We start from the raw sequence: 87,272 nt of genomic DNA, 5'->3' as shown, positions 1-87,272 counted from the left end.
ACACCAAGATTCATATGGTTGCCGCGGATGATCGAACTGCCGTAGCGTTTTCACTTTCTCCCGGACAGGCCCATGATGCGCCTGCTGGACGTGTCTTGCTCGAACGGCTCGGCGCGCTCACTCGGCCTTAACATTTCTAAGCTGCTTATGCAGCAGTGAACATAAACTAACAGAACATCATTAAAATCCAGTCTTTCTAAGCTGCTTATGCAGCAGTGAACCGTTGTTAGGGCAGCTGTTGCAGATAAGCCGGTTTCTAAGCTGCTTATGCAGCAGTGAACCCTTTGGGGGGCGCCCCCTGCGTGGGGTTGCTTTTCTAAGCTGCTTATGCAGCAGTGAACTGCAGCAGGCACGTACTATATCGGCACACGCATTTCTAAGCTGCTTATGCAGCAGTGAACCACCCCAGGTATCGTCATAAAGCCTCACTCTGTTTCTAAGCTGCTTATGCAGCAGTGAACTAATGCGGAACCGTACGATGATGAAGGGCATTTTTCTAAGCTGCTTATGCAGCAGTGAACAGATATGGATTGTGACAAAATACGGGCATTATTTTCTAAGCTGCTTATGCAGCAGTGAACTCGTAAACTCCTGGCAAAAGATATTGTCTTGTTTCTAAGCTGCTTATGCAGCAGTGAACCCCTGCAAATGATCGCCCCCTATTTTTCAGTTTTTCTAAGCTGCTTATGCAGCAGTGAACAGCTGTGCAGGTTATTCTTAACACAGTCGATTTTTCTAAGCTGCTTATGCAGCAGTGAACGGTGATGCGCTAATCGGGGCTTTTGCCGGCGCTTTCTAAGCTGCTTATGCAGCAGTGAACACCATATCAACAACATCCACGCCTACTTGTGCTTTCTAAGCTGCTTATGCAGCAGTGAACCGTTGCCAGACCTTCGCCACCATCTGTGTTGATTTCTAAGCTGCTTATGCAGCAGTGAACCGCGTATCTTTTTTTGGTCGCTTGGCTGAAGTTTTCTAAGCTGCTTATGCAGCAGTGAACACTTGGTGCGCAGCATGAGGACAGATTTAAAATTTCTAAGCTGCTTATGCAGCAGTGAACGCCGAGCAAAAAAATCAGTTAGAAATTGAGCTTTTCTAAGCTGCTTATGCAGCAGTGAACGCACGCAGTGCGCAGCCCTGGACGGCGAGAACTTTCTAAGCTGCTTATGCAGCAGTGAACAATTTAATGAAATAGAAAATACAGATCCATATTTTCTAAGCTGCTTATGCAGCAGTGAACGTAAATCAAAAGGTTAAAGGTTAAAACAATATTTTCTAAGCTGCTTATGCAGCAGTGAACGTGATGATTGCTTCGGTCATTTGACGAACCATTTTCTAAGCTGCTTATGCAGCAGTGAACTACCGTCAAAATGCGGGGCTGGATGCAAATAATTTCTAAGCTGCTTATGCAGCAGTGAACCCCAACGCCATCACCAGATCATCCAGCAGCTTTTTCTAAGCTGCTTATGCAGCAGTGAACATTAGATTCGATCAAATAATCAAACCGTTTTTTTTCTAAGCTGCTTATGCAGCAGTGAACAAAACCTCTCCAAATACATTTTCCAAAATTCCTTTCTAAGCTGCTTATGCAGCAGTGAACATGAAGAACCTCGCTTTTGCTTTTTGCTTTTGTTTCTAAGCTGCTTATGCAGCAGTGAACGCTTGCGCCAATGAATGGCTGGATCAGCTTGATTTCTAAGCTGCTTATGCAGCAGTGAACAAAAAGCCCAGGAAGGCACTAAATCGAGCCTTTTTCTAAGCTGCTTATGCAGCAGTGAACCTGGATCACGTTTTATAACTGGCTCTGCTTTTTTTCTAAGCTGCTTATGCAGCAGTGAACATCAAGCTGGCACAGGCCGAGTCCTTGCCACCTTTCTAAGCTGCTTATGCAGCAGTGAACAGACCCGCTACATGAGCGGGCCAGATTGGTTATTTCTAAGCTGCTTATGCAGCAGTGAACGCCAGTGCGCGGCGCTTTTCGATTGTTTCTCTTTTCTAAGCTGCTTATGCAGCAGTGAACCAGTGTTTCTGTTGAAAGTTCATTCGGCAAGCTTTCTAAGCTGCTTATGCAGCAGTGAACCCTCGCTTTCGAGCAATTTAAGGAGCAATCATTTTCTAAGCTGCTTATGCAGCAGTGAACAACGTACTGTCCGCGCCCCTCCCATTTACCAATTTCTAAGCTGCTTATGCAGCAGTGAACGATTACAGAATGTGAGCTATCGGAAACAACTTTTTCTAAGCTGCTTATGCAGCAGTGAACGTGCAATAGCCGTAATTAAGGACGGCATACCTTTTCTAAGCTGCTTATGCAGCAGTGAACAACAATAGCTTTACAGCGAACAATAGGTACATTTTCTAAGCTGCTTATGCAGCAGTGAACGCGCAAGACCTCCTAACTGGGGACACCCGGCTTTTCTAAGCTGCTTATGCAGCAGTGAACGTACCACTGGACAAGCACAAAACGGCTTCGCATTTCTAAGCTGCTTATGCAGCAGTGAACGGTGTAAAGGGTGTCCAGCGATTGAGCCAACATTTCTAAGCTGCTTATGCAGCAGTGAACGATACCGGCCAATGCCTTTAAATTAGCTTCCGTTTCTAAGCTGCTTATGCAGCAGTGAACCGGCACCACTTGCAATGGCTGTAATTAAAGAATTTCTAAGCTGCTTATGCAGCAGTGAACACAGAGGGCGACTCGCTCCCCTCGCTGGCGAGTTTCTAAGCTGCTTATGCAGCAGTGAACTCCGAAGGTGTCAGGATTAAGGTTATCCAGCTTTTCTAAGCTGCTTATGCAGCAGTGAACGATTTTAATTGGCACTTCAGCAACCCGAAAGATTTCTAAGCTGCTTATGCAGCAGTGAACCCCTATTACCATTCTGCCGACCTGCCACGGGTTTTCTAAGCTGCTTATGCAGCAGTGAACTTGCACAACAAAGCATATTTGAAGAATAGGATTTTCTAAGCTGCTTATGCAGCAGTGAACAAACATTATGCTTTAACTCTGGATTTGTATCTTTTCTAAGCTGCTTATGCAGCAGTGAACTTCACGATTTTGAAATAGATTGCCGAGCGTCATTTCTAAGCTGCTTATGCAGCAGTGAACCAACTGATCGAACTCAATAAACGGATCTGACCTTTCTAAGCTGCTTATGCAGCAGTGAACGATTGCCAAGGCCATGGCCGGAGCAAGGTAATTTTCTAAGCTGCTTATGCAGCAGTGAACCAAGACATAGCCGAATATGAACCGGGTGATCATTTCTAAGCTGCTTATGCAGCAGTGAACTTTGAGTATAGCGAGCCGCCAGAAAACCACGCTTTCTAAGCTGCTTATGCAGCAGTGAACAGCGGGTATCTGTTGTTGGTCGGACAGGATCATTTCTAAGCTGCTTATGCAGCAGTGAACTTGACGGCCGTCTTGAGCCGTCTAATGGCTAATTTCTAAGCTGCTTATGCAGCAGTGAACGCGTTGGACGCGTTGAAGCCATGCGCCTGCGTTTTCTAAGCTGCTTATGCAGCAGTGAACCCCATCGCTACCGCTCAGGCCTCAAGGTACGATTTCTAAGCTGCTTATGCAGCAGTGAACGGCAGTACGATATCCGGTTCCGCAAGATCACGTTTCTAAGCTGCTTATGCAGCAGTGAACGGCGTTATCAGGAGCGGTAAGCGGTGAAGATTTTTCTAAGCTGCTTATGCAGCAGTGAACAGGGTCTGCCGTTTGGCTGGGTCGTTCGGGTCTTTCTAAGCTGCTTATGCAGCAGTGAACCAACATTCCGGCCAATGCCTACCGATTCGGCTTTTCTAAGCTGCTTATGCAGCAGTGAACATTCAATTACCAAATCCCGTAATTCACCATCATTTCTAAGCTGCTTATGCAGCAGTGAACTCACTGATTACTTTCACGATGCTTGATGTGCATTTCTAAGCTGCTTATGCAGCAGTGAACGAATATATAACGCAAACCCCATAGAAAAAAGGTTTCTAAGCTGCTTATGCAGCAGTGAACCATAAACTCCAGCCCCTCCGGCAAGTCCTGCATTTCTAAGCTGCTTATGCAGCAGTGAACTCCATTAATGAGCGGTTCTACTGACGAATTAGTTTCTAAGCTGCTTATGCAGCAGTGAACAATTTATTTTTAGATCTGGTAATCAAGTTGTTTTTCTAAGCTGCTTATGCAGCAGTGAACAATTAGACTTTGTAATCCGTTCGTTTTGTTCATTTCTAAGCTGCTTATGCAGCAGTGAACTAACCGCTTCAGCAGCAAGCATAAACCCAACTTTTCTAAGCTGCTTATGCAGCAGTGAACGCTTTACCTGCATTTTTGAGAAATTAAAGCTATTTCTAAGCTGCTTATGCAGCAGTGAACTAGGGATGGAACCATAGGGCAATCCTATTTTTTTTCTAAGCTGCTTATGCAGCAGTGAACAATTAGTCCTTGATTTTATCGCTCAAGAGATTTTTCTAAGCTGCTTATGCAGCAGTGAACCATCGCCGATAAAGCAGCAGGTCAAGGGCGCGTTTCTAAGCTGCTTATGCAGCAGTGAACGCCTTTTTTTTATGCCGGTAGTGATCTTACGTGTTTCTAAGCTGCTTATGCAGCAGTGAACAGCGAAGCGCTGGCGGGGCAACGCCCCTTAGATTTCTAAGCTGCTTATGCAGCAGTGAACTATAATCCTTTAAAATATCTTGATTTTGACCATTTCTAAGCTGCTTATGCAGCAGTGAACATCTTTTTTGACCTAAGCCCATCAAGCCAGAATTTCTAAGCTGCTTATGCAGCAGTGAACAGCTTGAGCGTAGCGAGGCCGAGCGGCGGGAATTTCTAAGCTGCTTATGCAGCAGTGAACACACCGGAACGACCGACATATGCAATGCAACATTTCTAAGCTGCTTATGCAGCAGTGAACGGCCTGTTGTTGTCGTTGAGAAGCCTGTGACTTTTCTAAGCTGCTTATGCAGCAGTGAACAAGGTGGACGCGGAGATTGAGGCAAAGCGGGTTTTCTAAGCTGCTTATGCAGCAGTGAACGATCCGGCCAAGGCTGAGGCTGTGATGAAAATTTTCTAAGCTGCTTATGCAGCAGTGAACGCAAAAAAAACCGCTTAGCATATTGCGTAAGCTTTCTAAGCTGCTTATGCAGCAGTGAACTTTCAACTATGGGCGGCACAGTCACTAAAACATTTCTAAGCTGCTTATGCAGCAGTGAACATGAAGGTTATCAGAATTTCGCCATGCGAAGAGTTTCTAAGCTGCTTATGCAGCAGTGAACTCCAGAAATACCAGTCAAGCAAATAGCAGAAATTTCTAAGCTGCTTATGCAGCAGTGAACAGCGCAGCCGTCAAGGGTTTTCAATGGCCGTATTTCTAAGCTGCTTATGCAGCAGTGAACAAAAATGTAATTTTTTGAAACGTTACATCTATTTTCTAAGCTGCTTATGCAGCAGTGAACGCTGGCCCTCTTGAACCTTACGCCGGGCAAGACTTTCTAAGCTGCTTATGCAGCAGTGAACGATGTGGACTCACACGGTAAGATGCCTGATGTTTTCTAAGCTGCTTATGCAGCAGTGAACCAAGTCCCGTTTCAAGGCTTGTTGCCTGTCGATTTCTAAGCTGCTTATGCAGCAGTGAACATTCTTAATAAAAAAATCCGGTAAACCGTCCATTTCTAAGCTGCTTATGCAGCAGTGAACGCAGGAAAGAAAAAACCCAAGGCGGGAACCTTTTTCTAAGCTGCTTATGCAGCAGTGAACCCATCGGAACAACAGCAATTATTGGTACTGTTTTTCTAAGCTGCTTATGCAGCAGTGAACAGTCGCCCTCTGTCGTCAGGGAAGCAGTGGCGTTTCTAAGCTGCTTATGCAGCAGTGAACCCATCGGAACAACAGCAATTATTGGTACTGTTTTTCTAAGCTGCTTATGCAGCAGTGAACTCGGTCAATACCCTGATCTTTCAGGCTCAAATTTTCTAAGCTGCTTATGCAGCAGTGAACTTTATTTCCATGCCTTGCCTGAATATCGTTACTTTCTAAGCTGCTTATGCAGCAGTGAACGACGAAGCCCACCGCATTACGCCTACCGTCAATTTCTAAGCTGCTTATGCAGCAGTGAACTAGAAATTCTAAAAGAATATTGTTGATTTATCAAGTTGTTAAAGAATAATTATGGTTTTTCCCCTTTTTTAAAGCCGATGTCTAACTCATTGATTTTATATTGTATTTATTATTGGCTTTAAAAAGGGTCAAAATTTAAAAAAGAGGTACAGTAAGTTGTGTACTTAATCCAAAGGAGTTGAACATCCCCTTATTGCTAGGGAGATTAGTCTGCTGCCGTTTTATCTGGAGTATCCAGTTTTGGCCAGTAGTACTGCTTTTTAAATGAACATGAGGATAATTTTTTTGCTTCATATATTTTGCAAGCATATTTTCTGCAATCTCATCAGACCACTCCCCTCGTTCAGTTAATCGCTTTTGGCTTCTCCTGATATGGCTGGCTCCTTTGTGATGGAGACGGCTAAAATAAGCATAGCTATTGACTGTTTCTGGAATGGGAATAACAGCGCCGATTAAGGCGTAGTCTTTCATGCTATTGAGTAGCAGTGCTTCTTGATTAATGGCAGAAATGTCTTTTTCACCTCCCAAAAGACGGATAATTCCTCCTAAGGTTTTTTGTTGTCCATAGGCCGGAAAGCTAAGACCAATTTTCCCATTGAATTTTGGGAGTAGCTGATGTAATAATTGCATAATATGGCTAATTACTTGGGATTGAGTTATATCAGCTTGTGGAATTGCTTTAACATCAAAGTAATGGGATAGCTCCGACATACTTACTCCTTGCCTGCAGCGCCAAATACACCACCACGAATTAGGACTGAAATTACATAATGTTGATCTTCTGGACTTGGTTTTTCATCTTTTAATATCCAGTTGTCGAATAGTGTATAAAAATCCTTTTTAGCTTTGGGTTGTCTAAATGCTGTCCCTAAAGTTGTGACAGAACCATAGGGTTCAGCAGCGATCGGGAATTGGGCGTCATCACTGTACCAGGTGTCAATGGTACGCAGGGCATTACCAATTTTTTGGGAGTGTATGCTGGCTACATCACCAATTTGATAGAGTACTTTGCTTTTTGTTTTTCCTGTGTCCAAAATCAATTCTTGAGAGGGATAAACTTCCTGGCCATAACCTACAATGGCTTGTGCTTCAATGTATAAGATAACAAATTGCTCATTTTTGAACCCTTGCTCAATAATTTTGGCTAATTGATCGATTTGCTCATTCTCAATATCAAATGAGTTTAAAGGCAAGTTTTTTGCATTATCAAAAGAAAGAGAAAATTTTTCCCCATCAATCGAGCAGCTTACTGTTACATGGATTTTTTCTGCACCAATTCTATTTCTCCAAAGCCAACGGGCGTTGGCAATATTAATAGCATAACGGCGGGCTAAAGTGCTTAAACCAGTTTCGTTAAGATAAGACTGGACAGTAGAAAGCAGTTTGATTTGGTAGTCGGGGTCATTACAAACATTGGGTTTGCCGGTAAAGGGCAGAACCTTACAACTGAAACAGGCAACAAGCGTATCTTTGTCATTATCCAGGGTTGCTACATCCACTTTTTGAAGGTTTGCTTTTTCAATTTCGGCATCCAGTTTTGCAGGATCATTTGTGATTGTATTTTTTAAACGATTGGAAATGGTTCCACGGACTGATTTTTCCCGGACGTTAACGACTGTTTTTTTGTTATCCGGGTTTTGGCTGTCGAGTTGTTCGAAGGTACAATCAGATATATCTAAATTTCGTTCAAATGCCAATACACTTGCAGTAGATAATTTTGCCATTGTGTATAACTCCTTAATATTCAGATTGTGAAATTAAATAAAGATTGTTTTCTGGCTGCTTAAAACGCCAAAAAGCAGAATTAAAATTGTCTTCTATCCGATATGGAAAAACCCATTTCCCTAATGAGTAAATGCACTCAACATATTGACTGGGGTATTCAGATGTACGACAGTTTTCCAGTTCACCGCAGGTAAAGGGTTCGTAAATGCCTTGATATCCAACTGCAATAGGAACAATCCAGCCCCTGCCGGTCTTAATGCTTTTTGTTTTCCATTGAGTGGCCTCAGGTTCGTCACTATCCGTTTCCGGTACGTGGTGCAGTGTGGCTGTTTCTATTAAGGCATCAAGCGGGGTTGCATCTGGATGTTTGGCTTTTAATTCGTTGGTTATATCAACCAGTTCCTGAGCGGCATCCATTAATACAAAGGCGGGTATTAATGAGTTGATAATGGGAGAAATCCCTTCTTCGCCATATGCGGGCACAAGAGATGCTTTTTGAATGTGCATAACGCTGCCACTGGCAAGTCGTTGTTGCATCATTTGTTTTTGTACGTAATCAATTAGTTTTTGTTGTAACGCATCGTTATCGCTTAGATCAATATCGTCGAATACTTCAATTACCAGGCTCACAGTTAAATCAATTCTGCCTTCTTCCACAATGGCAGCGGTTTTCCCATCTTTTTTGATGGGGTTTCTAGTTAGGTTGAATGTATAGTCTGCCGAGTTATATGGGCGATAGGCATGTAAATGATATTCATGACAAGCAATTAAGGTGCCATCAAGTCTTATACCAGGGAAAATGTTTTTGATTTTTCGGTTAAGGGCATGAATGGCACCAATAAAACCACTAATGGCCGGAAAACCATAGGTTAGTGGGCTTGAAATGGCATTGGCGTTTTGAATACGAATTTTGTTCAGCACAAGGTAATTGCTTAGGTAACTCATTCAAATACTCCTTCATTTTTTTGTGCACTGGCTTTTATTCTTCGACGTAGTGTTTTACGCCATTCGGCATATTCAGGATCGGCAATATTTTCTTTTAGTTTTGGGAAGTTTTTTCTGATTAAACTGTTGATCCAGCTGGCAAAAGCATGTTCAATTTCACTGATCCAGTCTGTGCTGTCTTTATCTGCCTTGAAGTTTTCTTCATTGATTAGTAAGGCTCGTTCGGGGTCAAGCCAATATTTTTGTGACCATTCCAAATCATGGGTTTTGCTCCAGCCTGGCTCATAGGTGGACTGAATAGAGTCAGCAATTTCAAAAACTTTATTAATAATTTCTTCAAGAGCCTCTTTTCTTTTTGTGCGAATGCCAACGTTGTTTGCTTGTTCTTCTATTACGTTGAAAAAATTCTGAATACTGGCGAAACAGTAATAGCTTAAGTTTTTATTAAATAGACTGGTTTGTTTTTGCCCAAGATGAAATTTGGGTCTGCTGTTAATTTTTGGTGGCAGGGATGGCAGCAAATAATTGCGGCCTCCTTGGGAGCTGGTTAATTGTGAAATATTTTGTGGTTTGGTGCCGCCTAATTTAACTACTGCCAAATTATTAATGGAAAAATAGGCTTGGGTTTTATCTGTGTTTTTCTTTTTGCTGTTTTCTCGGGCTTGTTTGTTTTCTTCTGAGTATTTTGCATTGACTTTTTGATAAAGTCGATTGACCATAGCAGATGGGTGTAGTGGTATCAGGCAAATATAATCATCGCCATTTATCTCAATGGTATCTGTATTGGCAGGCCATAGCAGTTGTTTGTTGCGCGCATCTGTTTTGGGAAATTCGATTTTGTTGTCTAGGGTGTCTTTGAAAATTTGCGCATATTGCTCGGAAAGAATTTTGTCATTTGCAAAACAGCTTTTTAGTGCTGGATGTTCATGCTGAATTAGGTCGCGCAGTTTGTAGTTTGTGTTTTCTATTGGTGTGTTGAAGAATGAGGCCAAGGGGAGAGCAGCGGCGTTGCCTGTGGCATCCAAAGAGGGGTGCTTAATAGATTGAGAACCAACAAGATGCTTAGGCAATTCCTGAATGCTTTGAAAATTGATATTGTTACCCTTGCTGTCTGGGTGAATGCCTTTGGAGATATGTGTTCCAAAATGCAGTTGCTTGGATAGCCTATGGGCAGCGTCACCAATCCATGTATTCAGCTCATATTTTTCTTGTGTTTCATTGATGTGCTTTGTAAGCGCTTCAATGTCGGTAATATTTCCCGCAATTTTGGCCTTTTCAAGCTTTTTAACTTCGTCTTCGGTCTTTTTATTGATTTGCTCGGCAAGGAAATTTTGAATAGCTTGATCTACTTGGTCTTTGGTTATACTGTTCATGACGTATCCTGTAACAAGAAGAAAATATATTTATTTTTATATTAATTATAAGTTTATTATTAAAATATGCAAATAGAAAGGAATAATTAAATTTTAATCTTGATTGTGAGGAAACGACCACCTGTTCGGCGGTAAAAATTTCAAAAAATATGCAAATAGAAATTTATAAGCCACCTTTTCGGTGGAGAAAACTCCGCCATTCTAATAGATTTCAGGTCGAAAACCTGTAAATAACAGTAAATGCATGAAGGTGGCAGTGCTGTCAGAAAGGTAATGCAAGAGGGTCTTAGTCTGCTTGAAGAATGAACTGCTATACGTTTTTTATCGCCAAAATCCCAGCCAGGGATGAAAATGCCATGATTTGTTTTCAACATAGTTTTCCAGTGAGATAGTTGCAAATTCTTTGGCAGTGGTTAAATAATCTTTGCCCCTTTCTTCTGCCAGTTTTTCCAGTTCTTCATTTAAGTCACAGGTCAGCCAGGGTGAAACAACGGGATTATGATGTTTAAACTGTGAAAATAAAATAAGGTAGTTAACGGTTTTTACTTGGTTGATATCTTGGTTTTTCCAGGCGATATCCGAAGGTACAAAGCTGAAACCTGTTTCGTTGCTGTCATCAGGCATGCATATATATTCGGTTTGCAACACATCTTGCTGTCTGAAGGGGCTGAGTAACTGTAGTTGAATCCAGAGCAGGTGGCTTAAACCGGGTTGCCAAAATGCATTGACATAGTTACGTTGGGCGTTGTTAATAACATCAGCAATTACAGCATGCTCCAGGTCGGCAAGCTTGGTTTTAGGAGTTAAGTTCTGGGGTTTTTGCACGCGAGGCACGGCATTAATTGGGTTCAGTTGTTCTTCTGCAATCAAGGTTTCAATATTATGGGCATCCAATTTGAACTTTTTCCCATCTTCAAAACCAGGTCTTTCAAAAGCGACAATACTACTTTGTATTAATGCACGAATATTTTTGTTCATAATCGCAATATTGGGTATTATTGTGCTTTTTTGAGGGCGGTGTCGCCATATACGTCCTGCCAATTGGATGATTGAACGCATAGATGAAGGTTCAACGATTGCCCAGTCATAATCATGATCACGACCCACTTCACTGACAGGGCTACTAATTACAATAAATATGTGCTGCTTTGCTGGGCTTTGGGCTAGAGCATCCTGTATTTCATTATGGCTAAATATCGCATTTTCTTTATTGCGATTTAGGATTTTGTCCAGTTTTGCTTCCAGTGCATTGCGTAAAACAAGCAATTGCCGTGCATGGTAACAGCATAGATGAAAATGAACGGTGTCGGTGATAAGCTCCTGCTCATACATTGCTTTAACGACTTGAATAATGTTTTTAGTGTTAGCAAGCCGTATTAAGCCAATACTTACCTGTTTTTTGGAGGTTGGGCATATCTCATGATGATGGACGTGCATTTGTTGTGCTGAATTTAGTAACAGTTTTGCGAGCTCTGCGTAATTTATTTTCTTGCCTTCTTGGGAAGTGCAATTATCAACGGTTAATATGCTGCCTATTCGACGTATAGGTTCCTGTCGAAGTTTTATGACCCTTTTTTCTACAAAGGCAGTGTGGGACAGGGCAAAACCATTGGCCTCATCATGGGTTTGATGTTGTTGCTGGTGTTCATCAACCCAAAAACAGTCAACCCCTCTATTGGGATGTTGATTATGAAAATTCCATATTTCCCTACCTGCTTTATAGGCGGAAAATAAGCCACAAATAAGATCCGGGGTGAGGGTGGCGGAAGAAAGAAGCACCCTGCTGCCAAACAGTCCGGTTAAATAAACCAGCCGGCTAAGGGCGGGTAAGTCGTTATGATCAAAATCATCGGGTTCATCCAGAATTAAATCAGATGAAAGCAGACGAAGAATTGGAGTTATGTGTTTACCGCCACGACCATTTTCACTTGCTGCCATTAAGTGGTCAATGGTGCAGCTGACAATAGGTGTATAAAGCAATTGCCGCGCTTTTGTGTCGGCAATAATAGTACCAAGCTCCTCAGTCTCAATACCACTTTCCGAGACGTTAACTATCTCCTCAACCAGTTCTTGCATGGATTCGCTACCCAGATTGGCATATCTGTTTTCATTTTGTTGTGCCTGCTGGGAAAGATTGAAAAGCTCACGCATGGCATGGCCGCCCACTAGAACGGCAAGGCTGCTGTCATCCAGATTGAGTTTTTGGCGTAAAGCCTCACCGGTTTGTAAAGTTAAAACACGCAAGCCTAATGCAATAGTGAAACGTACGCCAGCTTTAGGATTGGCCAAGGCAGCCATTATTCGTGCATTCCCCAGTGTTTTACCGCAACCGGTAGAAGCCATGTTGACCCCAAAGAAACCGTTTTGATGGCTGCTTTCCTGAAGTGATCTGGCCAGGTCGAAGGCTTTGTTTTGCCAGTTAAAGCGGGCGATAGTAGTGCGTTGATTGAATGTTTTATGTTTTTTTATCGCAGGCAGCTCCTGGGAAAATTTGGGTAGAAGACGTGAAAAACGCGCGGTGAATTGACCAACTCCCATCAAATGTTCGTCCAGTTTTTGTTTGGGTTTGCCCTGACTATCGGTATTGGCAATCAGATCAAATTCACTGTCGCCCTGTAGGCGTTTAGGGTCATTGCTTTTTAAGCTGGAGTAATTGTGATCCCCCACCATCAGGCTTAAACGTGCCAAGTGCAATATAAAAGGGTCGCTAATGGTGCCTGATGCTGCCAGTTTCTTAAGGGGCGGATGGTTGAGAGCTTTGCCGGCCCAGCGTTTCATATGTTTCTGCCAGCTTTGGCTATACATGGCCTGGTTGGAAAATTGCCAGAACTCTTTGCTGTCTTTGCGTTCATCGTTGGCTTTTTGGTTTTTAACCCAGCCATCAACCGCTTTTAGTTTTTTATAAAAATTACTGGCATTACGGTTGAGTAACTCACCATTTAACTGTGCACGAATACGGGCAGGCTTATCTGCATAGAATGTCTCAATGGGCATGCGATGATGTGTAACGATCAACCATGAAACCAATTGGGCAATGGGGGGCAGATTGGCAAATGAATGAGATGTATCATTTTTTTTCTCATCATTGATTAAGTGCTCAAGCCAGTCAGAATTATTTGAAAAATAAACATCTAATTCAGTAAAACGTTTTAACCATGATTCATCATCAGGGCAGCCGTATATTAGTGCTTGAAACAGTCGCAAGGAAATCCACTCGTGTCGGTAAGGATCTGCCTGTAACGGAGCATCAGGTTTAAGTTTTTTGGCAAATCCGATGTTGGCTTTGCCAATGTCATGTAACAGGGCAGCGATAGTAGCAACAATTTGAATGGTAGAGCCATGTACCCATCGGTTTTCATCTTCTGCACGTAAAATATTGCGACGTGTTTTGTTGGTAGGTACTCGGCCTTGTTCATTGAACTGGCTTTGGTCGCCAACAATCCATAAAAGTTCAGTCAGGTTTTTGCCATGTGTCCAATAACATGCAACAGCCGTGTTTTTGCGTGCGGTTTGCCTTAATAATTTTCGTAAGGTATTCAAACCTGCCTGAGTGATAGGCGTTTGCCACGTGCGCTCGCCACAGCGTTCGGCAAACTGGTCCAGAATACGGCGGGTTTCTTTAAGGGCATTCTTATGGCATTGACTGACTAACAGAATATTCATGCTGAATGGGTAGTAAGGGCTAATTGTTTAAGGGTATCAATAATAATATCAAGAGCTTCAAAACGCGCGAATTGACTTATACATGCTTGCCTGAAATCACTTTCACTATCCCCTGACTGCGCTGAAATAAAGGCTTGTGGCAAAACCATGGCATCTTTAATAATATCGGCCGCATCAAAAACCAGACCGCCACGACGTGTTTTTCCATGTAAAATTGCCAGGCCATGTGGTAGACCCAAAACCCAACATCCCGTTGCGCCCAAGCCATAGGCCAAATAGTTGCCGTGATCTAAAAACCGGTTTGCCGGGTCAATACTGTTGCCTCTGCTACTCCTGCTAAAATCACTATCATTAATGGTGGCACGATTGGCAAGTGCATAAAGTTTTAGGGTTAATCGGGCTTCTGCGGTTAATAAGGATTGATGGTCGTTGACATTATTGAATTCATTCGAGGCATTTTCAAGTAAGGCAAGCAGTTGCTCATGTGGATAATCCCATTCAAACTTGGGCCAGAATTTTTGTATAACCATTAGGCGTTGGGTTTGCAGGTTTTTTGCCGCAACCAAGCGTTTGTCATCGTTAAACCAGAATTGACACCATTTTTGCAGGTATTCGGTTGGGCGATACTCACTTTGCGGACTTAAAAATTCGCAAGCTATTTCGGCTTCTGTGCCTGCAAATAAAGGTGTTCCACCACCACCGCTAAAACCAATCATGACGCCTGCTTTTGCAAGTTCCCGCATGGCTGCCTGGGTAATGGATGTGCCAGTTCCCAATAAAATACATGTTGTATTGGCAATTGGAATGTTCCAATATAAAGATTGAGAGCCTTGGTCTGTTACATATTCAACACGGCCCCCATTTACCAAAACACGGCAGTGTTCCAGGTAATAAAGGTTTGCCCGTTTTGAATGCAGGATGGTTTTGAGCTCGGTAGAGGGAATTTGAGGTGTTTTGCGTTTCATCTTACCTGCGTAGTATTTATGGCATGCATAGATCATACGATACGCAGTTCAATTGGACCAGCATTCAGTAACCAGTTGGTTGGTCTTATGCATTCCCACGCAGGAGTAAAGTGATCCCAAAAAGTTGGACACCCATTCAACTTTTAGGGGTCACTTCACTGGAGCGTGGGAACGAGCACACGAGCACAAGCATTAACACAACGAGTAGTAAACTACCTTCAACCTCAATCCAGAAACGTCAGCTGCTGTGCCCGGTTGGGGGCTTCCCTGCTGTATTTGAAAATCAGTGTGCCTTCGTAACCTTTTCTTCTGCCGGCTTCCACCGTCAGGTACCAGGTGGGAATGTGCGCCATGTTTTCCAGGCGGCTTAGCAGTTCTGTAATGCTGCCGTCCTGGCGGGCCTTGAAAATGGCCATTTCCTGTGCGGTCCAGGCAACACCTGGGGCTGCTTCTGCCTTGTTGGGGTCGTAGGTTTGTCCGGCGTAGCGAATGGCATAGCCGTCTTTGGTTTTATCGCAGGAAGGGTTGGGGCATTCCATTTGGAAAACCTCTTCCAGTGCATTTTTGGAGGGCATGATGCTGGGGGTTTTGTTGTACCCGGCCCGCAAGGTAAGCACTTCATCGCATAAATCGGCAATGATCTTGGGATTGGCGATGTCCAGGAATTTGGCCGTGGCAATCCAGTGCTTGCCAGTATCAGCCTGCCTGGCTGCGTCTCGCAGAAGTTGGATTTGTGCCGTGTTCATGAAGTGATAGTGCCTGAGTTAAAGAAACAAATCTGGCATTTTAGACAACTTTAGGTCAATTGTGGCGGGTTTGCAAGCGGATGCGTTATTTTTTGGGTCACATAATTATGAAAGTTGACGCAATAGCAGTTATCAAGGTGTTACGGTGTTTGAATAGGTAAAAATAATCGCCAATATATTGATCTATTCGAGGTTTATTTGTTAATCTTTCTGGTAACATCTTGTATAAATTAATGAATAGCCAACAGGAGACACAATGGCTGATTTTGATACGGGCCTTCAGCGTAACCAGGCCAATTATGCACCCTTAACCCCTATTGATTACCTGCAACGCGCCGCCAGTGTATATGGTGACCGTCTGGCAATCGTTCATGGGCCTATCCGACAAAACTGGGCTGAAACCAACCGTCGCTGCAAGCAGTTGGCGGCGGCGCTGCGCCAGTTGGGTGTAAAGCGCAATTCCACGGTTGCGGTTTTGCTGCATAATACGCCTGCCATGGTAGAGGCCCATTTTGGGGTGCCCATGTCGGGGGGTGTGCTTTGTTCGCTAAATGTGCGCTTAGATACAGACAGTCTTATTTTCTGCCTCGAACACGGTGAGGCCGAGGTGCTGCTGGTAGACAGCGAGTTCGAGGCCCACATTCCTCAAATCCGTCGTAAACTGCCCCATCTTACTATTGTTCAGGTTAATGATGCCCTGGGTCCGCAAAATATCCAGCCGTTTGCCGAACTTGATTATGAATCTTTCCTGGCTTCTGCCAAAGATCTCAATAATTGGCAAATGCCTGAAGATGAATGGGATGCCATCGCCCTTAACTATACGTCGGGCACCACGGGCAACCCCAAAGGGGTGGTTTACCATCATCGTGGGGCGGCCCTTAATGCAATGTCAAACATTTTAGAATGGGATATGGGCAAGCACCCCGTTTATATGTGGACTTTGCCCCTGTTTCACTGCAATGGCTGGTGCTTTGCCTGGACAATCGCTGCGCGTGCCGGGGTGAATGTCTGCCTGCGCAAGTTTGATGCCAAGGTTTGCCTTGATTTGATCCGTGATGAAAAAGTTACCCATTACTGTGCCGCCCCCGTGGTGCATTCGGCCCTGGCCAATGCGCCCGATGAATTGAAAAAAGGCATTGATCATACCGTCAAGGGTTTAATTGCCGGTGCGGCACCTCCAGAGGCCGTGTTGGCCAGCATGGAAAAAATGGGTTTTGATATCACTCATGTTTACGGCCTTACCGAAGTCTATGGCCCTGCATCGGTTTGTGTCGAGCACGACAGCTGGCAAGCGTTAAGCATAGAAGATCGAGCCAGGCTCAAATCCCGTCAGGGTGTGCGTTATCACCTGCAGGCTGGTTTAAGCGTTAAAAATCCGTCCACCATGGAAGACATCAAGGCTGATGGCCAATCAATGGGCGAGCTGATGTTCCGGGGTAATATTGTCATGAAGGGTTATCTTAAAAATCCGCATGCCACCCAGGAAGCCTTCGAAGGCGGCTGGTTCCATACGGGCGATTTGGGTGTCATGCATGAAGACGGTTATGTACAAATCAAGGACCGCAGCAAAGACATCATTATTTCAGGTGGCGAGAACATTTCCAGTATCGAAGTGGAAGATGTGCTGTATAAATATCCCGGTGTGGCCAACTGCGCGGTGGTGGCGCTTGGCGATGAGAAATGGGGAGAAATTCCGGTTGCCTTTGTCGAGCTGAAAGAGGGTGCACAAGTTCAGGAAGACGAAATCCTGGATTATTGCCGTGAGAATCTGGCCCGTTTCAAAGTGCCTAAAAAAATCATATTTGGTGAGCTGCAAAAAACAGCGACCGGTAAAATCCAGAAATATGAATTAAGAAAGCAGGCACAAGAGCTGTTGTCTTCACCTTCCAAATGATTATTTAATTAAAAATTAAATAAGATGAACCCAAAGGGCATATAAGTTTTCTTATATGCCCTTTTTTCGTTTTGTCAGGCAGGGAAGGGAAAGTCCCTATAAGCAATTGCTTTATTAATTTTTAAAAATCGGCATAATTCGTCTTTATAAGTAAATATATTTACATAAATGGAGACAATGATGAAAAAAGAAGGGATGTGCATTTTAGGTAAGGTGGCAAAGGCCGGTGTGGGCCTGTCTTTAGCTATGGCGGCATTGCCGGCAGTACAGGCTGCCGAGCCAAAAATCAGTGACAATCTGGTCAAGGTAGGGGTGCTGACGGATATGAGTGGTCCTTATTCGGACTTTAGCGGTGCCGGAGCCGTCACCGCGGCACAAATGGCGATTGAGGATTTCCAGAAGGCGAACCCGGATTTCAAGACCCCCATCGAGCTGGTCAGTGCCGATCACCAGAACAAAGTGGATATTGGCATGGCCAGGGCCAACGCATGGTTTGATGTGGACAAGGTGGATGTGATTACCGAACTGGTCACCTCTAATATTGCCTTGGCAGTCAGTAAAATTGCCGCGGACAAGAATCGGGTTGCGCTGGTGTCCGGAGCTGCGTCCTTGCCGTTGACTAACGAGCAATGCAATAAGAATACCGTGCATTGGGTGTATGACACGTATTCGCTGTCCAATGGGACGGCCAAGCACGTGCTGGATTCAGGCAAGAAGAATTGGTATTTTATTACGGTGAACTACACCTTTGGCGGTGCCATGATGGATGCCGCTGGCAAGGTGATCGAAAAAAACAATGGCAAGATTGTGGGGTCTTCCAGGCACCCGCTGAACTCAACCGATTTTTCTTCTTATTTGTTGAATGCCCAACAGTCCAATGCCGATGTCATTGCCCTGGCTAATGGCGGCCAGGACACGATTACCGCAGTCAAGCAGGCGGCCGAATTTGGCATCACACAGTCAAAGCAAAGCATTTTACCCATGGTCATGTTCATTAATGATATTCATGCGTTGGGGCTGGATGCGGCACAGGGCCTGATGCTGACAGAAGGTTTCTATTGGGATCGCGATGACAAAACCCGTGACTGGTCAGAGCGCTATTATGCCAAAACCAACAAAATGCCTAGTATGGGGCAGGCTGGGGTGTATTCATCAGTGATCAATTATCTGGATGCCATCAAGCAAACCGGTACTGACGATGCCGACAAGGTCATGGCGTATTTGAAGTCTAAAGAAATTGATGATGGCCTGTTCAAGGGCAAGATCAGGGAGGATGGCAAATTTGCTCATGATATGCTTTTGCTGGAAGTGAAAAAACCGGGCGAATCAACAAGACCCTGGGATTATTACCATATCAAGGGCGTTATTTCAGCTGAAGATGCCAACCTTCCTTTGTCAGAATCCAAATGCCACTTGGTAACAAAGCGTTGAACATAAGGAGTCAATATGCCTGAAGCGGGGTTGATCGGTAAGGAATTGGGGTCTCACCAGGTGCCGGTTTCCCTGTTCCAGGTGCAGTTTTATGCGAAAGTCACCGGGCAGACCGAGCGTTTGTTCTTTGATGAGGTTTATGCCAAAGCGCAGGGGTATCCGTCGGTCGTGGTGCCCGTGGGGCTGTTGTTCGGTCTGGAAATGAACAGGGAAGACCCCTATGCCTGGTTTACCCAGGTGGGTCTGGATGCCGGTAAAACATTGCATGCCTCGCAGGAATTCATGTGCCATGGCCAGTGTTTTGCCGGTGATGTATTAACGTTTACTTCCCGGGTGGCTGATGTCTACAGCAAAAAAAACGGCACCCTGTATTTTCTTGACCGTTACACGCGGGTGGAAAACCAGGATGGCAAACATGTTGCCGATTTAAGATCGGTATTTGTGGAAAATCGGAAATCATGAGCAATTCAGGGTTTGAGTTAAGACATTGCAAGGTGGGTGATCGCTTGCCGCTATGGCAGGGGGAGCCCTTCAGTCGCGCGGCACTGGCCCTGTTTGCGGGGGCTTCGGGCGACCATAACCCATTGCATATAGACAGTGATTATGCGCAAGCCGCCGGTTTTGATGATGTGTTTGTGCATGGCATGTTTACCTTTGCCTTCATGCAGCAGTGTCTTTCACGCATTGTGCGGCAAGAATATCTGGACAATATCAAGGTGCGCTTTGTCAGCGTCATGCAGTTGGCAGAGCAGCCGGTATGTACCGGCACTGTCAGTCAGGTGGAGCAGACAGAAACCGGTCAGTTGCTTGTGATGGATTTGAGCGTTTGCAACCAGCATGGCGTGCAAAAGTTAACCGCAGAGGTGCGGGTAACATTGCCGTTTATGTGAATGTTCAAAACACAGCCTTGTTAATGCCCGATGCATGGCCTGTGATTTGTATTATTTGTCAGTGAAGTTACGCCCAATCAAGTATCATTATTGCTGTCAAATGATGTTTTCTATCTTGAATGGAGGCTTATGACTGCCGCTTCACCTGAGTTTATGATTTCCGCCTTGCCGGCGCTGTCCATCGATGGGCTGGTGGCGGCAGATGCCCGTCAGCAACTGGTGCTGACCGTTAACAACCGGCAGGCATTGCGTTTGAAACAGTGGCTGATCCAGCATATGGGTCCTTCTGCCAGTATTGTTGAATTACCCCGGATTATGCCGCTGGGCCGATGGCTTCGTGCCTTGCATGATGATCGTTTATTCAGTACTCAAAGTCATGTGCCGGCCATTGCACTGGACCGTTTTGCCGAGCAATTGGTGTGGGAATCGGTTATTGAGCAGGAAGAAGGGGCGGGACGCTTACTGGATTTGCAGCAAACGGCAAAAATGGCTTCTGATGCCCATCATTTGTGTGCCGACTGGCATATTCAGGTCAGGGAGGATGAAAGCACGCAAGAGTACGAGCGGTTCAGGCAATGGCAACAGGCTTACCTGCATCGCCTGTCCCGGATGGATGCGGAAGACGATTGTCTGATGCAGGAAAGTCTGATTCGTGCACTCGAAAATCATGAAAACCTGAGTTTGCCCAAGCAGATTGTTTTGCTGGGGTTTGCGGAGTGCTCCCCCCGTTTGGGCAGGCTGTTAAAGGCTTGCCAGGCGAATGGGACCAATCTGTATGTGCTGGCTGAAAAGTCGGCCAGCGCCAGTGATGTTGGCAAGACAGCGTTGGGAGATACGGCTGCAGAATGGGAAGCGGCGATTGAATGGGCACGACAGGCCCTGCAGGATAACCCTCAGGGGACGTATGCCATTGTGGCACCGGATCTGGAAGCCAAAGCCCCATTGGCCAGACGTTTGTTAACGCAAAACCTGGGTCGCCATGGGTTAAGCTGGAACGTGGCGGTTGGCCGTCCTCTAACCGAGTGGGCGCCCGTGCGGGCGGCCTTCGCCTGGCTGAGGCTGCTGGCGCAGCTGGGCAGTCGCGGGCAATGCGAGGTACAGGTGCTGGGGGCGGCCTTGCTCGCAGGGCATTGTGCCGCCAGGCCTTCGGTGTTGGCGGCCATGGCACAATACGATGCCCAGCTGCGTCAGAAAGAAGACATTACGGTTCCCGAGGCGGTTGTGTTGGCCATGTTTGAAGAGCTGGATACGGCAGCGTCCTTGAAGTTCAAGGAGGTTTATCAACACTGGTGTCAGCCTTTTCAGGGCAAGTACACGCGTGCCAGCACCGACCAATGGGCACAGCGTATTCGTGAATGTCTGGTGAGTTTCGGGTTTCCTGGTCCGGCAACACTGACTAGCGCCAATTTTCAGGTGTGTCAGGCTTTTGAAAAATTGCTGGTTCGTTTCTCTGCCTTATATGAGGTGGGCGGGCTTCTGGATGCCACCGGTGCCTGTGCCTTGTTGCACAGATTGGCACGTCAATCGGCTTTTCAGCCGCAACGGGATAAAAAGGCACGGCTTGATGTGCTGGGTTTTCTGGAGGCAGAGGGCGGCCGTTGGGATGCCGTATGGATTCTTGGCCTGACCGACGAGGTCCTGCCTGCCAGCCCAAGTCCCAATCCTTTTTTGCCGGTCAACGCGCTGCGCAGGGTCAATGCACCACGCGCCACGCCTGAGCGGGAAAAAGCCTGGGCAGATGAGCTGTTTCATGCCTTGCGGCAATGTGCGCCTCAAGTCCGTTTAAGCTGGCCCCTGATGGAGGGTGAAAAAGAACTCAGGGCCTCATCATTATTGGAAAATATTCCATTATTTGAGGCTGAAACTTTATGTGTCAGTGCAAAAGGCGAAGAACCCCGTCGTGATATTGAGGTCTTATCCGATCACCAGGCGCCTGCGCTTTCGGGCAAGCGCTCCGTTAGTGGTGGCATGGATGTGCTGGAAACCCAGGCACGCAACCCGCTGTGGGCGTTTGCCCGTTACCGTTTGGGGGCGCGTGAGTTGAAGGATTATCCGCAGGCGGTCAGCCAGCGGGTGCGGGGTGTTTTTCTGCATAAAGTCATGGAGCTGGTGTGGGGCATGTTGCAAGACTGGGAACGGCTGGTTGAAAAGTTTGAAGACGGCTCGCTTGAGGGTTTTGTGAATGAGTGCGTGGAATTGGCTGCCGATCAGGAACTCAAGCATGATTATGCTGCTGTTGTGCAAATGGAAAAAGACCGCGCCCGTCGGATTGTGATGGATTTTTTGCAGATCGAGCTCAGGCGTGAACCGTTTGTCGTGCAACAGCTCGAGCAGGATGTGAAGTGGCAGCATGCGCAGGTCAGGCTGTCATTACGCATGGACCGGGTGGATACCCTGGCCGATGGCCAGCAGGTGATTATTGATTATAAGTCAGGCAGTACGCCGGCTTTCAAACAGGATTGGTCACGAGAGGTGCCCGTTAATTTGCAGCTGCCTTTTTATGCCGCGGTTATGGGGGCGGGCAAGGGCAATCCGGTGGCCGGCTTGCTGTTTGCCCGTTTGAATGCGCGTCAGATCGAACTCAAGGGTATTGCCAATGAAGACCTGGGCGTTGATGCCCTGGATGATCGCAGCAGTTGGGAGCCAGCCGTATCCTGGGATGATTTGCTGCAACGCTGGCAAACGGTCATGGCGCGATTGGCAGAAGATTTTTCTGCCGGGAAGGCCATCAACCGGGCCTGGCGGGAAAGCGATTTGGAATATTGTGATGTCAAACCCTTTTTAAGGCTGGCGCAGGAAAGTGAAGATGAGTGAAACGATGGCAGCAGATCAATCCTTACAGGTTCAGGCGTATTCGCCCAATCCGTCGGCAACGCGTTTGCCCAGTGATCATCGGGCCCGTGCCCGGGCCATCAAACCCGACGAGTCGTTTCTGATCCAGGCACCGGCCGGTTCCGGCAAGACAGAATTGTTGACAGACCGGATCCTGGCCTTGCTGGCCACGGTGAACCGGCCCGAGGAAATCCTGGCCATTACCTTTACCCGCAAGGCGGCCTCGGAAATGCATGCGCGGGTGTTGAAAAAACTGGCTTTGGGTTTGCAGCAAGAAGAGCCGGAATCGGCGCATCAGAAAAAAAGCTGGCAGCTGGCCCGGGCAGCCTTGCAGCGCGATCAGGAAAAGGGCTGGAATTTGCTGGCGCATCCGGCACGTCTGAGCATTAAAACGATTGACTCTTTTTGTGCTTCGCTGGTGAGATCCATGCCCTGGTTGTCGGGTATGGGGGGTATGCCTTCGGTGACCGAAGATGCCCGGACCCTGTATGGCAAGGCGGCACGTAAAACACTGGCCCTGATTGACAGCACCGAATGTGTACAGGCATTGGTGGCGCATCTGGATGTGGATTTACAGCCTGCCGAAGCCTTGCTGGTGGATATGCTGGGGTTCAGGGATCAGTGGCTGCAGGTGGTGAATGATCCGGCAGGTGCCATGCAGGCGGTGATGGAATCCCTTGCGCAGGCCATGGATGAAGACATTGCCAGGGTCAGTGGGCTGATGCCTATGGGCTGGGCCGACACTTTGGCTCCCATCGCACGCATGGCGGCCAGCACCCTGGCCGACCCGGCTGCCGGTCATTATGATGATTACCCGTTGCTTGATTGGGATGGGAGCCCCCTGTCACCTTATTTCACGGATATTGGTCGTTGGAAGGCGCTGGCCCGCCTGTTGCTGACGGGCAAAGGGCAGTTGCGCAGTCGCCTGACCAAGAACGAAGGCTTTCCCCCCAAGACAGCGCACAAGGAGGCCATGCAAGCCTGGCTGGAGTCACAACGGACCGACTCGGAAGAGTGGGCGCAAGCCCTGCATGATTTGACCGATTTGCCTGATGTCTTGATGACACCGCAGCAAATTCATATTATTGGCAATTTGCTGGAATGTCTTAAACTGGCTGCACAACAGCTTGAGCAGGTGTTTGCCAGTGAAGGCGAAGTGGATTTTATTGAAATCGCCTGGCGGGCAGGGCAAGCCTTGGGGTCGGTGGATAATCCGGCCGAATTGCTGCTGTCGCTGGATGCCGTGATCAAACATATCCTGATCGATGAATTCCAGGATACCAGTCAGGTGCAGATTGACCTGATTCGCAAGTTGACGTCAGGCTGGCTGGCCAACGAAGGCCGCACCCTGTTTCTGGTGGGTGACCCGATGCAATCGATCTACCGTTTCAGGAAAGCCGAAGTGGGCCTGTTTCTGAAAGTGGCCCGTGAAAGCATTAATGATTTGCCACTGACGGTATTGAAGTTGACGGAAAATTTTCGTTCCCGCCAGAGGGTGGTGGAGTGGGTGAACCAAACTTTTGCCCGGATATTTCCGGCCAGGGATAATCCCGTTCTGGGGGCCATTAAATATACGCCATCCGTGGCTTTTAATGAGGCAGGCGAGTCCGAGGCGGTGTTGATGCATCCGTTTTATTATGGTAGCCATATTCCCGCCCATTTGCTCGAGCCCCATACCCTGCCGCAAGCGGCCGCCTCTGATGAAGAACCGTTACCGATTGAAATAAGCCGGAAAATGGCAGAGACAGCGGCTCAGGACAGGGTGATTGAATTGGTCAGGACGGCTTTGCAAACACATGCGGGTAAAAAAGATCCTGTGGCCATTCTGGTGCGGGCACGTACCCATCTGAATGAGTTGATGCACCGGCTGATTCTGGAAGGTATTCCCGTGCGGGCCGTGGATTTTCAGCCGCTTAAAGACCGTCAGGTGGTGATTGATCTGGTACAGCTGATTCGAGCCCTGTCGCACCCGGCCGACCGTGTGGCCTGGCTTTCACTGCTGCGTTCGCCTTTATGCGGACTGACCCTGAATACCTTGGATACCCTGTTTGGTGAGCAGCAGAAAATGCCCGTGCCACAGTTGCTGGCGCAGATGCTGGCCGAGACAGGTTCCGGTCATGATCCGGAGCTTGCCAGGGAGCTGGATTTATCGGATGCTGAGCGGGCTCGTGTACTACCCGTGGCCCGTGCCTTGCTTGATCGGCCTTTTGAACATGATGTGATTACTTTTTCCGCGCATGTGGAATCTGTCTGGCGCGCTTTGGGCGGGTTTGTTTTTTATGACCATGAAAGTGAGCACGACGATGTGCAGACGGTGCTGCGCTTGCTGGATAACCTTGCTCCGTATGGGGGCCTGAATCCTGCCGATCTTGATCGTGAACTTGAGCGCCTGTATGCTGCTTCCTCTCACGAGCAAAATGCGGTGACCATCATGACCATGCATAAATCCAAGGGACTGGAGTTTCAGGAAGTTATTTTGTATGGCCTGAACAGGGTTCCACGCAATAACCCTGATCCCTTGCTTCGGTTTGAACAGTCCGAGGGGCACCTGTTGCTGGGGCCTATCAAGCCCAGGGCATCCGAGGAAAAAGATCCGATTTCGGTCTATCTGGCCGGGCGTGAGAAAAAACGTACCCAGTATGAACTTGACCGCCTGTTATACGTGGCCGCTACACGGGCGTGTCAACGACTGCATTTGGTGGCGGTCTTGCAGGTCAGGGACGGGGAAGTGCTCAATGCCGCATCCAGCACGCTGTTTTCACGGTTGCAGCCTTTAATGGATACTTTCTTTACGGTTAAACCCCCTTATCTGCCTGTGTCACAGGCCAAGAACGGGCAGGGCGGTGAAGATGGCCAATATGAGGTGGTGGGGCCGCCGCTAACCCGTTTTACCGGTGCCATGATGCAGACCCTGCACCCGCAAGCCGGAAAACCCCAAAAACCAACAGACCTGACCTTCCATGAGGGGGGCGCCTGGCATTTTGAAGAGCGTGATGAGGCGCATGTCGGTACGGTCGTGCATGCCTGGCTGGCCCGTATGGGGCAGGATCAATTACAAGGCTGGACACCCGGGCGGATCCAGTCGGCTGAAAATATTATTGTGCGTCAGTTGCTCCAGGAAGGCCTGCGTCCCCAACAGGCCCGTGAGGCAACCGGACGAGTGCAATCTTTATTGCTGAATTGCCTGGCTCATGATAAAGGGCAATGGCTGCTGCAACAGCCCAATGCCCGTCAGGAATGGGAGCTGGTGGATGTCAATGGCAAGGTGCTGATTGTGGACGTGGCGGTTTCCGGCCCCGATGGCTGGTTGGTGGTTGATTACAAAACGGCACTGAAACATGAGCATGAGTCTGATGAGGTGTTTGAAAACCGCTTGCGGCAAACGTACCGTAAACAGCTCCAGGAGTATTGTGAGTGCTTGACAGCGTTGGACGGACGCCCTGCCCGGGCAGTTATTTATGCGCTGGATGGTAACCGTTGGCTGACCTTGTAAGAGGCCCGGTCGGTTAAGCGATTATTCTTTGTTCTGCCTGGTTGTAATTATGTAATAAGTTGTTAGTGTCTTGGTTTATATAAAACATTTTTTATAAAAAAGGGAATAATGCTTGTCAGTTAATTTTGTTTACTAAATTTTTAGTTTTGGAGAACCAATGAATCCGATTATTCATGCCGCATGTAAAAAAACAGAGTCAGAAAAAAACAAAAGCACGGTGTTGCGCAATTGGATGGTTTGTGGGGTGGCAGCGGTTGCCGTTTTGGGCAGTGTTCCTGCTGTGGCGCAGGCGGTTAGTCCCATTATGGCAGCCATGCAGGCTGTTTATGAGGCCGTGCCTGATTCTTCACCCGTAGCGGTCACTCAAAATAATCAAACCCGTACGATTTCCGTAGGTGAGCAAGCCAATGGAAAAGAAGTGTCCATGGCGGGTAGCGAAGGTCCTCGCATGGTTTCCGGAGTGGCTGCGGGCAGTCGGCCCACCGATGCCGTAAACCTGGGTCAAGCTACGGAAATGTTTAATGATGTCAATCGCAAGATCCGTCAAACCGAACGTAAGGCTGATGAAGGTACGGCTGCCGCGATTGCCGCAGCCAATTTGCCACAGGCCGTTTTGCCGGGTGAAAAAGTGGTGGGTGTCGGTGGCGGTACCTGGTCGGGTGAGTCCGGTTATGCCGTTGGTGTCTCTGCCGCAACTGACAACGGCAAGTGGTTGCTCAATGGTTCTGTGGTGGGGTCTTCAGGTGGAGACGTTGGTGCGGGTGTGGGCGTAGGCTATCGCTGGCGTTAAATTTTCATCCGGTTTGGGGGCGGCTGGCATTTTTGTATTGTAATAATCCAGAAAGCTGTTACAATGCTTTTTGGTGGGCCCCTTCGCATGGGTCGGCGGCGAAACTGGTCAGGTCGGGAACGAAGCAGCCATAACCGTTTAGATTCAGTGCCGGAGTAAGGCTCACCCCTCATCTACAAAAATATTCAGTAAAACAGTCGTCACCGTCAGGGTGACGTTTGCATTTCTGGGCTACAATCATTTCATGAGCTACCTTGTTCTTGCCCGTAAGTGGCGTCCCCGATCCTTCGAAACCCTTGTCGGCCAAGAGCACGTGGTAAGGGCGTTAAGCAATGCGCTTAATACCCAGCGTCTGCATCATGCCTGGCTGTTTACAGGTACTCGCGGGGTGGGTAAAACCACGCTGTCACGCATTCTTGCCAAGTCCCTTAATTGTGAAACCGGTATTACCGCCACGCCTTGCGGTCAATGTCGTGCCTGCGTTGAAATAGACGAAGGCCGTTTTGTGGACTACCTTGAGTTTGACGCGGCCTCCAACCGGCGCGTTGAGGAAATGACGCAGTTGCTTGAACAGGCCGTGTATGCGCCCAGTGCCGGTCGTTTCAAGATCTACATGATCGACGAGGTCCATATGTTAACGGGGCATGCGTTTAACGCCATGCTAAAAACGCTTGAAGAGCCCCCGCCGCATGTCAAGTTTATACTTGCCACCACCGATCCACAAAAAATTCCCGTTACGGTATTGTCCCGTTGCCTGCAATTCAATTTAAAACAAATGCCACCCGAGGCGATTGTCGGGCATTTGCAAAATGTCCTTGAGCAGGAAGACGTGCGTTTTGACCTGGGTGGCTTGCGTCTTATTGCCCAGGCGGCTGCCGGCTCCATGCGTGATGCCCTGTCCTTGACTGATCAGGCCATCGCCTATAGTTCTTCCAATATTACCGATGCTGCCGTTCGCGAAATGCTGGGCACCATCGACCAGAAATATCTGGTGCGATTTTTGCAGGCTTTATTGCAGGGTTCGGCACAGGGTGTGATGGATACGGCCAATGAGTTGTCGATGCGGGGGTTTTCTTATTCAGGTGCGCTGGCCGATCTGGCTGTTTTGCTCTCGCGCATCGCGATAGAGCAGCGCTTGCCGGGCACGCTCATGGCGGATGACCCTTTGCATGAAGATATGCAGACATTGGCCAGGGCGTTTCATCCGGATACCCTGCAGCTGTTTTACAGTATTGCCGTGCATGGCCGTAACGAGTTGTCTTTGGCACCCGATGAATATGCCGGTTTTGTCATGACCGGTTTAAGAATGCTGTCATTGGTCAGCACGGTCGATATGGCTGCTTTGCCTGCGCCAGCCATGTCGTCACCCATGGCATTACCCATGCCGTCACCCGGGCAGCAGGCCACTGAAAAGTCTGTCGCTGAAAAGCCTGCCACAGTCACAATGCCAGCAAGTCAAGAGGGGGCTTCAGACGCTCCCTCCAACGAGGCGGCTCCAGATGTTGCGGCGTCCGTTGCGAAGACCGCTGCCAATGATAATGACAAGGTGAAAACGGCTGAAAAAAAAACGGCTGACGATTTTGTTCCTGCCTGGGAAGACATCCCGGCAGAGTGGGAAATGCTGGCAGCGTCCGAGCCTGATGATGAAGCGGCTTTTACGCAGGCAATACCCCCGGACCCTGATATGGATCTGGCCGATCCCGAGATGGCGTCTTTTCCGGTTGAACAGGAAGATGCTACCTGGATACCCAGCCATCAGGGCCAGTTGCCCGATCGGAATCTTCAGCAAATGACGCCTTATGACTGGACGGTTTTGTCGCAAGAGTTGGCCTTAAGCGGTGTGGCGGCCGAGTTTGCCAAGCAAAGTGAATGGCTGGGCGTGAAAGAGAATGAAATCCGCTTGCGTATCCCGGTGAAAAACACCAACGAGCTGGGTGCCAAAGCAAAATTGAATACGGTGTTGAGTGAATATTTCGGGCAGGTGGTAAAGGTTTCGTTTGAATATGCCGAAAATGTAGAGGAAACCGCTTACGCCTCTATTCGTGCCGAGCAGGCTGCCCGCCAGGAAAAGGCCGAGCAGGGCGTGCGGGAAAGCGAGTTTATTAATGCCCTGATTGAAGAGTTTGACGCCCAGGTGGTTCCCGAAAGTATTAAACCGTGCTGATCATCATGATCTTTATGGTTTAATCTACTAAAATACGGGCTGATCCCATTAATTAATGAAGCAGGAAATCATTCATCATGATGAAAAATCAATTGGCTGGCTTGATGAAGCAAGCCCAGCAAATGCAAGACAACATGAAAAAAGCCCAGGAAGCGCTGGCAGATATCACGGTTGAAGGCTCTTCCGGTGGTGGCCTGGTCAAGGTAACCATGACATGCCGTAATGATGTAAAACGGGTGGTTATTGATCCTTCCTTGCTGGAAGACGAAAAAGACATGCTGGAAGATTTGGTGGCGGCCGCTTTCAATGATGCCCTGCGCAAGGCTGAAAGCACTGCCCAGGAAAAAATGTCTTCCGTAACGGCTGGCCTGCCATTGCCACCGGGAATGAAGTTCCCATTCTGATGCAAGATCATTTGCCTGAACCGGAGCCGCTATCTGCGCTGGTGGATGCCTTGCGCAGATTGCCCGGTGTTGGTGTCAAAAGTGCCCGGCGCATGGCGTACCATTTGCTGCAACACGACCGTAAAGGGGCGCAGCAGCTGTCTTTTGCCCTGTCGCATGCGGTGAATCATTTAAGACACTGCAAACGCTGTCATTCGTTTTCCCAGGATGAGATATGTGAAACCTGTCTTAATCCCAAGCGTGATGACAGTCTGCTTTGCATTGTGGAAACCCCGGCAGACCAGAACATGATAGAGGCCAGCCATGGTTACCGTGGCCTGTATTTTGTGCTGATGGGAAGCCTCAAACCCCTGGAAGGGGTGGGGCCCGATGATCTGGGTTTTGATAAATTACTCGAGCGTGTCAGTGATGGCAAGGTACAAGAGGTTATCCTGGCCACCAATTTTACGGCCGAGGGCGAAACCACGGCCCATTACCTGGCGGAAATGCTTAAAAGCAGGGGGCTGAAGGTGTCAAGAATTGCCCGTGGTATTCCCACTGGCAGCGAGCTTGAATACGTTGATGCTGGCACCATTGCCTGGGCTTTCATCGAGCGTCGAAGCTCTTGAATGAGTGCCCGGCAAGGTAGAAAAGTACACGAATAATACTTAGGCGCGGGCCTGTTCAATAATCCGGTCAAGCTTGATCGAGTCGGCCACGAAAGCGCGAATGCCTTCGGCCAGTTTTTCAGTACCCATGGCATCTTCGTTCAGCATGAAACGGAAGGCCACCTCATTGGCTTTGATGGGGGCAATATCCAACTGGCCGGCTTCCTTGGCATTCAGTACAGGCTGAACCACTTCCTGGCTTTGTGCCAGGTTTGCCAGCAATTCGGGGCTGATGGTTAACAGGTCGCAGCCGGCCAGGGCAATAATTTGCCCCTTGTTCCGGAAGCTGGCGCCCATGATTTCGGTTTTGATATCGTGTTTCTTGAAATAATTGTAAATACGGGTTACCGACTGGACGCCCGGATCATTTATGCCGGCATTGGCTTCTTCATTCCACTGGCTGCCCGCATTCCTTTTGTACCAATCGTAAATACGGCCTACAAAGGGTGAAATCAGTTGCACCTTGGCATCCGCGCAGGCGACTGCCTGGGCCATCGAGAAAAGAAGAGTCATATTGCACTTGATGCCTTCTTTTTGTAAGGTGCGTGCCGCATTGATGCCCTCCCAGGTGGAGGCGATTTTGATCAGAATGCGATCACGCGAAATGCCTTCTTTTTCGTAAAGCGCAATCAGGTGGCGGGCACGCTCGATGGTGGCCTGGGTATCAAATGAAAGGCGGGCATCCACTTCGGTGGAAACCCGTCCCGGAACAATCTCCAGTATTTGTTTGCCAAATCTTACCAGTAAGTGATCCAGGGTTTCTGGGGTGCTGGCATTGGGATGATCCTGGATGGTTTGCTCCAGCAGGGGGCGGTACGCGTCTTTCTGAATGGCTTTCAGAATAAGAGACGGGTTGGTGGTGGCATCGGTGGGACGGTGCTCACGCATGCTTTGGAAGTCTCCGGTGTCGGCAACGACAGTTGTGAATTTACGCAGTTCATCTAATTGATTACTCATATATATTTGTATCCAGAATAGAAATTATAATGGCAACGATAGTGGAAGTTATTGTTCAGATTCCATACAACAATATAGCCTGATTTTGAATCAGGATTAAAATCCGGGTGCAGTCATGTCGTTTATATGTTTCAGGTTTGACAGGGTGGCATATTAATTGTAGGCTTTTGCCTCTTCAAATAATTACTTGTCAAGCATGGGTTTTGGTAGTATTTTTTTACACTCTGGGTAATATAATTATAGGTAAATAGTAACATCGGCTGTCTATTTGTAGATAGCTTGATATGATTTCATTGTGGAACAGTTCAATTTAATTAAAAGGTTGTAAGTAAATGCTACTTAAGCTGGGTAGGCTATTTATGGTGTTTTTTGGCCTGCTCTTTTCCGTGGACGCGGTATATGCGCAATTTGATCGCTCCCTTTTAAAGGTGGGCGTTGGTTTGTCGTCCGCCGCTCAGGAAATCTCCCTGAATCCGTGCATTCCCGAGTCGGTAATAAAAAGCAGGTTTGGGCAAAGTGGTGTTGAGCTGTTACGTGAAAATAAAAAAAAATGGCCGGCCAGCATGTGTGAAAACACACAGGTGGCCATCGGTTTATTCGAATGGCTTTATCTCAGTTCGGCCCTGCAGGCACAAACCGACCGTCCTGTCTTAATCAGTCGATTAATCAAAACCCGTAATAACGGTTTGGCTTTGTGTCAAACGGTGGCCTGCCTGGCTGAGCGCCTGCCGCGCATGATCGAGTGGGCGCAAACCAACCTGGACCGTACCGTCATTTACCGGGAAAGTGATCGTGTTCCGGTAAAGTCCGAATTATTGTCGCATCCGCGTCTTTCCCTGCGGGAACTGGTGTTGCCCTTGCAGGGACAATACGAGTGGTGTCACAGTTCCACTTTCGATGCGCTTGATTTTCATACGGTAAATATCAAGGTTTCCGGTAAGGCGCTGGTTTTGGTGAAATGTAAAACCGGTAAGCCGGAAGGCCCTACCTGGATTATTGAAAATGCCGCCAATTCCAAGGCCTGGGTGCCCATCATGTCCAGTCAGTTACTGGGTGAGCTGTACATATTGCCCAATAGCCGCTATACCTATCCCACGCTTCATAGCCAGAAAAAACTGTCCGATGGCATACGGGTCACTTTCTTTGAGTATGGCGAAGACCTCTATCAGGAAAAGCTCGCTTTCACGGTTAATGTAGATGCCTCAAGAGAGGCATTGGCTTTTGATGTGCAGATACCCTAGAAAATTAAAGAAAATAACGTTTTTTTTCGTGAGAAAAACGTAAAATTTCCAATAGAAAATCAATAAAACAGTATAATAACAAGGTTTACTTATTGATTTTAGAACTTGGGGTTTTATGACGCTGCCGTCACATATTTTCGGGGAAAACACAGAATTCCCTACCGCAATTCTGGCTTTGGCCGATGGTACTGTATTTAAAGGCATTTCCATTGGCGCCAACGGACATACCGTAGCCGAACTGGTTTTCAACACCTCAATGACTGGTTTTCAGGAAATCCTGACCGATCCCAGTTATTCCCAGCAAATTGTCAGCTTCACCTACCCGCATATTGGTAATACGGGTGTTAACAAGGAAGATGTTGAATCTTTCAAGACACATGCTGCTGGTATGGTTATCCGCAATTGCCCGGATCGTATTTCAAATTTCCGTGCCACCCAGTCACTGCCTGAATATCTCAAAGAAAATGGCATCGTGGCCATTTCAGAGGTGGATACCCGTAAAATCACGCGCCTGTTGCGTGAAAAAGGTGCGCAGGGTGCGTGTATCCTGGTTGGTGATGATGTGGAAAAAGCACTTGAACTGGCGCGTGGTTACAAGGGTATGCAAGGCCAGGATCTGGCCAGTCAGGTCAGCCGCCAGCAAATCGAGAACTGGTCTGAAGGCACCTGGCAATTGGGCAAGGGTTATACCCGGCCCAACCAGTCCAGCTACCATGTGGTTGCCTATGATTTTGGCGTGAAGTCAAATATTTTGCGCATTCTGGCCGATAAGGGTTGCCGCTTAACGGTGGTGCCTGCCACAACACCTGCAGAAGAAGTTCTGGCCCTTAATCCTGATGGCATTTTCCTGGCTAATGGCCCAGGAGATCCAAGTGCTTGCGGTTATGCGGTCGAAGCTGTTAAAACCCTTCTCGATAAAAAAATTCCGCTGTTTGGCATTTGTCTTGGGCAGCAAATCCTGGCGCAGGCTATTGGTGCCCAAACCCTGAAAATGAAAACAGGCCATCATGGTGACAATCATCCTGTCAAGGACGTACAAACCGGTCGTGTTTACATTACCTCCCAAAACCACGGTTTTGCAGTAGATGCCGGCACTTTGCCAGCCAATGCACGTGTTACCCACGTATCACTGTTTGACGGCACCTTGCAAGGTTTCGAACTGACCGATCGTCCCGCCTTCTGCTTCCAGGGGCACCCTGAAGCCAGCCCCGGCCCTCATGACATTATTGTCCTGTTCGATAAATTCATCAGCCAAATGGCACAGCAAAAGTAGAGTATTATGCCAAAGCGTACCGACATAAAAAGCATTCTTATTATTGGGGCAGGCCCCATCATTATTGGCCAGGCATGTGAGTTTGACTACTCGGGTGCCCAGGCCTGTAAAGCCCTGAAGGCAGAGGGTTACCGTACCATTCTGGTTAACAGTAATCCCGCCACCATCATGACAGACCCTGAAACGGCCGATGTCACCTATATCGAGCCCATCACATGGCAGTCTGTGGAAAAAATCATCGAAGCTGAAAAGCCGGATGCCCTGTTGCCCACCATGGGTGGTCAAACCGCACTTAACTGTGCGCTGGATCTGGCTCATAACGGTGTTTTGGCCAAGCATAACGTAGAACTCATTGGTGCTAACGAGCACGCGATTGAAAAGGCCGAAGACCGTCTTAAATTCAAACAGGCCATGGAATCCATCGGTCTTGAGTCTGCCAAGTCCGGTGTGGCTCACAGCATGGAAGAAGCCTGGGAAGTACAAAAAAACATTGCCGCAGAAATCGGTACGGCCGGTTTTCCAGTGGTCATTCGCCCCAGCTTTACACTGGGTGGTAGCGGTGGCGGTATTGCCTATAATCCCGAAGAGTTCGAGATTATCTGCCGTCGTGGCCTGGAGGCTTCTCCCACCAAAGAATTGCTGATTGAAGAATCCCTGCTGGGTTGGAAAGAGTTTGAAATGGAAGTGGTGCGCGACAAGGCGGACAACTGTATCATCATTTGCTCTATCGAGAACCTGGATCCCATGGGCGTGCATACCGGTGACTCCATCACCGTGGCACCTGCCCAAACCATGACAGACAAAGAATACCAAATCATGCGTAACGCCTCCATCGCGGTATTGCGTGAAATTGGTGTGGATACCGGTGGTTCCAACGTGCAGTTTGCGGTCAATCCCGATAACGGTCGTATGATTGTGATTGAAATGAACCCGCGCGTGTCTCGCTCTTCAGCGCTGGCTTCCAAGGCAACCGGTTTCCCGATTGCCAAAGTCGCTGCCCGCCTGGCGGTTGGTTATACACTTGATGAGCTGCAAAACGAAATTACGGGTGGTACAACACCGGCTTCTTTCGAGCCAACCATCGATTATGTGGTTACCAAAATCCCGCGGTTTGCTTTCGAAAAATTCCCCCAGGCCGATTCTCACCTGACGACTCAAATGAAATCCGTGGGTGAAGTCATGGCCATGGGCCGTACTTTCCAGGAGTCTTTCCAGAAAGCCCTGCGTGGCCTGGAAGTGGGTGTTGATGGCCTGAACCAGAAAACCCTGGACCGTGAAAAACTGCAGGTTGAATTGGCAGAACCCGGCCCCGAGCGTATCTGGTACGTGGGCGATGCATTTGCCCAGGGTTTCACCCTTGATGAGGTGCATGCTTTAACCAAGATTGACCCCTGGTTCCTGCATCAAATCCAGGAAATCGTGGAAATCGAATTGGCGCTTGAGCAAAAAACACTGGCCGATCTTGATGAAAACGTGATGCGTCAACTCAAGCGTCGTGGTTTTTCAGATCGTCGCCTGGCTTTCCTGCTTGACGTTTCAGAGTCTGAAGTACGTAAGGTGCGTCATCAGTTGGGTGTTCGTCCGGTTTACAAGCGCGTTGATACCTGCGCCGCAGAGTTTGCCACCAAAACCGCATATATGTATTCCACCTACGAGGAAGAATGCGAAGCAGAACCCACCGACAAGAAAAAAATCATCGTGCTCGGTGGTGGTCCCAACCGTATTGGCCAGGGTATCGAGTTTGATTACTGCTGTGTGCATGCTTCCTTGTCATTGCGTGAAGATGGTTACGAAACCATCATGATCAACTGCAACCCTGAAACCGTTTCTACCGATTATGACACTTCCGATCGTCTGTATTTCGAGCCATTAACGCTTGAAGACGTTCTTGAAATCGTCCATCTTGAAAAACCTGAAGGCATGATTGTTCAGTACGGTGGCCAAACGCCGCTGAAACTGGCCCGTGCCCTTGAAGCCAATGGGGTGCCTATTATTGGTACCAGCCCCGAATCCATCGATGTGGCTGAAGATCGTGAGCGTTTCCAGAAACTGTTGCAAAAACTGGGTCTGCGTCAGCCACCAAACCGTACTGCGCGTACAGAAGCTGAAGCCATTGCCCATGCCGCTGAAATCGGTTATCCGCTGGTGGTTCGTCCAAGCTATGTGCTGGGTGGCCGCGCCATGGAAATTGTTCACGAACAAACTGACCTCGAGCGCTATATGCGTGAAGCGGTTAAAGTCAGCAACGACTCTCCAGTGCTTTTGGATCGCTTCCTGAACAATGCGACCGAAGTTGATGTGGACTGTCTGGCTGATGGTGAAACCGTGTTTATCGGCGGCGTCATGGAGCATATCGAACAGGCGGGTGTTCACTCTGGTGACTCCGCATGCAGCTTGCCACCGTATTCCCTGTCCGCCGAGGTCATCGAGGAAATCAAGCGTCAAACCGGCTTGATGGCCAAGGCACTGAACGTCAAGGGCTTGATGAATGTGCAGTTTGCCATTCAGAACGGTGATGTTTATGTGCTGGAAGTCAATCCACGTGCTTCACGTACGGTTCCTTATGTTTCCAAGGTTACCGGCTTGCAACTGGCCAAAATCGCGGCGCGTGTCATGGCAGGTAAAACCCTGGCTGAGCAGGGTATCGGCAAGGAAATCACGCCTTCTTACTACTCGGTCAAAGAAGCGGTATTCCCCTTCGTCAAATTCCCGGGTGTTGACACCATTCTCGGCCCTGAAATGAAGTCCACCGGTGAGGTCATGGGGGTTGGCGAAACCTTTGGCGAGGCCTTTGTTAAATCCCAGCTGGCTGCCGGTGTTATTTTGCCAGAAAGTGGTACGGTCTTTATCAGTGTCAAAGACCAGGACAAGGCCAAGGCGGTTGATATTGCCAAGGGCTTGCACGATCTGGGCTTTAAGCTTGTTGCCACCCGTGGCACGGCTGCTGCGCTGGAAGAGGCGGGTCTGCCGGTATTGGCGGTTAATAAAGTCACCGAAGGTCGTCCACATATTGTTGACATGATTAAAAACGGTGAAATCGCCATGGTGATCAATACGGTTGAAGAGCGTCGTAACGCCATTCAGGACTCCCGTACCATCCGTACCCAGGCTTTGGCTGCCCGGGTTACTTTCTTCACTACGATTGCAGGTGCCCGTGCCGCAGTTGAAGGTATGCAGTATTTGCGTGACTCACAGGGTATGAAAGTGTATTCCCTGCAATCATTGCATGCTTCCATCAACGCGGCATAATCTTGCTGCAGGGCAAGGGGCGTAACGGTTTTTTTCTTTACGCCTGTTGCCAGACATTAAAAAAATGCCCGCCTTGTGCGGGCATTTTTTTAAACTGGTTATAATCTATTCACCACCTTCATAAAAAGGAATTTATTATCATGAAAGGACATCACGAAGTAGTTGCATTTTTAAATCAATTGCTCACTGGTGAATTGGCCGCCCGCGATCAATATTTTATTCATTCCCGCATGTATGATGAGTGGGGCTACACCAAACTGGCCGCCCGTATTGGTCATGAAATGGAAGATGAAACCGGTCATGCAGATGATCTGATTCGTCGTATTCTTATGCTCGAGGGAACACCGGATATGGTTCCCGCCAAAATCAACGTGGGTAAAGACGTGCCTGAAATGTTGCAGCATGATTTGGACACCGAATATGAGGTGCGTGAAAACCTGAAAAAAGGCATGGCACTGTGTGAGCAGCATGGTGATTATGTATCACGTGATTTGTTGCTGAAACAGCTTGATGATACCGAGCAGGATCATGCCCACTGGCTGGAGCAGCAGCTGAATTTAATCAGGCATGTGGGGCTGGAAAATTACCTGCAATCGCAGTTGTAATGATTTTATCTGAAGCCATAAACCATAAACCACGCGTGCATTGGTGCCCAGGCAAAATCGGGTTGAATAAGGACTGAATCGGTGACGAATCCGGGGTCAGTCCTTTTGGTTTGTGATGCCATCAGGACAGTGAGCCGTTTCTGGGTTTTCTGCCCGACTTGAAGGCAAAATAATCATAAACCGGGTTTGGGATCCATTTGAGCAGTTTGGCCACGACTCCCATTTGCCAGGGAATAACGGTATAGCTGCAGCCTTTATCGATGGCCTTCAGGGCTGCATCGGCAAAGTCCTCGGGCTGCATCAGGAAGGGCATTTTATACGGATTGTGTTGCGTCATGGGGGTATCGATAAACCCGGGCGCGATGGTGACTACTTTAAGGCGGGTATTGTGCAAGTCAACCCGCAGGCTTTCCAGATAGGTGGTAGTAGCCGCCTTGGAGGCAGAATAGGCGCTGGAGCCAGGCAAGCCGCGTACACCGGCCACGCTGCTGATGCCCACCAGCGTGCCGCTGTCCCGTGCTTTCATGGATTTGATGAACGGCTCAAAGGTGGCGACCATGGCCAGCAGGTTGGTGTTGATCACCTTCTGGAATTGGACGAAGTCTTCTTCATATTCGGTCAAGGTGCCAATGCTGATACCGGCACAGGCAATCACGATATCAACCGGTCCTTGCGCCAGAAAATCGCGGGCGGCCTCATGCAGGGCGCTTCTGTTTAAAATATCCAGGGCATAAACCCGGTGTTGTCCGGGCAGGCTGGCCGCCAGTTCTTCCAGTGCACCTGTATTGCGTCCAAGCAGTCCCAGGCTGGCGCCTTGTTTGGCATAAGCGGTTGCCAGGGCTTTGCCAAGCCCGCTGCTGGCGCCTGTTATGAAAATACGCATCTTGTTATCCTTCGGGAAGCCGCTTTTTATTCCACCACATCGCCATCAAAATAAAACCATTTGCCATCTTCTTTCACGAAACGGCTGTTTTCATGCATTTTAAAGGCTTTCCCGTTTTGCTTGTATTTGGCGGTGAAAGACACTTCTTGATGGTCGGCATCAATCTCATGGAATTCATGTACGGTCAGGCCCAGCCATTGTGGTGGTGCCGTTTCCAGATCAAGGGCGGTTGGTCGCGTGCTCGGGTGCCAGGTATTCAGCAGGTAATGCTCATTGCTGTGTACGTAGGCAGAATAGCGTGATCGCATCAGACGCTCTGCATCCGGGGCTTGTTCCTGACCCAGGAGATAAGGCTCACAGCATTCTGCAAATGGTTTTTTTTCCTGATGGCCCCCGCAGGGGCAGACTGCTTTTTCAGTGTTTTTATCTTTCTTTTTACTCATGACTGCGCTCCTTGATTCCTGGGCATGGCCGGAAATAGGGTTAGGGGTGGATGGTTGGTTTTTGATGAGTCATTGGTCAAGATGACTGGCATCGGCCCACGATATGACCGACCATTTGTTTTCAGGGGAAATTTGCAAACGGTTAATGGATGTATTGCGTTGCGTAAATTCACGGGGGGCATTGGGAGGCAGTTGATGGGCCGCCCGCCACATCATGTCAATGGCACCACCATGGGAAATGACAAGCAGTGTTTCGTTCAGGTGTTGCCTTGCCAGGTCAAGCAGGGTGTTTCTGATTCGATCGTAGAATGTTTGCAGGGATTCAGCCTGGTGTTCTTTCTGGTTAAGTTCGATGGCCAGGTTTTCTTCACGGATGGCGTTGTATTCTTTCAGGACGGACCAGTGTTTGCCTTCCAGAATGCCATAGTTGCGTTCACGCAGGCCGGGCAGGGTGGTAATGTCAAGATTGTTGGCACGCGCATAAGGCAGCGCGGTATGATAGGCACGCTGCAGGTCGCTGGTGTAGATATGATGGGGTAAAACCGGAAAGAAATCCCGGTTAAGGTGCCTGCACAGGTTTTCTGCCTGAGCCAGGCCGGCCTCATTCAGTGGAATATCTCGCCAGCCCTGCAAACGGCGTTCGCTGTTCCAGTCGGTTTCTCCATGACGGATAATCCAGATATCAGTATGTGACATGGGTTTCTTAAAGCAATTTGCCTGTTCAATTCAATAATGCTCTATTGTATTACTTTAGGCGATACGGGTGGTGGACGTTGGCAATAAGCGTATTTGTGACGGGGGTAGGGCAAGTGCAACCGCCTGGCCGCCAGAACATCATCTTCAGGGACCTCACCGTTGACGGGAATGTGCAGTTCCCCAATTGCATCGACATAAAGAGAGACTTTATTGGTTTCGCGGGCGGTGACGCGGCCTTCCCCTGTATTTTTGGCACCGCTGATCAGTGCGATATTGGCGGGTACGATGGCGGTTGTTTCCGGATAAACAAACTCAACCGGAAAATTTGAAAATTTGCTGGATAGTCCAAAAAAGTCAATGACCGGGCCTGCGCCGAATTGCCCGTTATTGATGCCATCGGGTACGCCAAACGAGCGTTCGGTTAAGGCGCTGCTGTTGCCAGCCATGCGAAAAATGGTGTTCCAGCCCTCATCCCAGCCCTCACCTATGCAAAATGGTTTCAACGGTCAGGTGCTGCGTGCCTGAACGTGATGGAGAGGTCATGCCCACATTGCCATACCATTCCGGCTTGAGCAGGTCGTGCCATTCTTTGGGTTCTGCCAGGTTCTTGGCTTTAAGAAAGCGGGTGTTATACATGATGCCGTAGCCGGCCAGTGCCTGCCCTAGGAATAGGCCGCTGGGATCATTAATGGGGAAACTGCCGATTTTGTCGGGGACATCAGGATTTGAGATATCGCCCGCCTTTTCAAGCAGACCGGCAGCCCCCAGAACCTCAAAGGCATCGGGAGCGCTGGCCCAGAAAACTTCGGGGCGTTGACCTTCCGGGGTTTCTCGGACATAGGCAATTCCTGAAACGGTGTTTTTATTTAATATTTCAAGTTTGATGTCAGGGTTGGCTTTTTCAAAAGCGTTTTTATAGGCTTGGGTAAGTTCCTAGGGAAAAGAGGTGATGATGGTCACGGTACCGGCAAAAGCGCTGGGGGCGCTGGTGAGCATCAGGGTTAAAACGGCACATTTGAGCCCTTGTTTCAGTTTGGCTTTCATGGTTTTGTCTCCTGGTGGTTGGAATATCGCTTTTGGTATATGACTGGCAATATCCATGTCACAATACGATTGATTGACTAAATTGTCCAATAGTGGTTGCCCCTGGTTTTCCTGTTATATTTACTTGCCAGCAAAGCCATTCAGGACGTACACTTTCCTTCCAGCATTTATGTAAAACAATTTTAAAGGGAAAGAAATGTCTGGATCCTATTTTCCAATCTGGCGCAAGGTTGACGAACTTGAGCCCGGGCAGGTGGTTGCCCCTGATGAATACTTGCCGGCAGGACAAACCGTTGCCATGGGGGTGCAGCACGTTGTGGCCATGTTCGGCTCAACAGTACTGGCACCATTATTGATGGGCTTTGATGCCAATCTGGCGATTTTGATGTCGGGTATTGGCACCCTGATTTTTTTCCTCTTTGTCGGAGGAAGAGTACCCAGTTATCTGGGCTCCAGCTTTGCTTTCATCGGCGGCGTCGTGGCGGTTACCGGGTATTCCGGTTCTGGCCCCAACCTTAATATCGGGGTGGCCTTGGGAGCCATCATTGCCTGCGGTGCGGTCTATACCCTGATCGGTCTTATCGTTTGGTATGCCAATTCAAGGGGCAATGGATCGGCCTGGATAGAAAAACTGATGCCACCGGTTGTCACTGGCGCAATTGTTGCCGTGATTGGCTTGAATCTGGCACCCATTGCGGCCAAGGGAGCCATGGGGAGTGGCAGTAATTTTGAAGCGGCCATGTCGATTATGACGATTCTATGTGTGGGCATTATTGCGGTTTTTACCTCAGGCACCATACAGCGCCTGCTGATTCTGGTGGGGCTTGTTTTGGCCAGTGTGCTGTATTGGGTTTTTGCCAATGTCATGGGCCTGGGCCAGCCGATTGATTTTATCGCGATCCAGAATGCGGCATGGTTTGGCTTGCCTTCCCTGGCCACTCCTCAATTCAATCTTTCAGCCATTTCCGTGATTGTGCCGGTGGCGGTCATTCTGGTGGCTGAAAACCTGGGACATATCCGGGCAGTCAGTGCCATGACCGGTCAGGATCTTGATCAGTATCTGGGCCGTGCTTTTGTCGGGGATGGGGTTGCGACGATGCTGTCAGGTTCGGTGGGCGGAACAGGCGTTACTACCTATGCCGAAAATATCGGCGTGATGGCCGTGACCCGCATTTATTCGACCATCGTGTTTGTGGTTGCCGCCTTGTTTGCCATCTTGCTGGGCTTTTCCCCCAAGTTTGGGGCCCTGATTCACAGCATTCCGGCCCCTGTGCTGGGTGGTGTTGCAGTGGTGGTTTTTGGGCTTATCGTTATTGCCGGTGCCCGCATCTGGGTGGTTAACCAGGTTGATTTCAGTGACAATAAAAACCTGATTGTGGCGGCGGTAACCATGATTCTGGGCGCTGGAGATTTTAAAGTTTCCATGGGGGTTCTGGAGCTCAATGGTATTGGTACGGCTACTTTTGGTGCCATTTTGCTTTATGCGCTCTTGAATTGTCGTGCAAGCAAGTATTGATTTTTCTGGTGTTAAAGCGGAGTAGACGTTTGTTCGTGTTTTTTGACGACAGAAAAATGTCTTTTAATTAAATGACTTGCAATTTTAATCAAATTTAAGCACAATTGTGGTTAGTTCCCCGGTTCAGAGTGAACCGGGGAAATTTTTTGTCTTTTAAAAAGACGCGTGTTTATTTGTAACGCTCTGTATTTATTTAAAAATAATGCGGGGCGTTTAGTTTTTTATGAGTGTGTGAAATTATGGCAGCTATTCCATTAACGGCGCGTGGTGCAAAGCGCTTAGAAGAAGAATTGCACCGCTTGAAAACCATCGAACGTCCCAATGTCATTGAAGCAATCTCCGAGGCGCGCGCTCAGGGAGATTTGTCTGAAAATGCCGAGTATGATGCCGCACGTGAGCGCCAGGGTTTTATCGAAGGCCGTATCAAGGAACTTGAAGGCACTTTGGCCAATGCGCATATCATTGACCCGGCTACATTGGAAGTGGATGATCGTATTGTTTTTGGTGCAACGGTGACTATCGAAGATCTGGGTTCCAGTGAAACGGTGACTTACCAGATTGTGGGTGATCTCGAGGCCGATATTCGCCAGAACCTGATTTCCGTTTCCAGCCCGGTTGCCCGTGCGCTGATTGGCAAATCGGAAGGTGATGTGGTCATGGTGAATGTGCCCGCCGGCGAGAAAGAGTTCGAAATCATCGAGATCGCATATAATTAAACAAATCGTTGTTTCAGGATTTTGTGCTTGCCTAGCATGAAATTGCATGCCACGCTTAAATTAAAGAGCTGGCATTTTTGTTTTTCGGGCGTCAAAAAAAGCCAGCTTGAATGCTGGCAATTGTCAATGAAGTGATCCCTATCCGGGGATAGGGCGGTAATCATTGCTGGCAGTTTCTGCCAGCAAGAATGATCTTAGCGGGTGCCGCGGCGTGTTGTACTGTTGCGGCGTCCGGCACGCAGGGACAGGGCACTGCCGGCACGACGCGGAATATTATGGGCAGGGCGACTGGCTGATGGTTTTGCCACGGGCTTGCGAGCAGGTCTTGAGTTGTCGGAAGCCAGAGCGTCATTACTCTTGATGACGGTTTTACGGCGCTTGTCTTTGATACTTTTGCCGGCGGCGGCCAGTTTTTTGGGTGTATAAGGTTCGGAAGGTTTACGATAGCTGGCCTGTTGGGGTTCTTTGTCGTTTTCCTCAAAAGCACGGTTGGCCGAGCCGTGACGATATAGAATAAGCGTTTTGCCCAAATGATGAATATTGGCACAGGAAAGTGTGTCGCAAATCTGATTCAGCATATCAATGCGAGCTTGCCGGTCGTCTCCTGCGACGCGGACTTTGATCAGGCCATGAACTGTCAGGCTGGTGTCGATTTCTTTCAGGACTGCATCGGTCAGTCCGTTATCGCCAATCAGGACAACCGGTTTGAGTGGGTGGGCGGCAGAGCGTAAGGCGCTGCGTTCTTTAGATGTTAATTCGAGTATAGGCATAAGTTAGGAAATACGGCAATGGCCAAAAAGAAATTCTCAAAAGAGTGGATCCATCAGCACATTAATGATCCATATGTGAAAATGGCTCAGCAAAAAGGTTACCGGGCACGTGCTGCATTCAAGCTGATCGAGATCCTGGATTCAGAAAAGCTCATGCGTCGGGGTGATATTATAGTCGACTTGGGCTCTGCTCCGGGAAGTTGGTCGCAAGTTGCACGCGAAAGATTGGTTGGGCCGGGCGGCATAGTGGACGGCCGGGTTATTGCACTTGATATTTTACCCATGGAACCGATTGCTGGGGTGGAATTTTTGCAAGGCGATTTTCGTGAGGATGAGGTTCTGGCACGCTTGCATGAGCAGGTGGGCAATCAGCAGGTGGATCTGGTCATCTCGGATATGGCGCCCAACCTTTCAGGTGTGAGCTCGGCCGATTCAGCGCGTATCCAGCATGTATGCGAGCTGGCTATGGATTTTGCCCTTGATCATCTCAAGCCCGATGGTGCGCTTATTGTCAAGGCGTTTCATGGTAGCGGGTTTTCACAAATTGTTGAAATGTTCAAGCAGCATTTCAAAAGAGTGGTGGAGCGCAAACCAAAGGCTTCGCGTGACAAATCATCGGAAACTTTTCTGGTTGCCCGGGGTCTGAAGAAGCTTCGGGAGCAAGATCCTCAGGATTAAGCAGGCTTGCAATTTCCGGTTTTGTCCCAATTTAAATCTTTCATGTATATTTCGATACATTTTAATTCATTCGAAATATGCACTAATTCCATCTTTTTTATTTCTATGATATAGAATGTAAACAGGTGCAATCTTAGTTTTTTTGTAGTTTTTATGAGTCATAAAAATTGCAGCTCTAAATTTCATGCGGGAGAGCTGATCTTTGAATAATTCTTTTTCTAAATTCGCCATGTGGGCCATTGTTGCCTTGGTGCTGTTTACGGTGTTCAAGCAGTATGATGCGCCCGTGCGTAATAACGATGGCGTCAGTTATACCCAGTTCATCAATGACGCCAAGCAGGGTAAGATTTCCAGCGTGGAAATCCAGGGTGATACCATTCACGTGACCCCAAGCGGTGGTCGTCCCTATTCGCTAACCTCTCCAGGAGACCTCTGGATGGTAGGCGACCTGGTGCGTGACGGTGTTAAAGTAACCGCCAAACCACCAGAGCAACCTTCTTTTCTGTTAAGCGCCATTATTTCCTGGTTCCCCATGTTATTGCTGATTGGGGTCTGGTTCTTTTTCATGCGCCAAATGCAGGGCGGTGGCAAGGGCGGTGCCTTCAGTTTTGGTAAATCCCGCGCCCGTATGCTTGATGAAAGCAGTAACCCCATTACCTTTGCCGATGTGGCTGGTTGCGATGAGGCCAAGGAAGATGTGAAGGAACTGGTCGATTTCCTGCGTGACCCTTCCCGTTTTCAGCGTCTGGGTGGTCGTATCCCCCGTGGCGTGTTAATGGTGGGTCCTCCGGGAACCGGTAAAACCCTGCTGGCCAAAGCCATTGCAGGCGAGGCAAAAGTGCCGTTCTTCACCATTTCAGGTTCCGATTTTGTTGAAATGTTCGTGGGTGTGGGTGCTTCCCGTGTTCGTGACATGTTTGAAAATGCCAAAAAACACGCGCCGTGCATTATCTTCATTGACGAGATCGATGCAGTGGGTCGTCAGCGTGGTGCCGGTGTGGGCGGTGGTAACGATGAGCGCGAGCAAACACTCAACCAGATGCTGGTTGAAATGGATGGTTTCGAGTCCGGTCAAAGCGTGATTGTGATTGCTGCCACCAACCGTCCCGATGTTCTGGATCCCGCTTTGCTGCGCCCTGGTCGATTTGACCGTCAGGTGGTGGTTAACCTGCCCGATGTGCGTGGTCGTGAGCAAATCCTGAATGTACATATGCGTAAAGTGCCCTTGGCACCTAACGTAGTGGCTTCAGTTCTGGCTCGTGGCACACCTGGTTTTTCGGGCGCAGACCTGGCCAACCTGGTTAATGAAGCCGCCTTGTTTGCCGCGCGTCGTAATGGACGTACCGTCGACATGATCGATTTTGAAAAAGCCAAAGACAAAATCATCATGGGTGCCGAGCGCCGTTCTATCGTCATGCCCGAAGAAGAGCGTAAGAATACGGCTTACCATGAGGCTGGTCACGCCATTGTGGCAAGCATGCTGCCTAAAACAGACCCAGTCCACAAGGTTACCATTATTCCTCGTGGTCGTGCCTTGGGTGTTACCATGCAATTGCCCGAAGGCGATCGTTACAGCATGGATAGGGAACGTTTGCTTAATACCATTGCTGTACTGTTTGGTGGCCGTATTGCCGAAGAAGTGTTCATGAATCAAATGACCACCGGTGCTTCAAACGACTTTGAGCGGGCAACCGCCATTGCACGTGACATGGTTACCCGCTATGGGATGACAGACTCATTGGGCCCAATGGTTTATGCCGAGAACGAAAATGAAGTCTTCCTTGGCCGAAGTGTGACAAAAACCACACATATGTCAGAATCCACCATGCAGAAGGTGGATACTGAAATTCGCTTGATTATCGATGAGCAATATGCCATTGCGCGCAAGATTATCGAAGAGAACAGCGATAAAATGCATGCTATGGCCAAAGCGCTGCTAGAGTGGGAAACCATTGATGCGGATCAGATCGAAGACATTATGAAAGGTCGTGATCCTCGTCCGCCTAAAGAGCCTGATGCACCGCATGATTCCGCTGGTATGCCCCCGCCAACAGGCACGGCTCCCAAAGGTAAAGACAGCGATAGTCCGGCAACTGCCGTGTAATAATAATATTTTTACTGAATGAATAGTACATTCCTTTGCGGGCGCTTTGAACTGGGGTTCGAGCGCCCTTTAATTATGGGGATAGTGAATATTACGCCCGATTCCTTTTCGGACGGTTCACATCATTTTTCAACCAACGCGGCGATTGATCATGCCTTGGGGCTGGTCGAGCAAGGTGCCGATATCCTGGATATTGGTGGAGAGTCCACTCGTCCCGGTTCTGATCCGGTCAGTATTCAGGAAGAGCTCGATAGGGTCATTCCCGTTATAAAGGGCTTGCGTGATTGTGGCGTGCCTCTGTCGATTGATACTTTCAAGCCCGAAGTGATGAGGGCGGCCTTGCAATCGGGGGTTGACTTAATCAATGATATTTATGCATTAAGACAGCCCGGTGCACTTGAGGTCGTCAGTGAGTTCCCGAATTGCGGAATTTGCATCATGCATATGCATGGTGAACCTAAAACCATGCAGGTTAATCCGCCAGATTATGACAACAATATTACCCGTGAAGTGTTTGCTTTTTTACAGGACAGAATGAAAATTATGCTGCAAAGCGGGATCGATCCTCGTAGAATTATGATCGATCCGGGGTTTGGTTTTGGTAAAACAGTGCAGCAGAATTTTCAATTATTGCGTGAAATGGCAGCCCTGAATGAATTGAAAGCACCCGTACTGGTGGGTGTGTCCCGCAAAACCATGATTGGTGCGGTAACCCATAAACCGGTCAATGACCGGGTGGCGGGTAGTATTGGCGCTGCGCTGGCAGGTGTGGCCCGGGGGGCAGTGGTAGTCAGGGTGCATGATGTGGCCCAGACGCGTGACGCCTTGGCTGTATGGAATGCCGTTGAATTTGGAGCTAATGAATGAGCCGTAAATATTTTGGAACCGATGGAATTCGGGGTGAAGTGGGTGGAGAACTGATTAATGCCGCATTTGCTTTGCGATTGGGGTATGCGGCAGGACGTGTTCTGTCCAAGAACCATCAGGGAGGCGGACGCCCCATTGTCTTGATCGGAAAAGATACCCGTGTTTCCGGCTATATGCTCGAATCCGCCCTGGAAGCGGGTCTGAGTGCGGCAGGTATTGATGTTTTTCTGGCAGGTCCCATTCCCACGCCTGCGGTCGCTTACTTAACTCGTGCCTTGCGATTGACGGCCGGGGTGGTGATCAGTGCCTCGCATAATCCTTATGATGATAACGGGATTAAGTTCTTTTCCGGTCAGGGCACCAAATTGCCCGATGAGGTGGAAGAGGAAATTGAACGGGCCATTGATGAGCCCATTGGTTGCGTACACTCGGAAAGTATTGGCCGCGCAAGGCGGATTGATGATGCGGCAGGGCGTTATATTGAATTTTGTAAAAGCACGTTCCCCAATGAACTGGACTTGAAAGGTCTGAAAATCGTGGTGGATGGTGCACATGGTGCCGCCTACAACATTGCGCCATATGTTTTTCGTGAGCTGGGTGCCGAGGTGATTGAGATCGGCTGTCATCCTGATGGTTTCAATATTAACCAGGATGTGGGCGCCCTGTATCCCGACAAACTGGCTGCAACGGTTTGTGCCCGTGGTGCTGATTATGGTATTGCCCTTGATGGTGATGCAGACCGGATTCAGATGGTTGATGCCGATGGACGTATTTATAATGGTGATGAGCTGTTGTATGCCATTATTCTGGAACGTCTTTCCCAGGGGCAGGTCAAGGGTGTTGCCGGCACACTGATGACCAATTATGGTTTTGAAAAACAAATGGCTGCCTTGGGGATCCCGTTTGAGCGTGCCAAAGTAGGGGACCGTTATGTGCTGGAAGCCTTGAAGAAAAATGGCTGGCTCTATGGTGGTGAGGGCTCTGGACACTTGTTGTGTCTGGATCATCACACAACGGGTGATGGTATTATTGCCGGTTTGCAGGTGCTTAAAGGTTTGGTTCGCAGTGGAAAAACACTGTCTGAATGGATTTCCGATCTGAAAATGTATCCGCAGGTCATGATTAATGTGCCGTTGGCCAAAGGTGTCAAATGGGAGGCGCATACAGGCCTTCAGGCTGCCCGTGAAGCCGTGGAAAAAGAGCTCGGCAGCCGTGGTCGCGTCCTGATCAGGGCTTCGGGTACCGAACCCAAACTGCGTTTGATGGTGGAGGCCGAAAGTTACGATTTGGCCAAACACTGTGTTGATCAGCTTGCTGCCGTTAATTTGTCTTGCTAAAACAACCGCATCACGCCAGAAAACAAATACAGTACAATGCTTTTCACAAACACCTTATGTTTCGTGTTTGTGAAAAGTGTTTGTCAAATGAAATCGGTATGATGTCATTGTTAATCATTTCGTAGGAAAAGAAGCGAATGCAAGAACTATTGCGTACAGAGGCGGATACGGCAACTCAGGATGAACCTGGATTGGTTTTGGGGCTTGCAACAACACCGGAAGAATTGGAGCAGCTGCAAAGATTGCGTTTCGATGTTTATACCAAAGAAATGAACGCTGTTTTTCCTGATGCCGTTGATGGGGTTGATATTGACCGTTATGACCAATGGTGTTATCACTTAATGGTGTGTGATACAAAAACCGGTCAGGTTGTGGGAACTTACCGTGTCATGACACCCGAAAAAGCCATTGAAGCCAATGGTTATTATTCAGAATCCGAGTTTGATATTTCCAGCTTGGATCATATCCGTCACTTATTGTGTGAATGCGGTCGTTCCTGTACCCATGCCGATTACCGCAATGGTTCTGCCATCATGATGCTTTGGACAGGGCTGACCAGGTTTATGCATCAAAAAAACTATCGCTATATGCTGGGTTGTGCCAGTGTCAGTCTGGCTGATGGTGGTGTGCAGGCTTCCCAGGTGTGGCGGGCGGCAAAGGCCGATATGGACAAACACCCTGAATTGCCAAGGGTAACGCCGTTAAATCCCTATCCACTGGACAAACTTGAGGCTACCGGTGAAGTCAAAATTCCTCCCTTGATCAAGGGATATCTTAAAATTGGTGCCCGTATTTGTGGTGAGCCTGCCTGGGATCCCAATTTCAATGCGGCAGATTTTCCCATCATTATTGATATTGAAAGTATGGATCCGCGTTATCGTAAGCATTTTGGCATAGATTAATGTTGGGTTTTAAAGCAAAGGCCTCATTGGTTTACCAGTGAGGCCTTTGTTTTATCAGGCATTGGAAACAGCCATTAGTTTATGCCAATATGGCCTTTATGTCGGTACTACCTTGAAGGAAAAACAGGAGTCGGCATGTTTCCATTCCGAAGTTTCCAGCTTAAGGCTGTACTGCGTTAATGGATGCTGAGCCAGCCATTTGCTGGAAATAATCAGCGAGACGGTTTTATCATTGACGTCCAGTCTTGAAATTTCCGGGTTGATCAGTTGCCGGCGACGCAGGAAAAGGGTGGCCAGCCTTAAGCATAACAAGGCAAGCCATTGGTTTCTGGTGGGGGTGTAGGTGTTGATTTTGTCCAGTTTGCCCTGGTGGCCTAGCGTTAGTAATGAAAGAACACTTTGGTCAGCTTTGGAAAAACCCGGCATATCGGCATTGCCCAATACATAGGCAGTGTGTTTGTGATAGGCGTTTTGTGAAATGCTTAACCCCACTTCATGCAAATCGGCGGCCCATCCCAGAGCCTGACGCAATTCGCCCGCCAGCGGATCATTAAGCTTCAGTTGGTCAAAAAACTGCAGGGAGAGCTGTTTGACACGAGTGGCCTGTTTGATATCTATATGGTAGCGCCGGATAAACTGCTTGACCGATTCATCACGTTTGTCAACAGCGGCCTGCCGCCCCAGCATGTCGTAAAGTACACCTACCCGAAGCGCACCTTCACCCTGAAGCATGCGTTCTATTTTAAGCTCTTTAAAGGCGGATATCATAATGGACAGTCCTGCGGGCAACACTTCCATACGATCAATTTTAAGACCTTTCAGTTCGGGGGCTTTGGCAGAACCGTAGCGAATCAAGACTTTCTTGAGTTTTTGCATGCCATCAAGGGTGATGCCTTTTTCCGAGAAGCCGGATTCTTCCAGGGTGGCCACTAAGGCCTTTGCGGTGCCGGAAGAGCCATAAGCTTCGGCCCAACCCATTCTTTGGAATTGTTTGGAGATGGCCTCCAGCTCTTTGCGGGCAGCAATTTCTGCATGGGCAAAACCTTCAGCTGTCACTACGCCTTCTGGAAAATAGGCTTTGGTGAAGCTGACGCAGCCCATGCTTAAAGATTGCATGAGTTTGGGTTCAAGGTTTTGACCAATAATGAATTCTGTTGAGCCTCCGCCAATATCGATCACCAGGCGTTTTTCGTCTGATGGTGGCAGTTCATGGGCCACACCCGAAAAAACCAGTCGGGCTTCTTCATGACCGGCAACCACTTCAATCGGGTAACCTAATGCAGCTTCAGCGCGAGGCAGGAATTCCTTGATATTGCGGGCAACCCTAAAAGTATTGGTGGCCACTACACGAACGCGGTCGGGAGGAAAGTTTTCTATTCGGTCGCCAAACCGTTCCAGCACGGCAATCGCCCTTGCAATCGCTTCTTCACTAAGAATCATGTTCTTATCAAGGCCAGCTGCCAGGCGAACCGTTTCTTTCAGTCTGTCCTGTGCATAGATTTGTGAAATACCTTCACGCTGCACAATGCGTCCGATAGAAAGCCGGAAACTGTTGGAGCCCAGGTCAACGGCAGCTAATAAGTTATTTTGATCCATGCGTTTGCTGTCTTAGGTGTTTAGTTGCGCTATTTTAGTAAAAATAAATGTGTGTTTTGTATAAAAGAATAAATGCCGAAAAATTTAAGCGACATTTGCAGAAATTTTAACTGAGTAAGTGGGGCAAACATAATTGGAGGGTTATGTGATTTGCGTAAAGTGAGTGTGTGCCAATGAGACAGAAATAATTAAATTAATGAAAAAAAGCGCTTATACGACATTGTCATTAAATGGTAATTTATATAGTGTATAAGCAACAAATAAAAAATTAAATCATTTGTAAGGTAATCATGATCGAGAATAACCAGGAAGATGTGTCACCCCCCAATTTGCTGAACCGGGAGTTGTCTTTACTCAAGTTTAACGCCAGGGTATTGGGAATGGCTGAAAACGAAAATACGCCACTGCTAGAGCGCTTGCGATATATATGTATTGTCAGTTCCAATCTGGATGAGTTTTTTGAGATCCGGATTGCCAGCCTTAAAGAGCAGGAGCGACGAAATCCACGGGTGATTGGTGATGATGGTTACACACCCAGTGAGGCATTTGAGTTGGTGCAAAAAGATGTGCATGAGCTGGTTAAACGGCAGTATTCCTTATTAAATCAAAGTATCTTGCCAGCCTTGCGTGAGAAAGGGGTTTATATTTTCAAGCCCCAGGAGTACACCGAAAGCATGATGGCCTGGGCCCGTGAGGTGTTCCTGGAGGATGTGATGCCTTTATTGACGCCCATCGGGCTTGATCCATCCCATCCATTTCCCCGGGTCTATAACAAAAGCCTTAACTTTATCGTTTCACTATCGGGTGTTGATGCGTTTGGACGCACTTCTTCCATTGCCATTGTTCAGGCACCGCGTGCCTTGCCGCGGCTGTTAAAAATTCCCGAAGAAGTGTGTGGCCAAAAACACGGACACACTTTGCTGTCCAGTCTGATGCAGATGTTTGTCGGAGATCTGTTTCCAGGATTGGAAGTCAAGGGACTGTATCAATGGCGGGTAACCCGCAACAGCGACCTATATGTCGATGAAGATGAGGTAACCGATTTACGGCAGGCTTTGCAGGGAGAGTTGTCCCAGCGCAACTTTGGTGCCGCGGTTCGATTGGAGATTGCCGAGGATACCCCTGAAGAGCTGGAAGTTTTCCTGCAATCCGAGTTTGCGCTGACACCACTTGACACATACCGTACTGCGGGCTCGGTTAACCTGACCCGCATCATGCCGTTGTGTGATATTGATGCGGGAACCGATTTGGTGTTTCCAGGTTACAGGGCAAAAATTCCATCACCCTTTGATAAAATGGAAGATCATCCTGAGCATATGTTCAGTGCGATCGCCAAAGAAGATCTGCTGTTGCATCATCCATACCAATCTTTTGATCCGGTCATCGATTTTCTGACGGCGGCAGCCATAGACCCGGCCGTGGTCGCGATCAAGCAAACCATTTACCGTACCGGTGAAGACTCTGAATTGATGCGTTTGCTGGTTATGGCTGCCAAGTCGGGCAAGGAAGTTACTGTAGTGGTAGAACTGATGGCTCGCTTTGATGAACAAACCAATATCAATTGGGCCGCTAAACTTGAAGAGGTTGGTGCGCATGTGGTTTATGGGGTGGTTGGTCATAAAACCCATGCAAAAATGGCATTGGTGTTAAGAAGGGAAGGGCGCCGCATTGTGCGCTATGGTCACCTGGGTACCGGTAATTACCATCCGCGTACAGCCCGTCTGTATACCGACTTTGGCATGCTAACCGCCAACCGGGAAATTACCGAGGATATGGATAAGATATTCTCCCTGTTAACCGGTTTGGGGGCCAGGCGTCCACTGAAATTGTTACTGCAGTCTCCTTTTACCCTGCATGGCAAAATGCTAACGCTGATTAATAATGAAGCAGAAAACGCACGTCAGGGTAAAAAGGCCCGTATTATGGCCAAAATGAATTCCCTGCTGGATATCCAGGTGATTAATGCCCTTTATGAGGCAAGTCAGGCCGGAGTGGAAATTGACTTGATTGTGCGTGGGGTGTGTGCCTTGCGTGCCGGGGTTGCCGGTATGTCTGAAAATATTCGCGTGCGATCCATTGTAGGGCGCTTCCTTGAGCACTCCCGGGTATTTTATTTTTATGACAATGGTAAAGAACAGGTCTATCTCTCTTCGGCTGACTGGATGGAGCGCAACTTTTTCCGTCGTGTAGAAGTCGGATTCCCTGTGTTAAATCCCGCACTGAAAAAACGGGTTATTGCCGAGTCATTCACTTATGCGCTTAAAGACAATGTACTGGCTTGGGAACAGCAACCCGACGGCAATTACCAGCGTGTCAGAAACCGTCGCCAACCATTTAATTTGCAAAATCATTTAATGGGATTGCTGGGTAAATAATTCTTTCCCCCGGTCATCACCAGGCACCAGCCGGGCCTGGCTTTGAAAACGTGGGCAAATTCAGGAGGCCTAAAGCTTGTTGACATTTGTTCACGTTTTTTGTCTGATGTAAAAAATCAACATCTTTCTTTTAATTTATTGATTAATTAGGGTTTTTGGAGGTTGTGGTCTAGACAAGTCGCAAGCGAATATGCAAGAACTGTCACAATCATGTCATATTTGGGATTTACTATGTCGTCATTGGTATAAAAATCCATTTCCACTTTTCTCGAAAGGAAAAACAATGTTGAAGCATGCATTTAAACGCGTTACATTGGCAGTCGCCTTAGGCACTGCTGCTTTTTCAGTACAGGCCGCCAGTACAGTAACTGGTGCAGGTGCTTCTTTCCCATATCCTATTTATGCAAAATGGGCATCTGAATACGCAGCAGAAACTGGTAATAAAATCAACTACCAGTCAATTGGTTCGGGTGGTGGTCAACAGCAAATTATTGCTAAAACCGTTGATTTCGGTGCTTCCGACGACCCAATGAAAGCTGACAAACTGTCAGAAAACAATCTGCTGCAATTTCCTGCTGTTATTGGCGGCACAGTGCCTGTTGTTAATATCGAAGGTATCAAACCCGGTGAACTGAAACTGTCCGGTTCTGTACTGGCCGACATTTTCCTGGGTAAAATCAAAAAATGGAACGATCCTGCTATCGTTGCCCTGAACGCCGATCTTAAACTGCCAAGCGCCGACATCGTTGTTGTTCACCGCTCAGACGGTTCAGGCACCACCTTCGGTTGGACCAACTACCTGTCTAAAGTTTCTGCTGAATGGAAAGAAAAAGTAGGTGAAGGCAAGGCCGTTAAATGGCCAGTAGGTCAGGGCGGTAAAGGTAACGAAGGCGTTGCTGCTTACGTAGGTCAATTGAAAAATTCGGTTGGTTATGTAGAGTATGCTTACGCAAAACAAAACAACCTGTCTTGGACACAATTGCAAAACAAGGACGGTAAATTCGTTCAGCCAGAACAAAAAGCATTCGCAGCAGCTGCCGCCAATGCTGACTGGAAAGGTGCCCCAGGTATGGGTGTTGTGTTAACTAACGAACCCGGTGCAGAATCCTGGCCTGTTACTGCAGCTACTTTCATCCTGGTGCATAAAGTTGCTGAAAAACCCGAGCAAACAAAAGCAGTGCTGTCATTCTTTGACTGGGCATTTAAAAATGGTGCTAAAACAGCCGCCGAGCTGGACTACGTACCGCTGCCAGAAGCAGTTACCAGCCAGGTTCGTGATGCATGGGCATCTGAAATCAAAACAACTGGCGGTGAAGCAGTTTGGAAATAAACAACGGGCTGTTCAATTAATTGGCTAACCTTGTTTGAAAAACATGGCGGTTATTAAAAAACCGCCATGTTTTTTGCAAAATTCAAAAGTAGAGTCGAGAATGAGCGCTACAATAACCCCTTCCGTTTCTTCTAATATTAAAACTGCTGATTCAGCCATGAAAAAAGATATCCCACCAAACCCGACAAGTAAAAATGCACTTGCAGATGGTTTGTTCAAAGGTACAGCCAGGTTTTTCGCCTTCTTCGTCTTTATTTTGCTTGCAGCCATCATGGTTTCCCTGGTTTATGGAAGTCGTGAAACCATTGCCGCCTATGGTATGTCATTTTTTACCATAAATGACTGGGACCCTGTCAATGATGTATATGGCGCTGTTGTACCTATTTTAGGTACGGTGATAACCGCCTTTATTGCACTGGTTATTGCGGTTCCCGTTTCTTTTGGTATCGCCATGTTCCTGACTGAACTGGCCCCGGCCTGGTTGCGCAGGCCATTGGGTGTTGCTGTAGAAATGCTGGCAGCGATTCCCTCCATTATTTATGGCATGTGGGGCTTGTTTGTTTTTGTGCCTATTTTCCAGGAATACATTCAGCCCGGCATGATTGCCGTACTTGGCAATATTCCTGTCATTGGCGGCTTTTTTTCGGGCCCTCCTTTTGGTATTGGCCTGTTCACCGCCGGTCTCATTTTATCCATTATGATCATTCCCTACATTGCCTCGGTCATGCGTGACGTGTTCGAGGTGGTGCCAGCCATGCTTAAAGAGTCTGCTTACGGGTTGGGCGCTTCAACCTGGGAAGTCATGTGGAAAGTCGTCTTGCCTTATACCCGCAGCGGTGTCATTGGTGGTATTATGCTTGGCCTTGGGCGTGCATTGGGTGAAACCATGGCAGTTACTTTTGTCATTGGTAATGCTTTCCGCTTGCCTGACAGTATTTTCTCTCCGGCAAACTCTATTGCCTCTGCCATTGCGAACGAATTCAACGAGGCAGGTGGTTTGCAAAAATCAGCCTTGATCGAACTGGGTCTTATCCTGTTCCTTATTACGACCATTGTTTTGGCACTTTCCCGCTTGTTGCTTGCACGTGCAGCCAAGGGTGAAGGCAAGAAATCCTAAGCGTACCGGATACAAAAAATGAATACATACTCTACATTGAATACATCTGCGCCTGTAAAATCGTTGCTTAACAACGATAACGCCCTGTATAGAAAACGTAGCAAAATCAATAAAGTCATGTTAACGCTGTCTTTCATTGCACTGGTTTTCGGCTTGTTCTGGCTTTTCTGGATTATTCTTACCTTGCTGCTTAAAGGTGGTGCATCCTTATCCTTTACCCTGTTTACCGAAATCACCCCCGGACCGGGTGATTCGGGAGGCTTGGCCAACGCCATACTTGGTTCCGTGCTTATGTCGGCGGTGGGCACCATTATTGGCACGCCTATTGGCATCATGGCAGGCACCTATCTGGCCGAATATGGCAGCCGTGGCTGGTTGGCACCGGCTACCCGTTTCCTGAACGATGTCCTGCTATCAGCCCCTTCCATTATTATCGGTTTGTTCATTTACTCCTTGTATGTGTCCAATGTGGGTCATTACTCCGGTTGGGCAGGAGCGCTGGCCTTATCCATTCTGGTTATTCCGGTCGTTGTGCGCACCACCGACAACATGCTTTTGCTGGTGCCAAACAGCCTGCGTGAAGCCGCTGCTGCGTTGGGTTGCCCCAAATGGCGTATTGTGACCATGATTTGTTACCGTGCTGCGCGCTCAGGCATTATTACCGGCATTTTGCTGGCAGTGGCCCGCATTATGGGTGAAACGGCTCCCTTGCTGTTTACCGCATTGTCCAACCAGTTCATGAGCTGGAACATGAATGCACCAATGGCCAACCTGCCAGTGGTTATTTATCAATACGCGGCCAGTCCCTTTAAAGACTGGAACGAGCTGGCCTGGGCAGGAGCAACCCTGATTACCCTGCTGGTATTGGGCCTGAATATCCTGGCTCGCAGTTTGTTCCGTAAGTAAACAGATTATCGATATACAGATTTTAGGAAATTGAAATGGAAAATTTGGTTCCAGTCGATGAGACAAAGATCGAAGTTAAAAACCTGAATTTTTATTATGGTGGTTTTCACGCGATCAAAGACGTAAACATGCGTATTGCCCGTAACAAGGTAACTGCTTTCATTGGTCCTTCGGGCTGTGGCAAGTCTACCCTGTTGCGTACCTTCAACCGCATGTTCGAATTGTATCCAGGGCAGCGTGCAGAAGGTGAGATCAACCTTGATGGTGAAAACCTGCTTACCACCAATACCGATATTTCATTGATTCGTGCAAAAGTGGGAATGGTTTTCCAAAAACCTACGCCGTTTCCCATGAGTATTTATGACAACATCGCTTTTGGTGTCAAGTTGTTTGAAAAACTCAGTAAGGCTGAAATGGACGAGCGGGTTGAATGGGCCTTGACTAAATCGGCTTTGTGGAATGAAGTGAAAGACAAGCTCGGTCAAAGTGGTAACGGCTTGTCGGGTGGTCAGCAACAGCGCTTGTGTATTGCACGTGGTGTGGCCATCAAACCCGAGGTGTTATTGCTTGATGAGCCTTGTTCGGCACTTGATCCTATTTCAACCGTAAAAATCGAGGAATTGATTACCGAGTTGAAAAAAGACTATACCGTTGCCATCGTGACCCATAACATGCAGCAGGCAGCCCGTTGTTCCGACTACACTGCCTATATGTACCTGGGCGAGCTGATGGAGTTTGGTGAGACAGAGAAAATCTTTGTTAAACCACAGCGCAAGGAAACTGAAGATTACATTACCGGCCGTTTCGGTTAATGTTGCTATAAATGTGAATGGCGTGTAGGTGGTTCGGTGCTTTCCATCGTGGAAAGCTGCCTGAAAATGCCACAGTTTTCCACCGCCTGCGCGGTTTCACATTGCTTTCTCAAGTCAATCAGTTGCTCTTTCAGGTGCAATAGCTCCTGAATACGGGCATCCACATGTCCCAGGTGTTCTTCGATCACCTGGCTAAAGCAGGCGCAGTTGCCATTGCTTACATCCTGCACCATTAGCAGAGTGCGAATCTCGTCATGTGTCATATCCAGTGAGCGACAATTGCGGATAAACCGCAAGCGTTTAACATGTGCCTCACCATAGTGACGATAATTGCTGGCATTACGCTCGGGTTTGGGTAACAAGCCTTCTTTCTCGTAATACCGAATAGTTTCCGTTTTGCAGTTGAGCAAACTGGCCAATTCACCTATTTTCATTGCTGACTCCTGAAAACACTTGACCTTGTAGTTGCTACAAGGTGTTTAATCATTATAAATGAATAACCGGATAAGTGGAGTACGTTATGGCAGGCTGTTGCCAGCAACATAATAATAAGCATGAACATGAACATGAACATGAACATGTTCATGAGCACGAGCACGGGCACGGGCACGATCATAAGTCTGGTCATGCTCATCATGAATCCAAAGAGGGGTTCAGGGATTTGCCCTCCCGGCAGGTGGTGGGTAATGCCGTGCATACCCCCATTCGTATCATGCAAATGGATTGTCCAACCGAAGAGCGGCTCATAAGGAGCCGGCTTGAGAATACTGCGGGGGTCATGACCATGAGCTTTAATTTGATGCAGCGTGAATTGTTGGTCGTGCATCAACCTCAGGCCCTGGATGCAATTCTTGAGGCGATTAAATCCTTGGGCTTCGAGCCAGAGACTGCCGAAACGGATGTAGTGGCTGGCAAAAACAGCATGCGGAAAAGCCGCTTTCCGTTTGGCTGGAAACTGCCTGTGGCCGCCATTTTGGCCATTTCTTCAGAAGTCATTCATTGGGTAGAAGGGCCATGGCTATTTTCTGCCTTGCTGGCGGTGCTGGCCGTATTTTTATCGGGTCTGGGCACTTACCGCAAGGGTGTTATTGCCTTGTGCAACTGGCAGTTAAACATCAATGCACTCATGACGATTGCGGTCAGCTGTGCATTGTTGATCGGGCAATGGCCCGAAGCTGCCATGGTGATGGTGCTGTTCAGTATCGCCGAGTTGCTGGAAGCCAGGTCACTGGATCGTGCCCGTCATGCCGTGAGCGGTCTGTTGCAAATGGTGCCGCAAACCGCCTGGGTTTATCTGGCGGATAAAGGCTGGCAGGAATTGCCGGTTGGGCAGGTAGGAACCGGGACGCTTGTGCAGGTCCGTCCGGGAGAGCGGATTCCGCTTGACGGAACGGTTGTCAAGGGGTATTCCACGGTGGATCAGGCGCCCATTACGGGTGAAAGCATGCCTGTTGACAAGCGGCAGGGTGATGAGCTGTATGCCGGTACCATCAATCAAAGTGGTCTGCTCGAGTTCAGGGTGGGTACTTTGGCTGAAAACAGTACCTTGGCCCGGATTATACGGGTAGTGGAACAGGCCCAGGCAAGCAAAGCACCCTTGCAACGGTTTGTGGACCAGTTTGCCAAATATTATACGCCTGCGGTTTGTCTGCTGGCCTTGTTGGTGGCCGTTTTTATGCCCTTTGTCCTGGGAACCGCCTGGCTTGATGCCATCTATATGGCACTGGTGTTGTTGGTGATTGCCTGTCCCTGCGCCCTGGTTATTTCAACACCGGTTACCCTGGTAAGTGGTTTAACCGCTGCGGCCCGACATGGTGTGCTGGTTAAGGGGGCTGCCTATCTGGAAAAAGGCCGGAAACTGCGTTGGCTGGCGCTGGATAAAACAGGAACCCTCACACAAGGCAAGCCGGTGCAAACCGACATGATGCTGATGCCTGAAAAGTTGGCGGTTACGCAGGTTTCGGGAGGGCGTGTGGGTCAGGAGAAGGCCAGTCTGGACGAAACGGAAGCGCGAAGAATAGCCGCCAGTCTGGCAGGCCTGTCTGATCATCCGGTATCCATGGCGGTCGCGCAGGCTGCCCGCAAAGACGGTGTGCTGGCCTATCCGGTTGAGGGTTTTCAGGCTTTGCCTGGCCGGGGTGTGCAAGGTGTCATTAATGGTGTGGAATATATGCTTGAAAGCCCACGGCGTGCGCTTGAACAGGGTTTGCTTAATGCCTCGGTAATACAAGCCGTACATACTTTTGAAAGCCAGGGTAAAACAGTTGTCTTGCTGTGTTGCCAGAACCGGGTAATGGCCGTCTTTGCGGTGGCGGATACGGTCAGGCCCGATAGTCGGCAAGCCATTCAGCGACTGCATGAGCAGGGCGTTAAAACAATCATGTTGTCAGGCGACAATTCGCAAACCGTGCAAACCATCGCCCGCCAGGTAGGTATAGATCGTGCGCTTGGACAGCAAATGCCGGAAAACAAGCTGGATGTAATTGCTGAATTGCAAAAATCAGGCATGGTGGGTATGGTGGGAGATGGGATCAATGATGCACCCGCCCTGGCACGGGCCGAGATCGGTTTTGCCATGGGAGCCATGGGCACGGATACGGCCATTGAAACGGCCGATGTTGCGCTGATGGATGATGATTTGCGTAAAATACCGTGCTTTATTGAATTATCCCGTGTGACATATCGGGTGTTGGTGCAAAATATTGTTTGGGCGCTGGGTATTAAACTGGTGTTCTTGCTGTTAACCTTGGGCGGAATGGGGACTATGTGGATGGCAGTTTTTGCCGATATGGGTGCCAGTCTGCTGGTGGTTTTAAACGGGCTTAGACTCTTGTCTTTCAAGCCTTCTTATTAAAATGGATGTCAGACATGACGGATTTGCAGCAACAGGATGATAGCTTGGACAGGCATGCGCTGATGGTCGAAGGATTGCGTCAAAAACTTCAAGCGCAGACAGGGGCGCAGGTTGTGGTTACGCAAACCCATATTTCAACCATTATTCTGGCTGGTGAGTTTGCCTATAAACTGAAAAAACCGCTTAAGTTGCCGTTTCTGGATTTTTCCACGCTGGAAAACCGGCATCATTACTGCCTGAAAGAATTGGCCATCAACCAGCGCACGGCGCCAGAGTTATATCTGGCTGTTTTGCCGGTAACAGGTAGTCCGCAGGCTCCGGATATTGACGGTCAGGAAGGTGTGATCGACTGGCTGGTGAAAATGCGCCGTTTTGACAGCCGCCAGGAATTTGCCGTGATGGCGCGTGAAGGAAGACTGACGTTCCCACTGGTGGAAACACTGGCGCGGCATTTGGCCTGTTTTCATGAATCTTTGCCACGTCTGCCTGGTACGGTGGCCAATGGAAAAAGCACATTAGACTGGCTGCTTGAAAGTTTTGATGAAATCAAGTCCCATCCGCTTTTTTCAACCATGCCGGAAGCAGCGGAGTGGACGAGTTTCAGGGAAGACTTGAAGGCAACGTTTGAATGCCACCTTCCATGGCGCAGGCAGCGAATTGAACAAGGCTTTTTCAGGCCCTGCCACGGTGATTTGCATCTGGGGAATATTGTGCTTTGGCAAGACCGGGTCATGGCCTTTGATGCGCTTGAGTTTGACGACAGTTTAAGCAATATCGATGTCATGAATGATTTGGCCTTTGCATATATGGATTTGCTGGCCAATCGCTTGCCCGAGCTGGCCTCGCGCCTGCTGAATACTTATCTGGAAGAAAGTGGAGACTATGAAGGGGTACGGCTTTTGCCAGAATATGCGGCCTACCGGGCTTTGGTCAGGGCCAAAATTGCCTTAATGCAAGGCAAGAACGAAAAATTCAGTCAATACTGGCGCTTGGCCAGGCATTTCGTGTCTTGCGCAACGCAGCGGGCCCTGGTGCTGGTGTATGGCTTAAGTGGTTCGGGCAAGTCTACCGTGGCGCAAATGCTGGCTGACCAGATGGGTGGTATTCGCTTGCGCTCCGATACTGAACGTAAGCGCCTGTTCAGGAAAGCGTTGAAAAGTGGCCAGGATGTGAATAAAGACGTCCTTTATGCGCCCGAGACCAGCCAGCGGGTATACGCGCGCCTGCTTGAGCTTGCTGAAAAACTGTTGCAGGCCGGATTTGTTGTGGTTGTTGATGCTGTTTTTTTGCGGCAGTCCGACCGGGGCTTGTTTCAGGATCTTGCCAACTGCTTGGATGTGCCATTCAGGCTGATCAGCTGCGAGGCACCCGAGCGCATCATGCAAAACCGTATTGTTCAAAGAGCGCAGGAAGGTAAAGACCCATCGGACGCCACTGTAGAGGTATTGCATGCACAGGCGGACAGGTTTGAGCCGGTATCAGCGGGTTGGGAAGCGCTTTCATTCAGTGTGGTCAATGATGGTTCGCTGGAAGATTTAAGGCGGAAAGTACAACGGATGGCGGGTTTGTTGGTGGAAAGGTAAACAGGCGGTATGCGGGAATAGCCCGAAAACAAAATACAGTCACGTATTGGTTTTCTCCGGTTACGTGACTGCATAATGTTTATTTGGTTTTCATGCCTGTGATAAAAGCGGCTGAAAAAATACGGTTAACAGGCTTATTGTGGTTCAACGCCTGCTTTTTTAAACAGCTCCGCCCATACCGGGATTTGTTGCTCAACCTTGGCTTGTAAAGCGGCTGGATGGGCATCGTTTTCAAGTACGGTGGCACCCAGCTGGTCCATGCGCTCCTTGAATTTTGGATCTTTTAAAGCACCAGCCAGTGCTGATTCAAGCTTTTCCAGGACAGGCTTGGGAGTACCGGCCGGTGCCCACAATGCGTGCCAGATACCTACCTGAAAATCCTTGAAGCCTTCTTCCTGCATGGTTGGCAGATCGGGCAGGGTAGGAGAGCGTTCTGCACTGGTAATGGCATAAGCTTTAACTTTTTTGCCCAGGATTTGTTGTGATGTGTTGGTGGTTTGGTCACACAGCAAGTCTACCTGTTTGCCCAGCAGATCGTTCATGGCTGGGGCAGCGCCTTTATAGGGAATGGTTAGCAGGTCTACATCAAGGGCAGACATCAACATGGTGCCACATAGATGGCTGGCAGCACCAACACCGGCATTGGCCAGGGTAACTTCGTCTTTGTGTGCCTTGACATATTCAACCAGTTCTTTCATGTTATTGGCCGGAAAATCTTCGCGGGCAATAATGGTCATGGGGACATCGACAATCATGCCAATGGGCTCAAAGCTTTTGACGGGATCGTAACCCAGGTTTTTATATAGGGATGGGGCGGTTGAAAACCCGATATGCATGAGCAAAATATTGTAACCGTTTGGCTTTTGGTGGGCGACATGAGTTGTGCCGATGGTGCCACCTGCGCCAGCCTTGTTTTCAACAACAACCGTTTCCCCAAGCTGGGTACGCATGGCTTCAGCCAAAGAGCGCGCGACATTATCGGTAGGGCCGCCCGCTGTAAAAGGGATGACCATATTGACGGGTCGTTCAGGGTATTTGCTTTCTTCTGCCTGGGTATTAAAACCCAGAAAACCAATTGCAAGCCCAGCGGCCAGCACGGTTTTCTTTAAATGCAACATTGTTACTATCCTTGAAGTAGAAAATAAAAATAAATCGTGTGTTTTTGGATTTTTATTTTTATACAGGCAAAAGCACATGCAGATTGCGCAATCGCTTAACGTATTTAAGTTTATTTCTTTGGTAAATAAATGTATATATGTTTAAGGGAAGAAAAAGGATTGGGGATTTTTATTCTAAAAACAATTTGATATATATCAGAATGCGTGTGGGTGTCAGGCAACAGAGTAAATGGACTGAAGGACTGGACGCAAAAAAGCCGCTTCAGTTTAATAACTGTTAAGCGGCTAACTTGTTTTATATTCTTGGGAATGGATGGTCGGGACAGTAGGATTCGAACCTACGACCCTCTGGTCCCAAACCAGATGCGCTACCAGGCTGCGCTATGCCCCGACTTGTTTCTTCACCGTGTTAATCAGTGAAGAAATAATTATTGCATAAAAACATCTTTATTTGCAAGTGGTGAAATAAAGATGTTGTCAAAAATCCAAAAAAACAACAAAAAAACAACAAAAACGATTTTTAGGGGGCTTTCCTTGCATTAGATCTTGTGACGATTAATGCCTGTGGTGCGGATGTCCGTGTTTTTTAATGTGTTTTTTGTAGTATTTATGGCTGTGTCTTGGGTGTTTATCGTAAAAATAAACGGGCTTTGGCCGGATATGGCGGTGACGTTCCACATAAATGACCGGTGGTGGTGCGTAATGACGATGTGGCCGCTCTACCACAACACCCGGTAATCCTATTCCAATATCAACATTAACTTGCGCATTGGCGGCCGTTCCCATGCTTAAGGTGGCAGCGGTCAAAAGGGGTAGTAATAGTTTTTTCATGGTTACTCCTGTCAGTGTGGTAACTGGATTTTATGGTTGGCGACTGGGGTTGTTTCGGTTGTGTATATCTGGGCGATTGTCGATGCTTCTTTCTCTTGATGAGGATTGATTTGGACGGGTTCGTTCAATTCTTGGACGAGCCTGTTCAGGCTTGTTGAAAGCGGGGCGTTGAGGCGAGTTTTGTTGCTGCTCAATGCGGCGCTTGTCAATATTCCTTTCTTTGGGGGTAGGTAAGTTGGGGCGTGGCTGTTCAGTCTTCTTGAATATGGAACGTTGAGTGGGGTTTCGGTTTTGCTCGGCACGACGCTTGTCCTGGATGTTTTTTTGGGTCCAGACAGGTGGTGGCGGAGCCTTGGGTTTTGCGTTGTGACGGTCGTTATCGGGTTTGCGGTTCCAATGATTCTGATTGACGGGTTTTTTGTTGTTATCCCAATATTTTTTCTGATCAGCGGGGCTGCGCGTTACCCAGATACGACGATCGGTGTCGTAATAGCGATAGTTGTTGATGGTGGTATACGAGTTGGTATAACCATACCCGCTGCCGTACCCGGGACCATAGTAATAATCATCATAATAGCCATAACCATCATCAATAACGCAGCCGGCAAGGCTGGTGGTCAGGGCCAATACAGCAAGAATCTTTTTCATGTTGAGCCTCAAACAAGCATTAGTGAGCTGAAATTCTACCGTACAGCATTCTATGCACATTATCGGTGAATGCTTATTTCGAATTTGTTTCTTAAAATCACTTAAATGAAAGTAATGATTAAAAAAAGGTTTGTTTGGAATCAATTGAAATAAGGAAAGCTTTATTGTTTGTATGCCAAGGGTTGTTACCAGGTTTTATAGTGATTTTTAATATTGTTGTAAAAAAGACATGATTTTTGTGGAAAAATGAATTTTTAATAGGTGTTTCTGGACATAATTTAAATTACTATGCTATATTTCTTCTTTCTTAAGTGTGTCGCACTCGTGGTGAAATAGGTAGACACAAGAGACTTAAAATCTCTCGGGCATTGCGCCCGTGCCGGTTCGATTCCGGCCGAGTGCACCAGAGAGAAAAAAGGAAGCTTGGCAGAGCGGTTGAATGCACCGGTCTTGAAAACCGGCGAGGGTTTGCGCCCTCCGTGAGTTCGAATCTCACAGCTTCCGCCAGTATGCAAAACCCCGGATTCAGCAATGGTCCGGGGTTTTTTATTGCTTTTTGCAAGCAGAGATGCAATGTAGATGTAAGCAGGTCAATACAAAGATTGCCCGTCAGGAGGGGGAGCATTTTTTGTGTTTGGGTGTCCGTGCAGTATCAAATTTGTTAGTATGGACCATCTTCTTTTTTTTTATTAACGCGACGTAAGTCGTTTTTTGTGTATTTCTATTTAATATGTCAACTAATAAGTCGTACCGTATAGAGAAAGATTTATTGGGAACGAAAGAGGTTCCTGATGATGTTTATTATGGTGTCCAAACATTAAGAGCAATTGAAAACTTCAAGCTTTCCGGTATTCCATTGTCTCACTACCCTGATTTCATCAATGCCTTTGCCATGGTTAAACAGGCAACCGCGCAAGCCAATTGCGAACTGGGTTATCTTTCCGGGGAAAAATGCGAGGCTATCAAAAAAGCCTGTCAACGAATTGTCGCGGGCGAGTTTCATGACCAGTTTGTGGTGGATATGATCCAGGGTGGAGCAGGTACTTCCACCAATATGAATGCCAATGAAGTGATTGCCAATATCGGTCTTGAGTCAATGAATCATGCCAAGGGTGAGTACCAGTATCTGGATCCCAATAATGACGTGAACATGTCTCAATCCACCAATGACACTTACCCAACCGCCATTCGTCTCGGTTTGTTGTTCAGTCATGAGTCTTTGTTGGTCAGTCTCGATAAGCTCGCAGCCTCATTTGTTGCCAAGGCCAATGAATTCGAGCATATCCTTAAAATGGGCAGGACCCAGCTTCAGGATGCGGTTCCCATGACACTGGGACAGGAATTCAAGGCTTTCGCTTCCACTTTGGCGGATGATCTGCCCTTGTTGCGCTCAGTGGCGGCCAATTTGTTAACAGCGGTTAATTTGGGTGGTACCGCCATTGGTACAGGCATTAATACCGATCCCCGTTACCAGCAGTTGGTGGTTAAGCAATTGGCTGAAATCAGCGGTCAGCCCATGAAGTCGTCTTTTGATCTGGTGGCAGCCACTTACGATATGGGTGACTTTGTGCTGCTGTCTGGCATGCTTAAGCGCACTGCAGTCAAACTGTCCAAAATCTGTAATGACTTGCGTTTGCTTTCCAGTGGTCCTCGCACTGGTATTAATGAAATCAATCTGCCCGCCCGTCAACCAGGCAGTTCCATCATGCCCGGCAAGGTGAATCCGGTCATTCCAGAAGCGGTCAATCAGATTGCTTTCGAAATTATCGGTAATGATGTTGCCGTCACCATGGCCTCCGAAGCCGGACAACTTCAGTTGAACGTGATGGAGCCCCTGATTGCTTACAAGATGTTTGACTCCATTGGCCTGTTGTCGCGCGCGATGGATATGCTGCGGGAATTGTGTATTGATGGTATTACTGCCAATGAGGCACATTGCAGTGCTTTGGCCGAAAATTCAATTGGCCTGGTAACTGCCCTGAATCCGTTTATTGGCTATGCAAACTCAACGCGCATTGCTAAAAAAGCGCTGGAAACAGGACGTGGTGTGCTTGAGTTGGTGAAAGAGGAAAACCTGCTTGATGAAAAGGTACTGGCCGATATTTTGCGTCCTGAAAATATGATTGCGCCACGACTGGAAAGCGTTTCAGTCTAAATGCTGGTCAATTCATAAGGCATCATCAAGGAGGGGGCTGATCACAGCTCCCTTTTTAATGTTCATCGTGTTTTTTATGGTCTGTGCATTTTTTGGGGATTTGGTGTGTGCCTAAAGTCTTGTCCAAACACCTTGTGTCTGCCTGAGCCTGCTAGAATAGAGCGCTTGATTACCCTGATCTTATATAAAAAGGAAGAAGACAATGAAAGCAATTGAAATCTCACAGCCGGGTGGGCCCGAAGTACTGACTGTGGTGGAACGTGAGAAACCGGTGCTAAAAGCCGGTGAGGTTTTGATTAAAGTAAGTGCCGCAGGCATTAATCGCCCGGATGTGTTCCAGCGCAAAGGTTCTTATCCTCCACCGGCGGATGCTTCTGATTTGCCCGGCCTGGAAGTGGCGGGTGTTATTGTGGAAGGCGATGTTTCCGGAACTGATCTTAAAATTGGTGACAGGGTGTGTGCCCTTACGCCTGGTGGTGGTTATGCCGAATACTGTGCGGCCCCTGCTGGCAACTGTCTGCCTATTCCCAAGGGTTTAAGCGATATAGAAGCGGCCGGTTTGCCCGAAACGTACTTTACGGTCTGGACCAACGTGTTTGATCGCGGTGCCCTGGCTAAAGATGAAGCCTTGCTGGTGCATGGTGGTGCCAGCGGTATCGGTACAACCGCGATTCAATTGGCGCGAGCTTTTGGCAATACCGTTTATGCGACCGTGGGTAGCGATGAACGTGTCAAGGCGGTTGAGGCATTGGGTGCCAACAAGGGTATTAACTATAAAACCCAGGATTTTGTTGAGGAAATCAAAGCCCTTACCAACGGCAAGGGTGTTAACGTCATTCTGGATATGGTGTCTGGTGAATATGTCAATCGCAATATCAATAGTCTGGCCGATGACGGCCGCATTGTGATTATTGCCCAATTGGGGGGCAGCAAGGCAACGATTGATACCAATCAGTTAATGCGTCGTCGCCTTACCATTACCGGTTCAACCCTGCGACCACGTTCGCCTGCGTTTAAAACAGAAATTGCCCGGTCTTTGCAAAAACATGTATGGCCATTGCTTGAAGCAGGCAAAATCAAGCCCGTTATTCATGCCACCTTTCCCTTCGAAAAAGTCGTAGAGGCGCACACGATGATGGATGCGGGGGAGCAGATTGGTAAAATTATTTTGACTTTTGAAAATTAAAGACAAATCGGCCATATACGGGTTAGAATACTGGGTTAATTAAATTTAACCCGTATATATTTACACAAGCCGGACTTAACTATGACAACAGCAAAAACGCGTCAGCGACTGGTTATTGGGAACTGGAAAATGAATGGCAGCCTGGCTGCCAATGAAGTGCTTTTGAAAGGCATTCGTGAAGGTGTGGAAAATGCCACAGCGCCTGTTAACTGTACAATTGCTGTTTGTCCTTCTTTTCCCTATCTGGGGCAGGTATCGCAGGCATTGGCCGATAGCCCGGTATCCTGGGGTGCACAAGATGTCAGCCTGCAGGAGTCCGGTGCATTTACCGGTGAAGTGTCTGCGACCATGCTGAATGACTTCAATTGTACCTGGGTACTGGTGGGTCATTCCGAGCGTCGTGCCCTGCATGGGGAAACCAGCGAACAGGTGGCCTTGAAAGCGCAGGCTGCCTTGGCTCACAATATTACACCTGTGGTTTGTGTGGGTGAAACCCTGCAGGATCGTGAACAGGAAAAAACCCTGGCGGTCATTCAGGCGCAGCTGGCTCCGGTGCTTGCTCTGGGTGAGCAGGCGGTCAATAAAATGGTTATTGCCTATGAGCCGGTCTGGGCAATTGGTACCGGTCTTACCGCTTCACCTGAGCAGGCTCAGGAAGTGCATGCTTATATCCGTGCCCAGTTAAACACGGTGGGTGCCGGAAATGTCCAGGTTCTGTATGGTGGCAGTGTCAAGGCTGCCAATGCGGCCAGTCTGTTTGCCATGAGCGACATTGATGGTGCATTGGTGGGTGGTGCCGCCTTGGTTGCCGAAGAATTTTTGAATATTGCTACTGCTTAATATTTTTGGAGTTTTACTTTTATGCCTTCATATTTATATCCATTGCTAACCGTAGTACAGGTGATTGCTGCGTTAAGCGTCATTGTGCTCGTGTTGCTGCAGCAGGGCAAAGGCGCCGATATGGGCTCTTCCTTTGGAAGTGGTTCCGCAGGCAGTTTGTTTGGGGCCACCGGTGCGGCAAACTTTTTTTCGCGCTTAACCAAATGGGTGGCTGTGCTGTTTTTTGCGGCCACCGCAGGTCTTGCTTATTTGGGCAATTCATCGCCCGATTCAGCGACAAGTCAAACAAGCAGTGGTTTAATGGAAGGTTTTCAACCACAGAATCCTGCCTTGCCAGTGGCTCCTGCTGCTGATATTGCAGTTCCGGTTGCCCCCGCAGTCCCTGCGGCACCGGAAGCGGTTCCTGCTGCTCCCGTCTCTGAAGCTGCCCCTGCTGAAACTGTTGTAGAAACACCAACAGAATTGGTGCCGGAGTCTGAAAAAACAGCAGAAAGTACGCAACAATAACAATTTTCTGGAAAATGCGTTATAATTTAATGCTTTCCAGAACACGTTTTATGCTCATGTGGTGGAATTGGTAGACACGCTATCTTGAGGGGGTAGTGGCGAAAGCTGTGCGAGTTCGAGTCTCGCCATGAGCACCATTCGGTTTAAAACTGAATCAGCAAAAATGCAAACCCTTACTCTTAAGAGTGAGGGTTTTTTGTTTTAGGCGGAATCTATTTTTGATGGATCGAGCTAAGATTGATCTAACTAAGATTGATCTAACTAATGCAATTTGTTTGAGTTGTTAATAAATAATTCGCAACCGGCCAGTATAGTACCAATCTACACTCATGCTAAAAAATCCTAGGGTATTCCCTTGATTTTTATCAAAAATTATTACTATTTTACTCAACTATTAATCAAAAATAGTGTTTAATATTGAACATTAGCTTATTACTTATCGTATGATACGAAAGTATAAAAGTTTTATTCACAGGAGAAATATATGTCTTTCAAAAAATTGGCGCTTGCTGCTGTTCTGTCTGTTGCTGCAACCCCTGTATTGGCAGCCGAGTGTGTTGTAGACATCGAATCGAACGATGCCATGCAATTCAACACGAAAGAAATTTCCATTAGTAAAACATGCGAAGAATTTACCATTAACATGAAGCACGTAGGTAAATTGCCTGCGGCTGCCATGGGTCATAACGTTGTTATTACCAAAACTGAAGACATGCAAGCGGTTGCTACCGACGGCATTGCAGCGGGTGCGGCCAAAGATTATGTCAAAGAAGGCGATGAGCGTATTGTAGCCCACACCAAACTGATTGGTGGCGGTGAATCCACAAGCGTTACTTTCCCTGTGAAAGATCTGGTGGCTGATACCGATTACACCTTTTTCTGCTCTTTCCCTGGCCATTCTGCCATTATGAAAGGTGACGTTAAACTGGTTGACTAATTTCTAGCCCAATCAATGATCTTTAAAAGTCCTGCCGGGAAAGCGGGGCTTTTTGGAAATGGTCAAAGCCTGAATTTCAATATTGAAATTCAGGCTTTTTATTTTGATAATTCACCAAAAGAAACATTTAAGATTCAAGGAGTTGTTTATATAAGACAGTAATCAATCATTATTGTAAGGAAATGAAAAGTCAATGATTATCATTAAAATTAGAAAAATTCGTAACTAATTGATTTGCAATGAGTTTTTTTTTATTTTACAAAACATCAGGAATAGCCATAAAAGTAATTTAATGTAAGTCCTTCATTTTTTTTATATGATTGATGGGAATGGTCAGCTAAGGCAGCGAAGACTCGTATCTGTCTGGTATTAAAAAGGATTTGAGGATGAACAGGATTTACAAAAGCATTTTTAATGAACAAACAGGAACCTATGTAGCGGTTTCTGAAAACACAAAAAACAAGGGCAAAAAAGGAAATAAAGTACTGGCTGCAACAGCGTTGTCTGCCGCTTTGGGGTTTGGAGCGATGGGGTCTGCGCAGGCGCAGTTGGTGAGTGCTTGTACTGGCGTTAGTTTGCCCTCAAGTGTTGTCTCAGATGTGGTCGTTGGAGACATTTTGTATCCAATTTTGACTGGTTTGCCGGTAGTTGGTCCCGTGGTTTCGCTGCTGGGAGTGGATGGTTTGCTTGCGCAGGTTGTAGACGGCGATCCTGTTAAACTTAATGTGCTTGACACTAGTGGCACGGTTTTATCTGATAACGCACCTTGTGAAACTACAGCAGATTCATACACCTTAAATACTGAAGGTGGTATTGCTATTGGCGGCAATAAAATTACCGGTTTGGGTGCAAATGGTATGGAAGCTGAAGCAACGGACATTACTTCAATTGCTTTTGGTAATAATGCCAAGGCTTTGAGTGTCAATACAATTGCAGTTGGTACTGGCGCACAAGCCACAGCAGCAGGCTCAACAGCCCTTGGTGCCGGAGCCCAAGCCAATGCGACGAACTCGGTAGCGCTGGGCAATGGTTCCGTTGCCACAGTCGCCAATACCGTTTCTGTAGGTTCTGTTGGAAATGAGCGTAAAATCACTAACGTGGCTGATGGTACTGTTGCTGCTGGCAGCACCGATGCCATTAACGGTGGTCAATTACATCAATTAGCCATCTCAACAGGTCTGGGTTTGGTTCAGCAGGCTGATAATCTGGCGCCCATTACGGTAGGTAAGGATAGCGCGGGTACCGTGGTAGATTTTACTAACATAGCAGCACAAACTCGTAAATTGACTGGAATTGCTGACGGTGAGCTGTCTGCAACCAGTACCGATGCGGTCACCGGCAAGCAATTGAATGCAACCAATCAGAGTATTGCCACATTAAGTGATAATGCGGTCCAGTATGATGGCGCTGACAAGTCCATGGTTACCTTGGGTGGTGCAACCGGGACAACCATTACCAATGTGCAAGCCGGTGCCGTGAATGCAACCAGCAGCGACGCCATTAATGGGGCTCAGCTTTATGCGGGTAACCAGTCTATTGCAACTGCTTTAGGTGGTGGTGCAGCGGTCAATGCCGATGGCACCATCTCAGCGCCGAGTTATGCCGTTGATGCAACATTGCCGGCATTTGATAATGTGGGTGGTGCGCTGGGTAATCTGGCCGGTCGTGTCGCTGGCAACGAAACAAGCATTACCAATATTGAGGGTGATATTACCTCCATCATTAATGGTGAGACCGGTATTGTTAAGCAGGATGCCACCACACGCAACATTACGGTAGGCAGTGAAACTGACGGTACGGTTGTTGACTTTACCGGTACAGATGGCGTGCGTACGTTGACTGGATTGAAAGATGGTGAGCTGTCTGCAACCAGTACCGATGCCGTAACCGGTAACCAGTTGTTTAACACCAATACTGAGCTGGCTGCGACCAATGCAAATCTTGATTCAACCCTGGCCGCCCTAGGGGGTGGTGCACAGGTGGATCCTGTCAGCGGTACTGTGACCGCCCCTTCATATGTGCTGGATGATGGCACCAACACGGGCGTGACAACAAGCTTCGATAACGTAGGCGGTGCCCTGGGCAACCTGGATGGTCGTGTAACGTCCAATACAGGCCGTATTACCAATATAGAAGGCGATATTACCGATATTACCAACGATTTGGGTGATTTGACGGCCAATGCCGTAACCTATACTGATGCAACTAAAACTGCCATTAATCTGGCGGGTGCGGGTGGCACAACCATTAGCAATCTTAAGGATGGTGAGGTAAGTGCAAGCAGTACCGAAGCCATTAATGGGGCCCAGCTGTATCGTTCCACTTCTGACCTGGCTGCTGCATTGGGTGGCAATGCGGTGGTTGATGCTGATGGTAACCTGACCAACGTCGGCTATGATTTCATTGCAGGTACCCAGACTAGTGTGGGTGATGCGTTACTGAATCTGGACACTCGTGTTGATAGCAATACCACTAATATCACCAACCTGATGAATGGTACTTCCGGTTTGGTTCAACAGGCGAATGGCACAGCACCGATTACGGTGGGTGTGGCGACAGGTGGTACGATTGTTGACTTTACCGGTACGGATGGCGTACGCAAACTGACCGGTGTTGCCAATGGCAGCGTAGCGGCAGGCAGCACCGATGCCATAACCGGTGACCAGCTGTTTACCAGCAGCAAATCTGTGGCCGATGCATTGGGCGGTGGTTCAACGGTAGACCCGACAACCGGTGCTGTGAGCGCACCAGAGTACGAGCTTGATGATGGTACCGATAGTGGAACCAAAGTTACCGTTACCGGTGTGGAAGATGCGCTGACCAATCTTGATGGTCGTGTTGCTTCCAATACAACAGAAATCACGACGATTAAAGGCGATATATCCAATATACAGACTGATATCACCAATATTACAAATGGTACGCTAGGTATTGTTAAGCAGAACGGCACCACACGCGTTATTACGGTAGGTGGTGACACTGATGGAGCAGAGGTCAATTTTGCCGGTACTGCTGGCGTACGCAAACTCACAGGTATTGCCAATGGTAACGTGGCGGCAGGCAGTACCGAGGCCGTAACGGGCGATCAATTGAATACCACTAATGTTGCGGTTGCCGCTGCGCTGACAGCTTTGGGGGGGGGGGCATCGATTGATACGAATGGCGTCGTTACAGGACCCATCTATGACATCGGTGGTGCCTCATTTGATAATGTGGGTGGTGCGCTGACTAACCTGGACGGTCGTGTTACTTCCAATACAAACCGTATTACCACGATTGAGGGTGATATCACTAACATTAAAGGTGATATCACCAATCTGGACGGTCGTGTTACTACGATTGAAGGCGACATTACCGATATTAAAAATGGCGCCGCGGGTATTGTCAAGTTTGATTCAGCGGCAGACAAGATTACCGTAGGTAGCGAAGTTGCGGGTTCGTCTGTTGACTTTACCGGTACTGCCGGAGTCAGAAAACTGACGGGTATTGCTGATGGTGAGCTTTCCGCCACCAGTTCAGATGCCGTAACAGGCAAGCAATTGCATGCGACCAATCAGCAGGTGAAAGCCAGCAGTCAATTTACAGCCAGTGCGTTGGGTGGTGGAGCAAAAGCCAATGATGATGGCACCTTTGTTAATCCGCTTTATGCTCTGCAGGAAATTCAGCAGGATGGTAGCAAAAAAGCGGTAACCTTTGATAATGTCGGCGGTGCCTTGACAAGTCTGAATACGTCAGTGGCCAGCTTGCAGGATCAAATCAATACCAATACGGCAATTGGTTTGGTGCGACAAGACTCAACAACCCGGGTTATTTCCGTGGGTGGCAATACCGATGGCACGGAAGTCAACTTTGCCAACAGCAACGGTGAGGCTCGTGTAATTAGTGGGGTGGCGGCTGGTAAAGGCCCGACCGATGCCGTTAACGTCCAGCAGGCCCAGGAGATGATTGCTGGCGCCACCAATTCCTTGAAGGGTGATATCCGTCGTGCCGAAAAACGTGCCGATGCCGGTGCGGCAGCAGCGACTGCGGTCGCAACGCTTGGTCAGGCTTATCAGCCCGGTCAAAGCGCGTTCTCAGTCGGTGGTGGTACATGGCGTGGTGAGGCCGGCTATGCGGTGGGTCTTTCTACCGTCTCCGAGAACGGAAAGTGGCTGCTTAAAGGTGCGGTTAGCGGTTCAGGCCGTGGCGGTGCCGGTGGCGGTGCCAGCGTTACCTACTTGTGGTAAACCTTTGGTAAGGCCGGGTGTGGTTTAATCCGGCTTGCCAGGAATGCCCAAGGGCTTGCTGTTAATATGCAAGCCCGTAACAAAAACCGGTTCATGCGTTTTTCAAGTATGAATCGGTTTTTTTGCGCTTGGGATAAATGTTGTCGATTAAAAAATAGGGCGGGTTTGGCGCGTTTTTCCCTAAAACGCCTTGCGCGTACCCAATAACAATAACAGCGCAATGCCAAGCGGTATCAGCAGGAATAAAAAGCCATAGGCGTAACTGCCCATGTATTCAGAGATCAGGCCAATTAGTGGTGGGCCAACTACTACACCCAGGTATGTCATGGAAAGTGTAACGCCCGTGATGGAGCCCGATTTGCCTTCGGGTGATTTGCGGGCCACTTCGGTCAGGTAAACGCCATTCCAGCCAATACCCATGGCACCGTATAAAATAAAAAACAGGGCAATGAACAAGGTGCTGGTATCGGGGGTAATGGAGTAGACTGCCAATGAAGCGGTAATCATGCCCAGGGCAAGGAAGACCAGCATGCTCCACGGAGAAAAGAAACGGTCGGCCAGCCAGCCCCAGAAAATCCGGCCAATGACGCTGGATACCTGTGAAAAGGACAGCAGCATGCCGGCAATGACCAGCGCAAAACCCAGCTCTTTATTCAGGAAAGTAATGGCATAAGTCATTAAGGTGAGCTGACAGATGGAAAAGCAAAATGAAGACAGGGCCAGCGTGCGTAAAGCGGGAGTACGAAAAACGGTTTTCAGGGCATTGATGAATTCGGTCTTGAAGGAAGTGGTCATCACCGTATTTTCAGGCTCCCAGTCTTTGGGGGTAAACAGGGCAATGCACACAAACACGATGAGTGCCAGCAAAATAACCAGCATGGCTGAATGCCAGCTCATCACTTCCAGCAGGGCCGGTATCAATAAGGCCGCCAGGACACCCCCTAAAGGAACACCGGTTTGCTTGATGGAAAAAATCAGGTTAAGCCGGTGTTTGGGGGTGTTTTTAATTAGGATTTGCGAGCTGCATGGTGTAATGGGTCCATAGCCGGCACCAATAAAAGCGCCCATCAGCAGCAGGGTGGGTAAGGAGGGGAGCAGCAGGAAAAGCAGCATCCCGATGGCACAAGAGGCAATGCACAGTATGCTTAAGCGGATGGGGCCGGTTATGGTGAGCAGCATGCCGGTACAAACGCTCATGGTCATGGCGGTCAGGTAAGCGCAGGCAATATACAGGCCCAGGTTACTGGTGGAAATATCGAGATCGGTGCTGAGGACCGGAATTAAAACTGGCGGAATCAGCAAAACCATAGAACCCAGGGACTGGATGGTAATTGTCAGTACAAGTACCAGCCAGGCTTTTTTGTTGTCAGCGATTGTGCTCATTTTTATTGATATTTTATTTTCAATTTAAAGGTAGGGGGAGGCCAGCCAGATGATTTTGTTTCTGAGCTGTTTGATAAAGCTCATTGATTTTAACGTTTCCCGGGTTATAGGGATAGCCTTTTCAATCTCCCTGTCTATGTGTTGGCCAATGCGGGTGCTGAAGGGCCGGTCATACACTTCGATATCCACTTCAAAATTCAGGCGCAGGCTGCGGGCATCCCAGTTTGAGGAGCCCACCAGGGCCCAGCCATCATCTACCGTGAATAGCTTGGAATGGTCAAAAGGGCCGTTGCTGCGCCAGACATGGCAACCCGCGTCCAGTACCTGGTTGAGCTGGGCCATCATGGCGCAGTTAACCAGGTACAGGTTGTTGTTACCCGGAATTAATATATCAACCCGAATGCCTCTGCGTGCGGCTGTATTCAGGGCGCCCAGCAAGACCTGGTCAGGAAGGAAGTAAGGGGACTGGATGCGAATATGTTTTTGTGCCACTGCACAGGCCGCCTGGATGAGTCGATGGGTGCTGGTAATGTCGTTATCGGGTCCTGAAGTGATGCAGCGGGCGGCAATGTTCGATTCGGGCAGGGTTTCAGGGGTAAGTATCCAGAGGTCGGGTTTGAGTTTTTCCTGGGTGGTAAATGACCAGTCATGAAAAAACACCAGTAACAGCTGAAAGACCAGCGGACCCCGTATTTGAAAATGAACGTCTTTCATGGGCTCGCCACGGCATATTTCAGAGGTGAAGCTTTCTCTGATGTTCATGCCGCCGCTAAAGGCAAGCTGGCCGTCTATGACCAGGATCTTGCGGTGACAGCGCAAGTTGGAATAGGGCATTTTGAAGGTAAAGAAATGTGCCTCAAACAGGGCGACATCAATGCCGGTGTTTTTGAACAGACTAATAATGGATGGCCTGGAGTATTTGGCGCCAATGGCATCAATCAAGACCTTGACGGTGACGCCTCTTTGGTGGGCTCGCACCAGGGCCTGTACAATGCGTTTGCCAACTACGTCATTGTCAAAAATATAGCTTTGCATGGCGATGGTTTTGGTGGCGCTGTCAATAGCGGCGATCATGGCTGGATACGCCTCGTCTCCTCCCGGCAGCGGGGTAATGTCGTTATTGCTCCAGATGGGAAAGCGGCTTAGCTGGTTGCCGGCTTTTTTCAGGGACTCGAACTGGGACCCGGATATCTCGGCAATATTGGTGGTTACCTGGTGTTTGCCGTTGACTTGTTCTTGAAGCAAATATTCATTGTGTTGCAGGCGTCTGCTGCGGTTGATGCGGTTGATACCTACCAGGAAATATAAGAAAGCCCCAAAAAATGGCGATAGAATCACCACACCCACCCAGGCAATGGCTGCCCTTACATCGCGTTTGGTCATTGCTGCATGAATGGTGGCCAGTAAGCCAACAAGTAAACCTACTCCAAATAACAGGTGTGTTTGGTATTCAAGCAGAAAAGCCCACAAAGCGGTCATAGATAAAAATCCAACAAATAAACAACAGTAATGTACTTTATTGTAAAGCGTGCTTGCAAAATCTGAAAGGTCTTGCTATAGTTCTATCTTTATTCAGTGGTGACCGTAGCTCAGTTGGTAGAGTCCCGGATTGTGATTCCGGTTGTCGTGGGTTCGAGCCCCATCGGTCACCCCAAAAAAATTAAACCGCTTGGTGCGGTTTTTTTTTCGTCTTTTTTTTGCGCTAGTGACTTATATAATAATAAATTGCCAACTAAAAGCCTTTGATGCTCTGCTTCAAAGGGCAAAAAAGATTCCTGCCGTATTGATAAAAACAAAGCAGGCATGCAAAAACCGCAATCAAGTCCCTTAACGGGTCCTGATTACGGATTTTAGGGGACTCCGGGTTTAATGGCTATTTGTGCCTGGATAACCAACTGGCCTGTTCATGTGTGTTCATGTGTGCCCGATTCTGCCGATTTCAAAAAATCATGCTGTTTCTTATCGGTGCTGGCCCAGTGATCTTGCCATTCTGAAGCATGGTTTTCCACCTTGCTGATTTGAACTGCCGTTACCTTGTATTCGGGGCAGCTTGTGGCCCAATCGGCATTGTCGGTGGTAATGACATTCGAGCCGGAGACCGGGTGATGGAAAGTGGTATAAACCACACCCGGCTGTACGCGTGTGGACACTTTGGCTTTCATGGCAATTTGTCCGACCCTGCTGGCAATTTGCACAATGTCGCCATTTTCAATCCCCCTGTCTGAGGCGTCATGAGGATGGATTTCCAGCAGGTCTTCTTCATGCCAGGCGGTATTGCCGGTTCGACGCGTTTGTGCCCCCACATTGTATTGGGTAAGAATACGGCCCGTGGTAAGAATAAGCGGAAAGCGTTTATTGGTGCGCTCGCTGGTGGGGATATATTGGGTGGGTACAAAGGTTCCTTTTCCATGAGGGAAGCTGTCGATATGCATGATCGGTGTTCCTTCGGGGTTCTGGGGGTTGCAGGGCCATTGAACGCTACCTCCCATTTTATCGATATGGGCATAGTTGACCGAGGCGAAGGTGGGAGTCAGACGCGCAATCTCATCCATGATTTCGCTTGGATTTTCGTATTGCATGGGGTAGCCCAGGGCGTTGGACAGGGCCTGGGTGATTTCCCAGTCTGCCATTCCCGATTTGGGACGCATGACTTTTCTAATGCGCGAAATACGGCGCTCGGCATTGGTAAATGTCCCGTCTTTTTCCAGAAAAGATGCACCGGGTAAAAACACATGGGCATATTTGGCCGTTTCATTCAGGAACAGATCCTGGACAATCAGGCATTCCAGGTTGGTTAAAGCAGCTTCGACATGCTGTGTATTGGGGTCGGACTGCAAAATGTCTTCTCCCTGGCAATACAGTCCCTTGAATGTGCCACTAATGGCTGCATTGAACATATTGGGAATGCGCAGGCCCGGATTTTCGTCAAGCTTGACTTGCCAGGCCTGTTCCAGCTGCTTGCGGGTTGCCGCATCGGATACGTGGCGGTAACCGGGAAACTCATGGGGAAATGAGCCCATGTCACAAGATCCCTGGACGTTATTCTGGCCCCGTAACGGATTGACGCCAACGCCACTCAGGCCAATATTGCCGGTGATCATGGCCAGGTTGGCAATGGCCATGACAGCGGTTGAGCCCTGGCTGTGTTCGGTGACACCCAGGCCATAATAAATCGCGGCTTTGCCACCCGTGGCAAACAGGCGTGCCGCTGCACGGATGGTTTGGGCAGGAACCCCGGTTATGGTGGCGGCTGATTCGGGTGAGTTTTCATCAAGCAGGATAAACTCAAGCCACTCTTTGAAGGTGTCCGAATCGCAACGTCCGGTGATAAACGCCTTGTCTTGAAGGCCTTCTGAAATGATGGTATGCGCAAAGGCATTAAGCATGGCCACATTGGTGCCGGGTTTCAGGGGCAGGTGAAAATCGGCCCTGGCATGCGCCGTGGACACCAGGGAGATGGTTCTTGGGTCGATGACAATCAGTTTAGCACCCTGGCGTAAACGTTTCTTCAAACGCGATCCGAACACCGGATGAGCATCGGTGGGGTTGGCGCCCATGACCAGTATCACATCGCTGTCTGCGACGGATTCAAATGTTTGCGTACCTGCAGACTCACCCAGCGTTTGTTTTAAACCGAATCCGGTGGGTGAATGGCAAACCCGGGCACAGGTGTCTATATTGTTATTGCCCAATGCCGCCCGCACGGTTTTCTGCACCAGATAGACTTCTTCGTTTGAGCAACGGGATGAAGAAATGGCGCCCACCGAAATTTTTCCGTATTTGGCCTGGATGCGTTTTATTTCGCCGGCCGCATAATTGATGGCCTCTTCCCAGGATACCTTGCGCCAGGGTTCGTTGATTGACGCACGGATCATTGGCGTGGTAATGCGGTCCGGGTGTGTGGCATATCCCCAGGCAAAGCGGCCCTTGACACAGGCATGGCCTTCGTTGGCTTTACCGTTTTTCCAGGGTGTCATTCTAACCAGTTCCTCACCTTTAAGCTCTGCCTTAAGGCCGCAGCCAACCCCACAATAAGCACAGGTGGTGATGACCGCATGATTGGGCTGACCCATTTGTATCACACTATTATCCATGAGTGCACCCGTTGGGCAGGCCGTGACACAGGCACCGCAAGAGACGCAGTCGCTGTCTTTGAAGTTGGTGTTTAATCCCGTGCTGATTTGCGATTCAAAGCCTCTGCCATCCACCGTTAAGGCGAACGTGCCCTGTGTTTCTTCACAGGATCTGACGCAGCGATTGCAGACAATGCATAAATCGGGATTGAAGGTAAAGTAGGGGTTTGAGGTATCGGCGCTTTTATTGGCCTGTGTTTTATCGTAACCGTCGAAACGGACCTGCCTGAGTCCCACCTGGCCGGCAGTTTCCTGCAGCTCGCAATTGCCGTTTGCCGAACAGGTCAGGCAATCCAGCGGGTGTTCTGAAATATAAAGCTCCATGACATGGCGGCGCAGGTCGGCAAGGCGTTTGTTTTCCGTTGTCACCACCATACCTTCTTCAGCCAGGGTAGTGCATGACGCAGGGTATCCCCGGCGTCCCTCTATCTGGACAAGACACAGGCGGCAAGAGCCGAAGGGCTCCAGGGAGTCGGTAGCGCATAATTTTGGAATATTCAGTCCCAGCATTGAGGCAGCGCGCATGATGGAGGTGCCTTCCGGCACCTGAATGGTTTGTCCGTCTATTTGAAGACTGACTTGCTTGAGCGCCCGGGTAATGGCCGGGGTACCAAAATCCTGGTCGCGCCTGAGAACCGTTTCTAACATTTTTGTCTCCTGGATACTTGTGTTTTTTATATTTTAAAGTTGTAATTTTTTATTTTTGGAAGTCTTGTGGGTATTTGTTGACGGCCGACATGACCGGGTATGGAGCCATGCCACCCAGGGCACATAAAGAGCCGGCAATCATGGTGTCACACAATTCTTCCAAGAGTGCCAGGTTTTCTTCCGTTTGAATGCCCTGGCGGATTTTGATAATGGTTTCCACGCCCCGTTTTGATCCAATCCGGCAGGGCGTGCATTTTCCACAGGATTCATGCGCACAGAATGCCATGGCATATTCGGCCATTTCCGCCATATCCGTATTTTCGCTGAAAGCCACAATGCCACCGTGACCGACCATGGCGCCAATTTGTGAATAGGCTTCATAGTCCAGGGGAATGTCCCATTCTTTTTCAGATAAATAAGCCCCCAGTGGCCCGCCAACCTGAACGGCCTTCAGGGCCAGGCCGTCTTCGCTTCCACCACCATAATCGTAGAGCAATTCTTTCAGGCTCACTCCAAAGGCTTTTTCAACCAGGCCGCCGCGTTTGATATTGCCAGCCAGCTGGAAAGCCAGGGTTCCGTAAGACTTGCCGCTGCCAAAGTTTTTATAAAAATCAGCGCCTTGGGCGAGAATGACAGGAACGGTGGCAAGGGAAACCACGTTGTTGACAACGGTTGGCATGCCCATAAAACCCTTGATGGCCGGCAAAGGCGGCTTGTATCGGATAACGCCACGTTTGCCTTCCAGGCTTTCAAGCAGTGCTGTTTCCTCGCCACAGATGTAAGCGCCGGCGCCTTTTCTGACTTCCAGCTCAAAAGAGAAGCCGGAGCCTAAAATGTTGGATCCCAAATAGTGGTGGCCAGTGGCAATATCGACGGCTTTTTGCAAGGTCTCAATGGCGATGGGATATTCTGAGCGCACATAGATATAGCCTTTGCTGGCATTGACAGCCAGGCCGGCAATGATCATGCCTTCAATCAAGCTGAAAGGATCCCCTTCCATGAGGATTCTGTCCGAGAACGTGCCCGAGTCGCCTTCATCGGCATTGGCGACAATATATTTTTGCTGGTCTTGCGCCTGCCGGACGGTATTCCACTTGATGCCGGTCGGGAAGGCGGCACCACCACGCCCCCGCAGACCAGACTGCGTCACCATGTTGGTAATGGCTTCATCGTTGAGGGTCAGGGCCTTCAATAAGCCTTGCCAGCCACCATGGTTGGCATAGTCTTGAATGTTCAAGGGGTCAATGATGCCTACGCGCTTAAAGGTCAGCCGTTCCTGGTTTTTAAGGTAAGGAATGTCATCGGTTATGCCTTGTGACAAGGGGTGATCGTGACCAGAGAGCCACCCGGTGTTGAATAAACCGGGCAGGTCTTCAAGGGTGACTGGGCCATAGCCTATTCGGCCCTGCGGGGTTTCAATTTCAACCAGGGGCTCCAGCCATAAAAGACCGCGGCTGCCATTGCGGATAATCTCAATGCTGATATCTTGTGCCAGTGCCATTTTTTGAATGGGGGCGACTAATTCGTTGGCACCCATGGCAACGGCTGCAGAGTCCATGGGAATATATACCTTTACCCTTTGCATGTGGCCACTCCTTGAATTTTTGCCTTGATTTTTTCAAGGGTAATGCGAGCTAGCGGTTGTTGATTGACGGCGACGGCAGGGCCTTGGGCGCATAAGCCAAGACAATAAACCGGTTCCAGGGTGGCATTCGGCCATTCGGTGTGAAGCATTTCTTTTACTGCTTGCTCAACTTCTTTTGAACCCCGCGCCTGACAGGCTTCGGCCTGGCAAAACTCAATATGAATATCGCCACAGGCTTGCGTTCTGAAGTGTTTGTAAAAACTGATCACGCCAAAGATTTCGGCACTGGAACGATTGATCGCCTGAGCGATGGGGGCGATCAAGTTTTCAGGGATATAGCCGATATGGTCTTGAACGGCATGCAAGATGGGCAAGAGGTTTCCCTCTTTGTGTTGGTGTTCTTCCAGTATTTGGTTTAATAGTTGGCCGTGCGTGTGCCGGGGCTCATGAAGGGTAGCCGGTTGCATGTCTCATCCTTTGTAATGCTTATTTATAATGTTTTCAAATTCGCATAGGCATTATGCAGTTTATATTGTTTTGTTTGCCGCCACGATTTCAGTATAGTAAATGTCTTTGCTTATGATAAGCAAAGTTCATGTTGAGCGGCAAGTGATGGATTTTTATATATCGTTGAAAATAACTCACTTGTTTTGAATGCTGGTGGCAGCAAAACGGGTTTTTTGTTCAGAAGATGCGTATTAGTGGATGATTTGCTCCCACGCAGGAGCATGGGAGCCAGAACGAAACCTGGCCTCGTTCACATGCTGACTCGTTCCCACGCTCCTGCGTGGGAATGCCTACTCCTTCTGCCCAAAAAGATTACGCAGTTTATACAGGGCATCCAAAGCCTCCCGCGGGCTCATGCTGTCAGGGTCAAGCTTGACTCGTTCCCACGCTCCTGCGTGGGAATGCCTACTCTTTCTGCCCAAAAAGATTACGCAGTTTATACAAGGCATCCAGCGCCTCTCGCGGGCTCATGCTGTCTGGGTCAAGGTCGTTAATGGTGTCGCGCAGGGCCTGCAGTTCAAGCTTGACTCGTTCCCACGCTCCTGCGTGGGAATGCCTACTCCTTCTGCCCAAAAAGATTACGCAGTTTATACAGGGCATCCAAAGCCTCCCGTGGGCTCATGCTGTCAGGGTCAAGATCGTTAATGGCTTCCCGCAGGGTCTGTAGCTCAAGCTGGTCATCGCTGGCCTGGTCATTGGCCGGGGCGGTTTCGGCAAATAAATCCAGTTGTGCCGTGTTGCTGGCCTGGTTTTCAAGGCGTTCCAGTTCACGCTTGGCCTGGCGGATAACCGCAGCGGGAATGCCGGCCCGCTGGGCAACCTGGATCCCGTAGCTGCGACTGGCGGGGCCTTCCTGGACCTCATGTAAAAACACAATGCCACCGGGTGATTCGGCCGCGGCCAGATGAACGTTAACGGCAGCCTCGTTTTGCTCGGGCAGGCGCGTAATTTCAAAATAATGGGTCGCAAACAGTGTCAGTGCTTGGTTGTGGGTTAACAGGCGGCAGGCAATTGACCAGGCCAATGACAGGCCGTCATAGGTCGAGGTGCCGCGCCCGATTTCATCCATCAGTACCAGACTGTGTGGCGTGCTGGCGGCCAGGATCGCAGCGGCTTCGGTCATTTCCATCATGAAGGTGGAGCGGCCGCCGGCCAGGTCATCGGCAGCGCCAATGCGGGTGAAAATACGGTCTATCATGCCAATGCGGGCAGACTGGGCCGGTACGAAACTGCCCATGCGAGCCAGCAAAACAATCAGGGCAATTTGCCGCATGTACGTGGATTTACCCCCCATATTGGGGCCGGTAATCAGCAACATGCGTCGGTTGGGGTTCATTTGGCAGCTGTTGGGGGTGAAGCGTTCTATGCTGCGTTCAACCACCGGATGGCGGCCCGCCTCAATCTCAATAATGGGGGCCTCGCACAATTCAGGGGCCACCCACTCATTGTTGCGGGCATGTTGCGCCAGCGATAAATACACGTCAATTTCAGAAACGGCTTGGGCGCATTGCTGTAATGCTGGGACGGACTGGGTCAGCTCTTCCACCAACTGCTCATAAAGCCATTTTTCCCGGCTTAATGAGCGGTCCTTGGCCGACAGGATCTTGTCTTCCCAGGCTTTCAGTTCGGGTGTGATGTAGCGTTCAACATTTTTAAGGGTTTGGCGCCGGCGGTAATCATCGGGGACTTTGTCAATTTGCCCTTTGGATACCTCAATAAAGAAACCATGTACCCGGTTGTATTCAACCCGCAGGTTGGCAATATCGGTGCGGGTGCGTTCCCGGGCTTCCAGCTCCAGCAGGAAGGCGCCATTATCACTGGCCAGGGTACGCAGTTCATCCAGTTCGGCATCAAAACCCGGGGCAATCACGCCACCTTCACGGATAAGCGCAGCAGGTTCCTCATCAATGGCCTGGTGCAGGCGGTGCTGCAGGGCAGGGTCTATGGTCAGGGACGCAAACAGCGTTTCCATGCGGGGGGTAGAGGCAATGTGTTCGTTAAGCAACTGATACAAATCGGGCAGGCGGGCCAGGGCATCGCGCAGGCTGGCCAGTTCGCGAGGGCGCACCGACTGCAGGGCGATACGGGTGGCAATGCGCTCCAGGTCGGGGAAGGATTTGAACAGCTGGTTGATTTTTTCCAGCACAATAGCCGGGTGCAAGGGGCTGTCTGATTTGCCCGTCAGGAAGGCATGAACGCAGGCCTGTCTGTCGGCAATCGGCTCATTGGCGCGTAGCGGGTGGTGCAGCCAGCGGCGCAGCAGACGACTGCCCATGGGGGTTTCGCAGGCGTCCAGCAAAGAGAACAGGGTGGGGCTTTCTTCGCCACTAATGGTTTCGGTAATTTCCAGATTTTTGCGGGTTACCGGATCCAACACCAGGTAATCGCTGGCCTGGTCAACGCTAATGCCTTGCACATGGGACAGCGACTGGGTTTGTGTTCTTTCCGTGTAACGCAGCAGGGCGCCGGCTGCGGTCACTGCCGAAGGCATGTCGTGAATACCAAAACTGGCCAGGGAATCAACACCAAAATGCTGACACAGCAAGGCATTGGCTTCGTTCTGGTCAAAGTGCCAGTCTGCGGTGGTGCTTAAGGTGCCTTGCCAGCTGGTTTCCGGCTGGAAAGAGTCGGCATGCACGATTTCAGCCGGAGCAATGCGGTGGATCTCGGAGTCCAGCGAGGCCGCATCGCATTCGGTCAGGCGGAACTCGCCACTGGCCAGGTTCAGCCAAGCCAGGCCATATTTGGGCTGGCGACCTTTATGGGGCAGGTAAATGGCCATTAAAGGACGGTCGGACTTGGATGGCAACAGGGTTTCATCGGTCAGGGTGCCGGGGGTGACAATACGTACAATCTTGCGCTCAACCGGGCCTTTGCTGGCAGCCGGGTCACCCACCTGTTCACAAATGGCGACTGATTCGCCCATGGCCACCAGGCGTGCCAGGTATTGCTCCATGGCATGCATGGGTACACCAGCCATGGGAATCGGCTCGCCATTGGAGGTGCCGCGCTTGGTGAGGGTCAGATTCAGCAGGCGTGCCGTTTTAATGGCATCGTCATAAAACATTTCATAAAAATCGCCCATGCGATAGAACAGCAATATTGAGCCTGCTTCTTCTTTAAGGGCAAGGTATTGCTGCATCATGGGCGTGTGGCCGGCAAAACGGTTAGGGATCGCTTCGGCTTTGGAAGAAAGGGACTTTGTGCTCATAGAGGGGTATTGTAGCGGTTAAAACCAGGAAATAAGCAATGAAATGGTCAGGACCGAGATGACCGTAGACAGGAAAATGCTTTGGGAAACCAGCTGTGAATTGCGCTTATACAGGGTGGCCAGCATGAAAGGGCCCGTGCCGGTTGGCAGTGCGGCCAGCAGGATGGCGGCTTGCCGGTAAACCGGCGGCATATCAAAAACGTAAAACACCAGAAGCGCCGTAAAGGCGGGCAGGAGCAACAGCTTCAGGGTAAGTACGGTTACCGTGCGGGTTTGCAGATCCTTATTGGGGGTTTGTGCCAGAAACAGGCCAATGGTAACCAGGGCACAGGGGCTTGCCGATGCACCCAGCAAACGGGTAAATTCCAGCAGTGGTACTGGCATGCTGACAGGGCTTGCTGCCATCAAACCACCCAGAACCGGTGCGGCAATCAGTGGATTTTTAGCCAGGGAAAGTGCGGTTTTGCGCAGGGTCTCACTTAATTTGGGCGAAGACTGCACGCCAAACTCGATAAAAATAATGGCCATTGCAAACAGTACGCAGGCGGTCAGGATCATGGAAATGATCGCCGGTATCAGTCCTTCCGGCCCAAACACAAGGGTGCATAAAGGAAGGCCCATATAACCGGTATTGCTGTAGGCGGCGCTTAGGCTGTTAACACTCCGGTCGGCCAGTGGCGTTGTTTTTTTCTGCCAGACCAGATAGACAAGAAAGACGATCAGCATGGCGCCCATAGAGGCCGCAATAAAGCCTGGCTGGTACAGGTCTTGCCAGGGGGTGGTTGCCATTGCCTGGAACAGCAGCGCAGGCAGGGCCAGCCACACCACGTAAAGATTCAGGTGGTGGGTGGCCTCATGACTGAGTATTTTCTTTTTTGCAGCCAGGTAACCGATCAGGATCAGGGCAAAAATCGGTATTACCGCATTGACAACAGCCGTCAAGCTGAAAATTCCTTTGTTATTTGAAAGCGGTTTCTATAAAGCTGCGTAGTTTACGCGATTGCAGGCGTTCGCGTGGCATTTCACGCAAAATTTCCAATGCGCGCATGCCAATGTATAAATGCTGGTTTACCTGGGTGCGGTAAAAATCGGTGGCCATGCCGGGCAGCTTCAGTTCACCATGCAGGGGTTTGTCTGACACGCATAGCAAGGTGCCATACGGTACCCTGAAGCGAAAACCGTTGGCGGCAATGGTGGCCGATTCCATATCCAGCCCGATGGCACGCGATTGCGACAGGCGTTGAACCGGTTCATCGTGGTCGCGCAATTCCCAGTTGCGGTTGTCGATGCTGGCGACAGTGCCGGTGCGCATAATGCGTTTGAGTTCCCAGCCATCCAGGCCGGATACCTGGGCGACGGCTTCTTCAAGGGCAACCTGGACTTCAGCCAGGGGGGGGATGGGTACCCATAAAGGCAGGTCGGCATCCAGTACGTGATC

General features: G+C 48.8%; 61 protein-coding genes, 5 tRNA genes, 1 other RNA gene, 2 pseudogenes and 1 CRISPR repeat array (1 of these 70 cut by a window edge). Of the genes and pseudogenes, 40 read left to right on the top strand and 29 right to left on the bottom strand.

Features of this window, described 5'->3' with window-relative positions; all coding sequences use genetic code 11:
* Window positions 1-119 (top strand): annotated as a pseudogene (locus KU392_RS07590) (IS5-like element ISCARN85 family transposase); the annotation flags it as partial.
* Window positions 120-133: 14 nt separating this feature from the next.
* Window positions 134-6,103: direct repeats of the CRISPR family, unit length 28 nt; unit sequence TTTCTAAGCTGCTTATGCAGCAGTGAAC.
* A 135-nt stretch (window positions 6,104-6,238) separates the two neighbouring features.
* On the opposite strand, the gene cas6f reads toward KU392_RS07590, so the two are convergent.
* The 7 genes from cas6f to KU392_RS07555 all read right to left on the bottom strand — a co-directional run bounded on the left by cas6f (window position 6,239) and on the right by KU392_RS07555 (window position 15,520).
* Entirely contained in the window at window positions 6,239-6,814 is a 576-nt protein-coding gene (gene cas6f, locus KU392_RS07585) for a type I-F CRISPR-associated endoribonuclease Cas6/Csy4 (RefSeq protein ID WP_217734998.1), read from the bottom strand.
* Window positions 6,815-6,816: 2 nt separating this feature from the next.
* Window positions 6,817-7,827, bottom strand: a complete 1,011-nt coding sequence (gene csy3, locus KU392_RS07580) for a type I-F CRISPR-associated protein Csy3 (RefSeq protein ID WP_217734997.1) — start codon at window positions 7,825-7,827, stop codon at window positions 6,817-6,819.
* Between the two features lie 13 nt (window positions 7,828-7,840).
* Complete coding sequence (gene csy2, locus KU392_RS07575; protein WP_217734996.1) at window positions 7,841-8,773, bottom strand: type I-F CRISPR-associated protein Csy2; 933 nt, start codon at window positions 8,771-8,773, stop codon at window positions 7,841-7,843.
* Window positions 8,770-10,146, bottom strand: a complete 1,377-nt coding sequence (gene csy1 / locus KU392_RS07570) for a type I-F CRISPR-associated protein Csy1 (protein WP_217734995.1) — start codon at window positions 10,144-10,146, stop codon at window positions 8,770-8,772. The genes csy2 and csy1 overlap by 4 nt, the downstream gene beginning before the upstream one ends.
* A gap of 321 nt (window positions 10,147-10,467) precedes the next feature.
* Complete coding sequence (gene cas3f, locus KU392_RS07565; RefSeq protein WP_217734994.1) at window positions 10,468-13,809, bottom strand: type I-F CRISPR-associated helicase Cas3f; 3,342 nt, start codon at window positions 13,807-13,809, stop codon at window positions 10,468-10,470.
* On the bottom strand, window positions 13,806-14,774 hold the full coding sequence (gene cas1f, locus KU392_RS07560; protein WP_217734993.1) for a type I-F CRISPR-associated endonuclease Cas1f: 969 nt from the start codon (window positions 14,772-14,774) through the stop codon (window positions 13,806-13,808). The genes cas3f and cas1f overlap by 4 nt, the downstream gene beginning before the upstream one ends.
* 224 nt (window positions 14,775-14,998) lie before the next feature.
* Window positions 14,999-15,520 carry a hypothetical protein gene (locus KU392_RS07555; protein ID WP_217734992.1) on the bottom strand — a complete coding sequence of 174 codons (522 nt, stop codon included), beginning with the start codon at window positions 15,518-15,520 and terminating at the stop codon, window positions 14,999-15,001.
* Between the two features lie 256 nt (window positions 15,521-15,776).
* Here KU392_RS07555 and KU392_RS07550 point away from each other — a divergent pair, with 256 nt between their 5' ends.
* The 11 genes from KU392_RS07550 (at window position 15,777) to recR (ending at window position 30,026) form a co-directional block, all read left to right on the top strand.
* On the top strand, window positions 15,777-17,414 hold the full coding sequence (locus KU392_RS07550; RefSeq protein WP_217734991.1) for an acyl-CoA synthetase: 1,638 nt from the start codon (window positions 15,777-15,779) through the stop codon (window positions 17,412-17,414).
* Window positions 17,415-17,591: 177 nt separating this feature from the next.
* A complete protein-coding gene (locus KU392_RS07545) occupies window positions 17,592-18,845 on the top strand; it encodes an ABC transporter substrate-binding protein (RefSeq protein WP_246587364.1) in 1,254 nt (417 codons plus the stop codon).
* 15 nt (window positions 18,846-18,860) lie between these two features.
* Window positions 18,861-19,307 (top strand): FAS1-like dehydratase domain-containing protein, encoded by a 447-nt coding sequence (locus tag KU392_RS07540; protein ID WP_217734990.1) that lies wholly within the window; start codon window positions 18,861-18,863, stop codon window positions 19,305-19,307.
* Window positions 19,304-19,735, top strand: coding sequence for a MaoC/PaaZ C-terminal domain-containing protein (locus KU392_RS07535; protein WP_169295257.1), 432 nt, complete (start codon window positions 19,304-19,306; stop codon window positions 19,733-19,735). The genes KU392_RS07540 and KU392_RS07535 overlap by 4 nt, the downstream gene beginning before the upstream one ends.
* Before the next feature lie 129 nt (window positions 19,736-19,864).
* Window positions 19,865-22,549, top strand: coding sequence for a PD-(D/E)XK nuclease family protein (locus KU392_RS07530; RefSeq protein WP_217734989.1), 2,685 nt, complete (start codon window positions 19,865-19,867; stop codon window positions 22,547-22,549).
* Window positions 22,542-26,060 (top strand): UvrD-helicase domain-containing protein, encoded by a 3,519-nt coding sequence (locus KU392_RS07525; protein ID WP_425514652.1) that lies wholly within the window; start codon window positions 22,542-22,544, stop codon window positions 26,058-26,060. Before KU392_RS07530 ends, KU392_RS07525 begins: the two co-directional genes overlap by 8 nt.
* A gap of 157 nt (window positions 26,061-26,217) precedes the next feature.
* Window positions 26,218-26,850 (top strand): YadA-like family protein, encoded by a 633-nt coding sequence (locus KU392_RS07520; protein WP_169295256.1) that lies wholly within the window; start codon window positions 26,218-26,220, stop codon window positions 26,848-26,850.
* Between the two features lie 72 nt (window positions 26,851-26,922).
* Window positions 26,923-27,020, top strand: an RNA gene (ffs, locus tag KU392_RS07515) — signal recognition particle sRNA small type.
* Between the two features lie 74 nt (window positions 27,021-27,094).
* Window positions 27,095-29,014 carry a DNA polymerase III subunit gamma/tau gene (gene dnaX / locus KU392_RS07510; RefSeq protein ID WP_217734988.1) on the top strand — a complete coding sequence of 640 codons (1,920 nt, stop codon included), beginning with the start codon at window positions 27,095-27,097 and terminating at the stop codon, window positions 29,012-29,014.
* Window positions 29,015-29,091: 77 nt separating this feature from the next.
* Complete coding sequence (locus KU392_RS07505; RefSeq protein ID WP_169295254.1) at window positions 29,092-29,418, top strand: YbaB/EbfC family nucleoid-associated protein; 327 nt, start codon at window positions 29,092-29,094, stop codon at window positions 29,416-29,418.
* Window positions 29,418-30,026 carry a recombination mediator RecR gene (recR, locus tag KU392_RS07500; protein WP_169295253.1) on the top strand — a complete coding sequence of 203 codons (609 nt, stop codon included), beginning with the start codon at window positions 29,418-29,420 and terminating at the stop codon, window positions 30,024-30,026. Before KU392_RS07505 ends, recR begins: the two co-directional genes overlap by 1 nt.
* Before the next feature lie 39 nt (window positions 30,027-30,065).
* On the opposite strand, the gene tal is transcribed toward recR, so the two are convergent.
* Window positions 30,066-31,022 (bottom strand): transaldolase, encoded by a 957-nt coding sequence (tal, locus tag KU392_RS07495; protein ID WP_169295252.1) that lies wholly within the window; start codon window positions 31,020-31,022, stop codon window positions 30,066-30,068.
* A 332-nt stretch (window positions 31,023-31,354) separates the two neighbouring features.
* Here tal and KU392_RS07490 point away from each other — a divergent pair, with 332 nt between their 5' ends.
* The 4 genes from KU392_RS07490 (at window position 31,355) to bfr (ending at window position 37,390) form a co-directional block, all read left to right on the top strand.
* Window positions 31,355-32,263 (top strand): hypothetical protein, encoded by a 909-nt coding sequence (locus tag KU392_RS07490; protein WP_217734987.1) that lies wholly within the window; start codon window positions 31,355-31,357, stop codon window positions 32,261-32,263.
* A 115-nt stretch (window positions 32,264-32,378) separates the two neighbouring features.
* Window positions 32,379-33,536: a glutamine-hydrolyzing carbamoyl-phosphate synthase small subunit gene (gene carA / locus KU392_RS07485; RefSeq protein WP_217734986.1), complete on the top strand. Its 1,158-nt coding sequence runs from the start codon at window positions 32,379-32,381 to the stop codon at window positions 33,534-33,536.
* 6 nt (window positions 33,537-33,542) lie between these two features.
* A complete protein-coding gene (carB, locus tag KU392_RS07480; RefSeq protein WP_169295249.1) occupies window positions 33,543-36,785 on the top strand; it encodes a carbamoyl-phosphate synthase large subunit in 3,243 nt (1,080 codons plus the stop codon).
* Window positions 36,786-36,925: 140 nt separating this feature from the next.
* Window positions 36,926-37,390 (top strand): bacterioferritin, encoded by a 465-nt coding sequence (gene bfr / locus KU392_RS07475; RefSeq protein WP_169295248.1) that lies wholly within the window; start codon window positions 36,926-36,928, stop codon window positions 37,388-37,390.
* Window positions 37,391-37,511: 121 nt separating this feature from the next.
* Here the strand turns inward: bfr and KU392_RS07470 are convergent, their stop codons facing one another.
* The 4 genes and pseudogenes from KU392_RS07470 to KU392_RS07455 all read right to left on the bottom strand — a co-directional run.
* Entirely contained in the window at window positions 37,512-38,273 is a 762-nt protein-coding gene (locus KU392_RS07470) for an SDR family oxidoreductase (protein ID WP_169295247.1), read from the bottom strand.
* Window positions 38,274-38,299: 26 nt separating this feature from the next.
* The gene (locus tag KU392_RS07465; protein ID WP_169295246.1) at window positions 38,300-38,716 is read right to left on the bottom strand and encodes a YchJ family protein; all 417 of its coding nucleotides are present in this window, start codon (window positions 38,714-38,716) and stop codon (window positions 38,300-38,302) included.
* 69 nt (window positions 38,717-38,785) lie between these two features.
* On the bottom strand, window positions 38,786-39,412 hold the full coding sequence (locus KU392_RS07460) for a histidine phosphatase family protein (protein ID WP_169295245.1): 627 nt from the start codon (window positions 39,410-39,412) through the stop codon (window positions 38,786-38,788).
* Between the two features lie 230 nt (window positions 39,413-39,642).
* A pseudogene (locus KU392_RS07455) lies at window positions 39,643-40,408 on the bottom strand (ABC transporter substrate-binding protein); the annotation flags it as partial.
* A 244-nt stretch (window positions 40,409-40,652) separates the two neighbouring features.
* On the opposite strand from KU392_RS07455, the gene KU392_RS07450 reads away from it, so the two are divergent.
* Entirely contained in the window at window positions 40,653-41,972 is a 1,320-nt protein-coding gene (locus KU392_RS07450) for a solute carrier family 23 protein (protein ID WP_217734985.1), read from the top strand.
* Between the two features lie 239 nt (window positions 41,973-42,211).
* On the top strand, window positions 42,212-42,688 hold the full coding sequence (gene greA / locus KU392_RS07445; protein ID WP_169295243.1) for a transcription elongation factor GreA: 477 nt from the start codon (window positions 42,212-42,214) through the stop codon (window positions 42,686-42,688).
* A 194-nt stretch (window positions 42,689-42,882) separates the two neighbouring features.
* Here the strand turns inward: greA and KU392_RS07440 are convergent, their stop codons facing one another.
* A complete protein-coding gene (locus KU392_RS07440; protein WP_169295242.1) occupies window positions 42,883-43,458 on the bottom strand; it encodes a YhbY family RNA-binding protein in 576 nt (191 codons plus the stop codon).
* Between the two features lie 18 nt (window positions 43,459-43,476).
* On the opposite strand from KU392_RS07440, the gene KU392_RS07435 reads away from it, so the two are divergent.
* From KU392_RS07435 to KU392_RS07415, 5 genes are all read left to right on the top strand, one after another.
* Window positions 43,477-44,136: an RlmE family RNA methyltransferase gene (locus tag KU392_RS07435; RefSeq protein WP_217734984.1), complete on the top strand. Its 660-nt coding sequence runs from the start codon at window positions 43,477-43,479 to the stop codon at window positions 44,134-44,136.
* A 202-nt stretch (window positions 44,137-44,338) separates the two neighbouring features.
* Window positions 44,339-46,240 (top strand): ATP-dependent zinc metalloprotease FtsH, encoded by a 1,902-nt coding sequence (gene ftsH / locus KU392_RS07430; RefSeq protein ID WP_217734983.1) that lies wholly within the window; start codon window positions 44,339-44,341, stop codon window positions 46,238-46,240.
* Between the two features lie 18 nt (window positions 46,241-46,258).
* Window positions 46,259-47,107, top strand: coding sequence for a dihydropteroate synthase (gene folP, locus KU392_RS07425; RefSeq protein ID WP_217734982.1), 849 nt, complete (start codon window positions 46,259-46,261; stop codon window positions 47,105-47,107).
* A complete protein-coding gene (glmM, locus tag KU392_RS07420; RefSeq protein ID WP_169295238.1) occupies window positions 47,104-48,444 on the top strand; it encodes a phosphoglucosamine mutase in 1,341 nt (446 codons plus the stop codon). Before folP ends, glmM begins: the two co-directional genes overlap by 4 nt.
* Before the next feature lie 137 nt (window positions 48,445-48,581).
* A complete protein-coding gene (locus KU392_RS07415) occupies window positions 48,582-49,346 on the top strand; it encodes a GNAT family N-acetyltransferase (protein WP_169295237.1) in 765 nt (254 codons plus the stop codon).
* 96 nt (window positions 49,347-49,442) lie between these two features.
* Here KU392_RS07415 and ppx read toward each other — a convergent pair whose 3' ends face one another.
* Window positions 49,443-50,942 (bottom strand): exopolyphosphatase, encoded by a 1,500-nt coding sequence (gene ppx, locus KU392_RS07410; RefSeq protein WP_217734981.1) that lies wholly within the window; start codon window positions 50,940-50,942, stop codon window positions 49,443-49,445.
* A 290-nt stretch (window positions 50,943-51,232) separates the two neighbouring features.
* On the opposite strand from ppx, the gene ppk1 reads away from it, so the two are divergent.
* Together ppk1 and pstS are read left to right on the top strand one after the other, a co-directional pair.
* Window positions 51,233-53,317 carry a polyphosphate kinase 1 gene (gene ppk1, locus KU392_RS07405; protein ID WP_169295235.1) on the top strand — a complete coding sequence of 695 codons (2,085 nt, stop codon included), beginning with the start codon at window positions 51,233-51,235 and terminating at the stop codon, window positions 53,315-53,317.
* Window positions 53,318-53,600: 283 nt separating this feature from the next.
* Window positions 53,601-54,647, top strand: a complete 1,047-nt coding sequence (gene pstS, locus KU392_RS07400) for a phosphate ABC transporter substrate-binding protein PstS (RefSeq protein WP_169295234.1) — start codon at window positions 53,601-53,603, stop codon at window positions 54,645-54,647.
* Between the two features lie 24 nt (window positions 54,648-54,671).
* Here the strand turns inward: pstS and KU392_RS07395 are convergent, their stop codons facing one another.
* Entirely contained in the window at window positions 54,672-54,920 is a 249-nt protein-coding gene (locus KU392_RS07395; RefSeq protein ID WP_169295015.1) for a hypothetical protein, read from the bottom strand.
* On the opposite strand from KU392_RS07395, the gene pstC reads away from it, so the two are divergent.
* From pstC to pstB, 3 genes are read left to right on the top strand one after another with little or no spacing between them, the layout of a single operon-like run.
* Entirely contained in the window at window positions 54,805-55,764 is a 960-nt protein-coding gene (pstC, locus tag KU392_RS07390) for a phosphate ABC transporter permease subunit PstC (RefSeq protein ID WP_217734980.1), read from the top strand. The two genes, KU392_RS07395 and pstC, sit on opposite strands and share 116 nt — an antisense overlap.
* An 18-nt stretch (window positions 55,765-55,782) precedes the next feature.
* Window positions 55,783-56,670 (top strand): phosphate ABC transporter permease PstA, encoded by an 888-nt coding sequence (gene pstA, locus KU392_RS07385; RefSeq protein ID WP_217734979.1) that lies wholly within the window; start codon window positions 55,783-55,785, stop codon window positions 56,668-56,670.
* Between the two features lie 35 nt (window positions 56,671-56,705).
* Window positions 56,706-57,482: a phosphate ABC transporter ATP-binding protein PstB gene (pstB, locus tag KU392_RS07380; protein WP_169295231.1), complete on the top strand. Its 777-nt coding sequence runs from the start codon at window positions 56,706-56,708 to the stop codon at window positions 57,480-57,482.
* 5 nt (window positions 57,483-57,487) lie between these two features.
* Here pstB and cadR read toward each other — a convergent pair whose 3' ends face one another.
* Window positions 57,488-57,916 (bottom strand): Cd(II)/Pb(II)-responsive transcriptional regulator, encoded by a 429-nt coding sequence (gene cadR, locus KU392_RS07375; RefSeq protein WP_169295230.1) that lies wholly within the window; start codon window positions 57,914-57,916, stop codon window positions 57,488-57,490.
* Window positions 57,917-58,002: 86 nt separating this feature from the next.
* On the opposite strand from cadR, the gene KU392_RS07370 reads away from it, so the two are divergent.
* Together KU392_RS07370 and KU392_RS07365 are read left to right on the top strand one after the other, a co-directional pair.
* Window positions 58,003-60,336 carry a heavy metal translocating P-type ATPase gene (locus KU392_RS07370; RefSeq protein ID WP_217734978.1) on the top strand — a complete coding sequence of 778 codons (2,334 nt, stop codon included), beginning with the start codon at window positions 58,003-58,005 and terminating at the stop codon, window positions 60,334-60,336.
* 14 nt (window positions 60,337-60,350) lie between these two features.
* Window positions 60,351-61,919, top strand: coding sequence for a bifunctional aminoglycoside phosphotransferase/ATP-binding protein (locus KU392_RS07365; protein ID WP_169295228.1), 1,569 nt, complete (start codon window positions 60,351-60,353; stop codon window positions 61,917-61,919).
* Window positions 61,920-62,053: 134 nt separating this feature from the next.
* Here the strand turns inward: KU392_RS07365 and KU392_RS07360 are convergent, their stop codons facing one another.
* From KU392_RS07360 to KU392_RS07345, 4 genes are all read right to left on the bottom strand, one after another.
* A complete protein-coding gene (locus KU392_RS07360) occupies window positions 62,054-63,037 on the bottom strand; it encodes a tripartite tricarboxylate transporter substrate binding protein BugD (protein WP_217734977.1) in 984 nt (327 codons plus the stop codon).
* Window positions 63,038-63,351: 314 nt separating this feature from the next.
* Window positions 63,352-63,428, bottom strand: a tRNA-Pro gene (locus tag KU392_RS07355).
* A 164-nt stretch (window positions 63,429-63,592) separates the two neighbouring features.
* Window positions 63,593-63,868: a hypothetical protein gene (locus KU392_RS07350; RefSeq protein ID WP_217734976.1), complete on the bottom strand. Its 276-nt coding sequence runs from the start codon at window positions 63,866-63,868 to the stop codon at window positions 63,593-63,595.
* Window positions 63,869-63,898: 30 nt separating this feature from the next.
* A complete protein-coding gene (locus tag KU392_RS07345) occupies window positions 63,899-64,516 on the bottom strand; it encodes a hypothetical protein (protein WP_217734975.1) in 618 nt (205 codons plus the stop codon).
* 318 nt (window positions 64,517-64,834) lie between these two features.
* Here KU392_RS07345 and KU392_RS07340 point away from each other — a divergent pair.
* The 9 genes from KU392_RS07340 (at window position 64,835) to KU392_RS07300 (ending at window position 74,367) form a co-directional block, all read left to right on the top strand.
* Window positions 64,835-64,922 (top strand) — tRNA-Leu (locus tag KU392_RS07340).
* Window positions 64,923-64,933: 11 nt separating this feature from the next.
* Window positions 64,934-65,023: transfer RNA gene (locus KU392_RS07335), tRNA-Ser, on the top strand.
* A 223-nt stretch (window positions 65,024-65,246) separates the two neighbouring features.
* Complete coding sequence (locus KU392_RS07330) at window positions 65,247-66,671, top strand: aspartate ammonia-lyase (RefSeq protein ID WP_169295224.1); 1,425 nt, start codon at window positions 65,247-65,249, stop codon at window positions 66,669-66,671.
* Between the two features lie 202 nt (window positions 66,672-66,873).
* Window positions 66,874-67,857 (top strand): NAD(P)H-quinone oxidoreductase, encoded by a 984-nt coding sequence (locus tag KU392_RS07325; RefSeq protein WP_169295223.1) that lies wholly within the window; start codon window positions 66,874-66,876, stop codon window positions 67,855-67,857.
* 81 nt (window positions 67,858-67,938) lie between these two features.
* Window positions 67,939-68,697, top strand: coding sequence for a triose-phosphate isomerase (gene tpiA, locus KU392_RS07320; protein ID WP_169295222.1), 759 nt, complete (start codon window positions 67,939-67,941; stop codon window positions 68,695-68,697).
* A 21-nt stretch (window positions 68,698-68,718) separates the two neighbouring features.
* Window positions 68,719-69,204, top strand: coding sequence for a preprotein translocase subunit SecG (gene secG, locus KU392_RS07315; protein ID WP_217734974.1), 486 nt, complete (start codon window positions 68,719-68,721; stop codon window positions 69,202-69,204).
* Between the two features lie 52 nt (window positions 69,205-69,256).
* Window positions 69,257-69,341, top strand: a tRNA-Leu gene (locus tag KU392_RS07310).
* A 347-nt stretch (window positions 69,342-69,688) separates the two neighbouring features.
* Window positions 69,689-70,141 carry an azurin gene (gene azu, locus KU392_RS07305; protein ID WP_169295220.1) on the top strand — a complete coding sequence of 151 codons (453 nt, stop codon included), beginning with the start codon at window positions 69,689-69,691 and terminating at the stop codon, window positions 70,139-70,141.
* 386 nt (window positions 70,142-70,527) lie between these two features.
* The gene (locus KU392_RS07300) at window positions 70,528-74,367 is read left to right on the top strand and encodes an ESPR-type extended signal peptide-containing protein (protein WP_217734973.1); all 3,840 of its coding nucleotides are present in this window, start codon (window positions 70,528-70,530) and stop codon (window positions 74,365-74,367) included.
* Between the two features lie 180 nt (window positions 74,368-74,547).
* On the opposite strand, the gene KU392_RS07295 is transcribed toward KU392_RS07300, so the two are convergent.
* Complete coding sequence (locus KU392_RS07295; protein ID WP_217734972.1) at window positions 74,548-75,750, bottom strand: MFS transporter; 1,203 nt, start codon at window positions 75,748-75,750, stop codon at window positions 74,548-74,550.
* A 24-nt stretch (window positions 75,751-75,774) separates the two neighbouring features.
* The gene (gene cls / locus KU392_RS07290) at window positions 75,775-77,229 is read right to left on the bottom strand and encodes a cardiolipin synthase (protein ID WP_217734971.1); all 1,455 of its coding nucleotides are present in this window, start codon (window positions 77,227-77,229) and stop codon (window positions 75,775-75,777) included.
* Window positions 77,230-77,328: 99 nt separating this feature from the next.
* Here cls and KU392_RS07285 point away from each other — a divergent pair.
* Window positions 77,329-77,404 (top strand) — tRNA-His (locus tag KU392_RS07285).
* A gap of 250 nt (window positions 77,405-77,654) precedes the next feature.
* On the opposite strand, the gene fdhF is transcribed toward KU392_RS07285, so the two are convergent.
* From fdhF to KU392_RS07250, 7 genes are all read right to left on the bottom strand, one after another.
* The gene (gene fdhF, locus KU392_RS07280) at window positions 77,655-80,531 is read right to left on the bottom strand and encodes a formate dehydrogenase subunit alpha (protein ID WP_217734970.1); all 2,877 of its coding nucleotides are present in this window, start codon (window positions 80,529-80,531) and stop codon (window positions 77,655-77,657) included.
* A 49-nt stretch (window positions 80,532-80,580) separates the two neighbouring features.
* Window positions 80,581-82,116 (bottom strand): formate dehydrogenase beta subunit, encoded by a 1,536-nt coding sequence (locus tag KU392_RS07275; protein ID WP_217734969.1) that lies wholly within the window; start codon window positions 82,114-82,116, stop codon window positions 80,581-80,583.
* Window positions 82,104-82,583, bottom strand: a complete 480-nt coding sequence (locus KU392_RS07270) for an NAD(P)H-dependent oxidoreductase subunit E (protein WP_189385680.1) — start codon at window positions 82,581-82,583, stop codon at window positions 82,104-82,106. Before KU392_RS07270 ends, KU392_RS07275 begins: the two co-directional genes overlap by 13 nt.
* A gap of 445 nt (window positions 82,584-83,028) precedes the next feature.
* Window positions 83,029-83,196: a hypothetical protein gene (locus KU392_RS07265; RefSeq protein WP_217734968.1), complete on the bottom strand. Its 168-nt coding sequence runs from the start codon at window positions 83,194-83,196 to the stop codon at window positions 83,029-83,031.
* On the bottom strand, window positions 83,180-85,834 hold the full coding sequence (gene mutS / locus KU392_RS07260) for a DNA mismatch repair protein MutS (protein ID WP_217734967.1): 2,655 nt from the start codon (window positions 85,832-85,834) through the stop codon (window positions 83,180-83,182). The genes KU392_RS07265 and mutS overlap by 17 nt, the downstream gene beginning before the upstream one ends.
* A gap of 18 nt (window positions 85,835-85,852) precedes the next feature.
* The gene (locus KU392_RS07255) at window positions 85,853-86,776 is read right to left on the bottom strand and encodes an AEC family transporter (protein ID WP_217734966.1); all 924 of its coding nucleotides are present in this window, start codon (window positions 86,774-86,776) and stop codon (window positions 85,853-85,855) included.
* Between the two features lie 16 nt (window positions 86,777-86,792).
* Window positions 86,793-87,272: the 3' portion of an AMP nucleosidase gene (locus KU392_RS07250; RefSeq protein ID WP_169295210.1), read on the bottom strand. 1,017 nt of this gene lie beyond the right edge of the window; the window shows 480 of its 1,497 coding nt (coding positions 1,018-1,497); its start codon lies beyond the right edge, outside the window — the gene reads right to left on this strand; the stop codon is at window positions 86,793-86,795.

Source organism: Advenella alkanexedens (assembly GCF_019132845.1).
Taxonomy (GTDB): domain Bacteria; phylum Pseudomonadota; class Gammaproteobacteria; order Burkholderiales; family Burkholderiaceae_B; genus Advenella; species Advenella alkanexedens.
This window is presented reverse-complemented; position numbering and strand designations above follow the sequence as displayed.

Excerpts from the sequence above, each read along its gene's own strand:
- cas6f (WP_217734998.1), bottom strand. The coding sequence starts at position 6,814 with ATGTCGGAGCTATCCCATTACTTTGATGTTAAAGCAATTCCACAAGCT.
- csy3 (WP_217734997.1), bottom strand. The coding sequence starts at position 7,827 with ATGGCAAAATTATCTACTGCAAGTGTATTGGCATTTGAACGAAATTTA.
- csy2 (WP_217734996.1), bottom strand. The coding sequence starts at position 8,773 with ATGAGTTACCTAAGCAATTACCTTGTGCTGAACAAAATTCGTATTCAA.
- csy1 (WP_217734995.1), bottom strand. The coding sequence starts at position 10,146 with ATGAACAGTATAACCAAAGACCAAGTAGATCAAGCTATTCAAAATTTC.
- cas3f (WP_217734994.1), bottom strand. The coding sequence starts at position 13,809 with ATGAATATTCTGTTAGTCAGTCAATGCCATAAGAATGCCCTTAAAGAA.
- cas1f (WP_217734993.1), bottom strand. The coding sequence starts at position 14,774 with ATGAAACGCAAAACACCTCAAATTCCCTCTACCGAGCTCAAAACCATC.
- KU392_RS07555 (WP_217734992.1), bottom strand. The coding sequence starts at position 15,520 with ATGAACACGGCACAAATCCAACTTCTGCGAGACGCAGCCAGGCAGGCT.
- KU392_RS07550 (WP_217734991.1), top strand. The coding sequence starts at position 15,777 with ATGGCTGATTTTGATACGGGCCTTCAGCGTAACCAGGCCAATTATGCA.
- KU392_RS07545 (WP_246587364.1), top strand. The coding sequence starts at position 17,592 with ATGATGAAAAAAGAAGGGATGTGCATTTTAGGTAAGGTGGCAAAGGCC.
- KU392_RS07540 (WP_217734990.1), top strand. The coding sequence starts at position 18,861 with ATGCCTGAAGCGGGGTTGATCGGTAAGGAATTGGGGTCTCACCAGGTG.
- KU392_RS07535 (WP_169295257.1), top strand. The coding sequence starts at position 19,304 with ATGAGCAATTCAGGGTTTGAGTTAAGACATTGCAAGGTGGGTGATCGC.
- KU392_RS07530 (WP_217734989.1), top strand. The coding sequence starts at position 19,865 with ATGACTGCCGCTTCACCTGAGTTTATGATTTCCGCCTTGCCGGCGCTG.
- KU392_RS07525 (WP_425514652.1), top strand. The coding sequence starts at position 22,542 with ATGAGTGAAACGATGGCAGCAGATCAATCCTTACAGGTTCAGGCGTAT.
- KU392_RS07520 (WP_169295256.1), top strand. The coding sequence starts at position 26,218 with ATGAATCCGATTATTCATGCCGCATGTAAAAAAACAGAGTCAGAAAAA.
- dnaX (WP_217734988.1), top strand. The coding sequence starts at position 27,095 with ATGAGCTACCTTGTTCTTGCCCGTAAGTGGCGTCCCCGATCCTTCGAA.
- KU392_RS07505 (WP_169295254.1), top strand. The coding sequence starts at position 29,092 with ATGATGAAAAATCAATTGGCTGGCTTGATGAAGCAAGCCCAGCAAATG.
- recR (WP_169295253.1), top strand. The coding sequence starts at position 29,418 with ATGCAAGATCATTTGCCTGAACCGGAGCCGCTATCTGCGCTGGTGGAT.
- tal (WP_169295252.1), bottom strand. The coding sequence starts at position 31,022 with ATGAGTAATCAATTAGATGAACTGCGTAAATTCACAACTGTCGTTGCC.
- KU392_RS07490 (WP_217734987.1), top strand. The coding sequence starts at position 31,355 with ATGCTACTTAAGCTGGGTAGGCTATTTATGGTGTTTTTTGGCCTGCTC.
- carA (WP_217734986.1), top strand. The coding sequence starts at position 32,379 with ATGACGCTGCCGTCACATATTTTCGGGGAAAACACAGAATTCCCTACC.
- carB (WP_169295249.1), top strand. The coding sequence starts at position 33,543 with ATGCCAAAGCGTACCGACATAAAAAGCATTCTTATTATTGGGGCAGGC.
- bfr (WP_169295248.1), top strand. The coding sequence starts at position 36,926 with ATGAAAGGACATCACGAAGTAGTTGCATTTTTAAATCAATTGCTCACT.
- KU392_RS07470 (WP_169295247.1), bottom strand. The coding sequence starts at position 38,273 with ATGCGTATTTTCATAACAGGCGCCAGCAGCGGGCTTGGCAAAGCCCTG.
- KU392_RS07465 (WP_169295246.1), bottom strand. The coding sequence starts at position 38,716 with ATGAGTAAAAAGAAAGATAAAAACACTGAAAAAGCAGTCTGCCCCTGC.
- KU392_RS07460 (WP_169295245.1), bottom strand. The coding sequence starts at position 39,412 with ATGTCACATACTGATATCTGGATTATCCGTCATGGAGAAACCGACTGG.
- KU392_RS07450 (WP_217734985.1), top strand. The coding sequence starts at position 40,653 with ATGTCTGGATCCTATTTTCCAATCTGGCGCAAGGTTGACGAACTTGAG.
- greA (WP_169295243.1), top strand. The coding sequence starts at position 42,212 with ATGGCAGCTATTCCATTAACGGCGCGTGGTGCAAAGCGCTTAGAAGAA.
- KU392_RS07440 (WP_169295242.1), bottom strand. The coding sequence starts at position 43,458 with ATGCCTATACTCGAATTAACATCTAAAGAACGCAGCGCCTTACGCTCT.
- KU392_RS07435 (WP_217734984.1), top strand. The coding sequence starts at position 43,477 with ATGGCCAAAAAGAAATTCTCAAAAGAGTGGATCCATCAGCACATTAAT.
- folP (WP_217734982.1), top strand. The coding sequence starts at position 46,259 with ATGAATAGTACATTCCTTTGCGGGCGCTTTGAACTGGGGTTCGAGCGC.
- glmM (WP_169295238.1), top strand. The coding sequence starts at position 47,104 with ATGAGCCGTAAATATTTTGGAACCGATGGAATTCGGGGTGAAGTGGGT.
- KU392_RS07415 (WP_169295237.1), top strand. The coding sequence starts at position 48,582 with ATGCAAGAACTATTGCGTACAGAGGCGGATACGGCAACTCAGGATGAA.
- ppx (WP_217734981.1), bottom strand. The coding sequence starts at position 50,942 with ATGGATCAAAATAACTTATTAGCTGCCGTTGACCTGGGCTCCAACAGT.
- ppk1 (WP_169295235.1), top strand. The coding sequence starts at position 51,233 with ATGATCGAGAATAACCAGGAAGATGTGTCACCCCCCAATTTGCTGAAC.
- pstS (WP_169295234.1), top strand. The coding sequence starts at position 53,601 with ATGTTGAAGCATGCATTTAAACGCGTTACATTGGCAGTCGCCTTAGGC.
- pstC (WP_217734980.1), top strand. The coding sequence starts at position 54,805 with ATGAAAAAAGATATCCCACCAAACCCGACAAGTAAAAATGCACTTGCA.
- KU392_RS07395 (WP_169295015.1), bottom strand. The coding sequence starts at position 54,920 with ATGATGGCTGCAAGCAAAATAAAGACGAAGAAGGCGAAAAACCTGGCT.
- pstA (WP_217734979.1), top strand. The coding sequence starts at position 55,783 with ATGAATACATACTCTACATTGAATACATCTGCGCCTGTAAAATCGTTG.
- pstB (WP_169295231.1), top strand. The coding sequence starts at position 56,706 with ATGGAAAATTTGGTTCCAGTCGATGAGACAAAGATCGAAGTTAAAAAC.
- cadR (WP_169295230.1), bottom strand. The coding sequence starts at position 57,916 with ATGAAAATAGGTGAATTGGCCAGTTTGCTCAACTGCAAAACGGAAACT.
- KU392_RS07370 (WP_217734978.1), top strand. The coding sequence starts at position 58,003 with ATGGCAGGCTGTTGCCAGCAACATAATAATAAGCATGAACATGAACAT.
- KU392_RS07365 (WP_169295228.1), top strand. The coding sequence starts at position 60,351 with ATGACGGATTTGCAGCAACAGGATGATAGCTTGGACAGGCATGCGCTG.
- KU392_RS07360 (WP_217734977.1), bottom strand. The coding sequence starts at position 63,037 with ATGTTGCATTTAAAGAAAACCGTGCTGGCCGCTGGGCTTGCAATTGGT.
- KU392_RS07350 (WP_217734976.1), bottom strand. The coding sequence starts at position 63,868 with ATGAAAAAACTATTACTACCCCTTTTGACCGCTGCCACCTTAAGCATG.
- KU392_RS07345 (WP_217734975.1), bottom strand. The coding sequence starts at position 64,516 with ATGAAAAAGATTCTTGCTGTATTGGCCCTGACCACCAGCCTTGCCGGC.
- KU392_RS07330 (WP_169295224.1), top strand. The coding sequence starts at position 65,247 with ATGTCAACTAATAAGTCGTACCGTATAGAGAAAGATTTATTGGGAACG.
- KU392_RS07325 (WP_169295223.1), top strand. The coding sequence starts at position 66,874 with ATGAAAGCAATTGAAATCTCACAGCCGGGTGGGCCCGAAGTACTGACT.
- tpiA (WP_169295222.1), top strand. The coding sequence starts at position 67,939 with ATGACAACAGCAAAAACGCGTCAGCGACTGGTTATTGGGAACTGGAAA.
- secG (WP_217734974.1), top strand. The coding sequence starts at position 68,719 with ATGCCTTCATATTTATATCCATTGCTAACCGTAGTACAGGTGATTGCT.
- azu (WP_169295220.1), top strand. The coding sequence starts at position 69,689 with ATGTCTTTCAAAAAATTGGCGCTTGCTGCTGTTCTGTCTGTTGCTGCA.
- KU392_RS07300 (WP_217734973.1), top strand. The coding sequence starts at position 70,528 with ATGAACAGGATTTACAAAAGCATTTTTAATGAACAAACAGGAACCTAT.
- KU392_RS07295 (WP_217734972.1), bottom strand. The coding sequence starts at position 75,750 with ATGAGCACAATCGCTGACAACAAAAAAGCCTGGCTGGTACTTGTACTG.
- cls (WP_217734971.1), bottom strand. The coding sequence starts at position 77,229 with ATGACCGCTTTGTGGGCTTTTCTGCTTGAATACCAAACACACCTGTTA.
- fdhF (WP_217734970.1), bottom strand. The coding sequence starts at position 80,531 with ATGTTAGAAACGGTTCTCAGGCGCGACCAGGATTTTGGTACCCCGGCC.
- KU392_RS07275 (WP_217734969.1), bottom strand. The coding sequence starts at position 82,116 with ATGCAAAGGGTAAAGGTATATATTCCCATGGACTCTGCAGCCGTTGCC.
- KU392_RS07270 (WP_189385680.1), bottom strand. The coding sequence starts at position 82,583 with ATGCAACCGGCTACCCTTCATGAGCCCCGGCACACGCACGGCCAACTA.
- mutS (WP_217734967.1), bottom strand. The coding sequence starts at position 85,834 with ATGAGCACAAAGTCCCTTTCTTCCAAAGCCGAAGCGATCCCTAACCGT.